The organism is Sodalis sp. dw_96 (genome assembly GCF_018449575.1).
Lineage (GTDB): Bacteria > Pseudomonadota > Gammaproteobacteria > Enterobacterales > Enterobacteriaceae > Acerihabitans.
Genome location: NZ_JAAVUT010000022.1, coordinates 1 through 85,850, shown reverse-complemented (window position 1 = coordinate 85,850; position 85,850 = coordinate 1). Strand labels below are relative to the sequence as shown.

General features: G+C 54.1%; 81 protein-coding genes and 1 pseudogene. 42 read left to right on the top strand and 40 right to left on the bottom strand.

The features are described 5' to 3' along the window. The 20 genes and pseudogenes from HB631_RS22795 to HB631_RS22700 all read right to left on the bottom strand — a co-directional run. A pseudogene (locus HB631_RS22795) lies at positions 1–390 on the bottom strand (hypothetical protein); the annotation flags it as partial. A gap of 107 nt (positions 391–497) precedes the next feature. Then, positions 498–1,100, bottom strand: a complete 603-nt coding sequence (locus tag HB631_RS22790; RefSeq protein WP_213993462.1) for a tail fiber assembly protein — start codon at positions 1,098–1,100, stop codon at positions 498–500. Continuing rightward, positions 1,100–1,888, bottom strand: coding sequence for a tail fiber protein (locus HB631_RS22785; protein WP_213993461.1), 789 nt, complete (start codon positions 1,886–1,888; stop codon positions 1,100–1,102). The genes HB631_RS22790 and HB631_RS22785 overlap by 1 nt, the downstream gene beginning before the upstream one ends. Further along, positions 1,888–2,553: a DUF2612 domain-containing protein gene (locus tag HB631_RS22780; RefSeq protein WP_213993460.1), complete on the bottom strand. Its 666-nt coding sequence runs from the start codon at positions 2,551–2,553 to the stop codon at positions 1,888–1,890. Before HB631_RS22780 ends, HB631_RS22785 begins: the two co-directional genes overlap by 1 nt. Beyond that, positions 2,550–3,749 carry a baseplate J/gp47 family protein gene (locus HB631_RS22775; RefSeq protein ID WP_213993459.1) on the bottom strand — a complete coding sequence of 400 codons (1,200 nt, stop codon included), beginning with the start codon at positions 3,747–3,749 and terminating at the stop codon, positions 2,550–2,552. The genes HB631_RS22780 and HB631_RS22775 overlap by 4 nt, the downstream gene beginning before the upstream one ends. After that, positions 3,749–4,102, bottom strand: coding sequence for a hypothetical protein (locus HB631_RS22770; protein ID WP_213993458.1), 354 nt, complete (start codon positions 4,100–4,102; stop codon positions 3,749–3,751). The genes HB631_RS22775 and HB631_RS22770 overlap by 1 nt, the downstream gene beginning before the upstream one ends. Next, on the bottom strand, positions 4,099–4,755 hold the full coding sequence (locus tag HB631_RS22765) for a Gp138 family membrane-puncturing spike protein (RefSeq protein WP_213993457.1): 657 nt from the start codon (positions 4,753–4,755) through the stop codon (positions 4,099–4,101). Before HB631_RS22765 ends, HB631_RS22770 begins: the two co-directional genes overlap by 4 nt. After that, complete coding sequence (locus HB631_RS22760) at positions 4,755–5,747, bottom strand: hypothetical protein (protein ID WP_213993456.1); 993 nt, start codon at positions 5,745–5,747, stop codon at positions 4,755–4,757. The genes HB631_RS22765 and HB631_RS22760 overlap by 1 nt, the downstream gene beginning before the upstream one ends. 69 nt (positions 5,748–5,816) lie before the next feature. Further along, positions 5,817–6,131, bottom strand: coding sequence for a hypothetical protein (locus tag HB631_RS22755; protein ID WP_213993455.1), 315 nt, complete (start codon positions 6,129–6,131; stop codon positions 5,817–5,819). 45 nt (positions 6,132–6,176) lie between these two features. Beyond that, positions 6,177–6,776, bottom strand: coding sequence for a phage baseplate protein (locus tag HB631_RS22750; RefSeq protein ID WP_213993454.1), 600 nt, complete (start codon positions 6,774–6,776; stop codon positions 6,177–6,179). Further along, positions 6,777–8,426 carry a hypothetical protein gene (locus tag HB631_RS22745; RefSeq protein ID WP_213993453.1) on the bottom strand — a complete coding sequence of 550 codons (1,650 nt, stop codon included), beginning with the start codon at positions 8,424–8,426 and terminating at the stop codon, positions 6,777–6,779. Continuing rightward, entirely contained in the window at positions 8,416–8,538 is a 123-nt protein-coding gene (locus tag HB631_RS22740) for a hypothetical protein (RefSeq protein ID WP_338091461.1), read from the bottom strand. The genes HB631_RS22745 and HB631_RS22740 overlap by 11 nt, the downstream gene beginning before the upstream one ends. A gap of 65 nt (positions 8,539–8,603) precedes the next feature. After that, positions 8,604–9,008: a phage tail assembly chaperone gene (locus HB631_RS22735; protein WP_213993452.1), complete on the bottom strand. Its 405-nt coding sequence runs from the start codon at positions 9,006–9,008 to the stop codon at positions 8,604–8,606. Positions 9,009–9,011: 3 nt separating this feature from the next. After that, complete coding sequence (locus HB631_RS22730; protein ID WP_213993451.1) at positions 9,012–9,452, bottom strand: phage protein; 441 nt, start codon at positions 9,450–9,452, stop codon at positions 9,012–9,014. Positions 9,453–9,462: 10 nt separating this feature from the next. Beyond that, positions 9,463–10,608 (bottom strand): DUF3383 family protein, encoded by a 1,146-nt coding sequence (locus tag HB631_RS22725; RefSeq protein WP_213993450.1) that lies wholly within the window; start codon positions 10,606–10,608, stop codon positions 9,463–9,465. Positions 10,609–10,611: 3 nt separating this feature from the next. After that, a complete protein-coding gene (locus HB631_RS22720; RefSeq protein WP_213993449.1) occupies positions 10,612–11,160 on the bottom strand; it encodes a hypothetical protein in 549 nt (182 codons plus the stop codon). Between the two features lie 231 nt (positions 11,161–11,391). Next, complete coding sequence (locus HB631_RS27160; RefSeq protein WP_255557222.1) at positions 11,392–11,811, bottom strand: hypothetical protein; 420 nt, start codon at positions 11,809–11,811, stop codon at positions 11,392–11,394. A 121-nt stretch (positions 11,812–11,932) separates the two neighbouring features. Continuing rightward, entirely contained in the window at positions 11,933–12,427 is a 495-nt protein-coding gene (locus HB631_RS22710) for a lysozyme (RefSeq protein WP_275955699.1), read from the bottom strand. Position 12,428: 1 nt separating this feature from the next. Then, positions 12,429–12,746: a hypothetical protein gene (locus tag HB631_RS22705; RefSeq protein ID WP_213993448.1), complete on the bottom strand. Its 318-nt coding sequence runs from the start codon at positions 12,744–12,746 to the stop codon at positions 12,429–12,431. Between the two features lie 378 nt (positions 12,747–13,124). Next, the gene (locus HB631_RS22700; RefSeq protein ID WP_213993447.1) at positions 13,125–13,556 is read right to left on the bottom strand and encodes an antiterminator Q family protein; all 432 of its coding nucleotides are present in this window, start codon (positions 13,554–13,556) and stop codon (positions 13,125–13,127) included. A 137-nt stretch (positions 13,557–13,693) separates the two neighbouring features. Here HB631_RS22700 and HB631_RS22695 point away from each other — a divergent pair, with 137 nt between their 5' ends. Both HB631_RS22695 and HB631_RS22690 read left to right on the top strand, forming a co-directional pair. Next, the gene (locus HB631_RS22695; protein ID WP_213993446.1) at positions 13,694–14,317 is read left to right on the top strand and encodes a LexA family transcriptional regulator; all 624 of its coding nucleotides are present in this window, start codon (positions 13,694–13,696) and stop codon (positions 14,315–14,317) included. Positions 14,318–14,498: 181 nt separating this feature from the next. Beyond that, positions 14,499–14,747 (top strand): ANR family transcriptional regulator, encoded by a 249-nt coding sequence (locus HB631_RS22690; RefSeq protein ID WP_213993445.1) that lies wholly within the window; start codon positions 14,499–14,501, stop codon positions 14,745–14,747. On the opposite strand, the gene HB631_RS22685 is transcribed toward HB631_RS22690, so the two are convergent. Next, complete coding sequence (locus HB631_RS22685; protein WP_213993444.1) at positions 14,732–15,295, bottom strand: alpha/beta hydrolase; 564 nt, start codon at positions 15,293–15,295, stop codon at positions 14,732–14,734. The genes HB631_RS22690 and HB631_RS22685 overlap by 16 nt on opposite strands. Positions 15,296–15,536: 241 nt before the next feature. On the opposite strand from HB631_RS22685, the gene HB631_RS22680 reads away from it, so the two are divergent. From HB631_RS22680 to HB631_RS22610, 15 genes are all read left to right on the top strand, one after another. Continuing rightward, entirely contained in the window at positions 15,537–16,736 is a 1,200-nt protein-coding gene (locus tag HB631_RS22680) for an MFS transporter (protein ID WP_213993443.1), read from the top strand. A gap of 144 nt (positions 16,737–16,880) precedes the next feature. After that, on the top strand, positions 16,881–17,093 hold the full coding sequence (locus tag HB631_RS22675; RefSeq protein ID WP_213993468.1) for a hypothetical protein: 213 nt from the start codon (positions 16,881–16,883) through the stop codon (positions 17,091–17,093). Positions 17,094–17,505: 412 nt separating this feature from the next. Beyond that, entirely contained in the window at positions 17,506–18,771 is a 1,266-nt protein-coding gene (locus HB631_RS22670) for a hypothetical protein (RefSeq protein ID WP_255557221.1), read from the top strand. A 20-nt stretch (positions 18,772–18,791) separates the two neighbouring features. Further along, positions 18,792–19,898 (top strand): phosphoserine transaminase, encoded by a 1,107-nt coding sequence (locus tag HB631_RS22665; RefSeq protein ID WP_213993442.1) that lies wholly within the window; start codon positions 18,792–18,794, stop codon positions 19,896–19,898. A 388-nt stretch (positions 19,899–20,286) separates the two neighbouring features. Further along, positions 20,287–20,532, top strand: coding sequence for a helix-turn-helix domain-containing protein (locus HB631_RS22660; protein WP_213993441.1), 246 nt, complete (start codon positions 20,287–20,289; stop codon positions 20,530–20,532). A gap of 846 nt (positions 20,533–21,378) precedes the next feature. Beyond that, positions 21,379–22,959 carry a S53 family peptidase gene (locus tag HB631_RS22655; RefSeq protein WP_213993440.1) on the top strand — a complete coding sequence of 527 codons (1,581 nt, stop codon included), beginning with the start codon at positions 21,379–21,381 and terminating at the stop codon, positions 22,957–22,959. Between the two features lie 35 nt (positions 22,960–22,994). Beyond that, positions 22,995–24,650: a peptidase S1 gene (locus HB631_RS22650; protein ID WP_213993439.1), complete on the top strand. Its 1,656-nt coding sequence runs from the start codon at positions 22,995–22,997 to the stop codon at positions 24,648–24,650. Between the two features lie 348 nt (positions 24,651–24,998). Next, positions 24,999–25,769: an enoyl-CoA hydratase/isomerase family protein gene (locus tag HB631_RS22645; RefSeq protein WP_213993438.1), complete on the top strand. Its 771-nt coding sequence runs from the start codon at positions 24,999–25,001 to the stop codon at positions 25,767–25,769. A 353-nt stretch (positions 25,770–26,122) separates the two neighbouring features. Continuing rightward, entirely contained in the window at positions 26,123–27,442 is a 1,320-nt protein-coding gene (locus HB631_RS22640; RefSeq protein ID WP_213993437.1) for an MFS transporter, read from the top strand. A gap of 51 nt (positions 27,443–27,493) precedes the next feature. Continuing rightward, positions 27,494–29,098 (top strand): CoA-transferase, encoded by a 1,605-nt coding sequence (locus tag HB631_RS22635; RefSeq protein ID WP_213993436.1) that lies wholly within the window; start codon positions 27,494–27,496, stop codon positions 29,096–29,098. Next, complete coding sequence (locus HB631_RS22630; RefSeq protein ID WP_213993435.1) at positions 29,098–29,910, top strand: shikimate dehydrogenase; 813 nt, start codon at positions 29,098–29,100, stop codon at positions 29,908–29,910. The genes HB631_RS22635 and HB631_RS22630 overlap by 1 nt, the downstream gene beginning before the upstream one ends. A gap of 29 nt (positions 29,911–29,939) precedes the next feature. After that, complete coding sequence (locus HB631_RS22625; RefSeq protein ID WP_213993434.1) at positions 29,940–31,325, top strand: glycoside hydrolase family 88 protein; 1,386 nt, start codon at positions 29,940–29,942, stop codon at positions 31,323–31,325. Then, the gene (locus HB631_RS22620) at positions 31,322–31,789 is read left to right on the top strand and encodes a MaoC/PaaZ C-terminal domain-containing protein (protein ID WP_213993433.1); all 468 of its coding nucleotides are present in this window, start codon (positions 31,322–31,324) and stop codon (positions 31,787–31,789) included. Before HB631_RS22625 ends, HB631_RS22620 begins: the two co-directional genes overlap by 4 nt. A gap of 771 nt (positions 31,790–32,560) precedes the next feature. Beyond that, on the top strand, positions 32,561–33,241 hold the full coding sequence (locus HB631_RS22615; RefSeq protein ID WP_255557219.1) for a TetR/AcrR family transcriptional regulator: 681 nt from the start codon (positions 32,561–32,563) through the stop codon (positions 33,239–33,241). Between the two features lie 1,121 nt (positions 33,242–34,362). Next, positions 34,363–34,569 (top strand): hypothetical protein, encoded by a 207-nt coding sequence (locus HB631_RS22610; protein ID WP_213993432.1) that lies wholly within the window; start codon positions 34,363–34,365, stop codon positions 34,567–34,569. A gap of 15 nt (positions 34,570–34,584) precedes the next feature. Here HB631_RS22610 and HB631_RS22605 read toward each other — a convergent pair whose 3' ends face one another. Together HB631_RS22605 and HB631_RS22600 are read right to left on the bottom strand one after the other, a co-directional pair. Beyond that, positions 34,585–35,901 carry an MFS transporter gene (locus HB631_RS22605; RefSeq protein WP_213993431.1) on the bottom strand — a complete coding sequence of 439 codons (1,317 nt, stop codon included), beginning with the start codon at positions 35,899–35,901 and terminating at the stop codon, positions 34,585–34,587. A gap of 117 nt (positions 35,902–36,018) precedes the next feature. Further along, positions 36,019–36,579 (bottom strand): isochorismatase family protein, encoded by a 561-nt coding sequence (locus HB631_RS22600; RefSeq protein WP_213993430.1) that lies wholly within the window; start codon positions 36,577–36,579, stop codon positions 36,019–36,021. Between the two features lie 365 nt (positions 36,580–36,944). Between HB631_RS22600 and HB631_RS22595 the strand changes: the two genes are divergently transcribed. Next, a complete protein-coding gene (locus HB631_RS22595) occupies positions 36,945–38,066 on the top strand; it encodes a hypothetical protein (RefSeq protein ID WP_213993429.1) in 1,122 nt (373 codons plus the stop codon). Positions 38,067–38,184: 118 nt separating this feature from the next. On the opposite strand, the gene HB631_RS22590 is transcribed toward HB631_RS22595, so the two are convergent. Further along, complete coding sequence (locus tag HB631_RS22590; protein ID WP_213993428.1) at positions 38,185–38,637, bottom strand: hypothetical protein; 453 nt, start codon at positions 38,635–38,637, stop codon at positions 38,185–38,187. A gap of 3 nt (positions 38,638–38,640) precedes the next feature. Beyond that, positions 38,641–39,822 carry a toxin C-terminal domain-containing protein gene (locus tag HB631_RS27235; protein WP_275955698.1) on the bottom strand — a complete coding sequence of 394 codons (1,182 nt, stop codon included), beginning with the start codon at positions 39,820–39,822 and terminating at the stop codon, positions 38,641–38,643. Positions 39,823–39,882: 60 nt separating this feature from the next. On the opposite strand from HB631_RS27235, the gene HB631_RS27150 reads away from it, so the two are divergent. Then, on the top strand, positions 39,883–40,116 hold the full coding sequence (locus HB631_RS27150; RefSeq protein WP_255557218.1) for a hypothetical protein: 234 nt from the start codon (positions 39,883–39,885) through the stop codon (positions 40,114–40,116). Between the two features lie 625 nt (positions 40,117–40,741). Here the strand turns inward: HB631_RS27150 and HB631_RS22580 are convergent. Next, entirely contained in the window at positions 40,742–42,202 is a 1,461-nt protein-coding gene (locus HB631_RS22580) for a sensor domain-containing diguanylate cyclase (protein ID WP_213993426.1), read from the bottom strand. Between the two features lie 236 nt (positions 42,203–42,438). On the opposite strand from HB631_RS22580, the gene HB631_RS22575 reads away from it, so the two are divergent. Beyond that, positions 42,439–42,723, top strand: a complete 285-nt coding sequence (locus tag HB631_RS22575; protein ID WP_213993425.1) for a YciI family protein — start codon at positions 42,439–42,441, stop codon at positions 42,721–42,723. Between the two features lie 7 nt (positions 42,724–42,730). Here the strand turns inward: HB631_RS22575 and HB631_RS22570 are convergent, their stop codons facing one another. Next, positions 42,731–44,269 carry a sensor domain-containing diguanylate cyclase gene (locus HB631_RS22570; protein WP_255557223.1) on the bottom strand — a complete coding sequence of 513 codons (1,539 nt, stop codon included), beginning with the start codon at positions 44,267–44,269 and terminating at the stop codon, positions 42,731–42,733. A 677-nt stretch (positions 44,270–44,946) separates the two neighbouring features. Between HB631_RS22570 and aldA the strand changes: the two genes are divergently transcribed. The 4 genes from aldA (at position 44,947) to HB631_RS22550 (ending at position 49,251) form a co-directional block, all read left to right on the top strand. Then, positions 44,947–46,389, top strand: coding sequence for an aldehyde dehydrogenase (gene aldA, locus HB631_RS22565; RefSeq protein WP_213993424.1), 1,443 nt, complete (start codon positions 44,947–44,949; stop codon positions 46,387–46,389). A 110-nt stretch (positions 46,390–46,499) separates the two neighbouring features. Continuing rightward, positions 46,500–47,243: a (Fe-S)-binding protein gene (locus tag HB631_RS22560; RefSeq protein WP_213993423.1), complete on the top strand. Its 744-nt coding sequence runs from the start codon at positions 46,500–46,502 to the stop codon at positions 47,241–47,243. A gap of 20 nt (positions 47,244–47,263) precedes the next feature. Further along, positions 47,264–48,637 (top strand): lactate utilization protein B, encoded by a 1,374-nt coding sequence (locus HB631_RS22555; protein ID WP_213993422.1) that lies wholly within the window; start codon positions 47,264–47,266, stop codon positions 48,635–48,637. Further along, complete coding sequence (locus tag HB631_RS22550; RefSeq protein WP_213993421.1) at positions 48,634–49,251, top strand: LUD domain-containing protein; 618 nt, start codon at positions 48,634–48,636, stop codon at positions 49,249–49,251. The genes HB631_RS22555 and HB631_RS22550 overlap by 4 nt, the downstream gene beginning before the upstream one ends. Before the next feature lie 198 nt (positions 49,252–49,449). On the opposite strand, the gene HB631_RS22545 is transcribed toward HB631_RS22550, so the two are convergent. From HB631_RS22545 to HB631_RS22530, 4 genes are all read right to left on the bottom strand, one after another. Then, positions 49,450–51,471, bottom strand: a complete 2,022-nt coding sequence (locus HB631_RS22545) for a pentapeptide repeat-containing protein (RefSeq protein ID WP_213993420.1) — start codon at positions 51,469–51,471, stop codon at positions 49,450–49,452. A gap of 346 nt (positions 51,472–51,817) precedes the next feature. Beyond that, the gene (locus tag HB631_RS22540) at positions 51,818–52,360 is read right to left on the bottom strand and encodes a DUF1003 domain-containing protein (protein ID WP_213993419.1); all 543 of its coding nucleotides are present in this window, start codon (positions 52,358–52,360) and stop codon (positions 51,818–51,820) included. A 133-nt stretch (positions 52,361–52,493) separates the two neighbouring features. Beyond that, entirely contained in the window at positions 52,494–53,426 is a 933-nt protein-coding gene (locus HB631_RS22535; RefSeq protein WP_213993418.1) for a hypothetical protein, read from the bottom strand. Positions 53,427–53,692: 266 nt separating this feature from the next. After that, complete coding sequence (locus HB631_RS22530; protein WP_213993417.1) at positions 53,693–54,100, bottom strand: helix-turn-helix domain-containing protein; 408 nt, start codon at positions 54,098–54,100, stop codon at positions 53,693–53,695. 112 nt (positions 54,101–54,212) lie between these two features. Here HB631_RS22530 and HB631_RS22525 point away from each other — a divergent pair, with 112 nt between their 5' ends. The 4 genes from HB631_RS22525 to HB631_RS22510 all read left to right on the top strand — a co-directional run bounded on the left by HB631_RS22525 (position 54,213) and on the right by HB631_RS22510 (position 57,545). Further along, entirely contained in the window at positions 54,213–54,962 is a 750-nt protein-coding gene (locus HB631_RS22525; protein ID WP_213993416.1) for a glucose 1-dehydrogenase, read from the top strand. Between the two features lie 124 nt (positions 54,963–55,086). Next, a complete protein-coding gene (locus tag HB631_RS22520) occupies positions 55,087–55,770 on the top strand; it encodes an NAD(P)H-binding protein (RefSeq protein WP_213993415.1) in 684 nt (227 codons plus the stop codon). A 119-nt stretch (positions 55,771–55,889) separates the two neighbouring features. Continuing rightward, a complete protein-coding gene (locus HB631_RS22515) occupies positions 55,890–56,801 on the top strand; it encodes an AEC family transporter (protein WP_213993414.1) in 912 nt (303 codons plus the stop codon). 12 nt (positions 56,802–56,813) lie between these two features. Then, positions 56,814–57,545: an SDR family oxidoreductase gene (locus HB631_RS22510; protein WP_213993413.1), complete on the top strand. Its 732-nt coding sequence runs from the start codon at positions 56,814–56,816 to the stop codon at positions 57,543–57,545. A gap of 28 nt (positions 57,546–57,573) precedes the next feature. Here the strand turns inward: HB631_RS22510 and HB631_RS22505 are convergent, their stop codons facing one another. Then, positions 57,574–58,554, bottom strand: coding sequence for an AMP-binding protein (locus tag HB631_RS22505; RefSeq protein WP_213993412.1), 981 nt, complete (start codon positions 58,552–58,554; stop codon positions 57,574–57,576). 422 nt (positions 58,555–58,976) lie between these two features. On the opposite strand from HB631_RS22505, the gene metQ reads away from it, so the two are divergent. Further along, a complete protein-coding gene (gene metQ / locus HB631_RS22500; protein WP_213993411.1) occupies positions 58,977–59,792 on the top strand; it encodes a methionine ABC transporter substrate-binding lipoprotein MetQ in 816 nt (271 codons plus the stop codon). A 392-nt stretch (positions 59,793–60,184) separates the two neighbouring features. On the opposite strand, the gene HB631_RS22495 is transcribed toward metQ, so the two are convergent. The 3 genes from HB631_RS22495 to HB631_RS22485 are packed head-to-tail and all read right to left on the bottom strand — an operon-like array spanning position 60,185 to position 62,768. After that, complete coding sequence (locus HB631_RS22495; RefSeq protein ID WP_213993410.1) at positions 60,185–61,003, bottom strand: MetQ/NlpA family ABC transporter substrate-binding protein; 819 nt, start codon at positions 61,001–61,003, stop codon at positions 60,185–60,187. Positions 61,004–61,020: 17 nt separating this feature from the next. Continuing rightward, positions 61,021–61,689, bottom strand: coding sequence for a methionine ABC transporter permease (locus HB631_RS22490; protein WP_213993409.1), 669 nt, complete (start codon positions 61,687–61,689; stop codon positions 61,021–61,023). Between the two features lie 53 nt (positions 61,690–61,742). Beyond that, positions 61,743–62,768 carry a methionine ABC transporter ATP-binding protein gene (locus HB631_RS22485; RefSeq protein ID WP_213993408.1) on the bottom strand — a complete coding sequence of 342 codons (1,026 nt, stop codon included), beginning with the start codon at positions 62,766–62,768 and terminating at the stop codon, positions 61,743–61,745. A gap of 532 nt (positions 62,769–63,300) precedes the next feature. Between HB631_RS22485 and HB631_RS22480 the strand changes: the two genes are divergently transcribed. The 8 genes from HB631_RS22480 to HB631_RS22445 all read left to right on the top strand — a co-directional run bounded on the left by HB631_RS22480 (position 63,301) and on the right by HB631_RS22445 (position 72,735). After that, positions 63,301–64,950 (top strand): TIGR04028 family ABC transporter substrate-binding protein, encoded by a 1,650-nt coding sequence (locus HB631_RS22480; RefSeq protein ID WP_213993407.1) that lies wholly within the window; start codon positions 63,301–63,303, stop codon positions 64,948–64,950. An 11-nt stretch (positions 64,951–64,961) separates the two neighbouring features. Beyond that, entirely contained in the window at positions 64,962–65,906 is a 945-nt protein-coding gene (locus HB631_RS22475; RefSeq protein ID WP_213993406.1) for an ABC transporter permease, read from the top strand. Continuing rightward, positions 65,903–66,796, top strand: a complete 894-nt coding sequence (locus HB631_RS22470) for an ABC transporter permease (protein ID WP_213993405.1) — start codon at positions 65,903–65,905, stop codon at positions 66,794–66,796. Before HB631_RS22475 ends, HB631_RS22470 begins: the two co-directional genes overlap by 4 nt. Further along, a complete protein-coding gene (locus tag HB631_RS22465) occupies positions 66,793–68,457 on the top strand; it encodes an ABC transporter ATP-binding protein (RefSeq protein ID WP_213993404.1) in 1,665 nt (554 codons plus the stop codon). The genes HB631_RS22470 and HB631_RS22465 overlap by 4 nt, the downstream gene beginning before the upstream one ends. A 10-nt stretch (positions 68,458–68,467) precedes the next feature. After that, positions 68,468–69,526: a putative FMN-dependent luciferase-like monooxygenase gene (locus tag HB631_RS22460; RefSeq protein ID WP_213993403.1), complete on the top strand. Its 1,059-nt coding sequence runs from the start codon at positions 68,468–68,470 to the stop codon at positions 69,524–69,526. Continuing rightward, positions 69,523–70,743 carry an alkylhydroperoxidase domain protein gene (locus tag HB631_RS22455; protein WP_213993402.1) on the top strand — a complete coding sequence of 407 codons (1,221 nt, stop codon included), beginning with the start codon at positions 69,523–69,525 and terminating at the stop codon, positions 70,741–70,743. Before HB631_RS22460 ends, HB631_RS22455 begins: the two co-directional genes overlap by 4 nt. Before the next feature lie 364 nt (positions 70,744–71,107). Next, positions 71,108–72,517, top strand: coding sequence for a putative sulfate exporter family transporter (locus HB631_RS22450; RefSeq protein ID WP_213993401.1), 1,410 nt, complete (start codon positions 71,108–71,110; stop codon positions 72,515–72,517). After that, complete coding sequence (locus HB631_RS22445) at positions 72,517–72,735, top strand: hypothetical protein (protein WP_213993400.1); 219 nt, start codon at positions 72,517–72,519, stop codon at positions 72,733–72,735. The genes HB631_RS22450 and HB631_RS22445 overlap by 1 nt, the downstream gene beginning before the upstream one ends. A 35-nt stretch (positions 72,736–72,770) precedes the next feature. Here HB631_RS22445 and choX read toward each other — a convergent pair whose 3' ends face one another. Continuing rightward, positions 72,771–73,715, bottom strand: a complete 945-nt coding sequence (gene choX, locus HB631_RS22440) for a choline ABC transporter substrate-binding protein (protein ID WP_213993399.1) — start codon at positions 73,713–73,715, stop codon at positions 72,771–72,773. A 20-nt stretch (positions 73,716–73,735) separates the two neighbouring features. Continuing rightward, positions 73,736–75,268: a choline-sulfatase gene (betC, locus tag HB631_RS22435; RefSeq protein WP_213993398.1), complete on the bottom strand. Its 1,533-nt coding sequence runs from the start codon at positions 75,266–75,268 to the stop codon at positions 73,736–73,738. A gap of 107 nt (positions 75,269–75,375) precedes the next feature. Here betC and HB631_RS22430 point away from each other — a divergent pair, with 107 nt between their 5' ends. The 4 genes from HB631_RS22430 (at position 75,376) to HB631_RS22415 (ending at position 80,676) form a co-directional block, all read left to right on the top strand. After that, positions 75,376–76,323, top strand: a complete 948-nt coding sequence (locus HB631_RS22430) for a LysR substrate-binding domain-containing protein (protein ID WP_213993397.1) — start codon at positions 75,376–75,378, stop codon at positions 76,321–76,323. A 100-nt stretch (positions 76,324–76,423) separates the two neighbouring features. Continuing rightward, a complete protein-coding gene (locus HB631_RS22425; RefSeq protein WP_213993396.1) occupies positions 76,424–77,317 on the top strand; it encodes a betaine/proline/choline family ABC transporter ATP-binding protein in 894 nt (297 codons plus the stop codon). Next, positions 77,301–78,140 carry a proline/glycine betaine ABC transporter permease gene (locus tag HB631_RS22420; protein WP_213993395.1) on the top strand — a complete coding sequence of 280 codons (840 nt, stop codon included), beginning with the start codon at positions 77,301–77,303 and terminating at the stop codon, positions 78,138–78,140. The genes HB631_RS22425 and HB631_RS22420 overlap by 17 nt, the downstream gene beginning before the upstream one ends. A gap of 1,456 nt (positions 78,141–79,596) precedes the next feature. Beyond that, positions 79,597–80,676: a porin gene (locus tag HB631_RS22415; protein ID WP_218627100.1), complete on the top strand. Its 1,080-nt coding sequence runs from the start codon at positions 79,597–79,599 to the stop codon at positions 80,674–80,676. A gap of 186 nt (positions 80,677–80,862) precedes the next feature. Here the strand turns inward: HB631_RS22415 and HB631_RS22410 are convergent, their stop codons facing one another. Together HB631_RS22410 and HB631_RS22405 are read right to left on the bottom strand one after the other, a co-directional pair. Continuing rightward, positions 80,863–81,120 carry a YdgH/BhsA/McbA-like domain containing protein gene (locus HB631_RS22410; RefSeq protein WP_213993394.1) on the bottom strand — a complete coding sequence of 86 codons (258 nt, stop codon included), beginning with the start codon at positions 81,118–81,120 and terminating at the stop codon, positions 80,863–80,865. A gap of 353 nt (positions 81,121–81,473) precedes the next feature. After that, positions 81,474–82,697, bottom strand: a complete 1,224-nt coding sequence (locus tag HB631_RS22405) for an MFS transporter (protein ID WP_213993393.1) — start codon at positions 82,695–82,697, stop codon at positions 81,474–81,476. Positions 82,698–83,021: 324 nt separating this feature from the next. Here HB631_RS22405 and HB631_RS22400 point away from each other — a divergent pair, with 324 nt between their 5' ends. Next, the gene (locus HB631_RS22400) at positions 83,022–83,945 is read left to right on the top strand and encodes a LysR family transcriptional regulator (protein ID WP_213993392.1); all 924 of its coding nucleotides are present in this window, start codon (positions 83,022–83,024) and stop codon (positions 83,943–83,945) included. Positions 83,946–84,108: 163 nt separating this feature from the next. On the opposite strand, the gene HB631_RS22395 is transcribed toward HB631_RS22400, so the two are convergent. Continuing rightward, positions 84,109–85,503: a radical SAM protein gene (locus HB631_RS22395; RefSeq protein WP_255557215.1), complete on the bottom strand. Its 1,395-nt coding sequence runs from the start codon at positions 85,501–85,503 to the stop codon at positions 84,109–84,111. Positions 85,504–85,850 lie beyond the last annotated feature (347 nt).

Sequence of the window (85,850 nt, the reverse complement as noted above, 5' to 3'; positions counted from 1 at the left end):
CAGCCGCCCCATCAGCGTCCCGTCGCTTGAACCAAGGTTTGCGAGAGCCGCACTCACCGCAGTCGCACCGGCGGATTTGATTTCCGAGAAATTATTGGCGGTCTGCAAGAAATTTAATGCGCCATTAGTTTTTAACGCCGCAATGAGATTATTGAGTAAAGTTGCCGTATCACCATTATCCAGCACATCATTTCCCGTGGCATTGGCAATAAACTGTGCTAAAACGCTGGCGATGGCTGTTGATTGACGTAAAGCCTTGTTGACCTCGGCCGATGCTGCTTTGCCCGCGGTGAATCCCGAAACCAGGGCCGCGAGGGCTTCATAGTCTGCCTGGGCGGTGACGTTAGCACCCGCACCTATGGCAAAGGGTTTAAAGTTATTAGTTGCCATTATTGATTTACTCCTACTATTACAACATGAGTTTCGGCATAATATTGGCCGAATATACTAAAGCTGAAAATTTATTAAGCAGTAACTGATAGCGCCATATAGATCGATTAAACTGGAACAGGGGGCCAGGTAATTTCCACTGCGGTGGTATCTACAGCCTCTACCGCTTGAACATATTTCATCCAAGTGGTCAGGGTTGATTTATCGCTATCAGTGATGATTCCCAGCATTAATTGAGTTTGCCACAGTTGGGTTTTCAAATTAGCCGCGGATATTAATGCCGTTTTCTCAGCGACAGCGGCATTTTCTTGAGCTGTTTTTAAAGCTGCGGAGTCTGTAACCCATTCGGAGCCATTCCATACGTCATAAGGGGTAGTTGGGGCGAGCAGTGTCAATGACGTATCAATAGCGCCAATATCCTGAATTACCATGGATTGCAGCGTTGCTATGTTGTAAAATGTTTCCCCACGATGATCCTCAACCTGTTCCCATGCGTCATCAGCCGAATTCCGGCAAATCGCAAATCCATCTTGAGCAGCAGGCGGTTCATCAATAGTAGACGAGGCGGGCAATCCAATACCAATCATTAAATATTCGTCAGCTTTACCAATATATTCACGAGTGAGGTTATTTATGTTAAAGACCGTAACCCACCCATCACTTATAGCCTGATTATTTTTATCAAGAACCGCTTTGATATTGTCAGCCATTATACTGCCCTCACGATATAATTAAACGATACGTTGCGCGGGCGAATATACGAACGGTCGCGAGGACCTGTGTTATTTGTCCCAGTTAAGTTTGACACTGCTTTATTATCGCCGGTATTGAATATCAGTTCAGTGTTACCTAAAACGATAGTGGTGGTTGTTGCGTTGTTTTCAATATTTGGTTGTATCCAAGTACCATCTTGCGATGATAACAAAACTCGGCTGATGTCTACACCCCGCCCATCATCCCATCCTCGAATAAACTCTCCTCTTAAATCCGGCAATGTTAACGAAGGAAATACGCCCGCTAGTTTGGGGTATAGTGACGCGGAAAATACCGCGCCATTGCATTTCAGCCACCCCGCTGGCGGTGTAGCCACCGGGTAAGGTATGGGAACGCCCACCGGCAATGCTGAGCCGTCGCCCAAATTGAGATTTGCTAAAGCCGCGCTTATCGCAATTGCACCGGCGGATTTAATTTCCGAAAAATTATTGGCAGTCTGCAAAAAGCTCAATGCGCCATTCGTTTTTAATGCCGCAATAAAATTATTGAGTACGGTTGCCGTATCGCCATTATCCAGCACATCCGCTGATAATTGATTCGATATAAACTGCGCCAAAACGCTGGAAAATACCGTTGCCTGCCGCAGGACCTTATTCACCTGTTCCGAAGACGCCTTGCCCGCCGTAAAACCCGACGACAACTCGGCCAGCGCTTCATAATCCGTCTGGTCGATAACATTGGCGCCCGCGCCGACGGCGAACGGTTTGAAATCATTGGTTGCCATTATAAATTCACTCCCCACGAGCCGATATCAAATCCGGCGATATATTGATTGTCCATGTCGAAGCCGAAAAACTGATTATCCACGGATGGGGTTAATATTTCCCCGGCGTAAACCCCGGCGGCCTTTACCGTTAAATAGCCCTGGCGAATGGCGGCCAGCAGTTCACGGGAAACGTAATCCATGCTGGTTTCGGCGAATACCCACAGAGAAATGGTCATATCCTGGTTATCCACAATCTGCATAAATAACCCGGAGCCGGCCAGGGCGGTATTCAGAATATCCGGCAGCGAGCCGTTGGTGCCGTCCCAGTGATTGATGGCGATTTTGGCTTTCAGCACCACCCGGTAAACATCGTCGCTCAGGTTGGTAAAACCGGCGTCGGGATCGTAGGGACCTTGCCAGACGCCCTGTTCATAGCCCAGTCCGTCGGTATCCCAGGAAAAATAGACGCCGGAAATGGGCTGTGCCACGGTGCGGCTGCGGCCTATCCATTCCCCGAGAATGTCCAGCTGATTGCCTGCGGCGGTATCAATGTCAAAATCATTGATAAGCGCAGTCATGGCGCCGTCGATATCAATCAACGGGCGGGTGGATAAATCGATATGGTCGACAAAATTCGGTTTGCCACGATGGTAGTTGGTGATGAGATCGGTGTATTTACTCATGACGCCACCTGGATAAGGATGTCATCCACGCTGCAGGAGGCTGATTCGTCCCAGGCGATATCAATGTTGCCGGCCGCGACGGCGGCGGCGGATGTGCCGATGGACAACTCGATAATATCGTAATATTTGCTGGCGCCGCCGCTCACCGCGCCTAGATTGGCGGGTGAATAGACCCGGCTCAGCAACACGTCGCTGCCGATGGATAGTGAATTGATATAGTCGGCGATGGCGGCCTTGATCTGGTCGCCGATGACCGAGGTATAGCCGGTAAATACCGTCAGGGTCAGGGAGGTAAACACCGGCACCGCAATCGGCCTGGAAAAACTGATGACCTGAGGATTACCGTACTCGTCCGATACGGTGATGCTGGTGGTGCCGTAAGTGCTGACCCCCTGCCCTTTTTTGCCGCGCAGGGTATCGGCGATGGTGGTGGCGTCGCCGCCCTCAATCACCGCCGAGATGGAGTGCGCCGGCAGGCCGTTACCGTCCGTGCCGCCGGTGTCGTTCTCGAAAAGAACATGCCGCGTGACGCCGCTGATATTGGCGATGGCCCCGTCTATGGCTTCAAAGGGCGTCAGCGACGGCAGCGCCACGCTGATGGCCTGCCTGGCCCTTAAGGCGGCATCGGTCTCGTCGGCGCTGCCCACCGCGGCGGCTGAAGGGTTGGTGACGGAAGACCATCCCAGGGTCGGCGTATTGATCTGGCTGACCGTGCCGGGCAGTGCGGTGATAGCGCCGGTGGTGGCGCAGGTGGCGGTAACGATAACCGAGCCGGTGACATCAATCACCACCGTGGCCGGTAAATTCCAGATAACGCTGTTGCCGTCTTTTACCGATCCGTTAGTAATGGTGGTGCCGGCGGTGCCGGCGATCAGCACGTCCACGGTGGAATTCACCGCGGCAGCCCGCTGGATGCCGTTAATCTTCACATTGCTGGCCAGTCCGATGCCGACGGCGGTGGCGGGTGAAAAAGAGTTGTACACCGCGATGGCGCTGTTATTGGCGTCGTGAATCGCCAATGCCACCAGCGCCACCATTTGGCCGTCTTTGCTGTCGGGGGCCAGATAGGCATCACTGCCGTAAATCTGCTGAAAATAGCCGGTGACGGTGTTGAGGATAGTCTGGTAATCGGGGGCGGTGATGCCCGTGGCCGTGACGGTGGCCGCCAGCCCAAGAGAGTCGAGATTAAGAGCCATTATGCCTCGCTTATTACCGTGGTCGTCCCATAGAGGGTGTCGATGGCGGCGGTAAAGGTGACGCGGCGCGTATTGCCGTCGTTATGGGTGTCGAAAGACTGGATGGAATTGACCCCCGGGGTGCCCAGGATCCGGTTGCGCACCGCGAGGCTGTAGATATCCGCGCGCTGCTTGCCCAAGATGGACTGCAAATAGGGGGTGCCCTCGGTGGTATCCAGGAACCATTGCCCCTGCCAAAGCTCAAAACGAGTAGCCACGGCCTGCGCCACGCACTCGGGAGAATTGATTAAAAAGGTATTGTCCCCTTGGCCGAAGGTGTAATCGCCGTCCGTTCCTTCACGTCTGTATCTCATTTTGCTGCCCCCGTATTGCTGCCGCCGCTTTGTACTCCGCCGTGGACGTGGCCGGTCTGGCTGATGCCCGCCGCCACCTGATCGCCGGTGGAGGTGACGGCGCCGTTGATTTGAACCTGGCCGTTCACCGTCAGCAGCGGCGTATCGATGGTGACATTGCCGCCACGGTCGATTTCAATAAACGACGCGCCGCTGTCGGTGCGCAGTTGGGTGGCGGTGGTGCTGATGCCGCTGATTTTATATTTTTGCGACTGCGGGCCAATCAAGGCGAAGGCGTCGGATAAATCATGCTGGCGCGGATCTACCGGTTCCTGCAGGTCGCCGTTCTGCCACCAGAAATCGATGCAGCGATCGGCAAACACCACCAGGCATTCATCTCCTTCTCTCACCGGGAACGTCAGGGTGACGCCGCCGCCCCGGGGGAATAACACCGGAACATCCGCCAGCAGCGGCAGGTTGACGGAATTCACCTTGCCGGTGATATCGGTGATGGCGCCTTTGATGGCCGGCTGTACCGAACAGGTGACGGTTTCCGGGTCGAAGGACTTGATAATGCCGGGCATGGCCACCCGCAGGTTGGTGGAGAGATTATCGCCATGGGCTTCCAGTAACTGGTCAATCTCGCCGGTTTGTTCATTAACGGGAATCGTCATCAGCATATACTCAAATCGTTGGTGATAAGCTCCACCAGGTCGTTGCGCGCGGTGCAGGTCAAATCCATATACCAATCGTCACCCATGGTATCGCCTTGGCAGGTAAATGATTTCACGACAAAAAAGCCGGTAGTCGCTAATGCGGAAGCATAGTTTGGCGGTGTGTCCGCTGTGGCAGTAGCACTAGCGGCGGCGTCTTTACCTTTGGTATCGGGGGACGGTTTTTTCGCGTCGAAGAAATTGATATCGTTGAAATTCGCCTCCCTGGCCGTTTGAAAATCCACTTGAATCAGGCTGTTCCACTGGATATTGGGGTTTATCAGGCATCGAATCATGGCCCCGTCCTTAATGGTTTGCGTGGGCACGCCCAGCAGCCCCGTCCGGCTGTTTAATACAATTACGTTGTTAAAATAGGTGTGGTCAGGCATTGATACCCGCTGGCCATTGATAAATTGCCAATTGAATTGGCATTGTTGACCCAGTTGGGTTTGATAATCATTGGAATGCCCGTAAAAAGCCTTTGACCGGGGAAATTTGGTGTCAGGCATTTTCGCCGTCATGCCTTGGGTCACGCCGAAAGGCTTATAGGTCTTCATTAAGGCGGCATCCACCAGCGCGGCGTCATAGCCTTTGCCCATAGTCAGGTTAATGGTGGCGTAAACCATGGCATCGTGGCAATCCCGCGCCTGAATGGTGACCACCGTGTCGGTTTTGTTTTCCAGGCTTCTGCTGGAATAGCGGATTTTGCCGTCAAACAAGATACCGGAATGGCCCTGATAGCCGGCGATAAGTTGAATAGTGGCGAATTCACCAGCCTGAATGGCATTGGCGGTATCGTCGGACAAATTGTAGATCTTGAATACGGCGTTGCGCCATTGAGATATTTCCCACGCTTGCAGCGTGAACACACATCTTAAATTGGATAAATCCAACGTGCGGCCGCCTGGCGCCGTTATCAATAGCGTGCAGGCTCTTAGCCAGTTATCGCTCATATTGCCTCCATAAAAAAACCTCGCCGGGGCGAGGTTCGTTTATAAATTCATGGGCCATGGGAATGCACATCAAGATGATGACGCGCTAATAAAATAGACATGGCTGCTGTTGCCCAAATCGGTTGACGTCGGCAGAAGCTGGTCATCGTCATCCAGCATCACCATCAGCTGGCCGTTGAAACCCAGGTAGGCGTATTGCGCCAATAAATCGACGTTGATCACCAGCGGAATGCCTTGAATCAATGCATTACCCGCGGAGTCGGCGATATCCAATATCCAGCCGGCGCTGTCCCGCCACAGTAACGTCATTTTGTATAAGGTCCCCGCCAGCTTGATAAAAAAAGTCTGATTATCCGCCGTGAGGGGTATTTCTTGGATAGCCATAATGCACCACCGAATAGTATTGATATGAATGCCAAGGACTGATAATCAGCCGGCGGCGGCTTTGTTCGCCGTCACGGCGGGATTACCGGGAACAGTGGGCGCCTTTTGGCCGGTGTTGACCACCGCCGCGGTGCTTAAACCGTTGGCCATATTCACTGGCTGGGCCGCCTGGGTTGTTCGGGTAGAGGTGATAACAACCTGGGTCATGGTCAGTGTGCAGTAAAGTACGTATTCCTTGGTGGCATCGGTATTCACCTCAATAGTCGTAATCAGCATATTGGAATATTGCCGCTTGCCGGTAGTGACATTGATGAGCGTTCGATTGGACTGCAAAGCCAGTATGCTTTTATAGGTGTCCTGCGGACTGAGCTGAAGGGGCGTCGTTTGGTTATAATTTTCTTTTATCGCGCTGATGATGTACTGATCAAGTAACGTGCCGCCGCCGGCAAAGCCCAGGATCATGGTAACCGTCGCCGGCGGCATATAGGCGTGGTCGCTGATGGTGGCGCCGTTCTCCACCGGAAACGCCGTGACGGTCAGGTTATCCTTATGATCTTCCGACACCACTACGCTTGGAATAAGCAGCGTCGTTCCCTGGCCGAAATGCCGCGAGTTTTGCTGGAACAGGGCAGAAAGAATATCCATTTATCGCGCCTTTGGAGAAAGTAGTTGGGTCAGGGTCGCGTTGACGCTGATTTGCCGATCCGCGATGTTATTGGCCGTCTCGCTGGGCGCGGCGGCGCCGTTGACCGTAATATTGGTGGTCTGGTTCAGGGTAGTGGCCCCCGCCGCCGCGCCGGCGCTCCCCATCGGTTCATTGGCATAGGGGTTCCCGCCCGGTTCCCATTGCCCCGTTCCCTCCGTCAGGGATGCCGAGAGCCGGGGAGCGGCGATATTCAGCAATGCCGTCGGATTAACGTTGAATCCTTTGGCGAGGTTGCCCAGGGCGTCGCCGGTTCCGGCGCTGTGTAAGATCGATTGTCCGCCATCGCCTGCCATGGAATTGTTGAAAGTCGCCTGCCTGCCATCCTCGGACATGGAATTGTTCAGGTTTCCTTTCGCACCGCCGCTCATATCCCGGCCCGCGTGTGGGAAGTCCGTCAACCGGCGCAACGTCGCGCCGACGCCGTCAAGCAGGGTCTGTAAAGACGCGATGCCGCCCTCGCCGCTCGCCGCGGGCTGGGTGGCGCTATCAGGCTGATTGCCGGGTCGCGGCGGAGAGCCAAGGGCGTTAAGGGCGCTGTTTTGCTCAATATCCGTGGCTGTGACGGACGACGTCGAATTGTTATCCGCGTTGGATGTGTCATTCCCCGCGGCCCCGGAACCGTTGGCGGGTTTGGCGGAACCGCCGTTGGTTTTCTTGGTGCTATCCCCAAAAGGCAGAGGCCATCTCAGGGTTCCAACCAGCCCCTTAACGGTATTGATAAGGCTATTACGCATCGCGGAAAATCCGGCGGCAGTTTGTTCAGCATCGGCGGCGGTACTCAGCGCATTTTTGGCAACGACAACAGACTTATCGCCGACGTGAAAAATAACTCCGGCGACATCCGAGGTATTATTTCGGACCATCGCAGTCCCGTTGCCCCCTAAAGCTTCAGCCCATGAGGGGGACGATGTACCATTCCGCACCGTCTGGACTCCGTCACCCATGCCGTTATCATTGCCGGTATTCAGCGCCATGTTGCGGCCGCCGAACAAAACCTGATAGCGGGAATACCCGGCCAAAGGGCGACTCGTGCGGCTCATGCCGGTCGGTCGCCGATCCGCTGCCGCACTCCCCCCAGCAGACTGCGGCGATCTGGCCCCAACCTTGTTTAACAGGCCCGATAACGATGTCCCCGCCTTAGTAATAACCGCCCCCCAACTGCCCGTGTCGATTTGATTTGCCGCATCGGATAACCCGCTACCCTGCACAAGGGACAGTGTCGGCGCCAGTGCGGTGGCCAACGGCGTCAGCACGGTTGTCGCCTGAAACGACGGTGCCTGCAAAGCCCGGTTCAATCCCGCCAGCGTGCCGGTCAAACTGGCCAAGCCGGTTAAAGACGTGGCCGCGCCCGTCGCCGTTGAAGCGGCATTAGCGCTAAAAGCCCCCCCGAGGGGGGGTGTGGAAAAACTGTCCAATCCATTGGCCAGGCGCCCGATAAAAGTTCCCATTGAGAGCACGGTTGCATCGGCAGCCCGGACAAGATTGGTTATATTGAGGGTTATCGTGGATCCGAGGGTATCCAGACTCTCATCGGCATTCTGTTGAAACCCCAGGCCGGCCAAAAAATCCTTGATGATTTCAGCGTTCATTTGCCTGCCTCCAGCGCGCTATCCGCGCATTATTGTCTTCCACCAAATCGAGATAATCGTTCAACATGGCGATATCGCACAGATCAATGGCGCCGCTTTTGATCTCACCCATGGTGGTCAGTCCCGCCTTGACAGGGCGGAGAATAAACTCTTCTCCGCCCGGCAGGCTGTCCAGCGTTATAGCGGCGACGGGTCCGCCGTCACGCTGCCGGGGAGATCGTGAAAAAAATTTCCCAGCGATTCCCCCACCACGTTAGCGACGATATGCAGCACATCCATCAGCTCCAGGTCATCAAACATCAGGGTATCCGACGAACGGTCGAACACCTGTGCCCAATGGGTTCCTTGTTTACGCCTGGCAACCGCCAGGCAGGGGAACATGATGGCGTCGCAGTCTTCGTCTTTCAGGGCGGCAATGGTTTGAGCGATTTTCGGCAAGGCGTCCAGCAGGCTGGATTCACCGTTTTTCAGTTCTCCCAGCATGTCCGCTATCACCGGCAATAATTTGCGGGATACCTTAAGCTGATCGAACACGCCCAGGGTGGACGTGCGGTACTGATTGCCTTTCAGTTCAAATTCCATTGTTTAGAACTCCCCGAGCACCTGGTCTATCTTGCCGCAGGCGAATGTCCAGGCCATGGTGCCGCCGTCCGTCGCGTTGGTGTTGTTGGGCACGCCGCTAAAAGCCACGGAGCGGGCGGTGGTGATATCGCCGGAGGCCTGGTTGCGCAGGACGATAACGTTATTGCCCCAGGCCGCGGAGGATAAGGACTGGGCGTTATAGGCCAGGGACAGTTTTTTGTTCACCGGCGAGGTTTTCAGCAACGTTACCGTAATGGTGCCGGATTTATTCGGGCTCAGGCTGTGCATGATTTCACCGTCGGCGCCGATAGTGACGGTATTCACGGCGGCGGGCATGGTTACCGTGATGCCTTCCGTGGAGTTGGCCGAGCCGTAGCCCAAATCGATAACGCCGGTCAGGCCGGACAAAGATGCGCTGACATCGGAAAAACTATAAGTTGCCATGAATTACTCCTTAACGAACCACATTGATTTGAACATCGGCATAATGCACCGCACCCGCCAGCTTGCAGGCCACTTGGATAAGCGGCGCCTTGCGGGCCTCGCGGTCGGCCTGCGCCTGATTGGCGATGGGTGCCGCATAGACGTAGTAACCTTTGGTGAGGGTGTCCCCCGCCGTCAGTTGACCGATATCGCCGCCATTCCATACCCCCGGCGCCACCAGACCGTTGGTAACCGACTGATCCATGGAAGCCTCAACGTTGGTGAGCAGACGCGTGACCCCGGCATCGGTTTGCGGGATTTTGGTGGTGGAGGTGTAAAGCAGATTGTAGAGATTGGTTTGGACGTAGTTTTGCAACCAGTCCAGTCCCTGGCGTTCATCGAAGAAGTCGCCGTTGGCCATGACGCCCTGTTGCAAAATCGCCGTGTCATTGGCGTAGTAGACATAGACGTTGGCGTTCTTGCCGTCCACCGCCGCCGCCTGGGACAGGGTGAGGGTTTCGTAGGTGACGCCCGGTTCGGTTTTGAATTTCAGCGTAATGGTGGTGTTGCTGCCGGTGAAATCCACGGTAAACGCTCGGCCAAACGCCGACAGCGCGGCGTATTTGCTCGAGGTGGAATACTGCACGAAGGTGCGGCTGTAAGAAGCGGCCTTGAGCTTAGCGGCCAGATCGGCGCTGGAAGTCGCGCTCAGAGTAGCGACGTCGCCGGTGGTGACGGCAAAAATATGGCTAAGAGAGGAGGCCTCGATGGCGGCGGCGACGCTGATAACATCCGCATCGACGAGATCCGCATCGTCCGCCAGCGCCAGACCATACCAATTGGTATATTCCAGGCAGGCATTCACCGCCGTGGCCAGGGTTTCGGCCGTGCCGGTTTCCCCGGTAGCCAGGGTTTTGGCCCAGCGGCCGATATAAACCTGGGTGGGAGTCGGCGACTGGGAAAAGAAAATCGACGCCGCTTCATATTCCGGGCTGCCAACGCCGAAATCCGTTCCGATATCTTCAATGCCGGCATACAGGCGCAGACGCTCGGTTATAGGTATAACGGTCGAGGTGCCGAGGATAAGCAACGCGCCGAAGTTGCGGCCGGATGCCGCTGTGGGCGACATAATGATATCAACGTTGACCACGTTAGATACAGGTAATCCCTGTGCCATAAGTTATTCTCCAAAGAATGATACTGGTGTGTCCACCAGCGAATTAACGCCGTATTCTCGTACGACCTTGCGACGCAGGCGCACCGTCATGTCATAACGGCGCGTCCACTGTGTATCGATAAGTTCCGGGTTGGATTTGATGGCGCTGTAATCGGTTAATGACAGGCCTTGTGCATTGAGTTCGTCGTTATTCTGATTCACCGCCATACCGTCGCGGAACTGGCTAATCAGCTGCTGACCGCCCGGCCCGTAAAACGATGTCTGGAGGCTTATCACTTCATGCCGCCACAGCTGTGTACTGCTGTCAGTCTGGGAAACGAACGCCTGGCTGTCGTCCTGGCTAATGTCAGAAATGCCGAACGCGCACCAGTCGGTATCCGCCGGGAACGCCGGCGCTTGATTGGGCTGCCAGCGGGAAACCACATACCCGTCCGCCAGCCCCGTGAGACCCATCACCCAGCTGCTTAACTGGGTTTCAAGGGTTGAGTCATAATCGGGGCCGCTGCCCAGCGGCACCAACCAGCCGCTTTCGGTACTGCTGTTGTTGCCCAATGGTTCTACCTCCTGTATACCCGTCACCTTTCACGCTGCGGATGTGTTGGATATAAATGGTTCGGTTTCGCTCTCATTTCTCCCCATTTGTCCGGCCAAAGCCGGCCTGCGGGGCCCTATTTCTGTCTCTCGATTTCGATTTGCCGGATAGCGGATAACTGCTCATTGCAATTTTGCAGGTCGGTGAGCAGCAGTTCGTCCCAGGCCAACGCGGCGCCGTAGGTCAAAGGGTCATTTGGCGGCGGCGACGGCGGGCAAGGAGCCGTCAGGCTGGCCGGCAGGGGAATCGTCGGTACTTTCACGTAGCTGGTGGTAGTGGTCGAGCAGGACGTTGCCAGCAGCAGCAGGAACGGCAACCCCAGCGCACGGCTCAGTCTTGATGAGCGTCTGGATAACCACTTCCCGGTCCTGGCCGGCAGCGTTATTGTTGGCTTGCGCATTAATGGTGGTCCCGGCGAGAGTATTAAAAATAGTGATGAGATGGGTTTGGTTTTGCATGGCTGCGTCAGCCGCCTTGTTTTCCCGCACCAACACGGTGTTGGCGGTTACTTGCGCCTGGTACTTGCCGTAATAATGCAATGACAGGTAAAGCGTGGCGCCGAGCAGCAGTACGATCACGGCGGCCAGGATAACGGTGATTTTATTACTCATAGGCACCGCGCTCCCGCCGGCGGTTTCCCGCATCGCTCATCCCCCGGGCAATAGCCCGGCGGGCCGTCGCGGCAATTATTGCGAAAAAAATTCTCGGTAATGGCCGCGGTGAAAAATGGTTTCATACGCCTCCCCAGGTACACACGTCAGTCTCAATTTCGCGCCGTTGCATCAGCCCCTTCCAGGCTCTGTTGCCGGCATAGATCCACTGGCGCAGCGCTTGGCATGCCCCAAGAGTGTCGCCGGTGTTAAGCTTGCGCAGCAAAGAGGAGTGACGAAACGCCGTGGCTCCTACGTTATAGGTAAAGGAATAGAGCGCGGCGCGGGTGGTGTCTTTAATCGGGACTTTTACCGCTGCATCGACGGCCTTTTTCACCGGCGCCAGGTCTTTTGCCAGCAGTGCGTCGCATTCGGCATCGGTATAGCGCTTGCCCTTGATAATATCCGGTCCGGTGTGGCCGTCGCAGACAGTCCAGATACCGGCCACATCCTGATAGGGCAGGTATTGTCGCCCCTCAAGACCGTTGGGACCGCCCAGCAGCGCCACCGCTATGGTCATCGCTCCCCCGCTGAGGGCGGCGATGATGCTTTTGCGTAACGCCGGTGACATCGCCATGCTAATGCTCCGTCTCTTTAAGTACGTTATTCACTTTCTCGACCACCTCGCCGGCCTGGCTGATATCGTGGGAAGGCGATCCCTGCAAAAAATCAACGATGGCTTTGGTTCTTTCCCAATCGAACGTCAGTCGCTCACGGGCCAGTTGGCGGTTGAGCTTTTCGGTTTTCCGTTTATCCAGGTAGCCGAGTAGCGAGATAACCGCGCCGATAAGGGCGATAACGAGATAAACGAGTTCCAAGGTGGAGAGTCCCATCAGGCTTGATAAAAGCGTGACCAATGCCCCGCCGTGCGTCGCGATATCTGATTTTTGATCCATGAGTTGCCTGTCCCACTGCCTGAAGTTCAAGGTTGGTGCCTGGTGAAAAAAGGAAATAAAAAAGCCCGCCGGAGGAAACCCCCAAGCAGGCTTAAAAAAGACACAAACGAAAAGACCCCGCCGAAGCGAGGTCTTTTGCTGTTGAAATCAATCTGGCTATTTGATTGTGCGGGACATTTTTACTAAAGAGTTCGTTAGGTCATATTTAGCAAGTCGTAATAACCAGTGATTGCACTTTATCATGGGTTTTGCGGACCGCACAAGCTTTTTATTCAGAAAGAATTTATTTGCCGATAGCGGCTAAAAACAAAATACCCGCCGCACCGAAACAAAAAGACCCCGCCGAGGCGAGGTCTTTTTGCCGGTCTTAAGAACCACTTAGAACATGCTAGCATGGGTTTTGCGGACCGCGCTAACCTTTTCTTTCTCATAGCTTTTGACTTCCGGGTCCATATCCAGTTTCACGTCCAGCATTGCCAGGCAGCCTGCCACAAAACCTTCGGCTACCTGCAGTTGTATACGGATTATTTTTTCATCAATGCGCCAATGACGAGCGATTTCCCGTTTGGACATACGGTAGACGTAATACAACATGATCAGATCCAGCTCTCTGCTCTGACGCAATGACTGCAAATGCAGCACGCAGGCATCGATGGTCAAACCGTCACTATCGCAGCATTTTAAACGTTGTGACGTCCGATACGGCATCAGTCCTTTAAAACCGGCGGCGATGGGGGACCAATCAAGGCCGCTGTTATCGCTTGCCGCCCAACCACCCCACCGTTCCAGAACCTGCTGAATGTCTCTCATTTTTGATCCCGATGAATTTTTCGATTCGAATAACAAATTTAATTGTATTAAACTACTTGAATTATTGTTTGTCAAACACAACTAAAATTGTATTTAATGCTATAGCTGATTTTCAGTTCATTTCATGGAGAGACAGAATGTCTTTAGCTGCACGTTTTAAAGCCAGACGTATGGACTTGAATTTGACACAGGTAGGAGTGGCCGCTGCTGCCGGAGTGAGCCAACAAGCCATTGAGTCCATCGAAAGCGGCAGGACCAAACGCCCGCGAAACCTGCTGGATCTCGCCAAGGCGTTAAATTGCAGCCCTGACTGGCTCTTGAACGGCAAAAACGTCATGCCGCTGACTGAAATCAGCACGCGCCGCATTCCTATTTTGAGTTACGTTCAGGCAGGAGCGCTAACGGAGGTGTCCGAAATTACCACTGTCGAAGGCAACTACGAGTATGTTTTGGCTGACGCGGAAATCACCGAAAACGCCTTCGCACTGCGTATAGACGGCGATAGCATGATGCCGGAATTCCAGCCGGGGGACATTGTGATTATCGATCCGGAACTGACCCCCGCCCCAGGAGAATTTGTCGTGGCGAAAAATAACGGCTATGAAGCCACCTTCAAAAAATTTCGTCCTCTGGGCCTCGGCATTTGCTCGTTCGAACTGGTACCGTTGAATCCGGATTACCCGGTTTTGCGCAGCGCCGACATCGATTTACAGATTATCGGCGTGATGATTGAGCACCGGATTTTCCGCCGCAAACGCTGATACAGGACCTTAGACCCGCTCCAGGGTAGGTTATTGGATTTAACATACAAATTAAATGCTGATAAAAACAAATAACTGATTTCCTTTCGATATAAATACCTCTTTTATTGTTTACAATAAACAATAAAAGAGGTATTTTAGTTCTCGTTCAAAACTTACCGTTATGAAGGGATCTAAAGTTATGGCATTTAAAAACCTCGACAGTCCGCTCTATTTTCGGGCGGCCATCGCCGCCGCGCAGATTGAGCGCATAGGCGATTATCGGCATGCGGCGCAGACTTGGAGTAAAGCCGCACGGTATTCGCGCAATCCGCTCAATCAAACCTGGAGCGAACATCGTGCGGATTTTTGTTTGATGCAAATCGAGCGCGAAAAGCTGAAAAAAAGCGGATACGTGGCTGACTCCGCGGAGATTTATTCCATTATATAGTCGCGAAGTACCGCCAACAGCGCCGGGAACTGGATAAAACCATCCTGTTCCCTGAAATGCCCCGCGGCGGGAAAGCTGTAGAGTTCGGCGCTAAGGGATCGGCTAAGGGTTTGAGTGAGATCGGGCGGAACCACATCATCGTTCAGCGACCGCAGGGTAACCAATTGCCCGACGCTTTTCTTCAGTCTGCCATAATCTATTTGCTGCCGGGTAAACTGATCCAGTTCGGGAAATGCCGCTACCGGTTCGGCAAATCCCGCCACCAGAATGGCGCCGCCGACGGAAACCCCCTCCCCCAGCGAGGCGAGATACTGCATTAGGGTAATGCACCCCAGGCTGTGGGCGATAAACCAGGTGTGGCGCGAAGGAGAGGGTACACAGGCTCTCAAATGCGACAGCCAGCGCTCCGGGCTGGGCGCCCTGGGGGATGGCATGCAGGGCACGATAACCTGGGTTCCCTGTTTTTCCAGCTGCGCTTTTAGCCAGCGGAACCAGTGATGGCGCGGCGTGGACAGAAATCCGTGAATGATCACTATTTTGTCAGGCATCTTCATTTACTTCCCCTACATCCCGCTAAGCGAAGCGAAATTGCATGAACAGACATTCAGCATAGACGGAATATATTTCAACCTGATTAACATTCCCCCCCAATCCCCACGGCTTGACATCCTGTCGTGACCTCCTTAGTTTAAGCCGTTATGGTATGACAAATCCCCTTTATTTGGGCCGGAACAGCGTTCCCGCGAGCCGGGTTTGATCTCGCCCCAGCGGCGCGAATCGAGGTAACTCATGAAGCAAGAGGAAAATCGCGGCTCACTTTCCCGAGCTCACGTCACTGTTTTTGCCACCGCTTGCGGTATCACCGTGGCCAATATTTATTATGCGCAGCCGTTGGCGCAAACCATAGGGCACGCGCTGGCAATGCCGAATACCCTGTCGGGCCTGGTGGTCACCGTAACCCAAATCGGTTATGCCGCCGGGTTGATTCTGTTGGTATCGCTGGCGGACCTGGTTGAAAACCGCCGGCTGGTTATCGCCGCACTGCTGGCAGACGCCCTGGCGCTGGTGGCAATGGCGGTTGCGCCGGTTATCTCGCTGTTTTTTTTAGCGGTCTTCGCCGTGGGTTTTTTCTCCGCGGCGGCACAAATTCTGGTGCCTTTTGCGGCGCATCTGGTGCCGGAAGCGCGCCGTGGCAGGGTGGTGGGTAATGTAATGGGGGGGCTGCTGCTGGGCATCATGCTGTCGCGTCCCTTGTCCAGCCTGCTTTCCGGCTGGTTCGGCTGGCAGGCGGTATTCTGGCTTTCCGCCCTGCTGATGGCCGGACTGGCCCTGCTGCTACGGTTCCGGCTACCGACCCGCCAGCCGCGCCACGACAGCCACTACCTGGCCATTTTAGGTTCGTTATGGCACCTGTTTCGCACCACGCCGCTATTGCGCCGCCGCGCTTTATGGCAGGGGCTGTTGTTTGCCGCCTTTAATATGTTCTGGACGGCGACGCCCATGGTGCTGAGCGGTCCGCGGTTTAACCTTTCGCCACACGGTATTGCGCTGTTTTTATTGGCGGGAGCCGCCGGCGCGCTGGCCGCCCCCATCGCCGGCCGACTGGCGGATAAAGGGCTGTCGCAGCCGACCACGGGCGTGGCGATGCTTATGGTGGCGCTGGCCTTCGCCGCCACGTTCGCCGCCTGGACGTTACATAGCATCACCATTTTCGTCGTGGCGGCCATCGTGCTGGATGCCGGTGTACAAACCCACCAAGTGCTGAGCCTAAGGGCCATTTATAACCTGCCGGCGGAAGCCCGCGGCCGGCTGAACGGTCTGTTTATGACCAGCGTGTTTTTGTGCGGTTCCGGCGGCGCACTGCTGGCGGGGGCCCTGTTCTCCCATGAGGGCTGGCCTGGGGTGGCCGTCGCCGGCTGTATCGTATCGACGCTGGCCTTGGTTTCATTTGCCGCCGTCAAGACCCTCGGCCACGTTAAGGAGGCATAATAAAGAGGCATAGCTGAGAGACATAGCTAAGCGGCACAACATAGCGGCTAGCCGCGTTAAGCTGCACTTTGTTACATAAGTCCAGATGACAGCCACCGGGCAATAATGGCAATGTTTCAAAACTGTTTCGCTATTCTGTTTGAGATGATCGTGAATAAACACTTTTGTTACACCGTGGTCTTTACCCTGTTAATAGCCGCTTCCCCTCTCTCTTATGCCGCGGGTTGTCTCAAAGGCGCCGCCGTAGGCGCTGCCGTCGGACATCTTAAACACCACGCGGTGTTGGGTGCGGTGGGCGGTTGTGTCGTCGGCCATCATATGGCGGCCAAGGATAAAAAGGAGCAGGCCAAAGGGTAGTCAATCAATTTTGCCGGCGGCCACGCCGGTAAAAAACTGTTCGGTCACGGCATGTTCTTTTATTTGACTTAAGCAACAAAAATAAATAATAGAATTAAATTCGGACTTAATTGAAATTTTTGCCGGATATAACCCAAGCCATTCGGTTGGGACGGAATATAGTAGATAATCTTCGAATTTACTGACAAAAATAAGATGAAAATCGAAATAAATATCAAATCCGCAGGCTATTGAGTATGAAATATTTTTTGACTAATATACCTCAATATAGCCTCAAATCCAGGCCCCATGCGGCTTGACCACAACTAAGCCTCCACTCATACTAGCCTCCATTAATTAAATCTAACTTCAAGCTGAATATCATTTCAGCTCTATGCCCGTTAGCGCCCCACATCTAAAAGGGATATGACGATTGCAAAATTTAGCGACATCAAATACGCCGCTCGTGCCTGATGCGGCATATCAACCGGCAACTTTGTTTCTCGGGCTGGCGCCTTTTCTTCGGATGAGTATTGCCGGCACCGATTTTACCTCCCTGGCGGAAGAGATGCTGGCCAAAGCGGAACGTTATCCGGACGACGCCGAACTGTGGATGAATCTTTCCACGGTAATGATGTGCCTGAAACAGCTGAAAGTGGGATTGGTGATACAAGAGCAGGCGTTGACAATGCAACGGCTATTCCGCCTGCCGGCATCCCGGCAACCGGCGAAGCTGCGTCTGTTGATGCTGATGATGCCCGGGGATCTTTCCGCCAATATGCCGCTGGATTGCCTGTTGGAAAACAGCGATGTAGACCTGCTGTATTATTATATCACCCCCGATACGCCGCTGGCGTGGCCGTTGCCAGAGCACGATGTCGTTCTGGTGGCCATCAGCGCCGCCGACGAAAGCCGTGAGCCGCTGGCGCAATTGGAACGGGCGCTGGCAAATTGGCCGAAACCGGTTATTAACGCGCCGCAGCATATCCCCGCCTCGGAGCGATATGAAGCCAGTATGCTGCTGCAAAACGCGCCGGGGCTATCCATATGCCCGGCCCTGCATGTCAGCCGTGCGACGTTGCAACGGGTGGCCGCCGGGATAACGCCTCTGGCCGAGGCGGTTGAAGGCTACGATTTCCCTATTATCCTGCGCCCCGTCGGCTCTCACGGCGGCCGGGGACTGGCAAGGATTGACGCTTTGCCCGCGGTCTCCGCCTATTTGGCCGACATAGACGCGGAACAGTATTTCCTCTCACGGTTCGTCGACTACAGCGGGCCGGACGGGCTGTTTCGTAAATTTCGCATTGTCCTTATCGGCGGCAGACCTTATGCCTGCCATATGGCGATTTCATCGCATTGGATGATTCACTACGTGAATGCGGGCATGTATGAGGATGAAAAAAAACGGGCCGAGGAAGCGGCATTTTTTACACATTTTGATGCTTTCGCGCAGCGGCATCGGGGCGCCCTGGAGGCGATTTATCAACGCACCCATCTGGATTATATCGGCATTGATTGCGCCGAAACCCGGGACGGAGAGCTGCTGGTATTCGAAATCGATCCTGCCATGGTAGTACATGCCATGGATCAGGAAAAAATCTTTCCACACAAGCAATACCACATGCAAAAAGTCAAAGACGCATTGAGGGAATTGCTCCTACTTCGGGCCGCTGAAAATCCACTCAGCCAACCACTTTGACGCGGGAAAAACACGTTATCATGCGGACAAATACACGTAACGCCCTGAATTTCTCAGGTGGACCGGGGGCGCTGCCGGAAAGCGTGCTGGCCCAGGTTCAATCATCCATTATCGAAGTGCCGGAAACCGGTCTGTCCATCCTGGGCATCAGCCATCGTTCCGCCTGGTTCGAATCCATTGTCAGGGAAACGGAAAACAATATCCGCGCCCTGCTGGGCCTGTCGGAAGACTACCATGTTCTGTTCCTGCAAGGAGGCGCGACGCAACAGTTCTCCATGGTGCCCATGAGCATGCTGCGAGGTAAACGCCAGGCCGCAGAGTATCTTGACACCGGTTACTGGAGCCGGAAAGTGATATCCGAGGCAATGCGCGAGGGCCCGGTCCGTGTCGTCTGGAGCGGCGAAAGCTGTGGGTATCGCCATCTTCCCCGTGAGGATGAACTGTCATTTTCAGCCGATGCGCCGTACATTCACTACGTATCCAATGAAACGGTGGAAGGTTTGCAGTTTCATCGTATTCTAGGCCGGGACGATGTCCCCCGGGTCTGCGACATGTCTTCGGACTTTTTATCCAAACCTTGCGAGGCGGATAAATTCTCCCTGATTTACGCCCATGCCCAGAAGAATATCGGCCCCGCGGGTGTCACCATCGTGTTGGTCCGGGACAGCATCGTCCAATCCGCCCCACAAAACCTGCCGGCCTTCCTGGATTATCGCCGCCACGTCGACGCGCACTCCAACTTCAACACCCCGCCGGTTTTTGCCATTTATGTCGTATTGCTGGTAACACGCTGGTTGCTCAATGACATTGGCGGCGTGGAAAACATGGCGCGGATAAACCGCGGCAAGGCGGAGCTGCTCTATGGCATTATTGATGATAGCGATGAGTTCTATCGCGGCTGGGGCGAAGCCCGGGACCGATCGGCCATGAATGTCTCCTTCAACCTGCCAAACGCGGATCTTGAAAGAGCCTTTTTTACCGAAGCCAAGGCCGCCGGTTTTTCCGGACTGGAAGGACATCGGGCGATTGGGGGCGTGCGCGCATCGGTCTACAACGCGCTATCCCTCACCGCGGTAGAAACGCTGGCGGATTTTATGCGGGACTTTCAGCATCGCAGCAGGCGTTAAATCCTGCTCCAGCTTGACTACCCTTCCTTTGCTGAACAGTCTGAAGCCGGCGGCGATATCCCTTGGCCGCCGCCGGCTGCGCCGCCCCTACCCCCTCACCGGCGCTGACGCTCTTTTGCCGTTGCCGGTGGCACAAATCCGTGGATACACCCGTCCCAATTTTTTGCAACCCCTTTTCATGCTGCTATTGAACCTACACGTAAACATCCCTCGCTACCGAACTTATACCAAGTATGTATATTATTCTTGATACTCTAAAATAGAGTAAATTATATACGTGCTAAATATCAAAATTTATACACCATTTGTATATATTTGCCAAAATGTCGACTTTCCAATTCAAAATATACGCTATAAGTATATTTAAGCCATGCAGGAGATCAACCACGTGAAACTTTTCATTATTAATGCCCACAGTCTCGGCCACACTATCAGGGACGTTAGAATCCAGAAAGGATTGACACAGGCCGAACTTGGTCGCCAGGTACAAATGCATCAGAAAGACATATCTATTCTTGAGCATAACGCCGGTAATACCAAGCTATCTCGACTGCTTGCAATATGTGCAATGCTGGGATTAAAAATGATAATAGAAGACGATACTGGCCCAGCTATGGGTGATGATATGTGGTGAGGTTACGTCTTAATTTCATATATCTCTTACCTCACACTCAAGGAATGAATAATAAAATGATAATAAAATATATAAAAATACTTATAAATCATTGCGATAACTTGATGTAATCATCATTTCTTACCAATGATAAATATGTCGACAAAAATGAAATTAAGTGAACGTTATTATCTTTCATGTAATAAATTATACAGGGGTTTCATGGAGAATTACCTGGTTAGATCTCTCGAAAGATATACATGAATAGAGTTAATCATCAATTGTCACCCCTCCTATACATTACGACAATTGACGATATGATCGCATATAGAACGCCCTGAACATTCAGAGCGTTTTATATTTCACCTTTTACATTACCGAGACATAAATTTATCTAAAGCCTATGCCATAAATTAGCACGCACCAATTGCTTAAATTAGCATTCGTGATATTTAGCCAGCAATTTTATTATTAATTAACTATTATCAGTTTCAGGCAGATATAAATCCGCCGGTCCACTACCCTGATTACCCGCCATAGTGCGGGCTTTTTTGTGATCCATCATTCTGTTTAATTTTTGATCAAAATTATAATAAGAGAGCGGTCGTTCTCACTTTATGACCGTTCCCTGGTAATTTTTGCCCGCTAGTTATAAAAATGGCGGGCCTTTTTCTGTTGTAAATCAGATGGTTATTTTCGACGTTGGTTTATCATCCTAATGCGGTTATGAGTGTGAAGCAATCCCCCTACGACGCGAATTTAAGATTAATCGTCCTGGCGTTCAGGCTACGACGGTTCTAACGTGAGGATCAAGCCACCTCATCCGATACGGGCTTTTTGAGCCGTGCTTCTTAAGGAGTAATAAATATGACGGATAATAAACATTCTTTACCCGGCAGTGAGAGAAAGGAGTTTGCGGGATCCAGCTGTACCGGGCCGCTGAAAGACAGCGAACGGTTTGACGTAAGCGTAATCGTCCGGCGCCCCGACGCCGCCGGTTTTCAGCAGCATGTAAATAGCCTTTGCCAGTCCCCCACCGGCTCATCTTCCCGCCCCGCGCCCTTAAGCCGGGAGGAGTATGCCCGACGTTTTGGCGCGGCGCCTGAGGATGTTAAAAAAGTCCGTGAATTCGCCCAACAGCACCAGTTGCGGGTCGTGAGTGAAGACCGGGTAACCCGGACCGTGATTTTGTCCGGCACGGCGCGGCAATTCAATGACGCCTTCGGCGTCCTCCTGCAGCACTATGAACATGCCTCCGGACATTTCCGCGGCCGCACCGGGGAGATACATTTACCGGCGGACCTGGTGGATATCGTCACCGCGGTGCTGGGTTTGGACAACCGGCCGCAGGCCCGCGCCCATTTCCGCTTCCGGCCGCCTATCAGGCCGGCGACTAAAGCCGCTGCGTCGGGGCCCTATACGCCGCTTGAGCTGGCGACGCTTTACGATTTCGCCCCCGGCGGGGGCGCGGAACAATGCGTGGGCATCATCGAGCTCGGCGGAGGTTACGATGAAACCGATTTGCAGCAGTACTTTTCATCCCTGGGCCTGCCCGCGCCTTCGGTGAACGCGGTATCGGTGGACGGCGGGAAAAACAGCCCGTCCAACGGCGCCGGCAGCCCGGATGGGGAGGTGATGCTGGATATTGAAATTATCGGGGCCCTGGCGCCGCAAGCCAAACTGGCGGTATATTTCGCCGGCAACAGCGATAAGGGCTTCATTGATGCGGTCAACAACGCTATCCATGATACCGCAAACCGGCCCTCGGTAATTTCCATCAGTTGGGGCGGTCCGGAGTCCAGTTGGACGGCGCAATCCATGGACGCCTTTGACGATGTGCTGCAATCGGCGGTGGCGCTCGGCGTGACGGTGTGCGTGGCGGCAGGGGACAGCGGATCGAGTGACGGCGTCGCCGACGGCGCCGATCATGTGGATTTCCCGGCTTCCAGCCCCTATGCCCTGGCCTGCGGCGGAACCCGCCTGCTAGAGAATAACGGCGCCATCGAGGCCGAGACCGTGTGGAACGACGGTGATCAGGGCGGGGCCGGCGGCGGTGGTATCAGTGCGCATTTCCCCTTGCCGGACTGGCAAAAATCACTCAAGGCGGTGCGCACCGGGGGTAAAACCGCCGCCCTGTCACACCGTGGCGTGCCCGATGTGGCGGGTAATGCCGATCCGGAAACCGGTTATAAGGTCCTGGTACACGGCCAGTGGATGGTTGTGGGCGGTACCAGCGCGGTAGCGCCTCTCTGGGCCGGCCTGATCGCCCGCGTCAATGCCGCCGCCGGCAAGACGCTGGGTTATATGCAACCCCTGCTCTATTCGGCCGCTGCATGCCGCGACATTACGCAGGGCAATAACGGGGATTTCGCCGCCGCGTCCGGTTGGGACGCCTGCACCGGTTTGGGGTCTCCGGACGGTAAAAAAGTCGCTACGCTCCTGCGCTAGGGGATGTGGTGGTTGGGGAAAAGTGAGGAGGATATATGGCTGGACATAAAAAAGACCTTAACGGCAATCACCAAGGCGACGCCGGTAACCACGCCCGAAACAAAGGGACAGCCCCTGCACAGAGCGATCTGCCTTTTTTTGATGCGGTGGCTTATGGCAACGGTCCGGACGATGGGGTAGACGACAGCAGCGAAAATGCCGCCGTCACGCACCATACTCTGGTATTAGGGGGTAAAACCCTGGCCTATACCGCCACGGCTGGTCATCTGGTGGCGGTGGACCCGAGCAGCTCCAAACCGGAAGCAAAAATCTTCTATGTGGCGTTTACTCTTGATGGGCAGGCGCCTGAGGAGCGCCCGGTCACCTTTTTTTATAACGGCGGCCCGGGGTCGTCTTCGGTCTATGTCTTATTGGGTTCTTTTGCGCCAAAGCGCATCAAAACGGCGATGCCTGATTTTACCCCGCCCGCCCCTTATCAACTTGAGGATAATAGCGACAGCCTGCTGGACCTGAGCGATCTGGTTTTTATCAATCCGGTGGGTACCGGGTATTCGGCGGCCATCACGCCGCGCCGCAATCGTGATTTTTGGGGCGTTGACCAGGATGCCCATTCCCTGGCCCAGTTCATCAAACGTTATCTGACCGCCAACGATCGCTGGAATTCGCCTAAGTTTTTATTTGGTGAATCCTACGGTACCGCCCGCAGCGCGGTACTTTCTTATCTGTTGCATGAAGACGGCGTCGACCTGAACGGTATCACGCTGCAATCCTCGATTCTTGATTATGCCAAGGCCGGCCAGCCCGTGGGCCTGTTGCCCACCTGCGCCTGCGACGCCTGGTACCATAATAAACTGGACATCAAACCGCGGCCGGCCGACCCGGCCGCCGTGGCGCAGCAGGCGAAAGCGTTTGCCGGCGGTGAATATGCCGCCGCGCTGGCGGCTTTTCCGAAGGTGGACGACGCCATCGTGGCAAAACTCAGCGACTTGACGGGGATTGACGGTAAGACCCTTATCGGTTGGAGCCTCGATGTGGGCGCCTACAACAGCCGAGGGAATTCGCTGTTCCTGGTGACCCTGCTCCAAGCCCAGGGGCTGGCGTTGGGTTCCTATGACGGCCGGGTCACGGCGGTCAATACCGGCATCGCCGCCGATATCGATCCGAACTCCGGCGGCAACGATCCTACCATGACCGCGGTGAACGGTGCTTACACCGCCATGTGGAACAGCTACCTGAACGACCAGCTCAAATACACCTCCACCTCCGCCTTTACCGATCTCAACGACCAGGCGTTTCAATACTGGGATTTCCATCACACCGATCCCACCGGCGCGGAAAAAGGCGTCGATAGCAAAGGCAATCCGATTCTTTATACCGCCGGCGACCTCGCCGCCACCATGAGCCTGAATGTCGATCTGAAAGTGCTGTCGGCCAATGGCTATTACGACTTCGTTACGCCATTTTACCAGACCGAATCAGATTTGCTGGCAATGCCCTTATTGTCCGCCTCGATTCGCCAAAACCTGACGATAAAATATTACCCTTCCGGACATATGATCTATCTTAACGGCGATGCCCGCACCCTGTTAAAAGCCGATCTCGCCGCCATGTATCACCAAGCCACCGGCGACCATGCGGCCATGAGCCGCATACGCCTGTTGCAGCAGCGAAAATCAGCGGCCGGAGGGTGAAGAAACAGAATTTGATTTAGCAGTTGCCGGCAATCATTTTATGTCATGCCCGATCCCATCGCGGCATGCTGTCGGAACGTTCCCCGCATTCCACCTCACGCGGATTTTCCGTCCGGTATTTTTTATTTACTAGTCAGTAAGTTTTATAAACATGAAAAAGTGATAACCGGATCACTATTTACTTACATGAAAGTAAGTTTTTCTTGTATTGGACTGGGAATAAATTATAACTAGAACACCAAGGCGGCATTTGTGAAACAACGGTTAACCACGGCCGGCCATACGAGTATAGCCACCCGTACATTGCCATTCGCATATTACCTTTTTGTCATTCGAGAGGTCAGTAGCATGACGGATCATATTATCATGAACCTGCATGATTCAATTGCCGAAATCATTATCAACCGCCCGGAAAAGATGAATGCCATAACGCCGGAAATGAGCGAGGACCTGGCCCGGATTTGCGCTGATATCGATAAAGATGACGGGGTGCGGGTGGTGTTGCTGCGTGGCGCGGGAGAACGCGCATTTTGCGCCGGCAGCGATTTAAAATCCCTGGAAAGTTATGACAGCGCCTGGGCGTTTCGCAACCGCGTGGAATATGGCGCAACCCTGCGCAGCCTGCGCAAACCGGTGGTTGCGGCGTTACAGGGCTGGGTACTGGGAGGCGGGCTGGAAATCATGCTTGGCGCCGATCTGCGCGTAGCCGGAACCGGTGCCAGGTTCGGCGCTCCGGAAGTGATCCGCGGCTGGGTGGGCGGTGGCGGCGCCTCGCAATTTCTGCCTCGCCTGGTGGGTTATGGGCAGGCCATGCGCCTGCTGTTAACCGGCGACCACATCGATGCCAAAGAGGCTTTTTCTCTCGGGCTGGTGGAGTATCTGGTGGAGGATGATGCCGTGTACGAAACCGCGCGGGCACTATGCCGGAAGCTGGCCGGTTACAGTCCCCTCGCCGTGCAATCCGTGAAGGCGGCGGTACGCGCCGCACTGTCAATGCCTCTGGAAGCCGGAATGAAATACGAAAACGAGCTGACCAGCCTTTGCTTTGCGGCGGGAAACTATCAGGAAGGATCCAGCGCGTTCGGCGAAAAGCGCCCGACAAAATACGCCGAGGATTAAAGATAACAGTCTTTATCAAAATGCATCATTGAAACATTGTCCCACGGGAAATATCTTTTTCACGCGGGGATAAAGCCTAAAGTTTTGAATATCATCCGCCAAGATAAATAAATTATCCTGGCATTAACCACCCAATAGGAGCACATCTTCCAATTAATTTATTGTGTCGGTTTTAAATTTACAATTTTTTGGATATCGCTATCCAGAATGCGGTTTATTGTGAATTACATAAACTGCCGATTTGATTTTGCCATACAGCAAGCAAAGATGGACAGAGTTCCATTACTAAAATCAATCTTCTTATTAAGATGTAAGGAAGGAAGTGTTAATAAACATCGGCAGGAGAACATTCCATGCAAAGTGCCCAGACCCTAACCACAGAATTGACAGTTAATAATAATTCCAATATTCGAAAAGCGGTTGTTGCATCCACCATCGGTACCATCATCGAATGGTATGATTACGGTCTCTATGCCGCGGCATCGGGTTTGATAATCAATAAACTGTTCTTCCCCCAGCTCTCTCATCTGGGCGGCATTCTGGCGGCGTTCGCCACCTTTGCCATCGGTTTTATCATTCGTCCGCTGGGGGGAATCGTTATTTCCCATATCGGCGATCGGTTCGGTCGCAAACCGGCGATGATCGTGTGTGTTTCCATCATGGGCGCCGCCACCGTGGGGGTGGGGTTATTGCCCACCTATGAGCAGGCCGGGCTACTGGCCCCGGCGTTACTGATCCTGATGCGCCTGATGCAAGGCTTCGGCGCGGGCGCCGAACTCGCCGGCGCCATGACGTTGGTGGCGGAATATACGCCGCTGAACCGGCGGGCCTTTTATACCTCCATTCCCAATACCGCCACCAATTTCGGCGTTTTGGTGGCTACCCTGACCTTCCTGGGGTTTTCATCCGTGCCGGAAGACATTCTGCTGTCATGGGTTTGGCGCATCCCTTTTCTTATTTCGGTATTGTTATTCGCGGTGGCGGTCTATATCCGTTTTAAATTAAACGAAACCCCCGAATATGAAGCCGCCATGGAAAAGGCGCGCCTGGAGCAAAAGGATAAAAAAATCCCTATTTCGGAATTATTTAAAAATAGTCCGAAAGAAGTGCTGTGCGGTTTTTTCGCCATGGGAGGACATCAGGCGCTGACCTATATCCTTAATACCTTCGCCCTGAGCTACATGATAAATACCCTGGGCATGTCCAAAACCGACGGTCTGCTGGTGCTGATTATTGCCCTGTTTTGTACCCTGTTTACCGGCCCTATCGGCGGATATCTCTCGGATCGTTACGGCAGCGCCAAAATATTTATGTTCGGCGCCTTCTTTGCCGCCCTGATGGTTTATCCGCTGTTTTATCTGGTGGATACCAAGAATGTGGTGCTCGCCGCCATCGGCGTGAGCACCATTTATGCCGTCAGCTGGGGCTGTACCGGCGGCGCCCAGGGTGCGTTTCTCGCCAATCTTTTCCCCACCCGCTACCGCTTCTCCGGCATCGCCATGTGCCGGGAACTCTCGGGAGCCATCGTGGGCGGCCCCACCCCGTTCATCGCCACCGCCCTGGTGGCCTATGGCGGCGGCCAACCCACCTATGTCATGTGGTATCTCATGGCGTTCTGTGTTTTTACCTTTGTGGCCGTCTGGTTCGGCAGGCACCTCTCATCGCATACCTGATTGATGTGCGGGGCCACCAGCAAGAATTGAAAACTAGAGGGGAGTAGAACAATGCGAATCGTAACGGCAGCCGAGGTCGCTGGCCTGCTGCAAGATGATGACACGCTGCTGATCGGAGGGTCCGGCGCGGGGCATGCGGTGCCGGAGGCGCTGATCGAGGCGGTTGAAAAACGCTTCCTGGCGAACGGTGCCCCCTGTCGCATCACCTCGGTACACCCGGTGGGATTGGGGGACCGCAGTTTTCGCGGCGCGTCCCGCCTGGCCCATAAAGGATTACTGAAGAGGGTGGTGTGCGGCACGTTGGTGGATTCTCCGCCCCTGGCCCAACTGGCGCTCAAGGACGAGATTGAAGCCTATACCCTGCCCCAGGGGGCGTTATCGCAGTTAATGCGTGAAATTGCCGCAGGACGCCCGGGTCTTATCACCCATGTTGGCCTGCATACCTTTGTTGATCCCCGTCTGGGAGGCGGCCGGCAAAGTCCCTGCAGCAAAGAGGATTTAGTCAAGCTGATCGAAATAGAAGGAAAATCCTGGCTGTTCTATAAACCCTTTAACATCGACATGGTGTTTTTGCGCGGCACCACCGCCGATGAAGACGGCAATATTTCCATGGAACAGGAAGCCATATTCGGCGACATGCTGTCCATGGCGCAGGCGACCCGGCGCTGCGGCGGGTTGGTGGTGGCGCAGGTTAAACGGATTGCGAAACGGGGCACTCTGCCGGCTAAAAGCGTCAAAATTCCCGGCATGCTGGTGGACTTGGTGGTGGTGGAACCCGACCAACCGGTGACTTATCAAACCCAACAGGATTTCGCCTATAGCGGCGAGCTGCGCATTCCGCTGGATGCCTTTCCCACCCTGGCGCTGACGGAACGTAAAATCATCGCACGCCGCTGCGCCATGGAGCTGCGCACCGGCGCCATCTGCAATGTCGGTTCAGGGATTTGCACCGGTATCGGCCTGGTGGCGGCGGAGGAAGACATTCTCCACAACATCGTGCTGACCAATGAACAGGGGCTTATCGGCGGAGCTCCCGCCTCAGGCCTGGATGCCGGCGCCGCCCGCAACTATTCGGCCATTGTCGATCAACCCTATCAGTTCGACTTTTATGACGGCGGCGGCCTGGATATCGCCTTTCTTTCCGCCGTGGAAATCGATGCCGAAGGCAATGTGAATATCAGCCGCTTCGCCGACAAGATAGTCGGGGTCGGTGGTTTTATCAATATCAGCCAGAACGCCAAAAAAATGGTGTTCGGCGGCACCTTTACCGCCGGCGGCCTGAAAGTACGCTGCGATGATGGAGAGCTGCGCATCCTCCAGGAGGGAAGCCACCGTAAGTTCGTCTCGGCGCTGCAGCAAACCTCCTACAGCGGACCTTTTGCCAATGAGCGCGGCCAAACCACCCTGTTTGTTACCGAAAGGGCGGTATTCCGCGCTCTGCACGGCGCGCTGGAACTGATAGAAATCGCCCCCGGCATCGATCTGGAACGGGATGTATTGGCGCATATGGCGTTTCGCCCGCAGATCTCGCCGACACTCAAAACCATGGATTCCCGACTGTTCCGCGAGGGGCCGATGAACCTGAAAGATGCGCTGGACGGGCAATCCTGGCCCCACCATCCCCGCCTCTCACTGCTTGACAAGGGAGAGCGGTGATGGAAAACAACATTGTTGACGGCTCGACCCGTCTGTTCGGCATCGTCGGCGACCCGATAAGCCAGGTGAAAACGCCGCAGTTAATGACCGGCATCTTCAGGGCGCGGGGGGTCAATGCCCTGTTATTACCCTTCCAGGTGGCCGAGGAAGGGTTTGAGTCCACCATGAAAGGACTGATGAGCCTGCGCAATCTTGACGGGCTGGTGATCACCGTTCCCCATAAGGTCAGGGCTTGCTCCCTGGTGGACAGCCTCTCCCCCCGGGCCGGTCAGGTGGGCGCCATCAACGTGATGCGCCCGCTGCCGGACGGCACCTGGAGCGGCGATATGTTCGATGGAGAGGGTCTGGTGCGGGGCATGGAAAAACAAGGCTTTTCCATAGCGGGCAAGCGCATCAAACAGCTTGGGGCCGGCGGCGGCGGTTCCGCCGTGGCCGTCGCCCTGGCGGCGGCGGGGGCGGACCGCATCACCCTGTGCGATCCGCAGCAGTCATTGGCGCAGGGACTGGCGGTCCGCATCAATCACTTTTATCCCCGCCATCCCGCCGAAGTGACCACCGACAGCGCCGGGACGGACGGCTACGATTTACTGGTGAACTGCTCGCCGGTGGGTATGCGTCCCGGCGACGGCATGCCGGCGCCGTTCGGTGAATTCGACCCGGCGCTCGGGGTGGTGGATATCATTATGCATCCGGAAGAGACCCCCTTGCTGGCCCATGCGCGCCGGTGCGGCTGCCGGGCGATGAACGGACGGCCGATGATCGAAGGGCAGCTGGAGGCATTCTGCGCCTTTTTCGGCATCCGGCAATCCTGATGGCAAGATAAGAAGGAAAGGCGACATCCATGAAGATAAAACCTGTTAACGCTGTCGATCTGCTGCCGGCAATCCGGCGCATGTGGGACCTCTCGGCGGTAAAAATCCGCTCCATAGACGCCACCATGGATCGCGCCCAGGGGGCGCCGGTGCATACCGTGGCGGGCCGCTACCAGGCCAAGGGCTGGACGGACTGGACCCAGGGATTCGAGTTCGGCAGCGCCGTATTGCAATTCGACGCCACCGGCGAGGAATATTTCCTCCGCATGGCCCTTGAGCGCATCCGCCATGAGATGCCGACGCATATTACCCATTTCGGCGTACACGACCATGGTTTCAACCAAATCAGCACCTACGGCAATCTGTTGCGGCTTATCCATGAGGGCCGTTTACCCGCCGACCCGGGAACGCTGGATTATTACCGGCTGGCGCTACGGTGTTCCGGGGCGGTGCAGGCCCATCGCTGGACCTCCATTGGCGACGGACAAGGATATATCCACTCCTTTAACGGCCCGCATTCGCTGTTTATCGATACCCTGCGCACCCTGCGCATCCTGCTGGCGGCCCATAGTCTGGGACATGTCATGAAGGACGAAGGAGATCGGGTGGTCTCACTCTTGGACCGGGCCGTCGCCCATGCCCGTACCACTGCCCGCTATTGCCTGTTCTATGGCGAAGGGCGCGATATATACGACCTGCGCGGCCGGACCGCCCATGAGGCCATTTTTAATATCAAGAACGGTGATTTCCGCTGTGTCGGTACTCAGCAAGGTTATTCCGGGTTTTCCACCTGGACTCGCGGCCTGAGCTGGGCCATCTGCGGTTTCGCCGAACTGCTGGAGTACATGGCGCAATTGAGTCCGTTGGCGTTCGGCGCCGCTAACGATAAAACCGAGGTGCTCGCCATGATGGACAAGGCGGCGGAGGCGGTGTGCGATTTTTATATCGATCATACCACCGTAGACGGTATTCCCTATTGGGACACCGGCGCGCCGGGATTGGCGCGGATGGCGGATCCCTATGGCGTGGTTTCCGATCCGGCCAATGATATCGAGCCGGTGGACAGCTCCGCCGCCGCCATCGCGGCCCAGGGTCTGCTGCGCTACGGCGCGTGGCGGCAAGCGGGCGGCGACGGCGCGGGTGAGCGCTACACCCAGGCGGGTTTGACGGTTTTGCAAACCCTGCTCAACGATGTTTATCTGAGCGGCGATGAGCATCACCAGGGGCTGATTCTGCACAGTCAGTATCATCGGCCCAACGGGTGGGATTATGTGCCCGCCGGCCATCATATTCCGTTTGGCGAGGCCACCATGTGGGGAGATTATCACATGCGGGAATTGGCGCTTTATGTCCAGCGATTGGCGCAGCGGGGCCCTTACCTGGCCTTTTTTAACATTACCGGAGAAACCCGATGAGCGACATGAGTGTCCCACGCATTTTATCTTCCGGCGAATATGGCTATGGCGATGTGGATATCGGTGATAGCTATAAAACCTCCGGTATCACGGTGACCGAGGCCCATGTCGTCGGTTTCGCCGGTCTGTCCGGCGATCTGTTCGATCTGCATATGGACGATCAGTTTGCCCGCGAGCAGGGCTTTCCGGGAAGAATTGCCCACGGCCTGCTGGGTTTGTCGCTGGCGGACGGGCTAAAGACCCGCTGTGCCGTGCGCCTGCGCGGTATAGCGACCCTGAGCTGGAACTGGTCGTTTCGCGCCCCGCTCATGATAGGCGATCGTATCCACGCCGAAATCACCATCAACGCCAAACGCCCCACCAAACGGGACGATCGCGGTATCGTGACCTTGGGAATAAAAGTCATCAATGACAAGGCGGTAGTTGTACAGGAAGGCGAAACGCAGTTGCTCATGCATCTATAGTGAAGTTGCGCTCAGGGATGAGCGCTTAAAAGATGGCCGCACCGTCTCCATCGGCACGGTCTCCTTTTAACACGGCTTGGTTGCCCTTTAACACGACTCGTTAGCCTTGGTGATAGCGGGCCTACCCTGCTATGGAGCGCTCCGGCGGGCGGAAAAACCACGCCCGCTTCGACCCCATCAGCGCGGTCTCCCTTTAACACAGCTCGGTTGCCCTTTAACACGACTTGTTAGCCTTGGTGATAGCGGGTCTACCCTGCTGTGGGGCGCTCCGGCGGGCGGAAAAACCACGCCCGCTTCGACCCCATCAGCACGGTCTCCCTTTAACACAGCTCGGTTGCCCTTTAACACGACTCGTTAGCCTTGGTGTGATAGCGGGCCTACCCTGCTGTGGGGCGCTCCGGCGGGCGGAAAAACCACGCCCGCTTCGAGCCCATCAGCACGGCCTCCCTTTAACACGACTCGGTTACCCTTTAACACGTCTCGGTTGCCTTGGTGATAGCGGACTTGTTCCACTCTTTTTTTTGCGCCGCGGTTTGACCTGCATCATCAATCGGTAGCCGGCCGCAATCGTCCATTGCAATGATATTGATTGTCATACAAACTTACTTATCGGCAAGGAACTTTTTTCCCTCGCGGCTTTCTTTTGCGATAAGCACGGCTGGTTAATATCAAAGCGAATTACATGACAAGACCGGCTTTAACACTGAGGGGAAAAAGCTTATAACGACGTTAAAACGTAATTAATGAAAAAACGCAGTGTTGAGGGACATTATGGCGAAAAAAGCACAGGTAACCGCGGTGGTCAAAAAAACGAACATGTATGACAGCATCAAAGAAGTCGCCAAAAACCGCTTAATCGCCTACGGCTACCATGGAACGACATTTGGCGCCATCGCTGAATCTCTCGATATCACCACTACAAATATCCATTACCATTTCGGCAGTAAAAGCAAGCTGGTGGAAGAGGTGGTGAAAGATTATGTTGCCAACGCATCCACCCAGCATCGGGCTATTTGGCTGGACGAAACCGCCTCCCTGGCGGAAAAAGTGCAGAATGTGGTCAAATACAACTACAAACTTTATAAAAAATTCAATCGCGGCAAAAATTCTAAAAATCCCTGGAGCCTTATAGGACGGATGCGGTTGGAAAGCGATGTCCTGAGCGATGAAACCAACGCCGCTTTAACCTCCTTTACCCAATCCATCACTGAAGCCATTGTCCTGGCGGTGGAGAGGGCACGGGATAAAGGTCAGCTCAAGGCAGATACTCCCCTGGAAGACCTGGCATTTTTACTTATCAATCTGGTGGACAGTTCGTCGGTTTTTGCCCAGGACGCCGGTAACTTCGAACGGCTGGAGCAATTTTTCAATGCGTTTTCCCACGTTGTGCTGTCGGTTTACACCATTGAGACGGCAGGAGAAAATCCCCACCAGGAAGTATTGGAGCCTTAAGCCATTTCAAAGGCCTGGAATATTTTGACAGCTGGCTTAGGATATTTCGGATTTTGCATGGCATGGTAATGATCTTTCGATAAATTACAGGTATTGTTTTTGCAGTATCACTTACTTGCGCTCAGACGCCGTGTTATCCGGCGCCGTTATTGAAGAGTCAATTTCTTCCAGAGAGGACGGCATATGACATGTGAATTAACATACTCCCAGGTGACTTCCCTGTGCTTTATCGCTTTTATGATTCTGGCGGGTGCTATCTGCTGGATTCACGTATGGCAATAATGACCCTCTTTTTTTCGCGGTAGTTAACATATTAGCCACAAACCGGTCCCGGTGCCCGGGTGCTCTGCTATGATCAAAGCAGGCTAGACATCAGGTTAGGAGGGCTAATGAATACTCCATCTATACACATCGGGCAGCGGCAATGAAGTGTCTGGCTTTTTGCCTGAGCCTGCTACTATTAACCGGCTGCAGCAGCGTGCTGGGATCGTTATTCAGAATTATCCCCGCCGATACCGACGTGTGTCCTCATGGGCATAATTCCCTTACCAATCAATGTAATCCGTAACCTCAGCTCTGTAGGCATCCGCCATTTTGCGGCGCGGAAAGAAGAACGCCGTATGACAAAAGCCGGGTTTGCAATACCTTGGCAAAATTGGCGAATCAGTCACAGCAGGCAGTACAAAAATACGCCATCATTACCTTATCTTCATGCAGCGGGGGTAACGATATGCGCCAAAAAGTCGATTTTCATATGGTCCTGCTCGGGGTATTTTCTTTAGTGGTATTGGTTGCCCTAGCCTTTGGATCCTAGGCAGTTCGCCAAGACTTCCCGCATCGGCATCTGATGGAGAACCAACCGATGCGGGGGAGTATGTCTGCAATTTGTCGGCCAATGCCTGTCCGAAGCCATGGGGTATGATGCCGAAATTAAATCTCATCTGCGTTAATTTCCTCACCAGCATATTATTTTTATCCAGGGAGTTATGATATTTCCCCGTATCACGTCTTTTTAAAACCCCCCAAAGCGGAACCAAACCGGAATTCCGGTAGTCCAATAAAAAACCATACCTCTGGCGAAGGGGCTGTAGAGATGAAATTGGCTGATGTTTGAGGCGAAAATGCTTGGACGTTTCCTTGTTACATTATTGGGTCTGTTATTTGCGGCCTGGATTGCGGTTATCGTTAATTTCCATAATTTCGCCATCCATATCGATCGCGGGATGGATCATTTAGAATCTATGCGAAAAAACTCCCTGGATATTATTACGCTGACTGAAAAGCAGGAGAGCGTCGCCAACGGCGAGTCCCAGGATTCAGCGCGCTAGCCATCCCCGTCGGTGTTAACCTCGTCCGATGGGCGAATCGGCATCCGGGCCGGGGTGTACCCTTTCCGTTCCCTCGAATTCACGGTCGTCGTAGCTACAGCGAATCCGGCCGCCCATGATTCCCATACGCAGATGACGATAGCGGACCAGGAAATAGACGCCGATCAGGGCCGCGCCCAGCCCCGCCAGGGCACCGATGCCCAGGGCCCAACGGGGTCCGAACCTGTCCGCCACCCACCCCACCACCGGCGAGCCGATGGGCGTGCCGCCCAATGCGATGGCGAGCAGAATGGCCATCACCCGGCCGCGCATGGCCGGCTCGGTGGATAATTGCACCAGGCTGCTGGCGGTGGTGGTAAATGTCTGTGCCGACATGCCGATAATCACCAGCATGATACTGAATAGCAGGTAATCCGGCATGACGGCGGCCAACGCCAGCCCGGATCCAAAGATGGCGGAACCCACGCACAGCAGGGCGATATTGGGTTTTTCCCGCCGGGCTGCCAGCAATGCGCCGGCGATGGAGCCGACAGCCATGGTGGAGGTGAGGAATCCGTACTGATTTGCGCCGGCGTGGAAAATCGTCACGGACATGGTGGAAATAAAAATCGGAAAATTAAGACCGAAAGTGCCGATTAAAAAAAACATCAGCATCCCCATGCGCAAATCCGGCCGCTGCCAGATATAACGAAACCCTTCGGCAAGATTACCGTGGCTGCGGGAAGCCCTGAGGCTTAGATGCAGCTCGCCGGTGCGCAGGAGCAGCAGGGCGCCGAGCACGGCGATAAACGACGCCGCGTTCAGCAGGAATACCCACCCGGTGCCGATAACGGCGATAAGCGTCCCGGCCACCGCCGGACCTATCATGCGCGCGGCATTAAAAGAGGTGGAATTAAGGGCCACCGCATTGGACAAATCGGCTTCTCCCACCAGATCCGAGACAAAGGTCTGACGCGCCGGCGCATCAAACGCCGCGACACAGCCGAGCAAAAAGGCAAATACATAAACATGCCATAGCTGCACCCAGCCGGTGACGGTGAGGATACCCAATCCCAATGCAAGGATACCCAAGGACGCCTGTGTCGCTATCAGTAGTTTTCTCCGATCAAAATGATCGGCGGCAAAACCGGTTAGCGGCAGCAAAAGCACCTGAGGGGCGAACTGCAGCGCAATTACCACCCCCAGCGCGGTGGCATTGTTGCTGGTAAGCTGGGTCAGCACCAGCCAGTCTTGGGCGGTACGCTGCATCCAGGTACCGATATTCGACACGATCGCGCCGCCGGCCCACATGCGGTAATTAAAACCGCCCAGGGAACGAAACATACCTTTCATCTCTATTCCTTAACGCGCCGGTTTGGCCTGGAGAGCGGATGGCGCATCGGCAGAGCCTTGCCGCCTATATCAGCATGTTCACCATGTCAGCCATGCGGGCTTACGCCCCCAAGGCGCTCAAGAGCGGGAACCGTCAAGAAGCGCGATAATTTCCCCGCTGGTGCCGGTTTCACCCAGCCGCGGAAAAATCCGGCTGATGCTGTTGATATGGGCATCGGCATTGGTATCGGTCATGGCATCAACGGCAAGAGTGACGTTATAGCCGTTTTCATGGGCATGGCGCGCGGTGGATTCGACGCCGGCGCTGGTGGAAATGCCGGCGATCACAACCTGGGTAACACCCTCCTTTTGCAGATAAGCGTCAAGATCGGTGTGGGTGAAAGCCCCCCAGGTGCGCTTGGTAACCCGATGGTCGGTGGGCTGCGCATCAAGCTCCGTCGCCAGCTCGGCCCAATCAGCGGGAAATTGCCGGGAACGGCTCTGTTCGGTCCGTCCCGGCGCGCCGGCGTTCACGTTTACAAGGACCACCGGTAATCCGTGGCGGCGAAAGGCCTCGGCCAACGCCCGGGCCCGCCGCAATACATCGGCCGCCGGATGGACGGTCGGGTAGGACAAGATGCCCTTTTGCAGATCAATAATGATTAACGCGGTGTGGGGATCAAGGGTGGTTAACGGCATGATATGGGGTCTCCGGTACAGTAACAGACCTTCACTTTAGCAGTTAGTAAGGTAATCTACAAAGGTAAACTTCATATATTGGTTACAAACTGTGCCGATGTCTGCTTGCTCCGGATGCCAGGCATAGGCGTTATCCGTTGGCGCCATCTACAGGCACTATTTACGTTACGGCACTATCCATGACATTATCCATGACATTATGCATGACGCTATGCAGGAAAATTTCGACCGGTATCGCGTTAGTGTCCTGTGCGGACTAAAGATTTGCTACTCTTAAAGTCTTAATCAGCCAGCAGACCATATTTGATGCTTAAACAGGCTTTGGTCCCGATCGTTGGCTCAAGACAGCGATGGGAGAGAAATTCATGCCGATAAATCCCCGGTTTCACCGCGTGATAACCGGCTGTGGGGCGGCGCTGTCCCTGCTGGCATGGGGTAGCGGCCCGGTCGCGGCCGCGACGCCATCCTGCAGCTCGACCGCGTCGCCGGATTGCTACCAACAGTTCAAACCGGCCGGCGCCAAGGGGGTTGTGCACTACTACGCCTCCCTGCCCGTGGCGGGTCCTCAGGGCGCCGCGGCCCCCACCCGGGCATTAATTGCCGTGCACGGCCATCCCCGCGATGCCAATAAAACCTTCGAGGCCGCGCTGCTGGCGACCCGCCGCGCCGGACGGACAGGCGATACCCTGGTGATAGCACCGGTGTTTCAGGTAGCCGATGCCGACGCGGGAAAATGCCATACGGCGGGGGTACCCGGCGCCCGTGCCGGCGATTTGCTTTGGACCTGTGAAAGCTGGCTGGACGGCGGCGTGGCGTCCAACGAGGGGGCTACCGGGTCCTTTAACGTGCTGGATGCCCTGGTCGCTACGCTTAAGCGCCAATGGCCCAGCCTCAAAACAATCACCATAGCGGGATTTTCCGCCGGCGGGCAGATGGTGCAGCACTACATCGGCTTTGCCGCCGACCCCACGGGATTGTCGGTGCGTTACGTGGTGGCGGACCCTGGCACCTGGCTCTATTTCGACCCCCTGCGTCCGCAGCCCGTATCTTCCGGGCAGCCGGCGGACGGGTCCAGCTGTACTTCCGCCGATAACGGGGCATGCCGCTTCAAGATGACGATGCCGCCGCAAGATTGTCCCCAGGTGAATCAGTGGAAATACGGTATGGAAAACCTGCCGGGACATTTCACCAGGAACGCCTCGCAGGCGCGCCGGCATTATGCCGAGGCCGAGATACATTACCTTGAAGGCGCCCTGGACAGCAGCGCCGCCAAAGGCACCTTCTACCCTATTCTCGACAAATCCTGCGCCGCGGCCGCCCAGGGCCCCTACCGGATGCAAAGAGGGTTGGCCTATGCCGCCTACGATCGCGCCCTGCTCGCCCCGGATAAAAAACGAACCGTCACCCTGGTACCGGGCTGCGCCCATAATGTCGCCTGTGTGTTTCCCTCCGAGGCCGCCCGCCAGGCGCTGTTTGGCGATCAATGAATCGGGAAAGCCCCCTGAAGCAGAGATTTTGTTTGCCATTAGCCCATCCCCTTGCGGGCGTAAACCAAGGGCAACAGCCCTTGGTTATTAGATGAATATAAAAATATTTATTGCTTCATTAATCAGATAGGCAATCTTTCTTAAGGCTACTATAGAAATCCAATATGCTTTTTAGATCAGTACTCCATTCCGATATTTTCATCCCATCTTCATTATAAATGGTTCGCTTCTCAATGAATTGATTTATTTTCTCGGAAGCAAAATTAGGGTATTGTTCTAGAAATAATATTTTATTACGTAAGAAAGCTTTTTTACCCTCAAAAAATATCACCCAAACGAAGATAAAATTCGTCTTACCCGGTTCATACATAGATACGGCTAAAGCAGCGTGGTTTTTAGCGCGCAATCCCTCCTCAAGGGATTTTAGCCAGCTTTTTTTATAATCCCTAATACTCCAGTACGTCAAAGGCAGACGCACCGACTCTTGAAATCCATCAATAATAATTGTCGCAGGTACAATCGGCTCACCTTCTAATTCAATCGGTGCGTCATCAGGGTATATACCAAACATCTATCAATCCTTAATTTTGTTTAAGCTTTGGTCAAAGGTTCCCGATCGTTCTCCTTTATGATCAAACATTTTCCACCCATTGGTGACATTATGGCTATCCACGTCAGGCGTGATGTAATTTTTACCATTGGAAAACACCGGCTGTCCATGGGAATCAAATGGAGCTTTCTGAGGAGGTATTCTTCGATTATATCCTAGCTTTCCAGCCGCTTCCCGAGCTTCAGCCCCTTTTAGAGCCAAATAGGCTAAACTATCAGAATCCAGTCCCGCCGGAATCGGCGTCTCCGTCGTCCCTATAACCGTCTCCGGCGCACTACCTTTCTCGCCGGTATGGCTTGCTCCCTGCTCTTCGCGCTGATCCGGCGTGCTGAGCGACAGTTCACCAACCCGATCGACAACCGGATTAACCAGCTTACCCTCGGTGGGGTCGTTCCACGGAATGGGCAATATATTGAACTTACTATCTTTGCTGTCGGCAATCAACCTGTCATAAGCGGTCCTTTCCACTGATGACAGGTTAGCCAGCGTATCCGGATGCGTACCGCCATACATCAGGGCCAGCGTGATATTAGTCTGCTGAGTTTTGTTTAAGGACGAAACAGCGTTAGCCGACGCGCCGGCACCGAACAATCCGTTTAAAAAACGTCCCATGATATTATTCTGGCAGGCGGGGTTTTTGGCACAGGCATCGATGGCCAATTGCCCGCCCCTGGCCGCCGCGGTGAGCAGGCCGCCAACCGCGGGCCCGGCGGCTGACGCGGGGGATGCGGTGGATAACGCATTATTGGTCAATCCGGTTTGTGTGGTTTGTTGGGCTGATGGCCGACACTGGGTCACAGGGGCTATTGGCGTTGCGTGAGGTTGCGCCTGCTGCTGAAAGCGCGCCTCCTTAAGAGCCTTATCTGCCGCCCGCAGTTCCTGAGCTTTTGCCTCGTTGGCCTTGGCCCGTTCATTTCGTTCCGCCGACAATTTCAGCGCCGACGCCTCGCAAACCCTGTCGCGCTCTTTACGTTCCGCCTGCAGCTGCATGCATGCCGCATCACGTGATGCGATCTTTTCTTTATTTTGAACTGCCAATAATTGCAGGCAATTCTCATGCTTATCGTTACGCTTTTTTTCAGCCTTGGCAAGGCACTCCGCAAGGGCTAATTTACTCTTTTCCTTGCGCATTTCAGAGAATTGCATTGCTTGCTGTTGAATTCTCGCCTGCTTTTGCGCCCGCTCTTGTTGTAACGTCGCGACGATTTGCTGAACGCGTTCCTCGCGTCTTTGGGTAGGGGTTTTGGCGGCTTCTTCCGCTTCTTTACGTTTAGCCTCCTGCTCCGCCAGCCATCGCTCATGCCGTTCTTTTTCCAGGCGATCCCTTTCTTCCCGCTTCCTTTCCGCTTCAATACGCCGCCGCTCTGCTTCCTGCCGTTTTGCTTCTTCCTTAGCCTGCCGCGCTCTTTCAGCGGCTTCGCGATCTCGCCTTTCCGCTGAGGCACTCCGGGGAGGAGTACTGTTATAATGGGACCCATTGCTGCTGCCATGATAGCCCGGGCCGCTTGAGTGGCTTGGACCACCCCCTGACCGGTTGCTTGCCGAAATACAGCGGCCCGGACCCGAGCAACCGCCACCGCTAGGCCCCTTGTTTCCGCAACCGCTGCCTCGGGCGCTGCTGCATCCTGAAGACGAACTTCCCCTACTGCCGCCGCAACATCCGCCGCTATTCATATATCTCTCCCTGATAATTTTAGAAATAGAGTTATCAATAAAACTCAGTTTCTAATTTTGATTTAAATGTTATTAGATGCATTTGGATTGTGTATTATTAAATGATTTAGGATAGCTAACGTTTAGCTAAATAAATCAAAAACAGACAATGCAAGTCAGCTGAAATAAATTTATATCAATTTTCACTCACATTTTAAATGACATATTTCTACCAAAAGACAACAATTTTTAAACCATATAGGCAAAAAATAATCTGGATAACAGGATGAGAGAATATAATTAAAATACACATCATTAATAACAGCCTAAATAGGACCAGCAATATATTTATGTGATCCCATGACCAATCTGAATATCGCACCCATCGCGGGTCGCTCGTTGTCTAACTGATCTAACCATCCCGCTTTTCGGCGCGATTACGCCCATGCCGTTTGGCCTGATATAAAGCGATATCCGCACGGTTGATCAATGCATCCACCCCCTCTTTGCCTTGGCGTTCCGCCACGCCGCAGCTTACGGTGACAGGGATCGTGTTGCCATTGGAAATCAACGGCGATTGTTCAATCAGCCTGGACAAGGTTTCCATCCGCGCCAGGGCCTGGGCGCCGTCGCACTCCGGCATCAATAGCAGGAATTCATCACCCCCCCAACGGCACAGACTTTCGGCGCGCCGCAGGGAAGCCTGAATGATTCCGGCGATGTGCTGTATAACTCTGTCGCCGATGCCATGGCCGTGATAATCATTGATGGGTTTGAAATGATCGATATCGATTATCGCCAGTGCCACCGGATTATCCTGTTGAAAAGAAGACCCGCTCATACGCTGGAAGCTGAGTTCGAATGCCTGTCGGTTCATGACGCCGGTGAGTTTATCCGTGGTGGCCATCTGCTCCAGCCGGCGCTGATAGCCGCCGATGGTCAGCCACAACAACAATAGAAATATCAGGCTGACGACAACGCCGATGCCCAGGTTCTTCAGCAGCGTGATATACAGCACCCGTTGCAAGGGATGGTCCCTTTGTTCCACCATCAAATACCAATCGAATTCCGGTAATAGACGGGTATTGAGCAGTACCTGGCGGCCTCGGTCCCGGTATTGATAACTTCCGCCGGGAACGGTGAGAATCGCGGTGGTCAACGGACCCAATCCGGGTTGTTGCCGGATATTCATCGCCCGGTTAAAGGATTGTCCGTGAAGGACCACCTGACCGCTTTTATCGACAAAATAAATGGTCCGGTTATAGCGCTGTTCATATTTTTCAATCAGCACCTTCACTTTTTCCACCGAAATGCCGATACCGGTAAGACCGATAAAGTTTCCCTGATAATCCTGGACTTTATGGTTAACGAAGACGTCCAGGTGGGTATGCTGTTCCGGGTCCGGACGAACATCGATAAAATAGGGTTTATCGGCGGGCAGACCTTTAGCCTGGAAATACCATCGATCCCGTCTCGCCTTCTCGGACACCGTTTCGAGTACCCGTCTGGGATCGTAATAACGATCGGTTTTATCGGAAACGAAAAATGAAAAGATGGTGTCGAAGCGGCGATCGATCTCACCAAGATAACGGATCATGGCGTCCGGATCCTTTTCATGATCCAACACCCAGTCGCGGACGAAGGTATCATGGGCCATCAGCGATGAGATAAATATGGGTCTTAGCAGGTCTTGCTGGATTTCCGAGTAGACATTATCACTGGTCAGGGGCAAGGTGTTTTCTTCAATTTCATTATTCAGCGACCGCCGCGCCACCTCATAGCTGCTCCAGCTGATAAGCAGGAAGGCCCCCATTAACATTAGGGTGAATAAAATAATGGCCCGCGTTTTGGTTAATGGGTATGGGCTATCCATTCAATTCCCCTAAATACCTTGTTTTAATCGAAAAATCCGTCGATGCGTATCGTTAAGCATAACGGAAACCACTGAAACTATCCTGCTGAATTACTGACAGCGTTGGAGGGGTTAAAAGGATGAGGGATAACGGCGGCCGCTAGTGGAGAATACGGGATAATATAAGAATTGCCTGCTTCACAGAATGACACAAACGTTTATTCTTATCGCACAGCCAATACATACAGGAGTTGCTGATGTTCATCGTTGAGTTGACCTATGAGGAACCGATTGAAAAGGTTGAAGAGCTTTTGGAAGCCCATATAGCCTGGCTAAATGAGTTTTATGCCGCCGGCGTGTTTGTTGCGTCCGGACGCAAAGTGCCTCGCAACGGCGGGATCATTTTCACTAAAAGCATGGACCGTTCTGAACTCAATACCGTTCTGTCGTCCGATCCCTTTAATGCCGTGGCAAATTACAAAGTAACCGAATTCGTGCCCTCAAAGGCCATTGCGTCGCTGGAAAAGCTCAAAACCATTTAACCCGGCTTCAGGCCACCACCACCCGGTTGCGGCCTTGCGCTTTTGCCCGGTACAGCGCGTCGTCGGCCTGTTTAAGCGCCTGCTCCGGGTTTCCCGTCTCCGGGGTCCATAGAGCCACCCCGGCGGAAATAGACACCTGCCCCACCGTTGGGAAATCCGCCGCCGCGATAGTGCTGCGCAGACGTTCGGCGATTTCAGCGGCGCTACCCCTCGGCGTATCGGGCAACAGCATCAAAAACTCCTCTCCTCCGCTGCGGCACACAATATCGTCCTCACGGGAGCAGGCGCGCAGCTGTTGCGCCAAAAATTTAATCACCTCATCGCCCACATCGTGACCGTAGGTATCATTCACTTGTTTGAACATGTCGATATCAAGGGCGATGGCCGCGAAGTTCTGTTTAGCCGCCGAAAGGGCATCCAGGGTCAGGGACATTCCACGTCGATTAAGCAACCCGGTGAGCGGGTCCGTTTGCGCCTCGGTATTCAGCGTACCGATTCTTTGCTGCAACAGGCCGATGCCCACCAGCATGGCGCGCTTAAGCTGCGCCACTTCAAAATACCAAGAGGGAATGCGGGTGATATCCTCGGAAATACCGGTCCGGTCCATATCGTTTGCGCTGCGGGCCAACAGCCATAGAGGCTTAGAGATCAAACGTGCAAACAGCCAGGCCGCCGTCAACGTCAGCAGAGTCAGCGGCAAGGTCCGGTGTAACACGCTTAACATCAGGCCTTGCAGTGACATCAAGGTGTTATCCGTCGTCCTGATGGTGATGATGGACCAATGGGACAGCGGCTCTCTGGCAAAGCCCGCCAGGATATCGATTCCCGATCGGTTGACCTCCTGCAAACTGCCGCTGTCCCGCCGCCGCATTGCTTCACTAAGTCCGCCGTGCGCCATCGGTTGGCCGACGCGGGCGGCATCATCGTGATAGATGATTTTTTGTTCATCGTTTATTACATAGGTATATATATTTGCGGCATGAAAATTTTGCCCCAGTAATTCATTCAAAATACTTTTTTGCTTAAGGTAAATGGTGCCGCCGACATAGCCCAAATAGGTGCCGCCCTCGCTGAAAATGGGCGAAGAGATAAAGATGACTAAATTACCCGTCACTGAAATATAGGGTTCGCTGATTTTCGCTGAACGAACCCGCAGCGCCTGAATCGCCCCAGGGCTCGTCAGCTTTCGGCCTTTTATCTGAATGGAATCGGGAGAGGTGGCCAATACCACCCCATCGGCGTCCACCACGGCGACGGAGTTGAAGCTGTTGGTTTGCAACAACAAACGCTGGGCTTCAGCTTGCAGCAGGTTGGGGTTATCAAACCCGGTGGAGAGTATGGCGGAGCTATAGGCCAACTGGTGGTCGATGCTTTCAAAAAACAGATTGGTGGTGTCCGCCAGTTTGGCGGCGTACACCCGATTAGCTTCGAGGGTACCATCGATCAGCAGTTGCCGCTGTACTTTATAGGTGGCAAAGAAAGCATTACTCAAGGTTATCAATGCGCTCATTACAGCCAGAATAAGTATCAGTCGCCGCAAATCCATATGCAGGACCGATCTTTTTTGTCTATCCACTTGATGGACTCACGGAGAAACGGATGCGCCATAGTAAGCTTCACTTACCAGACTGTAAAATAGCTTAAGTATTATCGGAATTATTTTGGATTATTTGGCAACCGGGCATGGCCGATGATTGATTTATTGCCCTTCCAACACTTGCCATTGCGCGGAAAAATTTTGAGCCCGTTCAAAATTTCAACATAAAATTATTTTTATTCATCCAAAATTATTCCTGGCAGTCCTTTAACTTCTGGTTTGAATCTTCCGCAATAAATTGTATTTCCGTGAAGCCAATCACATCCATCTTCCTGTGATGGTCATTCCAAACCTAACGATGGCAATATAACCAAGGCCACTCCCCCTGGGCAGACTATAATTAAGGGTTGGGCTTTGGAGTTCCGCACACCCGTTAGAGCATTCCCTGCCTTGAAAATTCCGCCATAATAAAGCAATAGGCTGATTATTCATAATATCTTCAATGAATTGCATTATCCCCTATAGCCTATCGTCCTGCTGTTTTCCGCCACGGTGTCTGGAAACGCCGCCCCCCTTTTACATGACTATCTATATGACTATCCGCCATTGCAATATCCCCGGCGGCGGGGTAATACTGCTTTTTGTATGCAACAATTAACCTACATATCATTAATGGAGTTGCAGCAATGACCATAAAACAGCAACAACTTTATATAAACGGTGAGTTCGTTTCCAGCCCCGGCAATAAGTGGATTGATGTGATCAATCCCGCTACCGAGGAGGTGATATCCCAAATTCCCGATGCCGGGGTAGAGGAAGTACGCAGGGCCATCAATGCCGCAGAGGCGGCGCAAAACGATTGGGAAGCGCTGCCGGCCCAGGAACGGGGCCAGTGGCTGCATAAGATTGCCGCCGGCATCCGGCGCAGGGAAGAGGAACTGACCGCCATTATTGTCGCAGAGGGCGGGAAAACCCAGGGGCTGGCCAATACCGAGGTGCTGTTTACCGCCGATTATCTTGATTACATGGCCGAATGGGCGCGGCGCTATGAAGGTGAGATCGTGCAAAGCGATCGGCGTAACGAACATATCCTGGTGTTTAAAAAAGCCATCGGCGTTACCACCGGTATTTTGCCCTGGAACTTCCCGTTCTTCCTAATAGCCCGCAAGGCGGCGCCGGCGCTGATCACCGGCAATACCATTGTGGTTAAACCCAGCCAGCTGACGCCCAATAACGCCATTGTCTTCGCGCAAATTGTGCATGAAGTGGGTCTACCTAAAGGGGTGTTCAACCTGGTTACCGGCCGTGGATCGGTGGTGGGCCAGGAACTGGCGGCCAATCCCAAAGTCGGCATGGTCAGCCTGACCGGCAGCGTGGCGGCGGGTGAGCAAACCATGGCGGCGGCGGCAAAAAACATCACTAAAGTGTCGTTGGAACTGGGGGGCAAGGCACCCGCCATTGTGATGGCCGATGCGGATTTGGACCTGGCGGTGAAAAGTATTGTCGATTCCCGCATTATCAATACCGGTCAGGTCTGTAACTGCGCCGAACGTGTCTATGTGCAGGAACAGATCAAAGACGAATTTATCTCCCGGCTGACCGCGGCCTTCAAACAGGTAAAATTTGGCGATCCGGCCAAAGAGAAACAGCTGGATATGGGACCGCTGATTGAAGCCGCCGCGCTGCAAAGCGTACAGGAAAAGGTGGACAAAGCGGTGTCTCAAGGGGCAAAGCTGGTGTTGGGAGGCAAACGCGCCGAAGGCAAGGGCTATTTCTTCCAGCCGACACTGCTAGTGGATGTGCAGCAGGAAATGGACATCATGCACGAGGAAACCTTCGGTCCGGTACTGCCGATCAGCACCTTCCGCACCCTGTCTGAAGCCATCGCCATGGCCAATGACTGCGAGTTCGGCCTGACCTCGTCGATTTATACCACCGATCTGAATACCGCCATGGTGGCCATGAAAAAACTGAAATTCGGCGAAACCTACATCAACCGCGAGAATTTCGAGGCGATGCAGGGTTTTCACGCCGGGTGGCGTAAATCGGGCATCGGCGGCGCCGACGGCCGGCACGGCCTGGAGGAATACCTGCAAACCCATGTGGTTTACCTGCAATATCAGGCATAAATCACACAAATACAGCGGGCGGGGGGCAATAATCACGGCAACAGCCGTTGCCGAAACGCCCCTGCCCCGCTTGCGGGAATGAAAGGTATACCAGGGAGATGTGCCGTCCTATGAAAATCGCCTTATTTATCCCCTGCTTCATCGATGCCTATTTCCCCGAGGTGGGCATCGCCACGCTGGAACTGTTGGAACGTCTGGACTGCGACGTCGATTATCCCCTGACACAAACCTGCTGCGGACAGCCCATGTCCAATAGCGGCTGCCAGCGCGACGCCGCAGGGTGCGAGGCTCTGTTCGTGCGTAACTTCAGCGGTTACGATCATATCGTGGCCCCGTCCGCCAGCTGTGTCCATCATGTGCGGGATCATCTGGACGCCATCGAACAAACCGATGAAGTGCGGCAGGTTCGCCGTAACACCTATGAGCTGGTGGACTTTCTGCATGATGTCCTGCAGGTAAAGACATTCCCCTGGGCCGCGTTTCCTCACAAGGTCGGTTTGCACAATAGCTGTACCGCCTTGCGCGCCCTGGGTCACGCCTCGGTATCGGAAATTGACCAGCCGCCGTTTTCCAAACCCCTGGCGCTATTGAGCGCGGTGAAAGACATTCAGTTCGCCCATCCCCGCCGCCCCGACGAATGCTGCGGTTTCGGCGGCACCTTCAGCGTGACCGAAGCGCCGGTCTCGGCCAAGATGGGATATGACAAAGTCAACGATCACAAAGATGCCGGCGCCGAATATATCGTTTCGGCGGATATGTCGTGTCTGATGCACCAGAAAGGCTGTGCGCAGCGTATGGGCGCGAATCTTAAATTTATGCATATCGCGCAGATCCTCAATGGCGCGCATGCCTGATCCCCGGCCCGGAGACCGTTATGAAAGCAATTGATCACGTCAAAGGCTCGCGGGAATTCTTGTCCAGTGAAAAACACCAGACTTTCCTCGATCAGCGGCTCTGGAGCCTGCGCCAGCTGCGCGACGCCCAGATGAAGGCCCATCCGGAATGGCAGCAGCTGCGCACTCTCGCCTCACAAATCAAAGAACATACCCTCACTCATCTCGATTTTTATCTGGAGATGTTCGAACGCAAGGCCCTGGCCAACGGGGTAAAGGTCCACTGGGCCAAGGATGCGGCGGCGCATAACCATATCGTCCATGAGATTCTCAAGGCCCACGGCGTTAAAACCCTGGTTAAAAGCAAATCGATGCTGACGGAAGAGTGCGATATGCGGCCTTATCTGGACGCGCGGGGCATTGAGGTCATAGAAACCGATTTGGGGGAGCGCATCCAACAACTGGACAATGAGATGCCCAGCCATATTGTGGTGCCGGCGGTGCATAAGCTCTCCATCGATGTGGCCCGGGTGTTCGCCGATACCCTGGGCACCGATCCGAACAATGCCGATCCGCATTATCTCGCCGGGCAGCAGCGGGATAAAACCCGCCCGTACATACTGCGGGCCGAGGCGGGCATGACCGGCTGCAACTTTGCCGTCGCCGAGACCGGCACCGTCACCGTCTGCACCAATGAAGGCAATGCGGATTTAAGCGCCAACGTGCCGAATTTGCACCTGGTGTCCATCGGCATTGAAAAAATGGTGCCCGCCATGGCGGATCTGGGGGTGTTTATCCGTTTGCTGTCCCGCAGTGCCCTCGGCTCGCCCATTACCCAATACACCTCCCACTTCCGAGCCCCGCGCCGGGGAGGAGAGATGCATTACATCCTGGTGGATAACGGCCGCAGCGCGCGGCTGGCGATGGAGGATTTCTGGTATTCGCTAAAATGCATCCGTTGCAGCGCCTGCATGAACACCTGCCCGGTGTACCGTCGCAGCGGCGGCATCAGCTATGGCGCCGTCTATTCCGGCCCCATCGGCGCCATTATCAATCCCACCATGGATCTGAAAAAATACAGTACCCTGCCGTTCGCCTCAACGCTGAACGGCAGTTGCACCCAGGTCTGTCCGGTGAGGATCAATATTCACGAACAGATTTATAAATGGCGTGAAATCGTTGCCCGCAATAACGAGCTGCCCTTCGCCAAAAAAAGCGCCATGAGAGCCGCCGGCAAGATACTCGCCAGCCCGGCCCTGTACCGGGCGGTGGTGGATACCGCCAACGCCGTGGTGCCGAAACTGCCGCGCATCCTGCTTTATAATCCCCTGAACGCCTGGGGTGAGGCCCGGGAGATACCGGCCTCGCCGCGCCAGAGTTTTCACCGCTGGTATTTGGAGAACAGGAAAAAATGATGAGCGATCGTGATGAGATTCTGCGCGCCGTGCGCAACCATGCTTTGACGCCGGTGACCCGTCCGGCGCTGCCCGACTTTGCCGAGCTTTATCCGGCGACGCCGGAAGCCTTCGGCGCCTCATTGGCCATCATGGGCGGCATTTGGGATGAGAGCCGGCTCAATGCGCCCACGGAGGGTGGTCCGACGGACTATGCGGCGCTGTCTGACTATATTCGCGGACTGTTTCCTGCCGGTGGCATATTTTGTTCGGCGGTGGAGGGCATAAAAGGGGATTTGTCCATCGGGCCGGATACCCCCGCCGGCGCGGTGAATCTTGTGGATGTCGGCATCGTCCAGGCCAGGTTCGGCGTGGCGGAAACCGGCTCCATCTGGCTGAGCGAAGCGGAATGCCGGGTGAATGCGCTGGGTTATCTGGCGCAGCATCTGGTGGTGCTGCTGCCGGTGGCGGATATCGTGCCAAATCTTCACATAGCCTACCAGCGGGAAGAATTTTTGACCGCGCGATACTCGGTGCTGATGTCCGGCCCTTCCGCCACCGCCGATATTGAAGGCGTGTTGATTAGGGGCGCCCAAGGGGTGCGCAGCCTGCGGGTCATCGGCCTGCCGGCGTGAATGTCTTGAAAGGCTGACGAAAAAATGGAATCCCCCCGCCGCAAATAAGCCACCAGGACAAAAAGCTAAAATTGGGCATGGCGGCGGACTGAACGATATCGTAAAAAGGGGCGACCATCGGAGAATCCTAGGCAAGGAAATTTATTTTCTTGTCCCCAAAATAGGAAATGCCAGTTAAAAGTATCGTGCCCGAAGCCTTCAGCTCCATGCCGGCGGCATGATATCTGCCAAAACGTCAGGGAAATTTTCACGGATATAAGCGAGCATTCTAATAGATAAATCTGAACTGCAACTAAAGGCGCCATCCAGGCCCAGCAGGCGGTTTCTCCAGTTGGCAAACTCATTTTCCTTTTCGCCCTTAAACACTCCCGCATCAAGGGCATAGGCTTTTTCCATCAATGCATAAGCATAACGTCTGAGCATTTCCGGGGATTCAGACTCTGTGCCAAAAATCGCTTTGGAGGAATATTTGTTGAATACCGCCGCCAGGGTCAGCAGCGTTTTGGCCTTATGATTATCACTGGCCCGGGAGAGGTCATAGGTCACCAAAATTTCGTCATAGTGCGCGCGGGTAAGGCTATAGTCGCCGGAATCCGTTGAATAGGCCAGTGTCGGACTGAATATTTTACGCAGCTCTTCATGGCTTGCCTGGTCCACCAGCTTAACCCCCGACGTTTTAACACGCGTTGCCGAGAGAAATAACGTCCGCCGGTTCCCAAGTTGTAATGTCTCAAGCAATTTGGCAAAGCTGGCGAACTTTTCCGCAAAGCGATAAGACGCCCAAAAAAGCCTGAAATCGTCACCGAACAGCGTTTCCAGAGGGTGATCGCTCGGTTGCAGATTTTCCCCCTGCTGGTTATAGAGGAAAAAACGATCCCATACCGGCGTAAGGGGGTCCGGTTCCAACATGCTTCTAAGGGTATGCGCTGAGAGCAGCATAACAGGCCCCTCGGGTCGAGATGGGAAGAGTATGTAATTCGCGGCGTTTTCATCCGTCCAGTCAGGCCGCTGGGCGCCGTAAATACCAAAGTCATCCAATACGACATACGGCCTTACTTTTTCATGATTCAGGTAGCCATCATACAGCCGGGTCATGCTTGCCTTGATAGCACCATCGCCCGTCTTCATCCCTTGGGCAACCAACTGGATAAATGCGCTATTATGAGAAAACATCCGTTCCGGCTGGCATAAGAACAGGTCCGCAACCTGTTTAAGCCTGTCCTCACTCAACTGCGGCAAGGCTTCGGCATCATATTGATTGAGGTAGCGATGGCAAACCGTATCCAGCCAGGCGGTCATGCCGGCATCACCGTTATAAGGAGTTTTGGACAGGACATCCATCAGCAGCGGTGCCACGCTCGAAACCTTGGCGCCTTGTAACGAATCTATCAGTTCACGGGCCATCTGTAATTTAACGTCAGCATACCGTTCATCAATGCTGTCCATCATGGTCAGCAGGCTGCTGTCCCTACCGTTAGCCTTATGATCAAGGAAGAACTTTATATTGATTGCATTCCAAAGAGGGAGGTAAAGCAACGGACCTTGCCGTGAAAGATTGCTCAGGTCGGCCCCATAGAGTTTAGCTCCGCTCAGATTGGCATTGCTCAGGTTAGCCCCGGCCAGAAGAGTCTCGGTAAGATCAGTGTTCCACAAAATGGCGTTGCCCAGGTCGGCCCCGCTCAGATCAGCCTTGCTGAGGTTGGACTCGCTCATGTCAGCGCCGCTCAGATCGGCCTCGCGCATATCAGCCCCGCTCAAGTCCGCCCTGCTCAAATTAGCCCCTCTCATATCCATCAGCCCTCTCTCCGTTAAGGTGATGGATGAGTGGGAAAGACCAAACCGCTGTCGTATCAGCAAAACGGTGCAAATACGGCAGTAGGTATTTTTTTCCACCGATGATTCGATACTTTTTCCTTTTTTGCTCACCTGGAGGGTGGCGAGGCCGGTTTCATTATGGTTTTCGCCCGGTAGCATGAAGGTGACGGTATAGCCGGCATAATCAACGATGAGTTTTTGCGGAATGCGAAAAGCCTCGTCCAATGAGCAGGTGCTATTAAGAGCAGTGGACAACGCCTGGGTAAACTCATCATATTGTACCGCGCGCTGCCTGCGCACATAGCCGCAAGTCAGAAGATTTACAATATGTTCCATAATGCCGTGGAGGGAATTTGCGTCGGATCTCGCCCGTTCAGTGCCGATACCTGCAATTGTTTCCGCCATGATGGTTATTCGGGCTGTATTTATATTTATTACTGACATCTTCGCTCCTCTGGCGCCAATGTTGCCCCATCGCTTACTCCAAAATCATTTGGTCGAAATTAGCACGGTAACAATTGGGAGACTTGCAGAAAATACTCTATTGCAATCTGTTTAGATTGAAGAAGAAGAGAAATGCGGAGGAAGACAATCTCGCCATGGGGAACTTAAGCACTATGCCGGTTTCCCCATGCTGATGGGAAATGCGTATTTTCATGACATCTCCCGCGATGGTGAATGCCATGCTGGTTCCCATGAATTGCGGCAGCGCCTTGCCAGGCGCAAACGAAAAAAGAGTGTATCAACCCCGTTACGACGACGCTTTTTGCAGCAGCTTTTCGTGCAATTCGGCCGCCAGGATTTCAATACGTTCACTAAGCTGTTTGGTCATCGTCGTCAGCTCGGTATTTTGTTCCAACAGGGCCATCATCTGGGCGGAGGTTTGCGCCGACAGCTCCTGACGCTGTGCATTGGCCACCGCCAACGCCTCCCTATGCTGGGCATCGGCATCGGCATTGGCCTTATCCCGCTCAGCCTGGCGCGTCTGCGCCAGCAATATCAACGGCGCGGCATAGGCCGACTGTAAACTGAAGGCCAGGTTCAACAGGATAAACGGATAAAGATCGAACTTGGCCAATCCCGAGACATTCACCACGATCCAGGCAATAACAATAAAGGTTTGCGCGCCTAAAAACATCGGCGTGCCAAAGAAACGCGCGAACGCTTCCGCCTTGCGGGCAAACCAGCCGTTGCCGAACGGCGCGGCAAGGTGGTGATTGCGCCGGTGGAACCGCAAATGATCAACGAGCGGAGATTTAACGTTCGATAGAGCCGGGTCGGTTGGCTTTTCCATATTTTTCCCACTAAACCATTGTGATTGAATGTTAAGCGATTAATGCCGCATATCATAGCCGACAGCCGGCATATCTGGCTAACAACCAATTATGACGATTTGTTTACGTATACCCCAGAGGATATTCACAAAGTTACTTTCTTCCCAAACACTGAAGATAAAACGGCGGTTCTTGGCTAAAGAACCGCCGTTCAGTGACATTGTCGAAACGATATTTTTTATAATATTTATATTCGGAAAAAGTAATGGGCTGATAGGTATTGCGGAGTTTTTTAAATGCCTGTTTATGAGTAAAGTCCATATCAAAATAAACCGGAATATCATTTTCTTTGCTCCAAAGGAGCCCCAGCTTGGACGTTCTTCTGAAAAACATACTGCCGACGATCCCTGCAATCTGTTCTTTTTGGGGTGATTGTAAACGTTCCAGGGCTTTAAAGCCTTCTTCGTCGCCGAACCTGTCAAACTTATCAAATATAAACATTGCACCTGCAATGGTTGCTGAGGTTATTTTCGATTCCAGGGCGTAATTTTTGATGGCAAGGTATTTTAAATTGTCGCACTTTGATTGAGTGCGTTTAGCAAATCTTCTTTTCAAGGCCGACTGTATTGAAATAAAATCATATGAGTTCTTAAGGTATGCCGACCAGGAGTGAAGCAGCTGTCCGGCAATGCCATCATCGATACGCGTCACCTTGGCCAACTGCACCACCGCGCTATCTCTGACCTTTATACCCTTTTGAGTTTCAATGAGTTTAGCGTGGGATAAGTTTCCATGAGATAGCATAAGCGCTCTGTTTAGCAGATCGACGGTGATTTTATGAACATCGTTTGTCTGTGCAAGATCCCGCACCCCGACGAATCCATACATCAGGGCAACAGGCATATGTTTGCGCTGCGCATTTACCTTTACGTTTGCGGCGGCAAGGCTGTCATTAGTGGCCTTAACCAACTCGCCGGCCAGTTTCGTGTTTGTCTTAGCGCCTGATTTATCAGTTAATCCGTCGGCACAGGGCACTACGGTAAATCTATGCTTTATGTCATTATTTGTTTTGGAAACATTATCCATGTCAAAAAATCCTCGCCGGGACCTGTTATATGCAGGTCATTACCTGTGAGTAATGAGGGTATATATCATTACAGCCATGAGATGAATGAATATACCCGTAATACTTCAAGTTGAAGATGCGTTGGCTTTCTTGCAACTCGAATATGTGGGCTATGACAAGCTTAATCAGGATGGGGGAAGGAATATATCTTTTGATATAAATAAAAGATTAATAACTCATGTCGCCTGGAGCAAACGCGGCCAGGAGAGGCGCGGCCACCCTGGCGTTACCCCTCGGCAGGGCGACTTTCCGGCGGGCCGTCGGTATCGGTTTGCTTGCCGACCCCATTGTCCGCCAATCTCGCCCGTTGGTACTGCGCGGTATGGGCCTCGATAATCGCGGTAATCAGCGTGCCGAACCGCTCATGCAGATCGTCATCGCGCGGCATATTGTACATCTCCACGCCCTTGCGCACGCTGCGGATAAGCCCGGCCTCCCTCAGCACCTTGAAGTGCTGCGACAGAGTGGATTTGGGCACGACACGGTCACTGACTTCCAGGAATGCCGAGCAGGTTTGCGGACAGCCAGCCCGGGCGATTTCCACAAAAATCCGGGCACGAACGGGATCAGCCAAGGCATGGAGGATGCCCTCGACGGTAATATCACTGGCTGCGGGATGAACTATAGGTCTCATGAAATATTTATAACAGAGTATTGACAAAGAGTCCATTAGTTCATATTTTACGAACTATACTAGTTCGAAAAAACCGAACTAATGTACTTACACTCACTATCCGGAGCCGCACATGGGTCAACTTACAGATAAAATTGCTATCGTCACCGGCGCATCCAAAGGCATCGGTGCCGCCATCGCCAAAGCTCTTGCCGCCGCAGGGGCATCGGTGGTGGTGAATTATGCCTCCAGCAGGGAAGGCGCCGATCGGGTGGTGGCGGACATCGTCGCCAACGGCGGCAAAGCCGTGGCGGTACAGGGGGATGTGGCTAAATCCGCGGACGTGCGTCAGCTTTTTCTCACCGCCAAAGATGTGTTCGGCGCGCCGGACATTTTGGTGAACAATGCCGGAGTATTCCAGTTCGATTCCATCGAAGAGGCCACCGAAGCGGAATTTCATCGGGAGTTTAATATCAACGTGCTCGGGACTTTTTTAGCCGTTCAGGAGGCGCTTAAATATTTCGGCCCGCAAGGGGGCAGCATTATCAATATCAGTTCGGTGGTCAGCACCAACCCAACGGCGGGTTCCGCCATCTATTCCGCCACCAAGGGCGCTATCGATACCCTCACCATAGAGTTGTCGCGGGAGCTGGGCGCCAGACATATCCGGGTCAATTCCATTGCGCCGGGGGGGGTGGAAACGGAAGGCGCCACGGCTGTTGGCGTGGTGGGCAGCGAATTTGAAAAAACCATAGTGGCTCAGACGCCGCTGGGCCGATTCGGACAGCCGACGGATATCGCCAAAGTGGCGGTATTCCTGGCATCCGACGACGCGGCCTGGCTGACCGGCGAACGGATCTCCGCGTCCGGCGGCTGGCGCTGAGCCTTTGGCTGAATTACTTGCGTTAAACCTTACACCGCATATAATTGAGTAATCACTCATTTATTAATAACGTAGCCGGCGTCAGCCGGTTACGTCATCGGCTTAGGCCGGCGGAGAACAAGGCATGAAAGTCATTATCTGGGGAGCCACCGGCATGGTGGGCCAGGGCGTATTAAGGGAATGCCTGCGGGCGGAAGATGTCATATCGGTGGTTGCGGTGGGCCGTTCGGCCCCCACCGTTCAGCATTTTAAGCTGCAATCCCTCATTCATGAAGATCTGCTGCATTATGACGCCTTAGCCCCCAGGCTCAGCGGTCTTGACGCCTGCTTTTTTTGCCTCGGCGTCAGTTCTATGGGCATGAGCGAGCAGGAATACACCCGGATAACCCATGAAATGACCCTGGCCGCCGCCACGGCGCTGGTTAAGCTGAATCCATCGATGACCTTTGTTTATTTATCCGGTTCCGGCGCCGACAGCACCGGCAAAAGCCGCACCATGTGGGAACGGGTCCGGGGCGGCACTGAAAATGCTTTACGCGCACTGGGGTTCAAAAGCGTTTATATACTTCGTCCCGGCATCATATTGCCCCGGCACGGCGCGGTGTCCAAAACCCCTCTTTATCGAAATATTTACCGCTTTCTCACCCCGCTGCTGTCGCTTATACGTCCCCTGTGTCCCGGTTTTATTTTAACCACCGAGGTAATGGGGCTGGCCATGCTGAATCTGGCCCGGCAAGGATTTTCTGAAACCGTGCTTAATTCTCGGCAAATCAATAATATTGCCCAAATCGAGGTCTCTTTATCTTAGGTTGAAATTTGTGCACCGCTTACATCTTGTAATGGTATGATAAATATCATGACGAGTTATCCCTACCAGGTGGAAAGAACCGACAGGTCAACATGTCGGACATTCTCCGGACGATGCACATGATTGATGTTCTTATAAAAGCATTTTCTTTTTTTCTGATTATTGTGGTGGGTTATCTTTTAAAAAAGTACCGGGTGCTACAGGTATCCGATAGTATCGGCCTGTCGAAAATCATGATGAATCTCACCCTGCCGGCGGCGGTCATCAACGGCTTCTCCAGTTTTAATGTGGATCATTCCATGCTGATCCTGGTGGTTATCGGTTTTACCTGCAATATTCTGTTGTTGTTAGCCGGATTTATGTTAAGCCGGAAACGGGACAACGATACGAAAGTCTTTTATATGATCAATTCACCCGGCTATAACATCGGCTGCTTTACCCTGCCCTATGTGCAAAGCTTTTTGGGACCAGTGGGTATTGTCGCCACCTGCCTGTTCGATGCAGGCAACTCAATCATCTGTACCGGCGGCAGCTACGTTGCCGCGTCAAACGCCATCGGCACCAGTACCGGATTAAAAAGCACCTTTCAGCGCCTGTTCTCCTCCATTCCTTTCGATGTGTATGTCTTACTGCTGATAGCCGCCCTGTTCGGCTACCATCTGCCGAGCCAGGTGACTATTCTCACCACCATGGTAGGCAATGCCAATCCGTTTATCGCGATGCTTATCATCGGCATGATGCTGGAAATCAATATCGACAGGGCGCAGCTGAGAAGTGTCTATAAAGTGTTGGTGCTGCGTTACAGCGCCGGCGCGCTGTTCGCGGCGCTGTTTTATTTTTGCACACCGTTACCGTTGGAAATTCGTCAGGTTTTGGCGGTAACCGTATTTGCGCCGGTTTCGTCCCTGGCGCCGGTCTTTACCGCCAGAGGCAGCAAGTTCGGCTCTGTCTCCAGTTTTACCGGTTCCATCTCGGTTTTTATCAGTATTATTATCATCACCACCTTATTAACGCTTATGCATGTGGGATAGGAGAAAATCGCCATGAAAGTAGAAGGTAGCATTGCTTTGGTCACCGGGGCGAACCGGGGCCTCGGCAAAGCCTATACCCAGGCGCTGCTGGCGGCGGGCGCGGCAAAAGTTTATGCGGCGGCACGGGATCCCGACAGTATTGCCATCACCGACCCGCGGATTATCGCGCTAAAACTGGATGTGACTTCCCAGGGGGATGTCGTGGCCGCGGCGCGGCAGTGTCCGGATATCAATCTGCTTATCAATAATGCCGGCATTCTGCTGCAAAGTCCCATGCTGGCGGAAGGCGCCGAAGACGCCATGCGGCGGGAAATGGAAGTGAATGTTTACGGCGTGCTGCGGATGATCACCGCGTTCGCGCCGGTTTTGGCCGTTAACGGCGGCGGCGCCATCGTTAATATGCTGTCGGTGGTAAGCTGGTTTACCTCGCCGCTGAATGCCACTTACGGCGCCTCCAAGCATGCCGCGCTGGCGGTAACCGATGGGGCGCGAATCCAGCTGCATGACCAGGGAACGCAGGTTATCGGGGTTTACGCCGGATTTATCGATACCGATATGACCACCCATATCGACAGCGCCAAGGTCTCCCCTGAACAGGTGGCCGAACAGACGTTGGAAGGCATTCGGCAGGGGCGAAATCATGTGATGGCGGACAGGCGCGCCCTGGATGTCTGGCAAAGTATGAGGCAGGATCCCGCACGGGTGGAGGCCCAGATGTTGCAACTCTGGCAACAGCGGCCTTAAACAACGCGCTGCGGCCGATAGGGGATCTTTACCGTATTATTTGACGCTCCGTGCTTTCGGCAAGCATCAGCCGGGTTCCCGCATCGGTGCCGTCGCCATAAAGCAAATGCCGGGGCGGCCCGTATTGCAATACCCGCCGCATACTGTGCGCATTCACCGATTCCCCGCCCACCAGCAGATAATTCAACTGGCCGAAACACTCGGGACGGATGCTGGCGAGCAAATTGAACATGGCGGCAGGCGCGCGCAGGATGCTGATGGCAAATTCCCGCAGGGCCGTTTCAAACCGGAGGGGATCGTTAACCCAGCTGTCGGGCATGATGACCGTTGTCGCGCCGTTAAGCAGCGCACCCCAGATTTCAAACAGTGAGGCCACAGCGGTCATGGGAGCGATAGCCGCTACCCGATCATCTGGACTAAAACGCACATGCCGCGAGTCCAGGGCAAGATGAAAAATATCATGAGGGTAAATCCGGCTTGTTTTCTGAGTATCCGACCGATAAAACCGGTGGGTGGGCTGGGATATACCGTGGCGCAGGGGCACGAAATCCTGATCGTTGCCGTCCCCCACCGCGACTTGTTCAAAAATAATATAGCGGGTCGCCAATGCGCGTCGACGGGTGGCGGCATCGGTGATGGTCATTGAAACCAGCGAGTCCCGCAATACCCCATTCAGTTGATCGTCCGGCAAAAACGGATCCAGCGGCAGAATACAGCCGCCGGCCAGTAAAATCGCCACCTGGCAGGTAATATGCTCAATGCCGGGGGGCAGCAGGATCCCCACCGTGCTGGATGCGCCCACTCCCTCATGGCGCAGATAGGCCGCCAACGAGACGGCATCCCGCGCCAATTCGCCATAATGCAAAATCCGTTGTGGCGTGATAACGGCGGGACGGGCCTTGTTAAGCGCCGCCTTTTGCAAGAACAGTCCGCTCAGTGCCAAATCGTCGGGATAGGCTGGGAGGGTGGGTGAGTTAGTGCTCCGATTATACAGAGAAAGTTGTACCATGCTGATCACCTGGGGAATAGGCTACGGGTTAAAATGGGCTACTGGTTAAACAGTATGGTGGAAATAACATTACAATTGTATTAATTGATGTAAAAATTATATTTATGTGAAGTTAGTCGCTATGGCCGTAACATAAGCAACACAAATATTAATTTTTTTATACAAGTTGTGCGAAATCAAAATACCGGGCGGTTTTATTCTTCTCAAAGCAGGATCTCCAGGGGCTAAGAGGCCGGATACCGGGCCTGGGCAACCGATTGCGTCCCGCTCTAATATTAATCACGGCGATGACACAGTACTATTTGATATTAGTTAATGCACAATCGGTAATATATAAAGAATTTGATTTGCGGTACCCTGAACGTTAAGGATATATACTGCCCTGGGGCAAAATAAAATAATTTTTCCGGAGTTTTCTTATTATGCCATCACTATTAAATTGCCTGGCGCTGGCGGGCGTTATTGCCGTGTCTCTGGCATTAAACGCCTGCGATAAAGCCGATAAAGACGCCAACCATATTAAAGTCGGTGTTAGCGCGGGCATCGATCGGCCGTTATGGGACGCGGTGAAAAAAGTGGCCAAAGAGAAGTACAACCTGGACGTGGAAACCGTGACCTTCACCGACTATGTGTTGCCCAACGAGGCCCTGAATTCCGGCGATACGGATGCCAACGCATTCCAGCACGGCCCCTACCTGACGCAGCAGATCAAAGAGCACGGTTATAAACTCGCGGCGGTGGGCAAGACATTTGTTTATCCCATTGCCGGGTATTCACGCAAATACAAATCCGTAGACGAAATACCGGACGGCGCTCAGGTGGCCATTCCCAACGATCCCACTAATCTCGGGCGCTCGTTGTTGTTATTGCAAAAAACCGGTCTGATCTCGTTGAAAAACGGCACCGGTCTGCAACCCACCTCGCTGGATATCGTCAATAACCCCAAACATCTTAAAATTGTGGAAATTGAAGCGGCGCAGCTCCCGCGTACGCTGGACGACGGCAAGGTGGATTTGGCGATCATTAATACCAATTATTCCACACAAATCGGTTTATCTCCCCATAAAGACGGTTTGTTTATCGAGGATAAAGATTCGCCGTACGTTAATTTGATCGTGGCGAGGGATGATAATAAAGACAGCGCCAAGGTGAAAAATCTGGTTAAAGCCTACCAAACCGAGGAAGTGGCCGCGGCGGCGGATAAAATCTATCACGGCGACGCGGTAAAGGGCTGGTAAAAACGTTGCGTCGGTGTGTTCAAATGCCTGGTTTAAGCTTCCGTGCTGGCGGGCCGCGCTGAGGGGCATTCGGACGGGCGAAAACCACGCCCGCTTCGGCCCCATCAGCACGGTCTCCCTTTAACGGGTTCGTTGCACGTCCGATGATCGCGGGCCTACCGCGCTGAGGGGCATTCGGACGGGCGAAAACCACGCCCGCTTCGGCCCCATCAGCACGGTCTCCCTTTAACGGGTTCGTTGCACGTCCGATGATCGCGGGCCTACCGCGCTGTGGGGCGCTCGGTCGGGCAGAAAAACCATGCCCGATTCGACCCCATCAGCACGGTCTCCCTTTAACAGGCTCGGTTTCACCCTTGGTGATAGCGGGCCTGCCGTGCTGTGGGGCACTTAAGTTAACCATTGACCGGAATAACCGCGCCTTTATATTTCTGGCGGATAAAGTCCTGGATGGGTTTGGAATGCAAAACCTTCACCAACGCCTTGATATCCGGCTTGTTCTCATCACCCCGATGAACGGTGATAATATTGGCGTAAGGGTTATTTTTGCCGCTTTCAACCGCAATGGGATCCTTTATCGGGTTGAGGCCGGCATCGATGGCATAATTGGCGTTGATAACCACCGCATCCCCTTCATCATTCTTATACATCTGCGGCAACAGCGAGCCTTCAATATTCGGCAGGAATTGCAGGTGTTTCGGGTTATCGGTGATATCGGTTATCCGTGCGTCGACCTTGCTGACGCCCGGTTTCAGTTTGATCACCCCTTCCCGTTCGAAGATTGACAAAATACGTCCCTCTTCCGCCACCGAATCACGCATGATCACCTTGCCGTTTTGCGGCAAATCCTTCAGGCTTTTATAGCGTTTTGAATAGATGCCGATGGGCTCGATATGAATCGCCCCGGCGCTGACGAAGTCATAGTTTTTATCTCCGGCATGATCCTTGAGCACGCTATTAAGATAAGGCACATGCTGAAAATAGTTGGCATCAATGTCATGGTCGGCAAGAGCGGTGTTCGGCAGGATATAGTCTTGGAAAGGTTTTATCTCCAGGTCGATACCCTGTTTCGCCAGTATCGGTTTTGCCTGCTCAAGAATTTCAGCGTGGGGCACATTGGATGCGCCCACCCTGAGTGTATCCGCCCAGGCCGAAGCGGACAGGCTGAGGGCGGTAAGCGTAGCGGCGGCCAGCAGTGTGAAGGTTTTATTCATAGTTTATCCCGGTCTGTTTAACGTTTATCAAGCAGTGAGGTGATGACGTCGCCCAATAACTGAATGACGAACACGATGATCAAAATCATCAGTGTCGCCACCAGGGTGACGTCGTTGTGGTTACGCTGGAATCCTTCCAGATAGGCCAGATTTCCCAATCCGCCGGCGCCGATAACACCGGCCATGGCGCTGTAGCTCACCAGCGCAATCAGGGTGACGGTGATGCCGGAAACCAGGGCGGGTGACGACTCCGGCAGTAAAACCTGAAATATAAGTGTGCCGACGCGGGCGCCCATGGCGCGGGATGCTTCGATGACCCCTTTGTCCACTTCGCGCAGTCCTATTTCCACCAGCCGGGCGTAAAATGGCGCTGCGCCGACAATCAATGCGGGCAGAGCCGCGTTGGCGCCCAGAATGGTGCCAATAAGCACCTTGGTGAACGGGATCAGCAGCACGATCAAAATAATGAACGGGATGGAACGGAACACATTCACCACTGCCGAAATCACCTTATAGGCGGAGGGGTGGGGAAACAGGCCGCCGCGGGCGGTGAGGAACAGCGCCAATCCCAGCGCGATTCCCAGCGCAAAGGTGGCAATGCCCGACAGCGCGGTCATATAAAGGGTCTCCGCGGTGGCCGCCCATAATTGATCAAGCTGCAGATGTGGAAAGAAATGCTCAAGCATAGTGGGCCACCCCGATGGTGAAGCAATTGGGATACGCACGTGATAAAAGCCGTTCAGCCATGTTCAATCACCTCGGCGGTGATGTCATCTTGACGGAGATCCGCCAGAATATTGTCGAGCTGACCGGGTTCGATGACCGCATGAAGCCAGAGTTCGCCAAAGATACCATTGGCGGTTTGCGTAACATTACCGTGCAAGATGTTAAACGGCAGTCGATAGCGCAACGTCAACTCCCCCACCACCGGCTGCCTGACGCTCAGGCCGATAAACGTCAGCTTCAAGACCACGCCGGGCAGATTTTGCAACAGCTCCGGCGCTAAATCCGGCACCGGATCCCGGTATTGGCTAACCTGTTTGACAAATTGCCGGGTAATAGGCTGCTGCGGATGGGTGAAAACATTCAGGACCTCTCCCTCTTCAACCACCCGTCCGTTATCCATCACCGCCACCCGCCCGCAAATCTTGCGCACGACGTGCATTTCATGGGTAATAAGCACAATGGTGAGATTCAGCCGGCGGTTGATATCAAGCAATAAATCGAGAATGGCGTCGGTGGTCTGAGGATCCAAGGCCGAGGTGGCCTCGTCGCATAACAATACCGCCGGGTTGTTGGCCAGCGCCCGGGCAATGCCTACACGCTGCTTTTGTCCGCCGCTGAGCTGCGAGGGATAGGCATGTTCCCTTCCCTCTAACCCCACCAGAGCGATAAGTTCAGCCACCCGCAGGCGGATTTCGGCTTTAGGCGTGCCGGCAATCTGCATGGAAAAAGCAATATTTTCGCTGACGCTCCGGGACCACAGCAAATTAAAATGCTGGAAAATCATGCTGATTTTAAGCCGTGCCTGCCGTAGGCTCTCACCGCTGGCCCGGGCGATATCCTGTCCTGCGACTAAAACCGATCCGGCGCTGGGCTTTTCCAGGCCGTTGAGTAAACGGATGAGGGTGCTTTTCCCGGCCCCGCTATAGCCGATAATGCCGTAGATTTGGCCCCGCTCAACCCGCAGGCTCACATTATCGACGGCGACGATCGGTACATTATTATCTTTGAATATTTTAGAAACGTTCGTCAGAACGATCATAACCCGTCAATCCTTATGTGCCGCTGGATAATCCACGCCTTGCCAATTAATTATTATGATTATTTTAATTTCTAATTAACGAACTTTTATTTAACGAACTAATAATCCTCGGGATAATAGGGTAAGCCTATGGCGGGCTGAAGAAACGATATCTTATTAGATATACTTAATTCTTCTTATGCCATTGCCGGAAATGGTTAGCTAAAAATTTTCTATAAAAGCCCGTTATTTCATTTGATCTTTGGTCATTAAACATCCGTTACGTTGTGGGTAGAACGGTTGAGCGGAGAAGTGTCCGATGACGCCGATAAATAAATCTGGTGAACAATGATACATAGCATTTATGCTTTTTCCGGCACGACTAAGTTAAATATGAGCTTTAGGTTTGGCTTATGCCTTTTTTAATCTTGGATATTGAAATAAATTCTTTTTGCTTGACGTTTATTTGCCGGATATTGACCTCGATCATATTCCATCAGGTACTCTATTTATGGCCGCCACGACATCAAGCCACTACATCAAAGAAGCCATCATGAAAAATAAACATCGTTTGAGTTCAATCGGTCGCGGCCTGGCACGGGGGATGATTTTAGCCCTGGGGATGAATTCATTAAACGCCCTGGCGGTGGAAAACGCGCCGGTGAGAGGCGGCACCCTGATTTATCTTGAGCAACAGGCGCATACCAATCTTTATCCGCCGGCGGGAGGATTTTACCCGAACGGCGGTATTCTCAATCAGATTACCGATAAACTCACCTATCAAAACCCCAAGACCCTGGCCATTGAACCCTGGATTGCCGAATCCTGGACCAGCAACAGCGATAAAACCCAATACACGTTTAAACTCCGGCCCGGCGTGACGTTCTCGGACGGGAAGCCGCTGGACGCCGCCGCCGTGGCGAAGAATTTCGATACCTTCGGCCTGGGGAACAAACAACTGCATCTGCCGGTGTCCGAAGTCATTAATAATTACGATCACAGCGAGGTGATCGATCCCTTAACCGTCAAATTCTATTTTAAAAAATCCTCGCCGGGCTTTTTGCAGGGAACCTCCACCATCGGTTCGGGTTTAGTCTCGCCGGTCACCCTGGCACAGAATTTTGATGCCCTGGGGGATGCCCGGCATATCATCGGTTCAGGCCCCTTTGTGGTCAGCGGTGAAACCCTGGGCCGGGAAGTGGATTTGCGCGCGCGGGACGATTACCGCTGGGGACCGAAGAATCTGGTGCAGCAGGGCCGGCCCAATCTTGACGGCATCAAGTTCATTATCACGCCGGAAGACAGCGTGCGCATCGGGGCGCTGCTGGCCGGCCAGGCCGACTTTATCCGCCAGGTACAGGCCTATGATGAAAAACAGACTGAAGGACAACACTTCATTATCTATGCCGCGCCGACCCGCGGCGTCAACGACGGCATCTCATTCAGGCCGGATAACCCGCTGGTAGCCGATGTTCGGGTGCGCCAGGCGCTATTGCACGCCACCGATGCCGGTCAAATCGTCGACACGTTGTTTTCCCTTCACTACCCCCGGGCAACCTCGGTGATTGCCGCGCCGGCGGCGGGTTATATCAATTTGGCGGATAAATTGAAATACGATCCGCAGTTGGCCGGGCAGTTGCTGGATCAGGCGGGCTGGAAGCCGGGCGCCAATGGCATTCGCCAAAAAGACGGCCGCTCGCTGGTACTGTCGGTATATGAATCACCGCCGCAGCCGCAGAATAAAGAAGTGCTGCAATTGGTTTCACAGCAGTGGAGCAAAGTAGGGGCGCGGCTGAACATTCTGGCCGGCGATGCCGGCAGCAAAACCGCCGATAGCCTGGACCCGCTGAAAACACCGGCTAATGTGGTGGAAGTGGGACGGGCCGATCCGGATGTGATTAAAAGCCAATTTTATCCCACCAATCGCGACGCGCTGCTGCAAAAAGGCGGTTCGAGCAGCAAGGTACAGAACTTCAGCGACGATAAGCTGAATACTCTGCTGGTGGCGATTTCCGCCGAAGTGGATGGTCAAAAACGGTTGCAGTTGGCCGGCGAGGCGCAAAAGTACCTGCTGGACGAGGCGTACGTGATCCCGATATTTGAAGAGCCGCAGGTCTTTGCCGGCGCGCCCTATCTCCACGGCGTCAGCTTCGAGGCCGTGGGTCGGCCGGCATTTTACGGCGCCTGGCTGGACAAGCATTAAGGAGCGACGGTATGCAACGTTATCTGTACGGCCGCCTTGGGCAGGCGCTGCTGGTGCTCTGGGCGGCATTCACCCTCTCTTTTTTCCTGTTGCAGGTCTTGCCCGGCGACGCCATCCTGATCAAGTTCCAGAATCCGGATATGGGCCTCAGCCCGGCACAGATCGCCGACATGCGCGCGGTTTACGGCGCCGATGCGCCGTTGTGGCAACAATATCTGCATACCTGTGTGAATTTTTTGCGCGGCGATTTCGGTTATTCCGTTCAGACCGGGGTGCCGGTGGTGCAATTACTGGAGACCAATCTTCCCCCCACCCTGCGGTTGGCTGTCGCCGGATTTCTGCTGGCGACGGTATTGGCGGTAATAATGGCGTTGCTGGCCGGCCTGACTTCCGTCCCCTGGCTGAAAGGAGTACTGCATTCCCTGCCCTCGGTATTTATTTCCGTTCCTACCTTCTGGCTGGGCATTGTGTTGATTCAGCTATTTTCCTTTCGGCTGAAATGGGTGCCGGTAATAAATCCCGGGGAGTGGGTCGGCCTGATTTTGCCTATTGTTACCCTGGCGGTGCCGATTTGCGCGCCCCTGGCCCAAATCCTGATTCGCAGCATCGATGAAGTGCAAACCCTGCCGTTCGTAGCGGTGGCGCGGGCCAAGGGCGCCAGCCGCGGCGGCGTGCTCTGGCGGCACGTGGCCCGCAACGCGGTGCTACCGGCTCTCACCATCGCCGGCTTGCTATTTGGCGAACTGATCGCCGGCGCCCTGATAACCGAAACAGTGTTCGGCCTCAATGGCCTGGGCCAGTTGACCCAGCAGGCGGTAAACAATCAGGACGTGACGGTATTGCAGGCCATTGTGGTGATTTCCGCCACCGCCTTTGTCGCCGTGAATTTACTGGTGGACGTGTTTTACCCCCTGCTTGATCCCCGTCTTAAAACACCTGCCGGAGCCGCTGTATGAGCAGTCTGCCGCTAAACGCATCCACACCGGCGCCCTCGCCGCCAGCGTCTCCGCCGCCGGCCGTGGAGCCCACCCCCGGCGAACGCTCCCGTTTATTTCGCGGGCAACCCGGCCTGATTCTGTCCTGGCTGGTGATGGCGGTGGTGATCCTGTGGGCCGTCGCGCCGGGCTTGTTCACCTCTTACAGCGGCACCGACGGCATTGCCGGCGCGCAGCGGCTGGCGCCGGCCGCCGGCCACTGGCTCGGCACCGACCAGTTGGGCCGCGACCTGTATGCCCGCATCGTTTACGGCGCGGCCTGGTCATTATCCGGCGCGCTGGTGGCGGTGGCGCTCGGTCTGGCGGTCGGCACCGCGCTGGGAGTCATAGCCGGCGCGGCGGGGCGCGGAATCGACAGCCTGATCATGCGATTTATTGATGTCTTGCTGGCCATACCCGGGTTGTTGCTCTCCCTGAGCATCATTATTTTACTGGGTTTCGGTACCGTGCATGCGGCCATCGCCGTAGGCATAACCTCCATCGCCAACTTCTCCCGCCTGGCCCGGGCGGAAGTGGTCCGTGTGCGGCACAGCGAATATGTAGAAGCGGCCTACGGCAGCGGCGGCACCTTTGCCGCCGTGCTGTGGCGCCATATCCTTCCCAACTCCCTCACCTCGGTCATCGCGTTTTCCGCCCTGCAGTTCGGCAATGCCATCCTGGCCATTTCCACCCTGAGTTTCCTGGGCTACGGCACCCCGCCGCCCACGCCGGAATGGGGTTTATTGATTGCCGAGGGCCGGAATTACATTTCCACGGCCTGGTGGCTGACCACCTTCCCCGGTCTGGTGGTGGTGCTGGTGGTGCTTTCCGCCAATCGAATCAGCCACTCATTCGCCAGGAGCCGCCGATGAACCTGCTTTTAGCGCGATCCGACACGTTGATTCCTCAACGAGTACCGGTGCTGGAATTGCAAGATCTCTGTATTGCCTACCGCAGCGACGGCGAAAACCGGCGCGTGGTGCATGACGTCTCCTTTCGCCTCCATGCCGGTGAAGTGCTGGCGCTGGTGGGGGAGTCGGGCTCAGGCAAAACCACCACCGCCCAGGCCATTATCGGCCTTCTGGCGGAAAACGGCCGGCGGGAGCGGGGAGCAATCCGCCTGAATGGCGTCGACATCAGCCAATGGTCGCAACGCCGTCTCGATACGCTGCGCGGCGTGGGCATCAGCCTGATTCCGCAAGATCCCGCCAGTTCCCTCAACCCGGTTAAAACCATCGGCAGCCAGGTGGCGGAAATCCTGGATATTCACCGCCGCCTGCCCCGCCGTGAGCGGGATGCCAGAGTGATCGAACTGCTGACCCGGGTCGGCCTATCCTATCCGGAGCAACGGGTCGGCCAATATCCCCATGAGCTTTCAGGCGGGATGAAGCAGCGGGTGCTGATTGCCATTGCCGTCGCGCTACAGCCGGCGCTGATTATTGCCGACGAACCCACCAGCGCCCTGGATGTCACGGTGCAAAAACGGATCCTTGATCTCATTGATGAGCTGCGCCGTGAATACGGCACCGCGGTATTGCTGGTAACCCACGATCTGGCGGTGGCGGCCGAGCGGGCCGACCGGCTGCTGGTATTGCGGCACGGTCGGGTCCAGGAACAGGGCAAAACCAGCGAAGTGATGCGGGCACCGGCCAACGCCTACACCCGCCAGCTATTTGCCGATGCGCCGGCGCTATCCGCCATACCCCGCATCCCGCCGCATCAGCTATCGGCCGCGGCATCCATCATCCAGGTGGAGGCGGTGGTCAAAAACTTTCACCTGGGGGACGGCGAAGAGGTGCGGGCGGTGGACAGGGTATCCTTTGAGGTTGAACGGGGCACCACCCATGCCCTGGTGGGGGAATCCGGTTCGGGCAAGACCACCCTGGCACGCATCCTGCTTGGTTTTCAACGGCCCGATGCCGGCACGGTCCTGATTGACGGGATTAATATTACCCATCTCAAAGGGGAAGCCCTGCGGCGGTTCCGTCAAAAAATCCAGCTGGTCTACCAAAACCCGTTCGGCTCGCTCGATCCGTCCTATACCCTGTTTAAGATCATTGAGGAGCCATTGCGCAACTTTGCCCCCCTGGCCCCGGCGGAACGGCGGCGGCGAGTGGAAGAGATAGCCGACCGCGTCGCGCTGCCATTGGCGTTGCTGATCCGCCATCCCCGTGAACTGTCCGGCGGACAGCGGCAACGGGTGGCCATTGCCCGGGCCCTGGTGCTGCAACCGCAGATTCTGGTACTGGATGAAGCGACATCGGCGCTGGATGTGACCGTGCAGGGGCAGATCTTGAGGCTGTTGCAGCATTTGCAAACCGAGATGGGACTGACCTACGTCTTTATCTCCCATGACCTGGCCACCGTGCGTCAAATTTCCCGCAGCGTTTCGGTATTGTTTAAAGGCCGGCAGGTGGATTACGGTCCGATAGCCGACATATTCGTCAACCCCGGGACCGCCTATACCCGGGAATTGATCAACGCCATTCCCGGCCGGGGCGGACCTTTCCCCCCGGCACAACGGCTATATTGAGGACCGATGCATGACGGTTAAGCGTTTAGGTTTCTTCACCCGCTTGCTGGATAAAACCGATGCGCGCCAGCGCTACCAGCTGGCGGCGGAACAAATCATCCATGCCGAGGCGCAAGGGTTTGATAGCGCCTGGGTGGCCCAGCATCATTTCCATGAAGACGAAGGCGGCCTGCCGGCGCCCCTGGTGTTCCTGGCATATGTGGCGGCGCGGACCCGGCATATCCGCCTGGGAACCGGCGTCATTACCCTGCCGATGGAGCTGGCGCTGCGGGTGGCGGAGGATACGTCAGTACTGGACCTGCTGGCGGACGGCCGGCTGGAAGTCGGGCTCGGATCCGGCGGCACGCCCTCTTCTTTCCCGCCGTTCGGCCTGTTAAGCGCCGAACGCGCCGTCGCCTATGCCGCCAATCTTGCTATTCTGCGATCGACCTGGGGAGGCGACCTGTTAAGTGACGGCAGCAACCGTTTATATCCCCCTGCCCCGCAGCTGGCCCGCCGGGTGTGGCAGGCCACCTTCTCGGTAGACGGCGCCACCCGCGCCGGGGCCGCCGGCGACGGGCTGATGTTATCCCGCACTCAGCCGCGTCCCGCCGACGAGCTTGATTTACCGTTGGCGGACATTCAGAACCCCATTATCGATGCCTACCTGGATGCCCTGCCCGCGGGGGCGACGCCGCGCATCCTCGGGTCCCGCACCGCCTTTGTCACCGACGATCCCAAACAGGCCCGGCAATTGGCGAAAGCGGGACTCCGCCGCCAGGCGGAAAACGCCCGCGCCAACGGACAACCCATCGCCGGCGATACCCTGGATGATTTTATCGCCGCGTTTGATGTCCATCTCGGCAGCGCTGAGCAGGTACTGGCGTCCCTGCAACGGGACAGCGCCCTGGCGCGGGTCACCGACCTGGCGTTTCAAGTGCACTCCATCGAACCGCCCCATCCATATATCCTGCGATCCATCGAACTGATTGCCCGGCAGGTGGCGCCAGCTTTGGGATGGGTACGACAACGCCCCGCGACGACTTTGAATCCTCCCCACACCGACCCTTTACCCGAGGACATCCGATGACCCAGACCCCAACAGCGGCGGATCTGCTTGAAAGGCTTGCAGACATTCCGCCGGACTCGTCGCTGGCGGCGGCGCGCATTACCCGCGATGCGGCGACCCGGCATATTCAGGGCAGTTACCTGGCGCTATTCAACGCCGACGACGGCATTGACTTTAGCTTAACGGAGCGGCTGGCGGTAGCGCGTCAGGTGGCCGAGTGGCATGAAGACAACCGGTTGACGGCGCATTATGCCGGTCGCCTGGCGGATCCTTATCCGATTACGGCAGCAGGCGGTTCAAACGCCACCCCTGGACGCAACGGGCTGCCCACCCCCGAGACGAAACGTCATTCCGCAACGGGTCACGCCGGGGAACCCACCCCGGTTACCGGAGGATCCAGGCTGCAAAGCGCTTTACATCACGCCGAACGTCTCAGCAGCCATCCCTCAGCCGCCACGCCGGCGCATCTGGAAGAGTTACGCCGGGCGGGCTGGGGGTCGGATGCCATAGTGACCTTGTCCCAGTTGGTGGCCTATGTCAGTTTCCAGAGCCGATTGCTGAGAGGTTATCGTTTGATAGCCGGCCAGCCTGTGGACAATCCCCTGCCGCTGCCGGTGGGCGCCGCCGCCTGGCGAACCGCGGGCGTCACCCATGGCGGGCGCGCCGCCCCCCATGCTTTTACCCAACGGGAACTGGGCTGGGAACCCTGGATAGCCGCCAAACCGCTGACGGAATTCACGTTGCGGCAGCAGGCGACCCTTGAACACAACGGCCATGCCGATTCCGATTATTTCCGCCTGCTCGCCTGCAATCTGCCGGTACTGGAACAACGCACCCTCACCGATAAAGGCATCTTCTATACCGCCGGCGGCCTGGTGCGCAAAGAACGTGAACTGGCGGCGGCAGTGGCCAGCAAAATCAACGGCTGCATCTATTGCGCCTCGGTGCATGCCCGCAAAGCCGCACAATTATCCAAACAGCCGGATGACATCCAGCGCCTGCTGGATACACCGCCAGGCGGCATTCTGAGCACCGGCCAATCCCCCCGCTGGCAGGGAGAAATTGATTTTGCCGCAGCCCTCTCGGCCACCCCGGCCGCGGCAACACCGGAACATATCACCCGGCTGCGGCAAGAGGGGTTGACGGATTTGGAATTACTGGATCTGGTACAGGCCACCGCCTTTTTCGCCTGGGCCAACCGTTTGATGCTGACCTTGGGGGAACCCTTTGAAAAATAAATGCCCCAGCGATATCCATCGGCTGACCTTCTATTAGCGGTGACGGGCATGGAATCATCAGTAATTTCTAATCTGTAATCATGGATGAGTGATGAGGGTTTTGCGTTAGAGACATTCATCGGCGATTGAAAAATTATTCATTGCTGGATTTTATCTATATTAATGCCATTAAATTCTTAAGATATGTATGATATTTCCGGCCATCAACAAAAGATATTTAAAGGTTGAATATCATAGATTAAATGGTTATTAACCATAACGGAAAAATAATATCTTTGGGGTATCAAATTCGCTATTTTCTCTTGAAAGCATAAAAAGTTAAAAATATTTTTCAATTCGGCAAGGCAAAATAGAGGCGGGAATCATGAGCACAAGTGAAAGCAGCGACGTGGTAATAAAATCCCCTGACGGGCGGTCCTCTTCCCGTTGGTGGCGGCAGGAAGATTGGTGGTCGATTATTCTGGCACTGATATTAATCAGCGCCGCTTATATACTTTTTTCCCAGGGCGGCAGTCTGAAATGGCTGGCGACCGGACCGACCAAATGGACAACCCTGGGGGAAGCCGGCGCCGATTTATTGCGTCGCTTACCGGCCTTGGGTGGCCTGTATCTGGTGTGGGCGGTATTATTAACCATTAGCAGCGCTATCATCGGACATGACACTCGAAAATTCTTGGGCGGTTTTACCGTATTATTTATTGTTTCGGTATTTATTTTCCAGCTCGGCGCCTGGGCCAGTGCCTCCCGTTATAACCTGGAGCCGCCGTTACTGGCGCTGGTATTAGGGCTGGCGGTATCCAATATCTGGCATATCCCGGATTGGCTGGCGCGCAGTTTGCGGGTGGAATATTACATTAAAATCGGTATCGTACTCTTAGGGGCGACGCTGCCGCTGACGCTCATCCAATGGGCCGGGCCGGTAGCCATAGGGCAGGCGGCCATTGTCTCCCTGGTGACCTTTTTCGCCATCTTTATCACCGGCCGCTTGCTCGGCCTGGAAAACCGCTTTGCCGCCGTACTGGGTGTCGGCGGCGCGGTGTGCGGGGTATCGGCGGCCATTGCAGTGGCGGGGGCCGTCCGCGCCAAACGGGAACAGGCTTCCGTCGCCATCTCCCTGGTGATCATTTGGGCCATCGTATCGTTACTGGTGCTGCCGTTTATCTCACGGGCGCTGGGACTGTCAACCGGCGTGGCCGGCGCCTGGATCGGCACCTCGGAATTCGCCGATGCCGCCGGTATCGCCGCCGCACAAACCTACAGTGATTTTGCCGCCCATTCAGGGGGCGCCATTGCCGGTAAGCCGGATGCCGCCGTGCAGGCATTTACCCTGATGAAGGTCATCGGCCGTGATATCTGGATTGGTATCTGGGCTTTCGCCCTGGCCATAGTGGCCACTACCTGGTGGCGCGGTGAAGATGGTACCGTTAGCGCCAGGGCCGGTTCAGGGGAAATCTGGCAGCGCTTTCCCAAATTTGTTATCGGGTTTGTGGTGGCCTCGGTGTTCGTTACCTGGCTGAGCAGCCACTACTCCCTGGCGGAATTTCGCACCACCGTCACGCCGGCCTTTATCGCGCCGATTACCGCGCTGCGGACCTGGGCGTTTATTTTCTGCTTCCTGAGCATCGGCCTGAGCACCCGCTTCGCCAGCCTCACCAGCACCGGACTGCGTCCATTCTGGGCGTTCACCGTCGGCGTAATAATCAACGTGCTGCTGGGGTATTTCCTGTCAGTGCATGTCTTTGCGGATTTTTGGAATCAGCTGGGCAATTCCTGATGAACGCATCGAACGGCGGGAGCCGCCCCGCCGAACGTCGCTGCGGGCGCTGCCGTTTTTGCCAGCGGGACCGCGACGGCACAGAACAGGCGATACCCGGTCTCGCCATGCTGGGATCGGCCTTCGGCGCCAGCATCAGCGATTCGCGGGTATGCAGCCAGCACGATCGGCTGGTGTCGCCGAACGATAGCTGTTCGGCGTTTAACGGTGAAGATTAAGGGATGCCCAATCCGTAATAACCAAAAATTGTGATCTACAGCGCCAGCGACTGCCGTACCGCCGCCAGGCCCGTTTGCCCCTGGCGGGTGGTGACGCCGTCCAGCCAGCGGGACAATAATTCCGGATGCTGCTTCAATTCTTCTCGTGCGGCATCGCGGGGGGTCTGTTTATCATCCAGGGCGCGCTTGATAAGCTTATTTTCCAAATCGACGGTAAACGTCAGCTGACTGAACAGACGGCCGGCGTTAGGGCATTGCGCGCTATAGTTTTTGCGGGTCACGGTATTCACCGTGGCGCTGCCGTAATTGGGACCGAAATATTTATCCCCGCCGCTGAGATACACCAATTTATGATGGGTATTCATTGCATGGGGCTCCCAGCCGAGAAACACAATCCACTGCTGCTTCGCCACCGCCCGATCCACCTGCGCCAGCATGCCGCTTTCGCTGGACTCCACCAGCGTCCAGCCGGTCAGTTTGAAATCATGCTTATCCAGCATGGTCTTGATATTCTGATTGGCCGGCGCGCCGGGGGCGATGCCATAAATTTTGTGACCGAACTTATCGCCGTATTTCCCTAAATCAGCAAAGTCCTTCACTCCGCCCCGGGCCACATAGTCCGGTACCGCCAGGGTGAATTTCGCGCTGTTGAGATTCGCTCCCAGCACCTGAACCGAGCCATCGCCGGTGAATTTCGATATCACCGGCTGCTGGGCCGGCATCCAGTTGCCGAGAAACACGTCCAACTGACCGGTTTTAAGCCCCTGATACGCCAGCGCCACGGATAGGTTCTGCACCTGCTGCCGATACCCCAATCCTTCCAGCAACACACCGGCCACGCCATTGGTGGCGCCGATATCGGTCCAGCCCGGATCGGACATCTTCACCACTTCGCAACCGGCATTGTCGGCGGCATAGGCCAAAGGTAAACCGGTTACCAGAGACATCCCCACGGTAAATACAGCGGAAAACAAACGCATTTTATACCTCGTTATCATCATTATCGGGTTGAAGGCGGGCGAGGATAGCGCGCTCGCGCCTCCTGCTCATCCAGGGTTTGGTTATTACGGATAAAACGGTGGCCGGCGTCCTGCGGGGGTTGATAATCCCACTGCGGCGCCGCGTCGAAAGCCTGATTCAGGAACAAGCGCGTATGCTGGCTGGCCAGAACCTGCCGGTTAAGGGCGTCCAGATCCCAGCGCAGCGCCGTTTCTTTTTCAAATGCGGTGATTTCCTGGTCATGGGACGGCGATGTTGCCAGGTTATGTAATTCCAGCGGATCCCGGCTGATATCGAATAATTGCGCCGGCTCCCCGGGGGAAGCGATATATTTCCACGGACCGCGGCGAATCATGATCATCGGCGCCAGCGCGCCCTCCGCCAGATACTCGCCGTAGGCGACGTTATCGCCGCCGGTTTTTCCTTTCAAATAAGGCACCAGGCTGCGGCCGTCCAGGGGAGCGGCGGTTTGTTCCGGCGCCAACGTCCCTCCCGCCGCCAGTTCCACCAGCGTCGGCAACACATCCACCAGCGAAACGTTCTGCGGGACATGACGGGGGGCAAAACGGCCGGGGGCGTGCACGATGAGGGGAACGCGCGCCGCGCCCTCATAAAAATTCATTTTGTACCACAGGCCCCGTTCCCCCAGCATTTCCCCATGATCGGAGAGCACTATGGTGACGGTATCTTCGGCCAGGCCGGTAGCCGCCAGGGTCTCTTTTATCTCGCCGAACCGATCGTCGACATAGGCCAGCGCGCCATAATAGGCATGGCGCGCCCGGCGTATTTGCGCCTGATCCAACAGCCCGTCGGTCAGCTGATACATACTACGCAGCCGTTGGGAATGAGGGTCGTCGGGTACCTCGGGGGCCGAGACCCGGGGCAAATCGATATCCTGCTCCCGGTATCTTTCCAGATAACGGCGCGGGATGGCAAAAGGATCGTGGGGATGGGTCAGGGACATCGCCAGTAAAAACGGCTGTTGGTTACCCTGGCGGGCGATATCGAACAGCTTTTGTCGAGCGTAAAACAGCGCCTCGTCGTCAAAATCCAGCTGATTGGTGCGGATGCACTCTCCGGCATCCAGCACCGAGCTCATATTATGATACCAATCCAATCGCCGGTGTGGATGGCGCCAGTCCGGGGTCCAGCCGAAATCCGCCGGATAGATATCGGTGGTAAGACGCTCATCAAAACCATGCAGCTGGTCGGGGCCGCAAAAATGCATTTTACCGGATAGATAGGTTTTATAACCCTGGCGGCGTAAATAATGGCAAAATGTCGGGCTCTCGGCGCGAAATTCCGCGGCATTATCATACACGCCGTTATGGGAAATAAATTGCCCGGTCATTAACGACGCGCGGGAAGGAGCACATAGCGGGCTATTACAATAAGCCGAATCGAATATTACGCCCTCCCGTGCCAATGAATCAATATGAGGCGTCAGGCTGACGTTATTTCCGTAAGCAGACAATGCTCCGGCGCTCAATTGATCGGCCATTAATATTACGATATTCGGTTTCTTTCTAAGCATAGTTAATAATTCGCTTTAAATAAAATACCTAGGCAATGGTACTTTTATCGCACAAACATTTTTTTCTGTGAACCGGGTAATTTCTTATCGGTCAATAAGGAGAGGTTATGTCTGGCAAATCTCGGCTCCCACCGTTACAGGCATTGGCGGTATTTGAAGCGGCGGCGCGACATTTGAATTTTACCGCCGCCTCGTTGGAATTGGGTTCTTCGCAACCGGCGGTGAGCCAGCGCATCAATGCGCTGGAAATTCAACTGGGCACGCCGTTGTTCGAACGCCGCCATCGCGGCGTGGTATTGACCCAAACCGGCGAGCAGCTTTATCAAATCGTCCGCACAAACCTGCAGGGCATCAGCCGTCAAATCGATAAAATTCAGCAGAAAATACAGAGAGATGTATTACGTATCGATACCGATATGGGTTTTGCCGGCTACTGGCTGCTGCCGCGACTGAACCAGTTGCAACATCTGATCCCCAATGTGGATGTGCAAATTTCTACCTCACCCAATGAGTTTTCGCTGCGAGACAGCAGCGCGCATCTGGCCATCTCTTTTGGCGACGGCCAGATACCCGGCTGCCGCAGCGATAAGCTGTTTCCTGAACGGGTGGTGCCGGTATGCAGCCCGCAATTTTCCCAAGCCCACGGCAGGCCGGACAACGCGAAAAAGCTGCTGAGCCTGCCTTTGCTGAACCTGCCCGATCCCCGTCCCTCCCGGTGGCTCAACTGGCCGGAGTGGTTTCGCCGGCAGCGGTTGGATCCCGGTGAAGGGGTCACCTCGCTGACATTTAACGCCTATACCCTGGTTATCCAGGCGGCCCTGAAGGGCCAAGGGGTGGCGCTGGGCTGGCGGCCCTTGGTGGATCAACTTTTATCCAGCGGCGAGCTGGTGACCTGCGGACCGGAGTGCCGCACCGAGCGGGGTTATTATTTGATTCAGCCGGTACAAGAAAGCGACAGCGCCTTAAACCTGAAGGTCAAAGAGTGGTTATTAAGAGAAGCGTTCAGTTTTTATTCGCGGCAAGAAAATACGGCGGCGGCGGCGAATTTTGTTTAAACTTTTTAGTTATAACTCATATGATAAAAATGTATAGGACGATACACATTTTCTTATAGCCTGTGCCGATGGCACTATTAATGCTCTTCAAAAACAATATATGAGTGACATTCTGGTCAGCATAAGCGGGCTGTTTAAAATATTTGGTCCCGGCGCGCAAAATGCCTTGGCGCATTTGCGGCAAGGCGCGGATCCTGCGGTTTTATTTGCACAACATAAGTGGTCGGTAGCGCTCAATGATATTTCCCTCCAGATAACTCAAGGCGAAATTTTTGTCATCGTCGGTTTATCCGGTTCGGGTAAATCCACCTTGCTCAGGATGGTCAACCGGCTTATCGCCCCCAGCGCCGGAGAAGTCTATTACAAGGGCGCCGCCATATCGGCATTGACCGACGCTGAACTCATTGCGCTGCGCCGTCATGACATGAGTATGGTCTTTCAATCCTTCGCCCTGTTGCCGACCCGGAATGTACTGGACAACGCCGCCTTCGGACTTGAACTGGCCGGCATCGATGTGCGGCAGCGGCATCAGCGGGCCATGGCGGTACTGGAACAGGTGGGATTGGCGCAGGTGGCGCGGCAGCAGCCCTATCAATTGTCCGGCGGCATGCAGCAGCGGGTGGGCCTGGCGCGCGCCCTGGCGGTGAATCCGACGCTGTTGTTAATGGATGAGGCTTTTTCCGCGCTGGATCCCATTAATCGCCGGGAAATGCAGGATTTATTGCTGGATCTACAGGCGCAGCAGCAGCGGACGCTGATCTTCGTCACCCATGATATCGAAGAAGCCCTGCGCATCGGCAGCCGTATCGCCATTATGGAACAGGGTAAAGTCATTCAGGTAGGCACCGCCGAAGAGATTATCAATGCGCCGGCCAATGCCTACGTCCGCCGGTTCTTCTCAGGTATCGATACCTCCCGTTATGTACTGGCGGAAAATTTTGCCGGTGCGTTCAGCCGCCCGGCAGCGGGAGGCGCCCATGACCAGACCCTTTGATTTCAGTGCCGAAATCGACAGCGGCATCCGCTACCTGCTCTCCCACGGCGGCCCGTTTTTTGATGCCGTTTCCCGCATCATCGATGGCGTCGCCGGCCGACTGGAACAGGGCCTGGGCTGGCTTTCACCCTGGGGCCTGATGGTTATCGCCGTGGGCCTGAGTCTATGGCGCATCGGCGTGGGTTTTGCATTATTCACCACCGCGGCGATCCTTTATATTATCTACAGCGGTTATGGCGAACACGCCACGGTGACCCTGGCCCTCACCTTGGCCTCCACCCTGTTCAGCCTGCTGGCGGGCATTCCCTTGGGAATCATGATCGCCCGCCGTCAACGGGCCGGTACAATTGTCCGCCCCATGCTGGATTTTATGCAAACCATGCCCGCATTTGTCTATCTGATTCCGGCGGTGATTTTATTTGGCTTAGGTCGTCCGCCGGGTATTTTCGCCACCGTATTATTTGCCATGCCGCCGGTGGTGCGGTTAACCGATCTGGGTATTCGCCAGGTGGAAAAAAGCCTGATTGAAGCCGGTTTGGCATTTGGCTGTACCCGACGGCAATTATTATGGAAAGTACAATTGCCGAACGCTCTGCCCTCTATTATGGCCGGCGTTAATCAAACCATCATGATGGCCATGTCGATGGTCATTATCGCCTCCATGGTGGGTGCCGGCGGGTTGGGCAATGACGTATTGGCCAGCATTCAACAATTGGATATCGGCCAGGGATTGCAAAGCGGTATCGTGGTGGTCTTGCTGGCCATGATACTCGACCGGCTTTCCGCCAGCTTGATTATTCGCCCTAACCCTCCCCGGACTTAATCAGTTGCCCGGCATCCCGGAGTTTCGGAAGTAATTAAACCAAAAGCTTAATGGATTAAGTGATTAATTTCATTTAAACAATGCAAGGTAATATGTATATAATTTCGCCGAAAAGTGGGCAAGTGTCCTAAAAAGAGTGGACGGTTCGCTGAAGCCTAAAGGGCCAAAATACTTTAGCATATTTATTTATGACATTTTATAGCAAAAAAAAGTATTTGAACTTAAGCAATTGATGAGGCAAAGTCCCATTGGCGCGAAAAATGGCCCCGGCAATAACAGCCGCATAGAGACGGATAAATCAGGACATGACATTTTTCACAATGTTATGCGGGTATTCTATCGTTCAAAATACGACCCAATTTATTATTATGCGGAAAATGTTGTCGGTGCTAGAGGGAGGGCATTGCATCGGAATGGGAACCTTAGGGCCCGCTTTCGAGCCAATCCCTTTCGGGTCTGATAGTGCAATGGCATAAAAATTGTTGTGCACAGATGTCATACACATTTGTCTTGTGGAAACCACCATGCAGATAAAATTTGAGCTTAATCACATTTCTGAAGGTTACCGCAGACTGCTAAAAGTAAAAAACTCTGTGTGGAATACGTAGCGGATAGTTTGGACAAATCAATTGCGACAAAATTCCATGCATATCGACGTCGCCAAAAGATAAAACATCATTGGAATGTTTCCAAAATGTTAATATATGTTATACCAATTCTGTTTCCACCGATTTTTGGATGAGATAAATAACTTATTTTTTAACAAATCCAGCATTTGCACTAAATTATCAACACAAATTATCGCCGGGAAGCACAAAAATACGCCAAATTGAAACTACTGGACATAGAATGAATATCCTGTAATAAAATAGGGTTTTGTGATGGCTCTCAACTTTTAAATCTGTATGACAAGTTATCGTAGCACCCGATGATTTCCACAGAATTTCACGGCGTCGGGTTACCGGTTTCAAGGCGTAGGGTGACTTTCATGAGGCGCGCCGGGTGCATAACGTGCGTAGTTTCGGGTTGCCGTAACGGGTTTAACGGTCGGTTTTTCGCTTGCCGAAAATACGGTATGCCTTGGGACTGAAAGAAATCATAAAAACTTAACCAGATGGTCATTGACATTAAATTATTGTGATCCGGTAAATGGCCCGATATTGAGTTCCGGGGTGTCGTAAAAAGGCATTTAAGGTAAATAGTCGGGTTTTTACCCAGGTAGGGAGACCGTAACACAGGCATATGAGACTTCTAATTTAATGAAAAGTTCACAATCAACAGGGTGCCTTAGCTGATACTATCCTCCGAAATTAAACGACAGGATAATTTCTCTAGGGACGATCCCGTGACATTTGAGCTTTTATCAAACACACAACATTTGGTTAGCCCCGGACATCAGCCATCAAAAGGGTGAGTCCTTTACTTAAACACGAAAGTATTTGGTAAGGAAATAGTGATGAAGAAGATAGCATTAGCCGTTTTAGCTACATTGTTAGCACCAGCTGTTCATGCCGCGGTGGTATACGACGCCGACGGCAATAAGCTGGACTTATACGGCAGCTTGCGCGCACGACATTACTTTAGTAAAACCACCTCAATTGATGGTGATAACAGCTTCCTGCGTTTTGGTTTCAAAGGTCAAACCAAGATTAACGATGAACTTACCGGTTACGGCCAATGGGAATACAACTTCCAGAATAACAATAGTGAAGGCGGCTCGGACGCTCAGACCGGTAACAAGACCCGTCTTGGTTTTGCCGGCTTGAAATTCAGCAAATGGGGTTCTTTCGATTATGGCCGTAACTGGGGTATCGCATACGATGTAGCGTCCATCACCGACGTCGCGCCAATATTCGATGACCTGACCTATAGCTTCGCCGACAACTATATGAACGGTCGTGCCTCTGGCGTGGCGACTTATCGTAATAACGGTTTCTTCGGTTTGGTTGACGGATTAAATATCGGCGCGCAGTACCAGGGCGCCAATGACGAAAGCACCGCCAACGCCCGTGGCGAGAAACAGTCTAACGGCGACGGTTATGGTTTCTCTGTATCATATACCACACCTATTGATATATCGATTTTGGGTACTTATACCAACTCCGATCGTACCAACAATCAACAGGTCACCACCCTGAAATACGGTAGCGGCGACCGGGCTGAAATGTGGTCGGCCGGTGTGAAATATGATCATCAGGGCGTATATGTCGCCGGCTTGTATGGCGAAACCCAAAATATGACGCCGATTTCATCTAACGGGTTCGCCAATAAAACCCAGGACTACGAAGTCGTCGCGTCTTATCTGTTTGATTTCGGGTTGAAACCGTTGGTGGGTTACTTCCAGTCTAAGGCCAAGGATGTTGAAGGCGTGGGTGATGCGGATTTGGTGAAATACTATATCGTATCCAGCACCTATTACTTCAATAAAAACATGAACGCCTATGTGGATTACAAAATCAACCGTATCGACAGCGACAATAAGCTGGGCATCGCTTACCACAACCAAGTGGGTGTTGGTTTGAACTACCAGTTCTAATAGCGTTATCATCGCTGGCTGAGGAATTTTCACCCTTGCCCCTCAGTTGACTATGAATAGCGGATACAAAAAAGGCGACCCTTCTGGGCCGCCTTTTTGTTTATGAACGCCAGTATGTCAAGACTCCTTGAACCCTTGCTCAGGGGTTTGGGCTACCAAGGATGACATCTAGCGCCCACAATCGTATTATTTATACAGTTCCGCACTACCACGCAGCGTATTGTTGCCGCCGGCCGCCACAATGCGGTAGGACGAGGCATCAGCAGCCTGCGCCTTGGCGGCCAATTCGGTCTGAAGATCGTTCAGAGATCCGGTGGTGGTGGCGGAAACCATCCCTACGGATTGTTCATTGGCGGGTTGCGAATTGACTTCCTGGGCAGCTAAACTGGCAAATGACAAAGTGCTCAGGGCGATGGCTGCGATAGCTAATTTCAGGTTTTTCATAATGTCTGTTCTCTCTAGTTAATCAGTTTTGAACGGGACGTCAATATCTTAACGTTCGATAATTAAATGATAGACGCAATCCCTCAGGCGATCAAGTATTTTTATAATAACCGTTAATTAAACATGTAACGCATTATGATTGATCCTGAAGAAAATTTACCCGCCCGTGCAGTGGCCCATGGACAGGAAAAATGTTTTTAACCGGAAAACAAGCCTCTACCGTTAAGGGTAAAATCATAGCCTCGGTATTCTGGGCGGGGATGTCTGGCACAGCGGAGGGTGGATAAGGGGAAAAGCCTCCGTCTATCGCCGCTCAGGGGAAATTCCCTTGATTATCCCCTGAGGAGCCTGGTTTATTCGCTGCCCTCGGCGGACACCGCCCCCGAGATCTTGATGCCTTGGGTTTCGCGTCCGAAGGAGACCAATACACAGATAAGTATCGCCACGGTGCCGGCCACAAGGGCCATTGCCAGCCCGTAATTATTGCCGTGCGCCTCGGCGATGCGGGCTTGCAGGGTGGCATTTACCGACGCAATCAAATTCCCCAGTTGATAAACAAACCCCGGCAGCACCGCCCGGGAATTTGCCGGCACCAGTTCCGTCAGATAGGTGGGCACCACACCCCAGGCACCCTGAACCATGAACTGCATGAGAAACCCGCCGACGCCAATCAGCACCGTGCCGTTGGAAAATGCCCACAGCGGCAATACCGGCAGCGTCAGCAGCGCGGCGATGATCATCGCCTTTTTGCGGCCGATTTTTTCCGAGAAGGAGCCGAAAACAATCCCTCCCAGCATGGCGGCAATGTTGTAGCAAATAGCGATAATACTGACGACATGGGGCGCAAAACCATGCTGCACTTTCAGAAAGGTGGGGTATAAGTCTTGTGTACCGTGGCTGAAAAAGTTAAAGCAAGCCATCAGTATCACCATATAAATGCATAACCGCCAATGGGTGCGGATGATGGGCAACAGCGCCACGCTCTCTTTGCGCTGACGTGCCGCCAGCCACACCGGCGATTCCGGAACCTTGAAATAGATATAGGGCAGGAGAAGTATCGGCAGCGCGCCGATAAGGAACATGCCGCGCCAGCCTACGCTGGTAAAGAACAGACCGAAAATAATCGACGCCAGTAAATAACCGCCGGGATAACCGGCCTGGAATATTCCCGACATCAAGCCGCGGGAGCGATCCGGAATGGTTTCCATCGCCAAGGACGATGCCACTCCCCAGACACCGCCCATCGCCACGCCATACAGCAGCCGGAAGATAATAAACGCCGCCAGCGTCGGCGACCAGGCGGAGAGTAATTCAAACAGCGAGAACATTAATACATTGACCATCAGTATCGGACGCCGGCCGAATTTCTCCGCCAGACGGCCAAAAAGCAGCGCCCCCACGGGACGCACAGCCAGAGTCAGCATAATAGAAATGGATACACTGGCGATATCGGTATGAAACCAGCTGGCCAGATCGCTTAATACAAACACCAGAATAAAGAAGTCAAACGCATCCAGCATCCAACAGGCAAAGCAAGCCGTCGCCACATTGCGCTGTACTGAGGTCCAATTGAACATAGTGATCGTCCTATCTTTAAGGTGGCCGCGGAACGCGGCGCAGAAAAAATAAGCTATGGTCAGGTAAGCTGCCGGGGATATCTCCCTGTCACCCGAAGGTTTTCAAGCTCAAAACAACTGTTTTATAAATGTTAACTATTTGTTTATAGCACGTAATACCCATGCAATTAAGATGGATTTGTTACCTTTAATAACTAAGTGTAAATATTGGTAACAACCTGCGGCGCTTTGTCAATCCGCCTGGGCGCGTTACGATTAAGCCGGAGCGCGGTCCGTCCCGGATACCCGCGATAGAAATGCATCAGCTATGGGTGGAAAATTTTTATGATCAGGTTTGATGACCTGGCGTTGTTTGTCCGTTCCGCTGCCTTGGGCAGTTTTTCCAATGCGGCCCGTGAGGTGGATTTATTGCCGGCTCAAGTCAGCGCGGCGATAAAACGCCTGGAACGAGAACTGAATATCCGTCTGTTTGCCCGCTCGACGCGCAGTCTGCGATTGACCTCCGAAGGAGAACAGTACCTGCCCTATGCTACCGACGTACTGCAAACCCTGCGGGAAGGTCAGGAATCATTGCGCCAGGATCCCGCCGGACTGTATGGCATGCTGCAGATTGCCGCCCCTTCCGATTTGGGCCGCAATGTGCTTTTACCCTGGATTAACGCTTTTCACCGCGACCATCCGCGGCTGAACGTACGGCTTTATTTTTCCGATCAGATAGCGGATGTCTTCAAGGATCCGGTGGACGTGGCTTTTCGCTACGGCGTTTTCGACGACGCCAGTTATATTGCGCTGCCGCTGGCCCAGGGTAATCACCGGGTACTGGTGGCGTCACCCGACTATCTGCGCCGGCACGGGCGACCCGGCGATTTGGACGAATTGACCCGGCACAACTGCCTGACCTTCGTACTGCGCGGACGGGTATATGATAAATGGCTGTTATTCCGGGAAGGAGAAAAGCAGATGGTGCAGGTGGGCGGCACGGTTATCAGCGATGACGCCGAAGTCATACGCCGGTTGGCGATTGCCGGCGAGGGCATCGCCTATAAATCATGGCTGGATGTGAGCCAGGACGTGCTTAAGGGTAATCTTGAAATGCTGCTACCGGCATACCGGGGGGAATCGCTGCCCTTGAGTCTGGTTTGTCCCCATCGCCGCCAGCTGTCACCGGCGGTACAACAACTCTACGATCGCATCAAAACAGCCTGCCTGGAGCTACAGCAAGCCTATTTGAGCCGGACGTCAACATAACCTGAATTTTAATAAACGTTCCCACGAGAGTGCTTATCCGTTATAAGCACTCTCGCGGGAACGGTTAAAAGCGTAGTCTTTTTTGAGAAAGATTGCGCCGAAGGGTGAAAGACCTCAACGACCGGGCAGGCATAACATACTGCCCGCTCGGGGGGTATCAATCTTATTTAGAGACCGGCTGCTTATAAAGATCCATCTCAGCCTTATAATGGTCTCCGTAGCCTTCGTCATCCCAGATTTTTATCGCATATTTTTTCCATTCTTCAGCCAGGTTATCCAATTCATGGCTGAATTTAAAATAACTGTCGCTGCCTTCGTGCTGAGGAGTGGCTTTATATTTCAGAATATGTTCTCTGAATTTGGCAGGGTTATCAATTATCGGACACGGCTGCATCAGATTTTTATTAAAGGGAATCTGCTGTTTGAACCCTTCAAAGAAGGGCGATTTAAGCACCTCGATAACATTTTTATCCCGGATGTTATCCACCGCATATTGTTGGAATACGCAAGGCTCGACGCCGCCTTTGGCATTAATATGCAAATAGTTCGCCCCCCCTGACATACAGCCGTTAACCAAAAAGCCGTGATTCCAGAAATCGGCGATAAACGCGAACCGACCGGAGAGACGGAGCTGTTCGATTTTATGAAAACGCGCATAACGCTGCGCCGGCGTGGGAACCAAATCGAAGGTAGCATCGCGGCCTATGGGCATATATTGGAACACCCAGATATATTCCACGCCGAGATCCTGGATGAATTGCCAATAGTCATCATTCATCAGCTGTTCGTGATTCTTACGGGTCGCCATCATGGACGCGCCGCAAAGAATGCCCGCCTCGCGTAATCGGTGATAAGCGGTGACGATTTTTTTAAATACCCCCTCGCCCCGCCGCCAGTCAGTCATGTCTTCCCATCCTTCGATAGAAATAGTGATAGCCACATTACCCAATTTAGCGAGGCGCTTAACCCGGGATTCCGTCAGCAACGTGCCGTTGGTATACACCATGAAGTAGCAATCATTGAATTTTTCAAAGATGCGCATTATGGCGGGATAGACAAAAGGTTCTCCGCCGGTAAAGGTGAAGAAGCGTACGCCAAGGTCATAAAACTGCTGCAAAATATTTATCATTTCGTCTTCTTCGAAATGATAACGGTCACCGTATAATGCCGAATAACACCCCTTACAGCGCAAATTACAGGCATAAGTGGGAGAAATCAGCACCAGAAAAGGGATATGGGTGGAAAATTCTTTTCCCTTAATGTCCCGAATGGTTTCACCATAGATAAGGTGGTTGAATATTAAATTTTTGACTAATTTTTCACGGGCGGTTTTATTCAGCCCACGCAGTGCCCGAATCCATCCGGATAACATGGGATCCTTATCATGAGCCAACTGCGCCAATTTAAGCAAATCCTCTTTACTGTCTTTGGCGAATTTCGCCCCGAGGCTAAATATCTTTTCAAAGCTGTTCTCGTCGGTATTATTGATCAGTGCGGATATTACCGGAGACATGGAACTAACGATGAAATGATTTAGCTTTACACTTAAACTTTCCATCTTAATTACCCCTACCTTGCCAATATTTATTTTTGTTGGAAGATTATCTTTTTCTAAACACTTTTGTATGACAAATAATAGATCCGTTTCAAAGCCATTCGAGTTGATATACATCAATTTTTTTTGACAAGCCGTTCGGTCAATTCTGGTGATAATAAGCCTGACACCGTCGAGGGTAAATAATGCGGGGCACATTTTAGCGCCGATGGCGACGCAGACCGCCAGCACCGAAGCTTGAACCGAGCCTGTTAAAGGGAGACCGTGCCAATGAGGTCGAATCGGGCGTGGTTTTCCGCCCGACGGAGCGCCTCATGGCACGGTAGACCCGCCAACACCAGGGGTGAAAC

Bases quoted from the DNA above. Each gene is read 5' to 3' on its own strand.
- HB631_RS22545 (WP_213993420.1), bottom strand. From the start codon at position 51,471: ATGGCGGAAACAATTGCAGGTATCGGCACTGAACGGGCGAGATCCGAC.
- HB631_RS22705 (WP_213993448.1), bottom strand. From the start codon at position 12,746: ATGGATCAAAAATCAGATATCGCGACGCACGGCGGGGCATTGGTCACG.
- HB631_RS22550 (WP_213993421.1), top strand. From the start codon at position 48,634: ATGATGAGCGATCGTGATGAGATTCTGCGCGCCGTGCGCAACCATGCT.
- HB631_RS22645 (WP_213993438.1), top strand. From the start codon at position 24,999: ATGACGGATCATATTATCATGAACCTGCATGATTCAATTGCCGAAATC.
- HB631_RS22600 (WP_213993430.1), bottom strand. From the start codon at position 36,579: ATGCCGTTAACCACCCTTGATCCCCACACCGCGTTAATCATTATTGAT.
- HB631_RS22415 (WP_218627100.1), top strand. From the start codon at position 79,597: ATGAAGAAGATAGCATTAGCCGTTTTAGCTACATTGTTAGCACCAGCT.
- HB631_RS22485 (WP_213993408.1), bottom strand. From the start codon at position 62,768: ATGATCGTTCTGACGAACGTTTCTAAAATATTCAAAGATAATAATGTA.
- HB631_RS22395 (WP_255557215.1), bottom strand. From the start codon at position 85,503: ATGGAAAGTTTAAGTGTAAAGCTAAATCATTTCATCGTTAGTTCCATG.
- HB631_RS22750 (WP_213993454.1), bottom strand. From the start codon at position 6,776: ATGGATATTCTTTCTGCCCTGTTCCAGCAAAACTCGCGGCATTTCGGC.
- HB631_RS22535 (WP_213993418.1), bottom strand. From the start codon at position 53,426: ATGGATAATGTTTCCAAAACAAATAATGACATAAAGCATAGATTTACC.
- HB631_RS22695 (WP_213993446.1), top strand. From the start codon at position 13,694: ATGTCTTTAGCTGCACGTTTTAAAGCCAGACGTATGGACTTGAATTTG.
- HB631_RS22425 (WP_213993396.1), top strand. From the start codon at position 76,424: ATGAGTGACATTCTGGTCAGCATAAGCGGGCTGTTTAAAATATTTGGT.
- HB631_RS27235 (WP_275955698.1), bottom strand. From the start codon at position 39,822: ATGCAATTCTCTGAAATGCGCAAGGAAAAGAGTAAATTAGCCCTTGCG.
- HB631_RS22625 (WP_213993434.1), top strand. From the start codon at position 29,940: ATGAAGATAAAACCTGTTAACGCTGTCGATCTGCTGCCGGCAATCCGG.
- HB631_RS22615 (WP_255557219.1), top strand. From the start codon at position 32,561: ATGGCGAAAAAAGCACAGGTAACCGCGGTGGTCAAAAAAACGAACATG.
- betC (WP_213993398.1), bottom strand. From the start codon at position 75,268: ATGCTTAGAAAGAAACCGAATATCGTAATATTAATGGCCGATCAATTG.
- HB631_RS22575 (WP_213993425.1), top strand. From the start codon at position 42,439: ATGTTCATCGTTGAGTTGACCTATGAGGAACCGATTGAAAAGGTTGAA.
- HB631_RS22475 (WP_213993406.1), top strand. From the start codon at position 64,962: ATGCAACGTTATCTGTACGGCCGCCTTGGGCAGGCGCTGCTGGTGCTC.
- HB631_RS22530 (WP_213993417.1), bottom strand. From the start codon at position 54,100: ATGAGACCTATAGTTCATCCCGCAGCCAGTGATATTACCGTCGAGGGC.
- HB631_RS22610 (WP_213993432.1), top strand. From the start codon at position 34,363: ATGCTTGGACGTTTCCTTGTTACATTATTGGGTCTGTTATTTGCGGCC.
- HB631_RS22790 (WP_213993462.1), bottom strand. From the start codon at position 1,100: ATGGCTGACAATATCAAAGCGGTTCTTGATAAAAATAATCAGGCTATA.
- HB631_RS22560 (WP_213993423.1), top strand. From the start codon at position 46,500: ATGAAAATCGCCTTATTTATCCCCTGCTTCATCGATGCCTATTTCCCC.
- HB631_RS22780 (WP_213993460.1), bottom strand. From the start codon at position 2,553: ATGAGTAAATACACCGATCTCATCACCAACTACCATCGTGGCAAACCG.
- HB631_RS22525 (WP_213993416.1), top strand. From the start codon at position 54,213: ATGGGTCAACTTACAGATAAAATTGCTATCGTCACCGGCGCATCCAAA.
- HB631_RS22755 (WP_213993455.1), bottom strand. From the start codon at position 6,131: ATGGCTATCCAAGAAATACCCCTCACGGCGGATAATCAGACTTTTTTT.
- HB631_RS22735 (WP_213993452.1), bottom strand. From the start codon at position 9,008: ATGGAATTTGAACTGAAAGGCAATCAGTACCGCACGTCCACCCTGGGC.
- HB631_RS22570 (WP_255557223.1), bottom strand. From the start codon at position 44,269: ATGGATTTGCGGCGACTGATACTTATTCTGGCTGTAATGAGCGCATTG.
- HB631_RS22685 (WP_213993444.1), bottom strand. From the start codon at position 15,295: ATGCCTGACAAAATAGTGATCATTCACGGATTTCTGTCCACGCCGCGC.
- HB631_RS22665 (WP_213993442.1), top strand. From the start codon at position 18,792: ATGCGGACAAATACACGTAACGCCCTGAATTTCTCAGGTGGACCGGGG.
- HB631_RS22640 (WP_213993437.1), top strand. From the start codon at position 26,123: ATGCAAAGTGCCCAGACCCTAACCACAGAATTGACAGTTAATAATAAT.
- HB631_RS22430 (WP_213993397.1), top strand. From the start codon at position 75,376: ATGTCTGGCAAATCTCGGCTCCCACCGTTACAGGCATTGGCGGTATTT.
- HB631_RS22555 (WP_213993422.1), top strand. From the start codon at position 47,264: ATGAAAGCAATTGATCACGTCAAAGGCTCGCGGGAATTCTTGTCCAGT.
- HB631_RS22605 (WP_213993431.1), bottom strand. From the start codon at position 35,901: ATGAAAGGTATGTTTCGTTCCCTGGGCGGTTTTAATTACCGCATGTGG.
- HB631_RS22745 (WP_213993453.1), bottom strand. From the start codon at position 8,426: ATGAACGCTGAAATCATCAAGGATTTTTTGGCCGGCCTGGGGTTTCAA.
- HB631_RS22505 (WP_213993412.1), bottom strand. From the start codon at position 58,554: ATGGTACAACTTTCTCTGTATAATCGGAGCACTAACTCACCCACCCTC.
- HB631_RS22730 (WP_213993451.1), bottom strand. From the start codon at position 9,452: ATGGCAACTTATAGTTTTTCCGATGTCAGCGCATCTTTGTCCGGCCTG.
- HB631_RS22785 (WP_213993461.1), bottom strand. From the start codon at position 1,888: ATGGCAACCAATGATTTCAAACCGTTCGCCGTCGGCGCGGGCGCCAAT.
- HB631_RS22465 (WP_213993404.1), top strand. From the start codon at position 66,793: ATGAACCTGCTTTTAGCGCGATCCGACACGTTGATTCCTCAACGAGTA.
- HB631_RS22760 (WP_213993456.1), bottom strand. From the start codon at position 5,747: ATGAGCGATAACTGGCTAAGAGCCTGCACGCTATTGATAACGGCGCCA.
- HB631_RS22770 (WP_213993458.1), bottom strand. From the start codon at position 4,102: ATGAGATACAGACGTGAAGGAACGGACGGCGATTACACCTTCGGCCAA.
- HB631_RS22480 (WP_213993407.1), top strand. From the start codon at position 63,301: ATGAAAAATAAACATCGTTTGAGTTCAATCGGTCGCGGCCTGGCACGG.
- HB631_RS22405 (WP_213993393.1), bottom strand. From the start codon at position 82,697: ATGTTCAATTGGACCTCAGTACAGCGCAATGTGGCGACGGCTTGCTTT.
- HB631_RS22520 (WP_213993415.1), top strand. From the start codon at position 55,087: ATGAAAGTCATTATCTGGGGAGCCACCGGCATGGTGGGCCAGGGCGTA.
- HB631_RS22495 (WP_213993410.1), bottom strand. From the start codon at position 61,003: ATGAATAAAACCTTCACACTGCTGGCCGCCGCTACGCTTACCGCCCTC.
- aldA (WP_213993424.1), top strand. From the start codon at position 44,947: ATGACCATAAAACAGCAACAACTTTATATAAACGGTGAGTTCGTTTCC.
- HB631_RS22700 (WP_213993447.1), bottom strand. From the start codon at position 13,556: ATGAGAGACATTCAGCAGGTTCTGGAACGGTGGGGTGGTTGGGCGGCA.
- HB631_RS22690 (WP_213993445.1), top strand. From the start codon at position 14,499: ATGGCATTTAAAAACCTCGACAGTCCGCTCTATTTTCGGGCGGCCATC.
- HB631_RS22515 (WP_213993414.1), top strand. From the start codon at position 55,890: ATGATTGATGTTCTTATAAAAGCATTTTCTTTTTTTCTGATTATTGTG.
- HB631_RS22460 (WP_213993403.1), top strand. From the start codon at position 68,468: ATGACGGTTAAGCGTTTAGGTTTCTTCACCCGCTTGCTGGATAAAACC.
- HB631_RS22635 (WP_213993436.1), top strand. From the start codon at position 27,494: ATGCGAATCGTAACGGCAGCCGAGGTCGCTGGCCTGCTGCAAGATGAT.
- metQ (WP_213993411.1), top strand. From the start codon at position 58,977: ATGCCATCACTATTAAATTGCCTGGCGCTGGCGGGCGTTATTGCCGTG.
- HB631_RS22445 (WP_213993400.1), top strand. From the start codon at position 72,517: ATGAACGCATCGAACGGCGGGAGCCGCCCCGCCGAACGTCGCTGCGGG.
- HB631_RS22400 (WP_213993392.1), top strand. From the start codon at position 83,022: ATGATCAGGTTTGATGACCTGGCGTTGTTTGTCCGTTCCGCTGCCTTG.
- HB631_RS22650 (WP_213993439.1), top strand. From the start codon at position 22,995: ATGGCTGGACATAAAAAAGACCTTAACGGCAATCACCAAGGCGACGCC.
- HB631_RS22470 (WP_213993405.1), top strand. From the start codon at position 65,903: ATGAGCAGTCTGCCGCTAAACGCATCCACACCGGCGCCCTCGCCGCCA.
- HB631_RS27160 (WP_255557222.1), bottom strand. From the start codon at position 11,811: ATGAGTAATAAAATCACCGTTATCCTGGCCGCCGTGATCGTACTGCTG.
- HB631_RS22725 (WP_213993450.1), bottom strand. From the start codon at position 10,608: ATGGCACAGGGATTACCTGTATCTAACGTGGTCAACGTTGATATCATT.
- choX (WP_213993399.1), bottom strand. From the start codon at position 73,715: ATGCGTTTGTTTTCCGCTGTATTTACCGTGGGGATGTCTCTGGTAACC.
- HB631_RS22410 (WP_213993394.1), bottom strand. From the start codon at position 81,120: ATGAAAAACCTGAAATTAGCTATCGCAGCCATCGCCCTGAGCACTTTG.
- HB631_RS22595 (WP_213993429.1), top strand. From the start codon at position 36,945: ATGCCGATAAATCCCCGGTTTCACCGCGTGATAACCGGCTGTGGGGCG.
- HB631_RS22675 (WP_213993468.1), top strand. From the start codon at position 16,881: ATGATCGTGAATAAACACTTTTGTTACACCGTGGTCTTTACCCTGTTA.
- HB631_RS22450 (WP_213993401.1), top strand. From the start codon at position 71,108: ATGAGCACAAGTGAAAGCAGCGACGTGGTAATAAAATCCCCTGACGGG.
- HB631_RS22710 (WP_275955699.1), bottom strand. From the start codon at position 12,427: ATGGCGATGTCACCGGCGTTACGCAAAAGCATCATCGCCGCCCTCAGC.
- HB631_RS22765 (WP_213993457.1), bottom strand. From the start codon at position 4,755: ATGACGATTCCCGTTAATGAACAAACCGGCGAGATTGACCAGTTACTG.
- HB631_RS22420 (WP_213993395.1), top strand. From the start codon at position 77,301: ATGACCAGACCCTTTGATTTCAGTGCCGAAATCGACAGCGGCATCCGC.
- HB631_RS22775 (WP_213993459.1), bottom strand. From the start codon at position 3,749: ATGGCTCTTAATCTCGACTCTCTTGGGCTGGCGGCCACCGTCACGGCC.
- HB631_RS22455 (WP_213993402.1), top strand. From the start codon at position 69,523: ATGACCCAGACCCCAACAGCGGCGGATCTGCTTGAAAGGCTTGCAGAC.
- HB631_RS22490 (WP_213993409.1), bottom strand. From the start codon at position 61,689: ATGCTTGAGCATTTCTTTCCACATCTGCAGCTTGATCAATTATGGGCG.
- HB631_RS22655 (WP_213993440.1), top strand. From the start codon at position 21,379: ATGACGGATAATAAACATTCTTTACCCGGCAGTGAGAGAAAGGAGTTT.
- HB631_RS22680 (WP_213993443.1), top strand. From the start codon at position 15,537: ATGAAGCAAGAGGAAAATCGCGGCTCACTTTCCCGAGCTCACGTCACT.
- HB631_RS22510 (WP_213993413.1), top strand. From the start codon at position 56,814: ATGAAAGTAGAAGGTAGCATTGCTTTGGTCACCGGGGCGAACCGGGGC.
- HB631_RS22740 (WP_338091461.1), bottom strand. From the start codon at position 8,538: ATGGGTGAGATCAAAAGCGGCGCCATTGATCTGTGCGATATCGCCATG.
- HB631_RS22630 (WP_213993435.1), top strand. From the start codon at position 29,098: ATGGAAAACAACATTGTTGACGGCTCGACCCGTCTGTTCGGCATCGTC.
- HB631_RS22590 (WP_213993428.1), bottom strand. From the start codon at position 38,637: ATGTTTGGTATATACCCTGATGACGCACCGATTGAATTAGAAGGTGAG.
- HB631_RS22580 (WP_213993426.1), bottom strand. From the start codon at position 42,202: ATGGATAGCCCATACCCATTAACCAAAACGCGGGCCATTATTTTATTC.
- HB631_RS22620 (WP_213993433.1), top strand. From the start codon at position 31,322: ATGAGCGACATGAGTGTCCCACGCATTTTATCTTCCGGCGAATATGGC.
- HB631_RS22540 (WP_213993419.1), bottom strand. From the start codon at position 52,360: ATGGAAAAGCCAACCGACCCGGCTCTATCGAACGTTAAATCTCCGCTC.